Here is a 111,497-nt window from a genome sequence, read left to right as displayed (position 1 = left end):
CTCGACATCATGGTGCGCCATGTCGATTCGCTGCTGCAGGCGCTGGGCGAGGACGGCGTCGGTCTCGGTTCGGATTTCGACGGCGCCATGATTCCGGCCGTCATCGGTGACGTCGCCGGCCTGCCGAAGCTGATCGATGCGTTGGCCGCGCGCGGTTTCGGCCGGGCATTGATCGAAAAAATCGCCTATCGCAATTGGTTGAACATGCTTGAAAAGACAATTGGATAGCGCGCAGGCGCTATTCGAAACCAATTCTTTTGAGCCAGTCCTTGCCGACGCCACGGTCGCGGATGATCGGCAGCGGATTTTCCGAATCAAGCCGCGCGCAGATGCGGTAGACTTCGAGCGTCTCGGCGCTCATCTCGTCACGCTTGTAGAAGAACATGGCGGCGGCATAGCGCGTGCGGCCGGACCATTGTTCGCCAAGCGGCGTGTTGACCAGCTCCCACTGTTCGGCGGCTTCGCCATCTTCTTCCGGCTTGTCAGCTTCGTCGGCCATGGTCAGAAATCCGCTGGCGGATTGGCGGTGCGGCGGTCGAGCTTGATGAAGGGCCGTGCCACCACCTTGGCCCGTTTCATCAGCTTCTGATACTGCAGCTCGCGCATGGCGTAGATCTCGACCCAGAGGTCCTCGACCAGCGTATCACCATACGGCCGCTCCAGCGAGGCGATGGCAATGTTGCGCTTGGCCATCGGCGACCACATGGCGGCGCTGACCAGGCCGACCTCTTGGCTCTTCTTGTAATAGACGATGGCGTGTTCGGCCGGGATGTTGCCTTCGATCTCCAGCCCGACCAGCACATGGCGCAGCTTGCGTTTGGCGCGCGCTTCGAGGATGGCGCGGCGGCCGTTGAAATGGCCTTTTTCCGGATCGATCATGAAGCCGAGCCCGATCTCGTCGGGCCTGCGCAAGCGGTCGGCGCGTATAGCGTGTTCGGCGGTGGTGAAATCGGCATTGGCAACGATCAGCCCGGCCTCGAGACGGGCGCGGTTGAGCGCGGTGTAGCCGATGGCCCTGATACCGCGCAGTTCGCCCGCTGTCATCAGCCGGTCCCAGAGGCTCAGCGACTTATCGGCCGGAACGAACAGTTCGTAGCCGAGATCACCGGTGAAGCCAGTGCGCGAGATGCTGACGGTGCCGCCATCATGCGGGAAATCGGCAAGGTCAAAAACTTTCAGCTTCTCGACGCCGGCGAAACCGGCATCGCGTAGCACGGCGAAGGAGGTTGGCCCCTGCAGCGCGAGCCCGGCGACCGCCTCGGTTTCCTCCTGGACGATGACGTCGAAGCCGATGGCGCTGTCGAGCAGCCAGGGCAGATGCCGCTCCTGCGAGCACAGGCGGAAGCGGGTCGGCGACAGACGAAATAGCGTGCCGTCATCAAGGACAAATCCCTCGTCGTCGCACCACGCCGTGTAATGGACCCGGCCCGGCTTGAGCTTGGTGACGTCGCGCAAGGTGACGCGGTTCAGTAAGGCTTCGGCGTCCGGCCCTTCGATCCGGTATTTGGTCATTGGCGAGATGTCGAACAGTGCTGCCTGGCTGCGTATGGCGAAATATTCGAGCTCCTCGTCCCATAGAGAATGCGGTGCGCGGTAGCCGGCCCAATTGTACCAGTCCTGGGTTTTGGCCAGCGCATCGAGGCGCGGCTGGAATGGCGTGCCAAGGCGCAGCGTGCGGAAATGGCCTTGGGCTACGATGCGCGCGGAAACAGCCGCATTGGCTGTGTTTGCAACGGGCTTCTTCCTGGTCGCCTGGGCCATGATTCTATCCCTTCATCGCAATGATGCGTCGTGCGGCGTTCAAGCCTGGTGCGCCGGAGACGCCACCGCCCGGATGCGAGCCAGCGCTGGCCAGAAACAGCCCTTCGAGCGGCGTGTCGTAGCCTGACCAGCCGGAGACGGGCCGCGAGATCAGCATCTGGTCGGCCTGCAGTTCGCCATGGTGCCAGTGGCCGCCCGGCATGCGGTAGCGCGTCTCGATATCGGCCGGCGTCAGCAGCTCGGCATGGACGACGCTCTTGCCGATGCCGGGCGCATAAGCCTCAAGCTGCGCCATGACCGCCCTAAGGAATTTCGGCTTGCCGGCATCCCAGCCTTCCTTCAAAGCGTAGGGCGCGTACTGCACCACCGCCGACAGCACACAGGCTCCATCAGGCGCGAGCGACGGATCGGCGAGGCTAGGCAGCGTGATCTCCATGACCGGCTCGGGCGAGAATTCACCGTATTTGGACGGGTTGAAGGCGCGCTCGACGTGATCGGGCGAGGGGGCGATGACCAACCGGCCCTTTTGGCCTGCGGCATCGACCCCGCCAAATTGTGGCGGCCGGTCGAGCGCCAGATTGAGCTTGGCGGCATCGCCCTTCATGCGGATGTTTTTGACCTTGCGCACGAAGCCGGTGTCGATCTCGCGTGGCCCGACAAGGTCGCGGAAGGTGGTCGCAGGATTGATGGCGGAGACGATTGTCCTGGCGCGCAACTCCTCGCCAGTGTCGAGCGCGACGCCGACAGCGCGGCCCTTCTCGACGATGATTTTTGCCACGGCAACCGATGTCCGGATGGTGACGCCGGCCTTTTCCGCGGCGGCGCGAATGGCGGCGACGACCGCACCCATGCCCCCCCTTGGCAGAACTTGCGCACCCGCCGCACCGCCGGTCTCGCCAGCCAGGCGATAATAGAGGCCTAGCAACGACGTCGGCGAGCGCGGGCCGAGATGGCTGCCAAGCGTTGCATCGAAGGCGAGAAGGCCCTTCAGCCTGTCGTCCTCGAGCTGTTCGTCGAGCAAATCGGCGACATTCATCAAGAGCACGCGCAGGAAATCGCGCATGTCTTCCTTGCCGAGCTTCTTCAGCGCCAGTGCAGTCTGGCCGAGCGACGCGGTCTCCAGCAGCGACATACCGGCGAGATCGGGCGCGCGGCGGGAGAGGAAGGGTTTTAGGATGCCGGCATAGCGCAACAGCTGCGCCCGCAATTCTTTCCAGGCCGACTGCTCGGAGGAACTGGCGCCGGTCAGCACCTCGCCATAGGCACCATGCAGCATAAGCGCTGGGCCATCCCTGGACAGCGCTACCGACGGCAGAAAGTCCGTGCGGGCAAATTGCAGCCCATGCTTCTCCAGCTCCAGCGTCCTCACCATTTCGGGGTGCAGACGATTCAGCACATGGGCGACCGAGGAGACGCGAAAGCCGGGTGCGAATTCCTCGGTGCGCGCGGCGCCGCCGACATCCTTTGCGGCTTCCAGCACCAGTACCTTGCGGCCGGTCTTTGCCAGCGTGGCCGCAGCGACGAGGCCGTTGTGGCCGCCGCCAATGACGATTGCATCAAATGACGTCATGGGCCGGGCTCATATGCGAGGTGGATTTGGCGAGATCGCGCAGGATTTCGGCGGCGGCATTGCGGCCGGGCGCGCCCATGACGCCACCGCCGGGATGGGTTGAGGAGCCGCACATGTAGAGCCCGCCAACCGGTGAGCGATATTGCGCGTAGCCCGGCACCGGGCGGTTGAACAAAAGCTGGTCGAAGGTCAGCTCACCCTGGAAAATGTTCCCTTCGGTGAGGCCGACCTCGGCCTCGATCTCGCGTGGCGTGCGCACTTCCATGTGGACGATGCGGTCGCGGAAACCCGGTGAGTATTCTGATATCTGCGCAATCACGCTTTCGGCGAAACCATCGCGGTCGGCATCGGTCCAGTCGCGGCCGTTCACCTTGGGCGGCGCGTACTGCACGAAGCAACTCATGAAGTGTTTGCCGGGAGGCGCCATCGTCGGGTCGAGGGTCGTCGGGATCACCATGTCGAGGAACGGGTCAGACGACCAGCGACCGGCCTTCCAGTCGTCATAGGCGCGTTCCATGCGCTCCATCGAATCGGTGAAATGCATGTCGCCGCGATAGACCGGCGAATCCTTCGGCAGTGCGGGGAATTCCGGCAGCGAATCGAGTGCGATGTTGACCTTGCCGGATGAGCCGCGGATCTTGAAATTCTTCACCCGGCGCAGGAAAATGTCGGGCAACTCCTTTTCCTCGACCAGCTTCAGGAAGGTGCGCTTCACGTCGGCGTTGGAGACGACGAGCTTGCCGTAAATCTCCTCACCGCCGGCCAGCACCACACCCTTGGCCTTGCCTCTGCTCACCAGCACATGGTCGACCTCGGCGCCGGTGCGGATGGCGCCGCCCGAGGCCTTGAACGATGCGGCCAGCGCTTTGGTCACGGCGCCCATGCCACCGCGCGCATAGCCCCAGGCGCCGACCGAGCCGTCGACCTCGCCCATATAATGGTGCAGCAGCACGTAAGCCGTGCCGGGCGACATCGGCCCGAGCGCGGTGCCGATGATGCCGGACAGAGCGAAGTTTGCCTTGATGACATCGGTCTCGAAATATTCGTCGAGGAATTCCGAGATCGACATCGTCCAGAAGCGCAGCGTCAGCGCCATTTCCTCAGCAGACAGGCCGGCAAACTTTTTCCCTAGATAGAGCAATTCGCCGAGGTCGCGCGGCTTGAGGCTGGTCGGATCGGGGGCGGTGCGCATCAAGAGCGGTTGGATGAAGCGGCACTGCCGTGTCACGTCGCGGGCATAGCCGTCATAGGCTTCGGCATCGCGTTTGGAGAAGCGGGCGAATTCGCGCCGGTGCGCGTCGTGGTCGCGGTAGTTGGCGAGATAGTCGCCATCCCTGGTGAATACAGCGCCGCCCTCATAGGAGATGACCTGCAGGCCGAAGCGCGGCAGTTCGAGGTCGCGCATGATCTCGGGGCGAAACAGCGAGCAGACATAGGAGCAGTTGGAGTAGAGGAAGCCCGGCGTCAACTCACGACTGGTGGCTGCACCTCCAACCCAGTCGTTCTTCTCCACCACCAGCACATCGAGCCCTGCGCGCTGCAGGTAGCAGGCGTTGACCAGACCGTTGTGTCCGCCGCCGATGATGATCGCGTCCCAAGCTTTCATTGTGGCCCTGTCTCTTTGTTTCTACGCAATTCCCAAGGGAAAGCGCTGCGCGGTTTCCCGGGAAAACCGCTCACACTTTTCCTGGGATTGCTCTGTGACCCGCTGTTCATTTTTGCGTGATCTGTTCCCGAATACGCGGAATTTGGCACGGTATCAGCCGTTCTGTCCAGCCATACTGAATGAATGTTCAACAAATGATGTTGCGTTTTTGCCGCCATGGGTTACGCTTTGCCGGCATTCGAAACTGATGAAATCGGCTGACGGAGCCGGAGTCCGATGATCGAAACGGCAGATGCCGAGCCGGAGTATGATGACACCGCCATCCGCTTCCTCGAGGCGCTGTGGGGCGATGGTTACCTGTCGCCGGGCGGGCCTGAAGAGGTCGACCGGGTGGTCGAGGGCCTTTCGCTCCATGACAAGACAATTCTCGACATCGGCTGCGGCTCGGGCGGCATAGCGCTGCATCTGATCGAGCGCCATGGCGCTGCCCACACCACCGGTTTTGATGTCGAACAGCCGGTGATCGAGGCGGCCCGGCAACGTGCCGCGGCACGTGGGTTGGAGCAGAAGGCCAGCTTCATCCAGGGGCCACCGGGACCGCTGCCTTTCGCCGATCGCTCCTTCGATGTCGTCTTCTCCAAGGATGCGCTGCTGCACGTGCCTGACAAGGACGCGCTGTTCGCTGAGATCTTCCGGGTGCTGAAGCCGGGCGGCGTCTTTGCCGCTTCCAACTGGATGGTTGGCCATGACGGTGAACCGTCGCCCGAGATGAAGGCCTATGTCGCCGCCGAGGGGCTGTCCTTCGCCATGGCCTCGCCGGTGCGCTATGCGCAGGCGATGCGTAGCGCCGGCTTTACCCATGTCACCGTGCGCGACCGCAATCCCTGGTACCGGGAGGTGGCGCGCGGAGAGCTCGCGCGGCTCAAGGGGGCGCTCTACGCACAAGCCGCCGCCGCGGTCGGCGCGGCCTATGTCGACAAGAACATCAAGACCTGGGAGGCAATGCAGAAGGTGCTTGACAGTGGCGAGCACCGTCCCACTCATCTGCGCGGTTGGAAGCCGGTAGGATAGCCGGCAATGCTGGAGACCGTCACATCCATGAAGACTTCCGAGGCCAGGGACATTCTCGCCGAAACGGCGCGAAAGGGCGATGCCGAAAAGCGCGGCCGCAAGGCTTCGAAGGAGGTCCGTCAGCTGCAGCTGATCGAGGCGACGATCGATTCGCTGGCCAAGCGCGGCTACGCCGAGACGACGATGGCCGATGTCGCCGATGGCGCGGGCCTCTCGCGCGGCATCGTCAACTTCCATTTCGAGAGCAAGGAAAAGCTGCTGATCGCCACGCTGCAGCATATGTATGACGAGTATTCGGCGCATTGGCGCGCTTCGCTGCAGAAGGCAGGCGACGATCCGGCGCGACAGCTGCAGCAACTGGTGTGGGCCGACTTCGACCGCTCGATCTGCAACAAGCGCAAGCTCGCCGCCTGGCTGGCCTTCTGGGGCGAGGCCAAGTCGCGGCCGACCTATCAGGCGCTGAGCAGTTCGCGCGATAATTATTACCAGCAGGTCTTCATCGATCTCTGCACGACGCTCAAGCAGAGCGGCTCCTATGCCTATGAGCCGCAGGTGATGGCGCTGGCGCTGTCGGCCATGCTGGAGGGGCTGTGGCTGCGGCTGATGATGGGCACCGAGGACACGACGCGCGAAACAGCCTTGCAGGCGGCCAACGCTTTTTTGGCCTCTGCCTTCCCGAAGCATTACGGTTAGCAACAGCCGGCCGCCAAGACCGGCAAGACCAAAAGAGGATGGAACAGCATGAAGAAACTTAGCCGACGCCTGACATTGACATTGGCGCTGGGCGGCGCGCTTGCGGCTTCGGCCACAGCGTTCGCCGTCGCCGCCGACAAGGACCTGATCGTGTTCGACTGGTCCGGCTACGAGGATCCGAGCTTCCATCCGAAATATGTCGAGAAGAACGGCGATTCGCCGACCTTCGCCTTTTTCGGCGACGAAGACGAGGCGTTCGAGAAGGTGCGCTCCGGCTTCAAGTCCGATCTTGGTCATCCCTGCTCGCAGAGCGTGACGAAGTGGCGCGAGGCCGGCCTGCTGCAGCCGCTCGACACCTCGAGAATCACGGGCTGGAAAGATCTCAATCCCGGCATCATGGCGATGAAAAACCTCGCCACGACCGCTGACGGCAAGGCGTGGTTCATGCCTTGGGACTGGGGCAACACGCAGCTCACCTACAATTCGTCCAAGATCGACGCCAAGGACGTGCAGTCGCTGAAGGCGTTTGCCGATCCGAAGTTCAAGGGTCGGGTGTCGATCGGCGACAATGTCGACGACGCCTATGCGCTGGCGGCGCTTGCCATCGGCATGAAGGACTGGACCACGATGACGGACGACCAGTTCAAGCAGGCGTCCGACTTCCTGCGCCAGGTGCACAAGAACGTCCGCTCCTACTGGACCGACACTACCGATATCGTCCAACTGCTGTCCGGCGGCGAGGTCGACCTCGCCTGGGCCTGGAACGACGCGACTGTGCAGTCCGTCAAGGCAGGCGTGCCGATCAAGTCCATAAAGGACACCAATGAAGGCATCTCGACCTGGGTCTGCGGCTATGTGCTGTTCAAGGACGCGCCCGGCAACATCGATAAGGCCTATGATTACCTGAACGCCGTCAACGATCCGGAGACCGCCAAGGTGCTGGTAAAGGACTGGGGCTATGGCCAGGCCAACGCCAAGGGCATGGCTGGCGTCGATCCGGCGATCCTCAAGGAAAAAGGCTATGACGACGTGCAGAAATTCGTCGACAAGACGCTGTTCCAGTCGCCGCTGCCGTCCGATCTCAAGCTGAAGATGATCGCCGAGTTCGAGAAGATCAAAGCCGGGTACTGATCCATCTCGACTGCCCGTCCGCCACTGACATGGCGGGCGGACGGGCCTCGCCAAAGCAGATGATTTCTCCTAACCTCGCAGCAGCTTTTCGCGAAGGGGGAGTTTCGCCATGACGTCAGTGCTGCGCCGCCTTGCCCTTGCCGCTGCCTGCATGATCGGCGCCGGCGCGGTCTATGCCTTCGCGGCAGGCGGCGGCGATCTCGTGGTGTTCGACTGGTCCGGGTACGAGGATCCGTTGCTGCATCCCGCCTACACCGCCAAATATGGCGCCGAGCCCACCTTCGCCTTCTTCGGTGACGAGGACGAGGCCTTCGAGAAGATGCGGGCGGGCTTCAAGACCGACATTGCGCATCCCTGTTCGCAAAGCGTGGCGAAATGGCGCGATGCGGGCCTGCTGCAGCCGCTCGACACCTCCCGGATCGCCGGCTGGAGGGACCTCAATCCCGGCATCATGGGAATGAAGAACCTCACCACCACCGCCGACGGCAAGGCCTGGTTCATGCCGTTCGACTGGGGCAATACGGCACTGCTCTACCGCACCGACAATGTGACGGCGCAAGAGGCGCAGTCGCTGCGGATACTGGCCGATCCTAAATTCAAGGGCCGCGTCACCATCGGCGACAATGTCGACGATGCCTATGCACTGGCAAGCCTGGTCATCGGTCTCAAGGACTGGACCAAGATGACCGACGCGCAGTTCAAGGAGGCCTCCGATTTCCTGCGCCAGGTGCACAAGAACGTCCGTCTCTACTGGACCGACTCGAGCGATATCGATCAGGCTTTTTCCGGCAATGAGGTCGACCTCGCCTGGGGGTGGGGCCAGACGCTGATCGCGATGAATGGGCAAGGCGTTCCCGTCGCCATGAACCGCGATACCAAGGAGGGCATGTCGACCTGGGTGTGCGGCTACGTGCTGATGAAGGACGCGCCAGGCAAGCTCGACCAGGCCTATGATTTCCTGAGCGCGGTCAATGCGCCTGGCATTTCGAAGTACATGGTCACGACGTTCGGCTACGGTCATGGCAACAGCGCCGGCATGGCCGCGATCGACCACAAGGTGCTGGCCGAGCGCGGCTTCGACGACATCGACAAGTTCCTCGACAAGACGCTGTTCCAGCAGCCGGTCGCGCCCGAGCTGAAGAAGCGCATGGTCGACGAGTTCGAGAAGATCAAGGCCGGCTATTGACGAGCAAACTGCAAAGAACCGAAATCATCATCGTCGGCGCCGGCTTCACTGGCCTGTCGGCGGCGCTTGAACTGAAGCAGGCCGGCGTCGATCTTGTGCTGCTTGAGGCACGTGATCGCGTCGGCGGGCGCGTCGAGGCCGGGCACAACGGACTTGGCGAGCGCATCGACAGTGGCGGCCAGTTCCTGTGCGAGGACATGCCGCAGCTGATGGCCCTGGTCGAGACACGCGGCAAGACGCTGGTTGAAACCTATGTCGACGGCGATTTCATAACCCATCCGTCGATGTCGGTCATACAGGCCGAACGGACCTACCACGGCGCGATGGCGATCCGCGAGCGCATGAACAGGATTGAGCCGGACGACCCCTCGATAGAAGGCATGAGCGTCGCCACCTGGCTCGAACGCCAGCGCGATCCCACCAATGCCAAGACGGCTTTCCGGTCGATGATCGAAGGCCTGTGGTGCCTGCCGATGGACAGGGTGCCGCTCTGGTACCTGATCGACAATGACCGCCGCATCACCAACGAAGTGCCGGAGCTGCAGTATTTTCTGCGCGAGACCATGCAGTCTCTGGCCGAGGATCTGGCTGGTGATCTCGGCGACCGGATGCGACTGAATGAGGCGGCCACGCGCATCGAACATGGGCCACAAGGCGTTCGGGTCGTCTCAGCCAATGGCACGATCGAAGCACGCCAAGTGCTGGTCGCCTTGCCGCCGGCGACGGCCGCGAAGCTCGATTTCGCACCCGCCTTGCCGCCCTCGCTCGGGCAGGCGCTTGGCGTCTGGAAAAGCGGTGCTGTAATCAAGATTCTGGTGCGCTATCCCAAACCGTTTTGGCGAGAGCGGGGCTTGAGCGGCATGGTGATGTGGCGCGACCTGCCGGGGCTGTTTGCCTGCGACGCCAGCAGGGACGCCGAGCATGCCGCGCTCGTCGTCTTCATCGGCGGACCGCTCGCGCTGCGCTGGCAGGCGCTGGACGAGGCTGGGCTGCGGGCGGAAGTGACCACCCGATTGCAGGAAGCCCTCGGGCCGGATGCCGGCAATGTCATCGATTTCAGTTCGCGCGACTGGATACGGGACCGCTGGAGCGGCGGCGCCTACAGCGACCTCATCGTCGACGTGACGGCCAGGGATGCTGAGCGGACGATTCTTGCCGGTGCACCGCCAGTCCATTTTGCCGCTTCGGAACTGTCGCCGTCATTCCCCGGCTATGTCGAAGGCGCGATCGTTGCCGGCCGTATCGCGGCGCGCAAGATTCTCGCCGAGCTTCAGTCGCCCATCGCCACCAGAGCTTCGGGGTCGTAGGCAAGGCGGATCGGGGTGCCGACGGGAATGTCGTCGGCGCCGAAATCGTTGGTCTCGGTCACCGACAGCGGTTTTTCCAACCCCGGTATCTCGACGATCAGGTGGGTGATCTCGCCGAAATAGTGGCGTTCGACCACCTTGCCGGCGACCTCGAATTTTGCCGTCGCATTGTCCCACAGCACGCGCAGGCGTTCGGGTCGGATCCCGAGCGTCGCGCCGCCGCCATTGCGCACGAAGGCCTTTGGCTTGTCGGTTTTCACACGCCCGAAGCCCAGCGTATCGACGACCAGCGAAGCGGCATTTTCCTCGACGATCTCAGCCTTGACGAAGTTCATGCCGCCGAGGAAGTCGGCGACCTGGCGGTTGACAGGCCGCTGGTAGATCTCCTTGGGCGAGGCGACCTGCGCTATTCTGCCGCCGAACATCACGGCGATGCGGTCGGACATGGCAAGCGCCTCATACTGGTCGTGGGTGACCAGCACGAAGGTGATGCCGACCGCCTGCTGCAGGCGGCGCAGTTCCACCTGCATCTGCTCGCGCAGTTTCTTGTCCAGCGCTGACAGCGGTTCGTCGAGCAGCAGCACCTTGGGCCGCATGACGAGCGCGCGGGCGAGCGCGACGCGCTGGCGCTGGCCGCCGGACAGTTCGGTGGCCAATCGCTTGCCGAGCCCGGTCAGCGAGACCTGCGCCAATGCTTCCTCGACGCGCCGCTTCTCTTCGCCGCCCTGCAGCCTCAGCCGCTTCAGCCCATAGGCGACATTCTGCTCGACATTGAGGTGCGGGAAGATCGCGTAACTCTGGAACACCATATTGGTTGGCCGGCGGTTGGCCGGAATGCCTTCCATCGGCTGGCCGCCGACCGCGATCGAACCGCTGGTCGGATTGTCGAAGCCGGCGATCATACGCAGCAGCGTGGTCTTGCCGCAGCCGGACGGACCGAGCAGCGAGAAGAATTCGCCCTCCCTGATGGTCAGCGAGGCGTCGTCAAGCGCCTTGAACGCCCCATAGCTGCGGGTGACGTTCTTGATCTCGATCATTGCTCGATCAGACTGGGATCGATCAGATTGGGGACGCGCGATTTGGGGCTGCTCAGGCATAGATGCCTCCCTGGTTCTGGGTGCGTCTGGCCGCGCGGCGACGCAGGATTTCGGCGACTGTCATCAACAGGAAAGAGGCAACCAGAAGCAGCGTGCCCAACGCCAGCACGCCCGGCAGTTTCGAGGCGAAACGCAGCTGGCCCCAGATGTAGATCGGCAATGTCGCTTCGGTGCCGGTCAGGAAGAAGGCGATGATGAACTCGTCGAGCGAAATGGTGAAGCAGACGAGCAGGCTGGAAATGATCGCCGGCGCCACCATCGGCAGCGTGACACGCCGGAACGTGCCGAAGGCGCTTTCGCCGAGATCGGCGGACGCCTCCTCCAGGCTGCGGTCGAAACCCTCGAAACCGGAGGTCAGCACGGTCATCGAATAAGGAATGCAGACCAGCACGTGGCCAAGCACGACGGTGAACAGCGACAGGCTGAGGCCCAGTTGCAGCATCACCAGCAGCATCGAGATGGCGACGATCACCTCCGGCAGCACCAGCGGTGCCATGATCAGGCCGTTGATGGTGCGGCGGCCGGGGTAGCGGTAGCGGGTAATGGAGCGCGCGGCGAGGATACCGAGCACCGTAGCCAGGATCGAAGCCGAGACGCCGACTTTCAGGCTGTTCCAGGCGGCATCAAGCAGAGCCGGCGTGTGCGGCAGGTCCGCATACCATTGCAGCGTGAAGCCGGTGAGCGGGAATTTTGGCGTCGGCGCCGTGTTGATCGAGAAGATCGGCAGGAAGATGACGGGCAGATAGAGGAAAACGACATAGAGGAACGCATAGACGGACAGCCAGCCGCCCGACAGGAAGCGCCGCGCCCTCATCGTGCCAGCCTCTGCAAAGCCCGGATGATCAGCACCGTGGCGCCCGCCATTAGGGTAACGATCAGCATGGTGGTGACGGAAAGGGCGGCACCCAGCGGCCAGTTGGCCGCCTTGCCGAATTGCGCCTGGATGGCGTTGGCGATCATGACGCCATCCTTGCCGCCGACCAGCTTCGGCGTGACATAGTCGCCGACCGTCGGGATCATGACGATCAGCGCCGCCGAGATCACGCCCGGCGCCGACAGTGGCAAGGTCACGCGCAGGAATGAGCGCAAGGGCCCATCGCCAAGGTCGGTGGCTGCCTCGACCAGCGTGCGGTCAACCTTTTCCAGCGAAACGAAGATCGGCAGGATGGCGAAGGCCGCCCAGGCATGGGTGAGCGTGATGATGACAGCGGTTGAATTGTAGAGCAGCGCCGTCGACGGCTCGTCGATGATGCCGAGACCCATCAGGCCGGAATTCAGGACGCCGTTGTAGCCGAGGATGACCTTCCACGACATCACGCGCAGGAGATAGCTGGTCCAGAACGGGATGGTGATGAGGAACAGCCACAGGCTCTTGTGGCGGCCGCCATGGAAGGAGATGAAGTAGGCGATCGGATAGGCGAGGATGACGGTGAACAAGCTGACCGTCAGCGAGATGTAGAGCGAGCGCCACAACAGGTCCCGGTAGATCGGCTCGGTCAGCGCGACGCGGTAATTCTCCAGTGTGAAGGTGCGGTCGATGGTCAGGTAGTGCTGCGTCCAGAAGGAGTGGGCGATGACCACCAGGATCGGCAGGACCAGAAGGATGAGGGCGTAGAGAAAGGTCGGACTGATCAGGGCAAAGCCCTGTACGGGTTCGGATTGCAGAAGGGCATTTCGTCTGGCCCGCGTCATGCGCAACGGGGGCGACCCTTCCGCAGCCGCCGTCATTGCCAAGCTCCCGGGGGCAGGGCTCCGGGTGTGATCTCGGTTGCTGGCCTGGACCGTTCCGCCATGCGGCATCCCATTCTGCTGACGCCGACTGTTTGTTCCCCTTGCCGGCTTTCTTTCATCATGCGCGCATCCAACGATTGAAATCAAGCGCAATTTCTGCAATATTGATTGAACGGACATTCAAAATGATGTGAAGAAAGCCCCTATTTCTGGCCTCTGATGCTGAATTTTATGTCTGCGAAAAATTCGACTGATGACGTGGAGGCGACAATGGCTGCTGTCAGGGATCTCAAGGCGACGGAAATGGCTCCCACCGGGGGCGACGATGCCATTGAACTGGGCACGCGCCATCTCATCCAGCCCTGGCCTTACGCCGGTTCGGTTGGTGCCGAAGCGCGCGCGCTGATCGGCGAGGGCGACGGCATCTACATCACCGACAACACCGGCAAGCGCCTGATCGACGGGCCTGCCGGCATGTGGTGCGTCAATGTCGGCCATCGCCGCGAGGAACTGGCCAAGGTGATGTACGACCAGGCGATGGCGCTGTCCTACAACACGCCCTGGTACACGATGAACGCGCCGTCGGCGGAACTTGCCAAGCGCATCGCCGATCATGCGCCGGGCGATCTCAGCCATGTCTTCTACACCACCGGCGGCTCTTCGGCGGTCGAGACCGCGCTGCGCTTCATGCAGTTCTACAACAATGTGCGTGGCCGGCCGGAAAAGAAGCTGATCCTGTCGCGCGGCGGCGCCTATCACGGCTCGACCTATCTATCGGCCTCGCTCAACGGCCGCCCACGCGACCGCGACTGGATGGACGGCGCCGACGAGCTGGTGATCAAGCTGTCCTCACCCGATCCGTTCCGCCGTCCGCAAGGCATGAGCCTTGCCGCCTTCACCGATTTCCTGGTCGACCAGTTCCGCGACACGGTCGCCCGCGTCGGCGCCGACAAGATCGGCGCCTTCGTCGGCGAACCGGTGCAGGCCTCGGGTGGCGTCGTCATTGCGCCCGACGGCTATCTCAAGCGCATCCGCGAGATCTGCCGCGACAACGACATCCTCTATGTTTCCGACGAGGTGGTGACGGGCTTCGGCCGGCTTGGCCATGTCTTCGCCTCGGGCGAGGTGTTCGGCATCGATCCCGACATGATCACCTTCGCCAAGGGCGTCACCTCAGGCTATTTCCCGCTCGGCGGCGTCGTCATCTCGGAACGGCTGCTGCAGGAGTTGCGCCGCTCGAACCATCCTGACGCGATGTTCGGCCATGGCCTGACCTACACCAGCCACCCCGTCGGCTGTGCCGTGGCGCTGAAGAACCTCGACATCCTCGAAGACAGCGTGCTTGCGCATACGCGCGAGGTCGCGCCTTACTTCCAGGCGCAACTGAAGACGCTGGAAGAATTGCCGCTGGTCGGCGAGGTGCGTGGTGTAGGCCTGATGGGCTGCGTCGAATGCGTTGCCGACCGCGAAAGCAAGGATCCGCTGCAGCTCGACAAGGATGTGGGCAAACGCATCGACGCGCATTGCCACGAGCTAGGCCTCTTGGTGCGGCCGCTGATCAACATGTGCGTGATGTCGCCACCGCTGATCATCACGCGCGAGCAGATCGACGACATGGTCGGCATTTTGCGCGAAGGCATTTCGAGGACCATGGATGACCTGCGCAACGAGGGTGTGTGGCGAGGGTGAAGGTCCTTCCTTCTCCCCGTTTCACGGGGAGAAGGTGCCCAACGGGCGGATGAGGGGCGGCCCTGACATTCGCTATTGGTCGCGTTTGAGAACTTCATCCGTCTGAGGCGATCCCCTCACCGGCTGGCGCAGCGCCGGCTCACAAGGCTTTAGTCTGACGATTATCTTCTGCGGGGCGAGCCAATCGCGAGGCGTTGGCGCCGCCCCTCATCCGCCCTTCGGGCACCTTCTCCCCGTGAAACGGGGAGAAGGAAGGGTGTTACCCCCGCGACCTGAGCGCGTCGTTCAAATTCCACATGTCCTTCTCCTCGGGCGCGGTCTCCAGGTCCAGCACCGGCAGCATCTTGCGCAGATGGTCGTGGTGGGTGCGCACGCCATATTCCAGATCGGAGAGGTAGAAACCCTCGAAAGCCTCGGACAGCATGGACTCGTTCGACCATACCGAAAGCTGCACATCCTCCGACATGGTGTCACGGTCGATGCGGAACGACAGATAGCGAGCGGCCGCCTGTTCACGGCTTTCGTCACGGTAGCGATAGATGGCGCCGCGCAAAAGGGTCTCGCCCGTCGACAGCGGGAACTCTTGATAGAACTGCACCGATTCCGGCATCACCGAAATAACCGCGTTGGGGAAGATGCCATAATAGACCCAGGCCTTCTTTAGGTGGTCCGGCAGATGTGCCGGCTCGGGCGCGATCTTGACATAGTTCTTGACGCTCCAGCGGCGGCCGGCATGCGGGTTGTAGGTGGCGAAGGAGCGCGACACGCCATTGATGAAGGGCTCGTCGAAATAGGTGGCGCCGTAGAGATCCTGCAGCGCGGGGTGCGCCATGGCGACGTGATAGCCTTCATTGTCGACGTCGCGCACGGACTTCCAGTTGACCGGGGTCTTCTGGGTCCAGATGCCCCAGGATGGCACCATGTCGGCTGCGTTGTAATGCGCGAGTTCGGTTTCAATGGGCTTCAGAAGCTCGGCGACTGAAGGTTGCGGTCCACCATTGCGAAAACGGATGAAGATGAAACCCATCCAGATTTCGAGGTCGAGCGGCATCAAGCCGAACTCGGTCTTGTCGAGATCGGGGAAGGAGCGCGGGCGGGCCGCGCCGCGCAGCGTGCCGTCGAGATTGTAGACCCAGCCATGGAACGGGCATACCAGCGCGTTCTTGCAATTGCCCTGGCTGTCGGCGACCACGCGGCTGCCCCGGTGGCGGCACATATTGTTGAAGCCGCGCACGACGCCGTCCTTGCCACGCACGATCAGGGCACGCTCGCCGACCACATCCATGGTCAAATAGTCACCGGCGTTGGGCATGTCGCTGACATGGCCGACGATCTGCCAATGATTGCGGAAAACATGCTCCTTCTCGAGCTCGAGAAGGGCATCGGAATGGTAACTCCAGCCCGGTAGTCCCCGCCGGTCCCAATCGTTGGGGATCGCCACGTCACGGAGGTGCGGGTTCATAAAACGTCTCTTCTTTTTTGTTGAATAATCATTCAATAAAATCATATTTTGCATTGAAATGCAATGGCTTGTGAAAATACGAAAGAACCCAAGGCGGCTTCCTTGGATCGCCCGTGGCTGAATTCGATGCGGCTGCTGCCTAAGAAAGTCGCGGAGAATCCGGGTGTTAGCCCGGTTCCGGAATGCTGTTTCCGCGCGATTTCACAAAGCGTACGAGTTGAAGAACAGGACGCCTCGCCGGAGGTAAAAACGCTCGCCCCCGCGTGGCCTGATCCGCTGTTCGGCCGGCGTCTGGTTCGGGACAGCCTGGGGGAGCCGATCCGGGGTTCGCTTACTCCGGTAAATGAGAGCTGGAATGACCGGTTCTGCCCGGTTTTGCCCGACAACCCGTTTCAATCTTGTTACATTGCCAGACCTGCGCCAATTTTGTGCTGTTACAGAGTGCGATTAAGTTCGCTTCATCGCCAAAAAGAAACTCAGCGAAGGGGAAGGCAATGCATGCGAAAGTCGAGACCATCAGCGGCCAGCGTCGGCTTCAGGCTCCGGAGCGCGCTGACCGCCGCCCAAAACTGGCGCTTCGCCAACGCGCCAACGACCATCCCATGGCCATGTTCATGGCGCTGGCTGCTTGCGCCTTCATCGGCATGGCGTTCACGCCGACAGTCGGGCCGGCCTTCGCTTCGTTGAATCCGCCGGCCAGCGTCGTCGACGGCGCTTCGACGACAATCAAGACCGCGCGCCTGCCGATGCCGGAGACCGATTTCGCCTGCAAGGGACAGAACTGGGGTGCCGAGAGCGTGGATTGCCTGCGCGCCATCGCCGAGCAGTCCGGCACGCACAAGGCGCGCGCGATCCGCATGATCGCCAATGCCGCGCCGCTGACCAACACGCCAAATATTTTCTAGATTTCCGTCGAAGCGTGACCCCGAAACCGGTTCCCAGCTCGGGACCACGCCCTGACCTCCCCGAGCGCTTCCTCCAGCGCTCCATTCGGCTCCCGTCCGCAAAGTCGGCCGGGAGCCTCTTTTTTATCCTTTCAACGCGGCCTGCTCGGCGATGGTTGAAAGCACGCTGCGTACATCCAGCGTGCTGAACGGTTTCTCCAGGATCTGCGGCCGCTGCGGCGCCGGCAAGGCTTCGATTTCCGCTTTGGCGCCAATCAGGTCGCCGGTGACCAGCACGAAACGCCGCGCGAGATCGGGCCTTTCGACCAGCAGTTCGCGATAGATGGCAATGCCTGATATGCCGGGCATGCGCAGATCCGAAAAAACGATGTCCGGGGGCATGTGACCGCCCAGGGTGGCGGCGCCCGATTCCCAGATGGGCGCGATCCGCGATTTGATGCCCATCAGTTCGAGAATGTCGGATAAGGAGCCCGCGACATCAGGCTCATCATCGATGATCAGGGCGTGGCGCAGGCCGCTCGAGCGTGGCTGGTTCTCGCCGGCGATGACGGCACCGGCCGCGATGGCCGGCAGCTGGACGACGAAACGCGCGCCTTTGGGGAGCACTTCCTCGAACCAGACATTGCCATTGTGCCGCTCGATGATCGATTTCGAGATCGACAGGCCGATGCCGGTGCCCACGCCGACCGGCTTGGTGGTGAAGTAGGATTCGAAGATGCGGTTGCGGATCGCTTCGGGAATGCCAGGCCCGTTGTCCTCGACCGAAAAGCCGGGTTTGCCCAGCTCGCTGCGGAATGTCCGCACCTTGATCAACCGGTCGCCCGCAACACCGGCCAAGGCGTGCTGGCTGTTGATCAAAAAGTTGGCGGCCACCTGTGTCACGTGGTCGGCGTCCGCCATGGCCAGCAGCGGACCAGGCGCGAAATCGGTGTCGATAATGATGCCGCTCGAGCGTGCGCCATAGGCTGTCACTTCGAGTGCCGCGCGGATCACCTGGTTGAGATCGGTCTCGGCCTGCGCCGCGGGATGCAGACGCACCATCGACAGGAAGCTCTTGACGATGCGGCCGCAGCGCTCGGCGGCGGCGCGCACCTTCTCGGCACGCACCTTGGTCTGCGGATCGGTGGCGAATTCATGCAGCAGCGTCGATTGCGCGACCACCACGGCGAGCGGGTTGTTGAGCTCGTGCGAGACACCTGCAAGCAGCGAACCCATCGCCGCCATCTTCTCGTTCTGGTGCAGTTTCTCGCGCTGGCGGTTGATCTCCTCCTCGGCGCGCAGCCTGTCGCGCAGGTCGCGGATCGAGCCGAAGATCAGGCGACGGTCGGCGACGCGCATCTCGGTCGCCGTCAGCTCGATCGGAAACACCTCGCCGGCGGCATTCTGCGTCACCGTCTCGATCCGCTGGCCGACCATTGGCGCGCCGCGACCGGACATGTAGTCGGCACCGGAGGAATAGCCCTTGCGGTAGTATTCGGGCACGACAGTGTCGAGCAGGTCCTTGCCGAGGATGTCGCTGCGCAGGAAGCCGAACATCTTCTCGGCGGCCGGATTGAATTCGATGATCGAGCCGGCCTCGTCGATGACGATGATGGCGTCGAGCGAGGCCTGCAGCATGGTGCGGCGGATGACTTCGCTGGCATGGGCATCGGAGGGCGAGTGTTCGATGGCGTCGCCGATGGCGAGCGCGATGATGTGCAGCGTCGCCTCTTCCTCGTCGGTCCATTCACGCTCATCGACACAATCATTGACGGCGAGCGTGCCCCACAAATGGCCGTGCGCGAAGATCGATACCGACAGGAACGACTTGATGTTCTGCTTTTCGAAATCGGTTCTCAGGAACCCTTCGAGGTCGCGCGTGTGCCCGGCAAAGATCTTGCCTTGCCGTTCGTCCTCGGCCACGCGCTCCAGCAGCGGATCCGAATTGACGATCGACTGCATGATGACGGTCGGGGACGCGAGTTCGCCGCCGAAGTCGGGGTCAATCCAGTAGGAGGCGACCGACTGGGCAAACCCCTGGCCGGGCAGTTCGCGCAAGCGGAACAGGATGCCGCGCTGGCACTCGATGGCACGGCACAACGTTTCCAGTATGCCGTCCATCTCGCGCTGCCAGTCGCCGGCCTCGCGCAGCCGGCGAACGACGCGCACTGCCGCCATCGCCGCGCCCTGCCTGAAACCTTGCATATCCGTGCTTGTTGCTTCGCGCGTCATCGTCAGCCGTCATTTTCAAAGTGATGCCAATTCGATCGGCGAACAACGGCTGCGAACCCGAAACCCCGTGGGCCTGGCGCTCAGTTGCTGTCGCCGGTCGGCAGCGAGAAGATATAGCCTTCGCCGCGCACCGTGCGCAGGAATTTCGGGTTGGCCGGGTCGGCCTCGATCTTCTTCCTCAGGCGCATGATGCGGATGTCGACGGCGCGCGACGATTCCGGGTCCTCGGTGAAGCCGATTGCCTCCGAGATCGCGGCGCGCGTTAACAGCCGGTTGGCGCGAGTCAGGAAAACCTCCAGCACGTCGAATTCGCTCTTGGCCATGTCGATCACCGTGCCGTTGACGCCGGTGACCAGCCTGCCGTCGAGGTCGGCCTGGAAGGGGCCGAAGGCGACGGACCGGCGGTTTGCCGCGAGCTTCTTGCCTTGCGGCTCCGTCGGCTGCGGGACGCGGCGCAGCACGCTGCGGACCCTGGCCAGCAATTCACGCAGTTCGTAGGGCTTGACGATATAGTCATCGGCGCCCAGTTCCAGCCCGACGATGCGGTCGAGCGCTGTGCCGGCGGCGGTCGCGTAGATGATCCCAATCGGCATTTTCGAGCGCAGCCAGCGACCGAGCGACAGCCCGTCTTCGCCCGGCATGGCGATGTCGAGGATCGCCAGATGGAACGGCTGCGTTTCGACCAGGCTGCGCGCGGCGGCAGCGGTCTCGGCGGTCGCGACATCGTAGCCGGAGGCGCCGAGATATTCGGCAACAGCGTCCCTCAGGTCGGGCTCGTCCTCGACAATGACAATTCTTGCCCGCACGATGCCCTCGCTGCCACTTTCAGTGGAAAGTAGATTGGGTATAAACATGATGTCCAGCACTCATATCCGGTTGCCAGGGAACGGTTGGAAAATATGGCCACACGAGCCGTCATCGCGCTTGTTTCCGTCGCCGAAATGGTTGCGACCGAGCTTGCCGACCATCTTGAGCGGCGTGGCCATTATGTGCGCCAGGCGCGGCAGCCATGGGAGGCGGAATCGCTGCTGGCGGGCAAGGGTATCGATGTCGTCGTGGTTGGCGACAGTCTCAGCCAGGCTGAAGGGCGGGATCTGCTCAGGCGTCATGGCGGCGAAGGCGACGAGGACGGGCCGGATTTCATCCTGATCTGCCAGCCGGCCGATCTCGTCGACAAGGTGCTGGCGCTCGAACTGGGTGCGGCCGACGTTGTCGAAAGCCCCCTCAATGTCCGGGAACTCGCCGCCCGTGTCGGCGGCCTGCTTTCGCGGCGCGGCAGAGGCACCCAGGAACTGATCGTTCTGGAGAACGCGACCGTCGATTTGAGATCGGCCATCGTCATGCACCGCTCCGGTACGGAGGAACAGCTTTCGCCCGGGCAGGTGGCGCTGCTCAGATTGTTCCTGGCGAGCCCGCGCAAGGTGCTGACGCGTGACGACATCATCGCCGCCGCGCCGGCCGAGAATGCCGACGCCTTCGATCGCTCTATCGATTCGCGCATCGTGCGGCTGCGCCGCAAGCTCGACACCGAGACCATCACCACCATACGTGGCGCCGGCTACCGTTTCGATCCGCCGCGCCAGTTCGCTGACTGACGGCAGCGCATCCGGGTTATCTTTCTGGCTGAGCATCGGGTTTTCCAATTCACCGATGCTCCCGAAACTCAGCGTACCACCAGCAGCGACGGACCCGAGTGCATGTCACTGGCCACGACGAGTTCGTTTGCCTGGACACGGTCCTTGAGCAGCACGGTGGCGAGGGCGGCAAAGCCGAGCAGGCCCTGCGCGTAAAGCAATGCGGACAGCACCGAGGCCGCGAATTTCGGTTTCATCGTTCCAATCCCCAGAAATGCAAATTCGTCAAAGATGATCTGTCGCGGGTCGCTTCAGGAAACTCCCGAAGTGCCCGCGCCGCTTACGGAGCCCCCCGTCGCGGCGCGGGCCTTCGGTCCTCCAGCAGCAAGTCGCCGGAGGGGCCGCGCAATGCCAGCAACCGAAGGCCAACCCGCCAGAGGGCCTTTAGTCGGGCAATGCGCAGGCTGGACACAATCCAGACCGTGGCGGAAAACAGGGCGACGTGCAGGGTCGAGATCTCACTCGAACTCATCGCCGCCAGCCTTGCCACGGGGTCGCCGGTAATTTTGCCGACACCGCTGATGGCCGCCGCTGCGATGCTGATCCTGAAGAGCCAGGACCGCGTGTTCGTTTTCGTTCCCATGGTCGTTGCCGTCTGCTTTCGTTACGTCAACTTTGCTTCCGGCCCGTATCCGGATCATGCCGCGCAAAGCCGCGCTTTGTTGCAGATTGGTTTCGAGATTGAACTTTGATCTTTCATATAAGGGTAATTCGAACTTTCGTTTCGCGGGATACACCCATGTTCCCGATCCCGGTCTCATTTCGCGGGTGCCGTTATCACCACTGCGACTCCCTGGCTTGTTAACCATAGGAAACAGATTCGAAACACAAACGAGCATTTCGCGAAATCTGTCCGAAACATGCAGCAACGATAAGCCGCTCATCAGATGGAGTCGGCCGGACCGGCAGAGAGAGGGGACATCATGCACACCACCATTTCCGCCAAGCTCATCAACATCACCGCTGCCGCGCTCACGGCCACTGCGCTTCTGTTTGGCGCCAACGCTGCCCATGCCGCCAACAGGATCGTGGCGCGGGTCTCGCTTTCGCAGCAGGTCATGGAAGTCTCGGTCGATGGCCGGCCGGCCTTCGCCTGGAAGGTTTCCACCGGTGACCGGGCGCATGTGACGCCGACCGGCTCGTTCAAGCCGACGCGCATGCATGAGATGTGGTATTCGAAGAAGTACGACAATGCGCCGATGCCGCACTCGGTCTTCTTCAGCGGTGGCTACGCGGTTCACGCCACCTATGCCATCAAGCGCCTCGGCCAGCCGGCCTCGCATGGCTGCGTGCGGCTGCATCCCGACAATGCCGCCGATTTCTACCAGCTTGTCGAAACCTTCGGGCCGGCCAACACCAGCATCGTCATCGTCAAGTAGCAGGCTGAGGAACGGGCACGGTTTACCGCCGCGCTCCTGTCCAGGGCTGCCGCCGGAAAGTGTCTCGCGATATTGAGCACGGCTCAACCGGCGGTGTCGAGCGCAGCCAAAAAAAGAGGCCGGGGATCTTCCGGCCTCTTTTTCGTTTCTTCGGCTTCTATCAGTCCTGCAGTGCCGGCATCAACTTCGGATCCGGCTTTTCCGCGTGACGCGGCAGGTCCTTGCTGGCGATGAAGGTGTAGAACATCGGCACGACGAACAGCGTGAACATGGTGCCGATCAGGATGCCGGCGAAGATCACCAGGCCCATCGAATAGCGGGCCGCGGCACCTGCGCCGCTGGAAACGATCAGTGGCACCACGCCAAGCGCCATCGCCGCCGTCGTCATCAGGATCGGCCGCAGGCGCACCTTGGCGGAAGCGATAATGGCATCACGACGGCGCATGCCATGGGCCTCGCGCTGCTGGTTGGCGAACTCGACCAGCAGGATGCCGTGCTTGGTGATCAGGCCGATCAGCGTGATCAGACCGACCTGCGTGTATATGTTGAGCGTTGCGGGTGGAATGCTGAAGTGCGATCCCATGATCATGAAAATCATATTGATGTTCGGGATCATGTTGAGCGGCAGCATCGCGCCGAAGATCGACAGCGGCACCGCCATCATGATGATCAGTGGGTCGCGGAAGCTCTCGAACTGCGCGGCAAGCACAAGATAGATGACGATGACGGCCGCCCCGAAGGCGATCAGGATCGTGTTGCCCTGTTCCTTCTCCTGCCTGGACTGGCCGGAGTAGTCGATGAAGAACGTATCGGGCAGGCTCTCCTTGGCGATGTCCTCCAGCGCCTTGAGCCCGTCACCGGTGGTGACACCGGGCAATGGCAGCGCCGATATCGTCGACGAATTGAGCTGGTTGAACTGCTCGATCGCGGCCGGCGCCGCATTCGTCGAAATCTTCACCACGGCCGACAGCGGCACCATCTCGCCCGTAGCGCTGCGCACGAAGTACTCGCCGAGCCTTTCGGGGTTGTCGCGGAATTCCTGCGGCACCTGTGGAATGATGTCGTAGCTGTTGGAGTCGCGGTCGAACTGCGCCACTTCGGCGCCACCGACCAGCAGCGTCAGGGTCCTGCCGATATCGGCGATCGGCAGGTTGAGCGCCGCGGCGCGATCGCGGTCGATGGTCACCGTCACCTGCGGTGCGTCATAGGCCATCGAATTCTGCACGACGATGAATCGGCCCGATGCCTGCGCCTTGTTCTTGATCTTCTCGGCTTCCTCGAAGACTTCGGCAGGGTTGCCAGTGGAGCGCACCACCATGGCGATGGGCAGGCCGCCGCCGGAACCCGGCAGTGTCGGCGGCGCAAAGACGAAGGCCTGCACACCCGCCACCTTGGCGATACGAGCCGAAATGTCGGCCTGCAACTCCTTGGAGTTACGCTTGCGGTCCGCCCAATCCTTGAAGGCAAAGCCGACGAAGGCGCTGTTCGTGGTGCCGCCGAAGGCGACGGCCGAGAACTGTGCCCGTGTTTCCGGAATATCCTTCACCAGACCGAGGATCTGGTTGACGTAGGTCTCGGTGTAATCGGATGTCGCATAACGCGGCGCGGTCACCAGCGAGAGCAGGAAGCCCTGATCCTCTTCCGGCGCCAGTTCGCTCGACGTCTTGGTGAACATGAAGCCCGTCACGCCGACAAGTGCCAGCACGATGATCAGTGTCAGCGGACGGTAGTTCAGCGATCCAGTGACAGCCCGCTCATAAACATGCTCGACCCTGGCGAAGACGCCGTCGACGATGCGCTGGAAACGGCCTGGCGTGCCGGCCTTCAAGAGGCGCGCCGACATCATCGGCGTGATGGTGATGGCGATGATGCCCGACAGCACAACCGAGCCGGCGAGAGTGACGGCGAATTCGCGGAACAGCGCGCCGGTCAGGCCGCCGGTGAAGGCCAGCGGCGCAAACACGGCAGCCAGCGTCATGGTCATGGCAATGATGGCGGTGGAGATCTCACGCATGCCGCTGAACGCGGCCTGCATCGGCGTCATGTGGTCTTCTTCCATGTGGCGATGGATGTTCTCCACCACCACGATGGCGTCGTCGACGACAAGGCCGATCGCCAGCACCATGGCCAGCAGCGACAGAAGGTTGATCGAATAGCCCACCGCAAACAAAAGGAAGCAGACGCCGATCAGCGACAGCGGAATGGTGATGATCGGCATAATCACCGAGCGGAACGAGCCAAGGAACAAGAGGATGACAACGACAACGATGGCAACCGCTTCGGCGATGGTCTTGAACACCTCGTCGATCGAGGCGCTGATCTGCCCCGTCGCGTCGTAGACGACCTCGATCGTCATGCCTTTCGGCAGCGTCTCCTGGATCTGCGGCACGAGCTTGGTGACCGCAGCGGCGGTGGTCAGCGGGTTGGCCGCAGGCGTCGGGAAGATGGCGAGGAAGGTGCCGGGCTTGCCGTTGAAGGAGACCCTGGTGTCTGTGTTCTCCGCGCCGAGTTCGACGCGCGCCACGTCGCGCAGCCGCACGACATTGCCGTCGGTCGAGCGCAGCGGCAGCTCGGCGAAGGCTTCCGGCGTCTGCAGCGTCGAGCGTACGGTGATCGACGAAACGACGTACTCGTTCTGGGTATTGCCGGGCGCCGACAGGAAGTTGGAGTTGTTGATGGCGGCCAGCACTTCCGCTGCGGTCACGCCGCGCGCGGCGAGCCGGACCGGATCGATCCAGACGCGCATCGAGTATTGCTGGGCGCCGAAGATCTGCACGTCGGCGACGCCTTCGACCGTCGTTATGCGAGGCCGGATGACGCGCTCGATATACTCTGTCAGCTGCTCCTTCGTCATGTTCGGATTCTGCATCGAGATGTACATCATCGCGAACTGCTGGCCGGTACCCTTGACGATGACGGGGTCCTTGGAGGCGTCCGGCAAGGTGCCGCGCACGCCCTGGACCTTGGACAGCACTTCGGTGAGCGCCACGTCGGGGTTGGAGCCGAGCTTCATCTGCACCGTCACGGTGCTGGACGACGGACGGCTGGACGAGGTGACGTAGTCGATGTTCTCGGTCGAGGCGACCGCACGCGCGATCGGGGCGGAAATGAAGCCCTGGATCAGGTCGGCGCTGGCGCCGGGATAGGCTGTCGTGATGGTGATCGCGGTTTCGTCAACCTTCGGATACTGCCGGATCGACAGGTTGAATATGCCCTGGAAACCGAGCAGCAGGATCATGCAGGCAAGGACCGTCGAAAGGACCGGTCGGCGAATGAAGAGATCGGAAATGCTCATTGCTGATCGGCCTGCTTGTTCGCCGATTTGGTCGGATCGATCGTGTTGTCGACGTTGACGGACATGCCGTTGAAGAGGCGGTTCTGGCCAGCGGTGACGACCTCGTCGCCGGCCTTCAGCCCATCGACGATCTCAACCATGCCTTGGTTGCGGCGGCCGGTCTTGACGAAGACCTGCGACAGCACCAGTGCTGGCTTGGCCGGGTCAGCCGCTGGCTTGGCGGAATCGGCGGCAGGCTTGGTTGCATCAGCCGCCGGCTTCATGGCATCGGCGGGCTTGGCATCGGCAGGCTTAGCGTCGGCAGGCTTGTCGCTTGCGGCGGCAGCGGGCTTTTCCTCCGGTTTGGCAGCCGGTGCCGGGGCAGCCTCGGCGGGCTTCGCCGGCTGCACCACGAAGATGTAGTCGCCGTAGAGGCTGGTGGTCAGGGCCGTCTGCGGCAGCACCAGAACGTTCTGCTCCTCGGGCAATTCGACACGCACCTGCACGAACTGGCCGGGGGTCAGCTTGCCATCGGGATTGGCGACTTCCGCCCGGATGTTCACCAACCGGCTGGACGGGTCGATCTTGGGGTCGATGCCGCGAATGGCGCCGGCAAACGGTTTGTCGTCACCACCGAGGCCGAGCCGAACCGTCTGGCCGATCTTGAGCAGCGGAAGCTGCTGTTCGGGAACCGTGAAGTCTGCCCGCATCGTGTCGAGATCCTGCAGTGTCACCACCGAGGTGCCGGGTGCGATGTACTGGCCCAGGTCGATCTTCGGAATGCCGACCGTGCCGGCGAAGGGCGCCGTCAGCTGCTTCTGGTCAAGCACGGCCTGCAGCCTGGTGACCTGGGATGCCGAAGCGGACGCCGCCGCCCTTGCGCTGTCCAGTGTCGAGTCGGAGCCGACACCACGCCGGGTCAGTTCGATGGCGCGGTTCAGCGATACCTGATCGAGCGCGGCCTGCGCCTTCTGTGCATCGAGATCGGCGCGCTCGACGGCGTCGTCCAGCTGCAGCAGCACCGCATTGGATGCCACCTTCTCGTTGGCATGGAAGCTAATTTCCTTGACGATGCCGGCAGTTTCGACCGTCAGGTCGACACCGCGTACGGCGCGCACCGTACCGATAGCCTCGACGCCCGGCGTCCAGGTCGACGGCTTTGCGATGGTCGTCGACACGGTCGCTGCCGGCGGCTTCATCGTGGCAAAGAACTGCTTGGTGCCGAAGTCGCGCATGATGTTGAGGCCAACGATGCTGCTGACCACGAGGACGAGCACGACCAGGACCAGGATGATGAGAAATATACGAAGTATGCGCTTGAACAAGGAAGTCCCCTCAGTCGAAATCCGGCGCGAGGCGCGGACATCGGGACACATATCGACCGCAGGTCCCGATTACAAATAATGGCGGTCTTACTGTACCGTCTGGACGGTCTTGTCAATTGGGCCTAAGCTTGCGAAGGGAGGCGCCATGAGAGCCCAAAGACCGAATTCGCGCGAGAAGATTCTCGCCGCGGCGGCTGACGTTGCCCGGGAATCCGGTCCCGGCAGCCTGTCGCTGGAGGCCGTTGCCAGCCGTGCGGGCGTATCGAAGGGCGGGTTGCTCTACAATTTTCCGACCAAGGCCAAATTGATGCAGGGGCTGGTCGAAGGCTATCTGCGTGATTTCGAGCAGGCGCTGGAATCTGCCAACAGCAACGACAACGGCAAAAATCCACTCGCCGTCTATATCAGTCTGTCGGCAGAGGACTGCGAGGAAAAGCAGCCATCGGCGTCCTGGATTTTTTCGGCGATCGCCGAGGATCCGGATTTCATGACGCCGATCAAGACATTCAAGCGGCAGCTCTTCGAACGGCTGAAGGGCGAAACACCAGACCTCAAATCGTTGCTGGTCTGCTATCTCGCCATAGAGGGGTTGCGCAGCATGAACCTGTTCGATGCGGATGTGCTGTCGAAGGACGAACGGGAACTGCTGGTGGCGTCGTTGCTGGACATTGCCGGATCAGGGAAGCGATCCTGACAGGCTTTCAGCTGGCAAAAGCCTTGCCCGTGTCAGGGTCAAAGAGCCGCACCGCGTCTTCGCTGAAGGTGAAGATACCAGCCTGACCTTTCGAAACACGAGACCCCGGAGGCAAGCAGGCCGTCAGCCGCTGCGCGCCTATCCGCGCACTGGTAACCAGTTCTGGGCCAGTCAGCTCGACAACTTCTATCTCCACAGGCAGCGATGGCACGGTTGCGTCGGCTGCCACACGAAGCGCTTCGGGCCTTATCCCGACCACGACCCGTGCGCCTTCGCCGACCATTTTGCGGAAGCGGGCGGGCAAGGGCAGCCGCGCGTCGGAGCCCTCGATTGCCAGTGTTGCGCCTTCGACTTTCGCCTGCAGCATGTTCATCGACGGCGCGCCGACGAAGCCCGCGACATAGAGCGTGGCTGGATGGTTGTAGATTTCTTCGGGCGTGCCGAGCTGCTCGATCCGGCCGTCGCGCATGACGGCGATGCGCGATGCCAGGGTCATGGCTTCGATCTGGTCGTGAGTGACATAGACGACGGTCGTCTGCAGCATCTGGTGCAGCCGTTTCAACTCGGTGCGCATTTCCAGACGCAGCTTGGCGTCGAGATTGGAGAGCGGCTCATCGAAGAGGAAGACCTGTGGCTTGCGCACCAGCGCCCGGCCGATGGCGACGCGCTGGCGCTGGCCGCCGGAAAGCTGGCTCGGCTTGCGGTCGAGCAGGGCCTCGATCTGCAGCAGTCTTGCCGCTTCGTTCACCGCCTTTTCGCGTTCGTCGGCGGCAACGCCACGCATCTCCAGCCCGAAGCCGATGTTGCGGCGCACGGTCAGGTTGGGATAGAGCGCGTAGGACTGGAAGACCATGGCGATGTCGCGGTTCTTGGGGTGGACGCCAAGGATCGAGCGACCGCCGATCAGCACGTCGCCGCTCGTCGCTTCGGCCAGGCCTGCTATGATGTTGAGGAGCGTCGATTTCCCGCAACCCGACGAGCCGAGCAGCACCAGGAACTCGCCGTCCTGCAGCGCAATGTCGATGCCTTTCAGCGTTTCGACACTGCCGTAGCTCTTGCGGACGCCGCGGATTTCAAGCGCGCTCATGCATGGATTCCTTGAACTGCATCGGCCCGCCATAGTTGCGGGGCAGAGTGGAAATGGCGCGCGAGGCGACATGCGTCGCGGCGGAAAGGCAAGCGGACAGCGGCTGTTCCTGCGCCAATGCGGCGAGGAAGGCGGCGTTGAAGACGTCGCCGGCGCCGATTGTGTCGACCACGCGGACGTCGGGCGCGACGGCTTCGACAAGCGTGCTGTCCGGGCCGATGGCGATGGCGCCTCGCGGGCCGCGCTTGACGACGAAGGTCGCGCCTTGCCGCATGCTGGAGCGGATTTCGCGCGCGGCGTCGGTGGGGCTCGACATTCCCGCCAGGGTCACCGTCTCGACCTCGTTGAACAGCGCCAGCGCGCAACGCGAGAGCCATGCCCGTGTTGCGGCGCAATTGGCCTCGGTCCAGCCATCGATCGGCCAGCCTGTGTCGAGCGCCACCGCAATGCCGTGGCTGTCGGCCCAGTCGAAGAAGGCCTCGTAGTCACGGGTGAGATCATCGGTCAGGAAAGAGCCGCACAGCAGTGCGTAACCGCCGGCGAGCGCGCTGCCGTCGAGAACGGACAAGACGTCGGCAAGGCTGAAGCGCGGCAGGTGCCCGCGCGTGGTGAAGAAGGTGCGTTCGCCGTCCGGGTGGGTCATGCCCACGGACAGCGTCGTGCCTTCGGGACGAACCGGCCAGGTCTCGGCGCGATGGCCAAAAGCCTCGCGAAGCCAGTGGCCGAACTGATCGTCGCCGACATTGGCGGCGACGGTGAAGTCGACGCCCAGCGCCTGCCAGGCCAGCGCGCTGTTGCCGGCCTGGCCGCCGACGCGCAATTCGTCATGGTCGACGACGGTTTCCGTTCCCGCCTTCGGCCATGGCGCGACCGGGCCGACAATCAGGTCGACATTGACATTGCCGATCACCGCGAGCGGACGCATCACTCGCTCCTGGTGATCTTGGTCGAGCGCACAGGCGTGCCGGCATTGTCGACGCGGCTGTCGGCGAAGGCGATCATCAGGCGCTGCGCCACCGGCAGCATGGCGAAGACCGCGGCGAGGCCCGAGGCCGGCCTGAACGATAGCGTGACGGCACCGGCGACGGGCGACTGCCCTGATGCGTCGAAGATGATGAGCGGTGCGCCTGCCTCGACCACGGAGGTGGCCATGGCGGTCACCAGGTCGGCTGTCGGGTCGTTGCCGCGAAACAGGATGACGCCGATTTTTGGGCCCAGCATCTCCATCGGGCCATGCCGCAACTGGCCGCCTTCGAGCGAAAAGCAGGGCAGGCGCGACAGTTCGGTGAGGCCGAGCGCCAGCGCCTCGGCGACACCTTGCAGCCGGCGGCCGGAGGTGACGATGGTCGTCACCGTTTCCAGTGCTGCGAGCGCTTGCGCGATGTCATTGTCCTGACTCTGAACCAGTGCGCCGAGCGCGGCATTCGGGTCTTCGCCAAGGGCTGCCAGAATGGCCAGATGCAAGGCGAAGGTCACGGTCAAGCTGCGGGTGGCGGCAAAGGCCAGTTCGGTGCCGCCGGTGCCGATGAGGGAAGGCGCGGTGCGGGCGAGGAAAGAACCGCCTTCGAGCGTCATGCCGAAAACATCGGCAGTGCTGCCGGCCTCAGCAAACCATCTGACGACCTCGGCGCTCTCGCCCGACTGGGAGGTGACGAGCACAGTCCTGCCCGCGAGCGGCAGCGGCTGGCCGAGCTGTTCGGACAGCGGCAGTGCCAGCGCATCGATGCCGAGCGCGCGGTAAAGCGGCTCGACGGCGCGCCCGACCGCATGCGAGCCGCCCATGCCGAGCAGAAGCAGACGACCGGTCCTCCTGATCGAGGCGGCGACGTTTGCTGCCATGGCAGCGTTGTTCTCGAACGAAGCCCGTGCATCGGCATGCTGGCGTGCCATTTCGCGGTCGATGGCGACCAGTCCGGCCGGCCGGGATTTTGCTGCAGTCATCATCATCCTTTCACACCGCCGCTGGTCAGGCCGGAAATCAGCGCGCGCTGCATGACCAGGCCGATCAGCACCGGCGGCAAAGCGGCCAGCACGCCGGCGGTGGCGATCAGCCCGTAGTCGGAAACACGGCCGCCGGCCAAATCGGCGATGGCGACGGTCAAGGTCTTGGCGCGCTGGTCGGAGGTGAACAGCAGCGCATAGAAGAATTCGTCCCAGGCGAGCAGCACGGCAAACAGCGCCGATGTGGCCATCACCGGTGCCGCCAGCGGCAGCGTGATGATGCGCAAGGTCTGGAACAGGCCTGCGCCGTCGATCATCGCGGCCGCCTCGATCTCGCGCGGGATGGAATCGAAGCCGGATTTCATCAGCCAGGTGGTGAAGGGCGCCAGGATGGTCAGGTAAACCAGCGCCAGGCCGAAGACATTGTTGAGCAGGCCAAGATGCGACAGGCCCATATAGAGCGGCACGGCCAGCGCCACCGGCGGCAGCATATAGGTGGCGATGACCATCGACAGCGACCAGCCGATCGACGGCGTGCGCGAGACCGCCCAGCCGGCGGGGATCGCCAAAGCGAGAGCTGCCAGCGTCGCCATACCTGATATCTCCAGGCTGTTGCGCAGCGATGAGGTGAAGGCGGCGCCGGCGCTGTTTTCAGCCGTCGACAGCAATGTCTGGTAGCGGGAGAAATCGGCTGCCTGCGGCCACCAGCGCAGCGGCTTGGCGGCGAGATCGGCGGCTGGCGATATGCTCATGATGAACAGCCAGGCGATGGGCGCCAGGATGATGGCGGCGAGCAGAAGCGCGCTGGCGTAGATGAAGATCGTAAAGGCGGTGCTCTTGCGTTCCATCAGGTGGCACTCCCGGCGGTCTTCCTGACCAGCGCCGCATAGGCGACGGCGAGTATGGTGACTAGCAGGGTGACGATCAGCGCCAGCGATGCGCCGGAACCGGCGCGCTGGAAGGAGAAAGCCTCCTGGTAGACGAGGATCGACAGCGAGCGCGTGCTGTTGGCCGGGCCGCCGCGGGTCATCACCCAGATGATGTCGAAGACCTTGAACGCCTCGATGGTGCGCAGCACCAGCGCCACCATCAGCGGGCCGGCGAGATAGGGCAGGATGACGAAGCGGAAGCGGTTGAAGGCTCCCGCGCCATCGACCAGCGAAGCGGCGGTAATGTCGCGTGGCACCGCCTGCAGGGCGGCGAGCGCGATCAGAGCCACCAGCGGAAAGTTCTTCCAGCAGTCGGCGACGATCAGCGCCGCCAGCGCCGTGCCGGGTTCGCCGAGCCAGGAACGGTAGTCGTCGATGAGATGCAACTGCGTCAAGGCAGCGTTCAGCGCGCCATATTCGGGATTGTAGATCAACCGCCACAGCGTGGCGTTGACCACGGTCGGCAGCGCCCAGGGCAGGATCATCAGGGCGCGCAGGACAGCGCGGCCATGGAATTGCTGATTGAGCAGAAGGGCAGCGAGAACGCCGATCACCATCTCGGCGGCAACCGAAATCACCGCGAACAGCGTCGTGGTGACCAGGGTGCGCGAAAAATTCGAGCTCGACAGCATGTTGGTGTAGTTGTCGAAGCCGACGTAATTGCCGCCGGTGCCGACCAGCTTGGCGTCGGTGAAGGACAAGTTGACCGTATCGACCAACGGCCAGCCGATGACGGCGACCATGACCACGAGCAGCGGCAGCATCAAGAGCCATGCACGGGTCGTCATCCAGGTGCCCGACATCGGAGCAGCCTCTCTTCATTCATGGTAATTGCAGACATAGCACGGGCGGCACTAGGCCGCCCGTACAGAGGATTAGGCTAGCTCAGAGGCCGCTGTTCTTCGCGGCTGTGTTCAAGGCATCCTCGGGCGAGGACTGACCCAACAGCGATTCCTGGATGGCCTGCTGCAGCGCGGTCGACAGCTCCTGGTATTTCGGCGTGGTCGGACGCGGATACATGGCAGCCAGACCGAGCTTGGCGGCAGCGATCAGTTCTTCCTGGCCCTTGGTGACCGCCGGGTCGTCATAAGACGAGGCCCAGATCGGCAGTGAGAGCTTGGCATACTGGTTCTGCGTCGCCTGCGAGGTCATAAAGGTGATGTACTTCCAGGCTTCGTCCGGATGCTTGGAGACGGCGGTGACGCCAAGGCCCATCGAGCCGTTGACGGCCGAAACGTCGCTGATGCCGGTGACGCCTGGTGCCGGCACGACGCCGACCTTGCCCACGACCTTCGAGTCCTTCGGATCGTTGGCCATGTTGTACATGTAGGTCCAGTTCAGCGCGAAGGCTGCATCGCCGTTTTCAAAGACCTTGCGCACGTCCTCTTCCAGGAACTCCTTGGAATTCGGGTTGGTGAGGCCGGACTTGTAGCTGTCGACCATGTATTTTAGCGCCGAGAGGCCGCCGCCATTCTGGAAGTCCGGCTTGCCGTCCTTGAGGAAGTCGCCGCCGTAGGCGCTGACCAGCGTGGTGTAGTCGCAGATCGCGGCTTCGGCCTGCGACCAGCTCCAGGCGATCGGTGTCTTCAGCAAGCCCTTGTCCTGGATGATCTTGGCCTGTGCGCCGAGTTCTTCCCAGGTCTTCGGCGGCGTCTTGATGCCGGCCTTTTCCAAGATTTCCTTGTTGTAGAACAGGTATTTGGTGTCGAGAATCCAGGGCATGCCGTAGTACTTGCCGTCATACTGGACCGTGGTCCAGGCGCCGGGCAGCACGCCCTTCTTCATGTCGTCGGTGATTTTCGGCGAGACGTCTACCAGCACCTTGTTGGTGGCGTATTCGGCCGGCCAGATGACGTCGAACAGCACGACGTCGTAGCCGCCGCCCGAGCCCTGCGCGAGCACCGTCTTGTCGTGCAGACCTTCATAGGGGACGAATTCGAGATTGACCTTGACGTCTGGGTTGGCCTTGGTGAAGGCATCCGTCATGGCGCGCACGTCCGCCTCGCTGTAAGCGGCCTGCGCCATGAACAGCGCGTTGAGCGTCGTTTCGGCGAAAGCGTGGGGGACGAGCAGTCCTCCCGCAAAGACCGCACCGACCAGTGTCTTGGTGATTGTCTTAAGCATTTTTACTTCTCCCATTTCAGGCGTTGACGGGCTGGCGATACGGATATGTCGCATCGTCTTCCCGGATCCATGTCGCGTGACCTGATGGTTACCCGGCTGACCAGTGGCGACAGGCCGAGGGGCCCTTGCCATCTTGTTTTGGGGCGTCCGGTTCGCATTAAGTCAACTCGCTTGACTTAATTAGTCGATCAATATTCTAATGGAGTCAAGAGGGGAACCGCCGGTGGACGACATCAGCCCGATCCGCGCCAAAAGCGGCACCAATCAGGAAGGGACGAGCGCGCACAACCGCCGGGTCATGATCGAGGCGCTGCGCCTCAACGGCGCCCTGTCGCGCGCCGACCTGGCGCGGGCGACGCAGCTCACCAAGCAGGCCGTGTCCAACATCATCGAGGATCTCGAAAGCGACGGCCTGGTCGTCGCGCTCGATGCGGTGCGCAAGGGCAGGGGCCAGCCATCGACACCCTACCGGCTGGTGCCCGAAGGTGCCTTCGCCATCGGCCTGCATATCGACCGCCATCTGACGCGTGCGGTCGCCGTCGATCTGATGGGCAGCGTGCTGGCGCGTGCCGAGGCAAACCTGCCTTTCGACGAGCCGTCGAAGGGCGTCGAGATCATCCTCGAGCTGATCGCTGGTGTCCGCCGCGACCTGGCCGGCATTTCGGTCCAGTCGGAAAAACGGCTGGTCGGTCTCGGCATTGCCATGCCCGGACCTTTCGGACTGAAAGATTCGGACGACAAATGGATGATGCCGGCCTGGCAGAAGTTTCCGCTGCTGGAGACGCTGGCCAAAGGCACGGGGCTGAATGTCGGCCTGCAGAACGATGCCGCCGCTTGCGCCACCGCCGAGCGCATCGTCGGTGCGGCGCATGGCGTCGATCACGCCGTCTGCCTCTATGTCGGCTACGGCATCGGCGCCGGACTGATCCTCAATGGCGAGCTCTACAGCGGCGGCCATGGCAATGCCGGTGAAATAGGCATGGCGCTGCTGGCACCGGCTGGTCCGGGTCCGACGCCGCTCGAGCACCGGGCGTCGCTGGCCTCGCTCTACCAGCATCTCGGCCTCAATCCGGCGGACAGCGATATCTACCAGCAGATGAACGCCCTCGTGCTGGCCGAGAACCCCGGGATGATGGCCTGGATCGACGGGGCGGCGCATGATCTGCGCTGGAGCGTGCATCTCATCGAAACGATCTTCGACCCGCAGACCGTCATCCTGACCAGCGGTGCGCCGGAAGCGCTGGCGCGGCGGCTGGTCGAGGCGATGCATCCGCTGCTGCCGTCGATCGCCGACCGGCCCGGCCGGACCTTGCCGCGCCTGCAGCTTGGCACGACCGATCCGTGGTCGATCGCGCTTGGCGCCGCCGCGGCACCGATCAGCCGCGCCTTCGATCCGCTGTTCTCGGCGATCCTGAAGACAAGCTCCGGTTCGGTGTAGGAGCGTCGAGCGCCTGAAACGCATCGTGTCGAAACGGATTCAGGCCACGCGCTTCAGGTCTTGTTCTTATGCATGTCGCTTGCCTGAACCGAGGTCACTTCTGGGTTATATGCATTCATGCATGAAAGCCGGCTGTCGGCGTCACACAGGGTTCATCGTCCGGACATAGCGTCTTTTCCAGTTCTTTGCTGCAATGCAATAGGAGTGGGACATGGTGGACATAGTTTCTAGTGAGGCGGGGATTCCGAGACCGGAGCATCCGCTGGATAGTTCGGCCAGCGCGAAGTGGTTCCTGCCGGCCTTCGGCGTGCTGGTGCTGATCGGCGTGGTCTATGTCGGCTACGCGCTGAGCCAGGACCTGGCGGTGGCCAAGACCGTGCCCTGGATCCTGCTCGGCATCGCCTTGCTGATCGCGCTCGGCTTCGAATTCGTCAACGGTTTCCACGACACCGCCAATGCGGTGGCGACCGTCATCTACACGCGCTCGCTGCCGGCCGAATTCGCCGTCATGTGGTCCGGCGCCTTCAATTTCCTCGGGGTTCTCACCTCGAGCGGTGCGGTGGCCTTCGGCATCCTGTCGCTGCTGCCGGTCGAACTGATCCTGCAGGTCGGCTCCTCCTCCGGCTTTGCGATGGTGTTCGCGTTGCTGGTCGCCGCGATCCTGTGGAACCTCGGCACCTGGTTCCTCGGCCTGCCAGCGTCGAGCTCGCACACGATGGTCGGCTCGATCATCGGTGTCGGCCTCGCCAACCAGTTCATGGCCCCTGCCGGCAGCGCCACCAGCGGCGTAGACTGGTCGCAGGCGACCAATGTCGGCGTGACCTTGCTGGTGTCGCCGATCATCGGCTTCTTCGCCGCGGCGATCCTGCTCTATGTGATGAAGCTGCTGGTCCGCAATCCGGCGCTCTACGAGGCACCGAAGGGTAATGCCCCGCCGCCCTGGTGGATCCGCGCGCTGCTGATCTTCACCTGCACCGGCGTCAGCTTCGCGCACGGCTCCAACGACGGACAGAAAGGCATGGGCCTGATCATGCTGATCCTGATCGGCGTCGTGCCGACGGCCTATGCGCTGAACCGTACGCCCGACATCAACTATCTCGAAGCCTACAAATCGGCTTCTGTCAGCGTCGAGACCGCGTTGGGCAAATATGTGAAGCCCGGTGTCACCATTGCCGATGCCAAGGCCGCAAAGGCGGCCGTCCAGGATGCCGTGCGCACCCGGACCTGGAACGACCAGACGACAGTTGCGCTGCAGACCTACATCCACAACACGACTGCTGAGCTGGTGCCCTATGCATCGGTCGACAACGTGCCGACCGATCTGGTCAGCAACGCCCGCAATGACATCTATCTGATCGGCGAGGCGCTCAAGCTGATCGACAAGAAGCAGTTGCTGCCTATGCAGGCCGACGATCTCAAGGCGGTCACCGACTATCACAAGGCCGTCGACAACGCGACGAAGTTCATCCCGATCTGGGTGAAGGTCGCGGTTGCGCTGGCGCTTGGCCTTGGCACCATGGTCGGCTGGAAACGCATCGTCGTGACCGTCGGCGAGAAGATCGGCAAGAGCCACCTGACCTATGGCCAGGGCGCCGCGGCCGAACTCGTCGCCATGGTGACCATCGGCATGGCCGACCGGCTCGGTCTGCCGGTATCGACAACCCATGTGCTGTCATCGGGCGTCGCGGGAACGATGGCGGCGAACGGCTCGGGCCTGCAATGGGCGACGGTGCGCAACCTGCTGTTGGCCTGGGTTCTGACCCTGCCGTGCTCGATCACGCTCGCCTTCGTGCTGTTCATCATCTTCCGCCAGGTGTTCTGATCGGGGATCGTATCCGCTTCCAAACAAAAGGCAGCGCCGGTCGCCGGCGCTGCCTTTTTCTTTGAGCGAGTGCAGTGTTCAGGTCGACAGGTTTCGAGGACGTATTCGTTGTGTTGACGTCGAACATACCTTCGAGATTGGCCGAAACGCCAGCCGCTTCGTCATCCTGGGGTGGAGCAAGGAGCGTAGCGACGCGGCGCAGACCCGAGGATCCTGTGTGTCGGTCCCATGCTATGTTTGAAGTGGGAAGGAGACCGAGAGGATCCTGGTCGTCCTTTTGAAGACAGGCCGCGGCATGGATACCAGGGTCTCCGCGACGGAGCTACGCTCCTGCTCCGCCCAGGGATGACGAAGTTGATAGGCTTCAGCCAATCGCGAACGTTGGTGCTGGCCGTTCAAAAAAACGGGCAGTGAAATCCTGGCCGGGAAGGAACCCGTTGAGAATCAGAGCCCTAGCTCAGGTCGGATCCTCACGATGCAGATCGTGGATGGCAACGCCATCAGCATTGGTCGGGATCGTCAGCCACTTGCGATGGCGCAAGGTGCGCTGCGTATCTTCCAGGCCGGTCTTCCAGTGTTCACGCATCGAGGTGCCGGAGAACTCGTAGTCCTTGGCGTGACCTTCATAGCCCTTGTGCTGGTAGATCAGGTGGACGATGTTGACGACGCCGGCCTTCGAGTAGTCGGCGATCAGCTCTTGTTCGCCATCCATCAGCAGGTCGGCGGGCACGCGCTTCAGCGCTTCGAGCAGCTTCATCTTCAGCGCATGGATACGCTGGAAATTGTCGGTGTTCTGCCGCGTGCGGCTCGAATACATGATGTCCTTATGACGCGACAGCACGTCCGGCATGCTGCGCGGCAGCACGCCGCGCGCGCTGAACAGGTCGACCTGGAACACCAGCGAGGAGCGGTCTTCTTCCTGGTCCAGCAGATATTGCAGCGGGGTGTTGGAGACGATGCCGCCATCCCAGTAATATTCGCCTTCGATGCGCACCGGCGGAAAGGCTGGTGGCAGCGCGCCGCTGGCCATGATGTGTTCCGGCCCGATGCGGACCTTTTCGGTGTCGAAATAGACGAAGTTGCCGGTCCTGACATTGACCGCGCCGACACTGAGCTGCTTCTTGCCATCGTTGAGGATATCGAAGTCGATCAGCGCCTCCAGCGTGTCCTTCAATTCGGCAGTGTCGTAGAAGCTTGTAGCGCCTTCGGCTCCGGGCTGTTCGAACCAGGCATTTTGGCTGCGTGGCTTGAAGAAGCCGGGCTGGCCCATTGTCATTGTCATCCACGAACTGGTGCGGTTGCGGATGTCGCGGTAGATGTCGCCTTCCGGCGTATAGGCCCAGATCTTGCGGCCCGAGATCGTCTGCCAGAATTGCTCGAGCCGCTGCAGGCGGCGGCTTGATTCATTGCCGGCGATGATCGCCGCGTTGATGGCGCCGATCGACACGCCGGACAGCCAGCTCGGCTCACAGCCGGCATCGGCCAGCGCCTGGTAGACGCCGGCCTGATAGGCGCCGAGCGCACCGCCGCCCTGGAACACCAAAGCGATGCGGTCATACTGCGCCGAGATTTCCGCGATCGTGGCGGCGGCTTCCTTGTTGCGATTGCGCTCAAGCACGAATTTTCTCCGGCTGGGTTGTGCTGGTTGCGAGCCGGCTGTGATCACTGAGATAGTCGTGCATGACCTCGCCCATCCCAAGCGTCAGATCGGCCTTGAAGTGAACGGCGGAGACGATGTCGAGCACCGGTAGCTTCGCCACGTCAGCCATGACATGGGGCCGAAGGTCGAGGGCGGCCGGCGCCGTCCAGGCTTCCTTCAGCGTGATGTCGGTGAGGTAGTAGCGCACCAGCTCGCAGATACGCGGCGTGCCGTCGACATGCGGGATGATCTTGATCAGGAAATTGGGCGCGGCGAGTGCTGCGAGCACGGAATCGTGATCGGCTTCGCGGTGCTTGTAACCCATCGTGCCAGTGGCGCACAGAACGCTGCCATAGTGCAGCGTGCCGACGATCACCTCGCCTTCATGGACGATTTTCGGGTTGGCCAGTTTCTTGGGAAAGCCCCACAGCTCGCGGCCGCCGGCGATCGGCGCGTCGTCGTCGAGATACATCGAATGGACATAGCCGCCATGCTGGCCTTTGTACTTCACCGGGATGACCTGGCCGGTCTCGGTGTAGTCGCCGAAGCCGGTGGAGTCCGGCATGCGGATGAATTCGTACTTGACCAGCGGCTCGTCGATCTCCAGCGGCGCCGGCACGACGGCTTCGAGCGCCTCGCGTGTCGTGCGATAGGTGATGATGATGTATTCGCGGTCGAAGAAACGGTAGGGGCCGGGCGGGAAAGACGGATTGGTCAGCGGCATCGCATAGGCACGCTTCACGACATCGGCGATTTCCAAGCTGCACCCCCAACGTTCTTCAGACGGGTTTCATTCCGGAATGAGCGCGCGAATGCGCAACCGATTATGTTGCACGGCACCATGACAGTGCCGTGTCAGCGTGAAGACCATGGTTTCGAACCGGTCGAAGGCCATGCCGGCGCTGTCGCCTGGCTGTAATCGCATCGACACATGGCTCTGTCATTGTCATGTTGCGACGCACAATTATATCGCTATGTTCCCTCCCACTTCTCGCGAGATCATCATGGGTTCCCTGTCTTCGAAGAATGCCCTCGTCACCGGCTCGACCAGCGGTATCGGCCTGGCCATCGCCCGCGCCTTCGCCGCCGAAGGCGCCAACGTCACCATCAATGGTCTTGGCGACCCGGCGGCCATCGAGCAGGAGCGCGCCGGCATCGAGAAGGATTTCGGCGTCAAGTGCCGCTACTCCGACGCCAACATGATGGACGGTGCTGCGGTCAGCGCCATGGTGCATGACGCCGAGGCGGCGTTCGGCAGCCTCGATATCCTGGTCAACAATGCCGGCATCCAGCATGTCGCGCCGATCGAGGACTTCCCGGACGACAAGTGGGAAGCCATCATCCGCATTAATCTCCTGGCGGCCTTCTATGCCATCAAGGCAGTGGTGCCCGGCATGAAGGCACGCAAATGGGGCCGCATCATCAACACGGCTTCCGCGCATGCGCTGGTCGCATCGCCGTTCAAGTCGGCCTATGTCTCGGCCAAGCACGGCATTGCCGGCCTGACCAAGACGGTGGCACTGGAAACCGCGCAGGACGGCATCACCGTCAACGCGATCGCGCCTGGCTATGTCTGGACGCCGCTGGTCGAAAAGCAGATCCCCGACACGATGAAGGCGCGCGGCATGACCGAGGAACAGGTCAAGCACGACGTGCTGCTGGCTGCACAGCCGACGAAGGAATTCGTCACCGTCGAGGAACTCGCGGCCCTGACGCTGTTCCTGTGTTCCGACGCGGCCAGGCAGATCACCGGCACGACGTTACCGATGGATGGCGGCTGGACGGCACAATAAGGCGGCCCCCGGCTCTGTTGTCGCGATTGCATGCGGACGCGACAGTTTCGGGATGGCGGCGAGCAACTCGCGGGTATAGCCCTGCTGCGGCCGGTCCAGAACGTCTTCGGTGTCGCCATACTCAACCAGCTTGCCGTGCTGCATGACCGCAACGTGTTCGCAGAGATAGCGCACCACGCCCAGATCGTGGGAAATCAGGATCAGCGTCAGCGACAATTCGCGGCGCAGCCGCGCAAAGAAGGTCGAGTACCTGGGCCTGGATGGTAACGTCCAAGGCCGAGGTGACTTCATCGGCGATCAAAATCTCCGGTTCCAGATGTGCTGTCGCGGGTTGGCCATTGAAGATTATGAGCGTCAACCGATGACGGCGGACAAGAACTCGACCACGGGCGACAAGACCTCGGACAAGCTTCGTTCGGTCAGCGCCCTGCATGTCGCGCGCCAGGCGGGGGTGTCGCGTTCGGCGGTGTCGCGCGCCTTCACGCCAGGCGCCAGCGTCGCCACCGAGACGCGCGAGAAGATCATGCGCGCGGCGGAAGAACTCGGCTATCAGGTCAACGATCTGGCGCGTGGCCTGCTCGCCAACCAGAGCCGGCTGGTCGGACTGGTGGTGACCAAGCCGGAGGTCGGCTTTCGCGCCCATCTCACAGCCGCGCTGACCAAGGCGCTGATCCATCGCGGCAATGTTCCGGCCATGATCAACACCGGCCAGACCGAGCAGGAGCTGATATCGGCTCAGAAGACGCTGCTTGGCCATCGCGCCGAGGCGACGATCATCCTTTCCGGCTCGCCGCCTTCGTCCTTCTTCGAACTCGCGCGGCGCAATGGCCAGCCGCTGGTGGTCATCGGCCGATCGGAACCGGAGGCCGATCACATCCAGACCGACGGCAGTGCGGCAGCCAAGCTCGCGGCAGCGCTGTTCGTCGCGCGCGGCATGACAAGGCTCGGCCTGGCGGGATCGCTGTCGGGTACACCCACCATCACCGAACGCGAGGATGCCTTCTGCACCGAGGCAGCGCGTCTGGGCGCGGAAGTTGTGATTGCTCGAGGCGGGGATACGGACTATGCAGGCGGGCTGCAGGCAGGCAAGGCCCTGATCGATGGCCAAGGTCGACCGCAGGCGATTTTCTGCGTCAACGACCTCATCGCCTTTGGCGTCATGGACCATGCGCGTCAGGCCGGGCTCAACATCCCCAGCGATCTCTCGGTGATCGGCTTCGACGACATCCCGGAAGCCGGCTGGCTTGCCTACCAGCTGACCACCTTCCGTCAGGATCCGGAGACCATGGCCGCCCGGGCCGTCGCACTGCTCGACCTGCGCCAGCAGCAACCGGATCTGCCGCCGATTCGCGAGCGCCTGGGCGTGCCGCTGGTCGTGCGTGGCAGCTTTGTTCCGCATGATGCGGAGCCCTTGCCCAGTTCAATCTGAAATCCACAGCTACAGGTCGCTGCCCATGAAAATCATCCAGCTCTCCGATCCGCATCTGATGACGCCGGGTGGCCTTCTCTACGGTTCCGATCCGCTGGCGAGGCTGGAGGCCTGCCTTGCCGACATCGGCAAGAACCACGCCGATGCCGATCTGGTTGTGATTTCAGGCGACCTGACCAATGATGGCGAGCGTGCCGCCTATGCGGCGTTGCGGGATCGGCTGGCGCAATTTGCTCCGCCTTGCCGGTTGATGCTCGGCAACCATGACGACCGGGCGCTTTTTCTCGAGATGTTCCCTGATGTCGTTGCCGAGCAAGGGTTCGTGCAGAGCGTTTTCGACGGCAACGAGGGTCGGCTGATCCTGCTCGACACGCTGGACAGCGGCCATGTCGAGGGCTGGTTGTGCCGCGCGCGCCTCGACTGGCTGGATGAAAAGCTCAGCGAAGCGCGCGGCCCGGTTTTCTCTTCATGCATCATCCGCCATTCCGGATACACATGCCGGTGCTCGACGCGGTAAGGCTGGCCGACGCCGACGCCTTCCACGAGGTGCTGTCGCGCCACGGCAATGTCCGCCACATCTTCGCCGGCCATGTCCACCGGCAGATCGCCGGCAGTTGGCGCGGCATACCGGTCAGCACGCTGCGCAGCACCAACCACCAGAGCGCGCTCGATTTCTCGCAGAGCTGGAGCCTGGGTCATGAACCACCCGCCTACGCCGTCATTTTCATAGATGCGGATGAGGTGATCGTCCATTTCCATGATTTCCTGGACGGTCGGCCCGAGCTGGTCATGGGTCCCTGACGAGGCGGCTTTCGTCACCGCCGAGATAGGCCTCCCACACATGGTCGGAGATCAGTCGCCGGTACTGCCGGGTAGCGGCCAGTTTCCTGTGGGAGGCGCCGCCGACGTGAAAGAAGGCTCCGTCCAGCATGCGGTGGTCCGCCTCGATTCCGCGAAGGTCGAGATCGGGCGTCGTTTTTGCATCCGCAATATCGTTTTCGCCAAGCCCGCGATAAAGGAGATCCCAGTTTCCACCGCCGGTGTCCATTCCGCTGACGAAGCGCGGGGTGAAGTCCATATCCAACGCTTCTACGGCGCTGAATCGGTAGAAGCAGAACCCCGCCCACATGAACCACGCTTCGGGGTCCACTGCTGCCGGGCGCTTTGAACCATAGACGATTTTTCCCTCCATCATCGCGGGAATGTCCACGGGGATGATCGGAAAGCAGTCGTGATCCAGAAATCCGAAAAGCTCCGGTCGGGTCGGCCGGACGATATTGTAGAAAGTCCAGTTCATGGACGTTCCGTGCGACCGGTTGGGATGACTATCCCAGTTCCGAGGCAAACCGAAATAAGCGACGTTTCGGGCCCGGCAGATGCCCGCGATACTTGCCCTGGCCGATTGATCGGACGAGTTGTCGACGACGACCAGTGTCATTCCAGATGAATACAATTGCCAGGCGCGGGCAAGCGCGTCGATGACCCAGGGGGTATTGAATGCAATGACAAAACAGAAGCGCCGGGAGCCGGTTCGCCACAGTTCTTCCGCGAATTCCAGACCTTCGGGAATGCCGCGCGCGCGAAAATTGCGTTCAAGAAGGGCGTTGCGAAAAGCCTTGGCTTTTCTGACGGGCCAGTTCTGGTTCAGCAGATCGACAAGGCCCTTGGCCGGCTTCCAGCTCATCAGAATTCCGCCAGGCTCGAAATAAGCTGCTTGTTCCATAGGACGAAGTCCTTTTTCCCACAAGCCCTGTCAGCGACGCGAAAATCTCGCGGTCGCTGGTTTGTCCGCATGCGGCTTCCAAGAGCGATACCATCGGCCGGGAGCCAGGGGCTGGCCGCGGCCATGGTGGGCATGCTGGCCTCATTCGTCGGCATTGGACCCGCCGACGGCGGACTTTCACCGTCGCTTTTCGCCCCTGTTAACGGCCAGCTGGAAAGCGGCCTAAAAGCATGTGGATTTGCACATTAGTCTTGACAGAAATACAGATGTTCAATACCCGTCAAGCGAATGAACAAGCCTGCACTATGGGAGGAATGAGCGGTATGGCGTCCAATGTTTCGCTGACGGGTCTTGCCCGCGATCTCGAGGAACGCGGCAAGTCCGGCAAGCCCATCCGCATCGGCCTCATCGGCTCCGGCGAGATGGGAACCGATATCGTCACCCGCGTCGCCCACATGTCCGGCATCGAGATCGGGGCGATTTCCGAACTGAACCTACCCGCCGCCAGCAAGGCGGTCGACATCGCCTTCCAGGAAACCGGCCATGCGCGCGAGGTGTCGAACGCCTCGGCGATGACCGCGGCCATAGAAGCCGGCAAGGTGGCGGTCACCAACGATGCCAATCTGGTCATCAACAATGACCTGATCGACGTCGTCATCGATGCCACCGGCGTCCCCGCCGTCGGCGCCGAGATCGGCCTGCGCGCCATGGAGCATGGCAAGCATCTGGTGATGATGAATGTCGAAGCCGATGTCACCATCGGCGCCTATCTGAAGAGCGAGGCCGACCGGCTCGGCGTCACCTATTCGCTGGGCGCCGGCGACGAGCCTTCCTCCTGCATGGAGCTGATCGAGTTCGTCTCGGCCATGGGTCACCCGATCGTCGCCGCCGGCAAGGGCAAGAACAATCCGCTCAACATCGATGCCACCCCACCCGCCTATGAGGAAGAGGCCAAGCGCCGGCACATGAATGTGCGCATGCTGGTCGAATTCGTCGACGGCTCGAAAACCATGGTCGAGATGGCGGCGATCGCCAACGCCACCGGGCTGGTGCCCGACAAGGCCGGCATGCATGGCCCGGCCGCGACGCTCGGCGAACTCTCGAAAGTCCTGGTGCCGCAGAAGGATGGCGGCGTGCTGTCCAGGGTCGGCGTCGTCGACTATTCCATCGGCAAGGGCGTCGCTCCCGGCGTCTTCGTCGTCGCCGACATGTCGCATCCGCGCATCTCGGAGCGCATGGAAGATTTGAAGATGGGCAAAGGCCCGTACTTCACCTTTCACCGTCCCTATCATTTGACCTCGCTCGAAGTGCCGCTGACCTGCGCCCGGGTCGTGCTTTATGGCAAGGCCGACATGGTGCCGCTGGCCAAGCCCGTGGCCGAAGTCGCCGCCGTGGCCAAGAAGGACATGCAGCCCGGCGAAAAGCTCGATGCGATCGGTGAATATTGCTACCGCGCCTGGATCATGACGGCGCCGGAAGCGCATGCCGCCAAGGCCATTCCCTGCGGCCTGCTGCAGGGCGGTTCGGTGACGGCGCCGATCAAGAAGGGCGAGCTCATCACCTATGCGAATGCGGCGCCGGCCCCGGGCTCCAAGATCGCCGAACTGCGCGCCCGCCAGGACAAACTCGTCTACGGAACCGTGGGAGCCTGATCATGGGCACAGCCAGCAAAGCCGTCGCCGACAGTCGCGCCAACCTGCCTTTCGTCTATCGCCAGTACAGCGCCGAACAGCTCAAGCACGTGCTCTACAAGATGTACCTCATCCGTCGCTTCGAAGAGGGCGCGGAGGACAGCTACACGCGTGGCCTGATCCACGGCACGATGCATTTGTCGATCGGCCAGGAAGCCAGCGCCATGGGCATCTGTATGCCGCTTGGCGAGGATGACCAGATCACCTCGACGCATCGCGGCCATGGCCACTGCATCGCCAAGGGCGCCGAAGTCAAACGCATGTTCGCCGAATTCTTCGGCAAGACCACCGGCTACTGCAAGGGCCGTGGCGGTTCGATGCACATTGCCGATGTCGCCAAGGGCAATCTCGGCGCCAACGGCATTGTCGGCGGCGGCATTCCGATCGCCGTCGGCGCAGCGCTCTCTTCCAAGATGATGAAGACCGGCAAGGTCGTCGTCTCCTTCTTCGGTGACGGCGCCAACAATGAGGGTGCCTTCCACGAGGCGCTCAACATGGCGGCAGTCTGGAAGCTGCCGGTGATTTTCGTCTGCGAGAACAATGGCTATGGCATGTCGACGTCGACCGCCCGCTCGACCGCGGTGAAGAACATCGCCGACCGCGCTGCCGCCTATTCGATGCCCGGCGTCATCGTCAACGGCAACATTTTTTCGGAGGTCGCCGAGGCGTCCTACAAGGCTGTCGAGCGTGCCCGCGCCGGCGAGGGCCCGACGCTGATCGAATCCAAGACCTACCGCCATCGCGGCCATTCCAAGAGCGATCGCAACCGCTATCGCACCAAGGAAGAGATCGAGGACTGGATGTCGAACCGCGACCCGATCACGCTGTTCGAAAACGAATTGCGCGAATTCGGCTTCATCGACGACAAGGGCATCGAGGCCATCCGTGTAGCGGTGGCGCAGGAGATCGCCGACGGCATCGAGTTCGCCAAGGCGAGCCCGTCGCCTCACGTCAGCGAGACCGGAAATTACGTGTATACGGAGCAGGCGTGATGGACGCGATGGTGCGTGAACTGAGCTACGCCCAGGCGATCCAGGAAGCCATGGCGATCGCCATGGAGATGGACGAACGCGTCTTCCTGATGGGCGAGGATATCGGCGTCTATGGCGGCGCCTTCCAGGTGACAGGCGATCTGGTCGAGCGCTTCGGTACGGAGCGCGTCATCGATACGCCGATTTCGGAGCTGGGCGGAGCGGGCGTCGCGGTGGGTGCGGCCCTCACCGGCATGCGGCCGATCTTCGAATTCCAGTTTTCCGATTTCGCCACGCTGGCCATGGAGCAGATCGTCAACCAGGCGGCCAAGATGCGCTTCATGCTGGGCGGCGAGGTTTCGGTGCCTGTGGTGATGCGCTTTCCCGCCGGCTCGGGCACGGGTGCGGCCGCGCAGCACAGCCAGAGCCTGGAAGCCTGGCTCGGCCATGTGCCGGGGCTGAAAGTCATCCAGCCGGCGACGCCTTATGATGCCAAGGGCATGCTTTTGGCCGCTGTCGCCGATCCCGATCCAGTGATGATCTTCGAGCACAAGCTGCTCTACAAGGCGAAAGGTCCGGTGCCCGAGGGCTATTACACGGTGCCAATCGGCAAGGCCGATATCCGCCGTGAGGGCCGCGACCTCACCATCGTCGCCACCTCGATCATGGTGCAGAAGGCGCTCGACGCGGCAGCCGTGCTGGAAGCAGAAGGCATCGACGTCGAAGTTGTCGATCTCCGGACCATCCGGCCGATGGACAAGCAGACCGTTATCGACAGTGTCAAGAAGACGTCGCGGCTGATGTGCGTCTACGAAGCGGTCAAGACGCTGGGTATCGGCGCCGAGGTCAGCGCGATGATCGCCGAGAGCGAGGCGTTCGATTATCTCGATGCGCCGATCGTGCGGCTGGGCGGTGCCGAGACGCCGATCCCCTACAATCCGGAGCTGGAAAAGGCCACCGTGCCGCAGGTTCCCGATATCATCACCGCCGCGCGCGACCTCGTGAAAGGGGTTCGCTGAGCGATGCCGATCGAAGTCATTCTTCCCAAGGTCGACATGGACATGGCGACCGGACAGATCTCGCGCTGGTTCGCCGAGGAAGGCGCGACCGTCAAGAAGGGCGATGTGCTGTTCGAGATCGAGACCGACAAGGCGGCGATGGAAATCGACGCACCGGCCAGCGGCGTGCTGCGCGATGTGACCGGTAGGGAAGGCGTGGACATTCCGGTCGGCGCGGCGGTGGCGTGGATTTATGCCGATGGCGAGGCTTATGGGACTGGCGTAAGCGCCGAGCCGATGAAGATCGAAGCTCCCACCTCCCCCTCTGATGGCGGAGGTCGCGCCGCAGGCGCGGGTGGGGGTGAACCCGCCGCCGCACCCCCCGCCCCGGCCGGAAGGCCGGCCGACCCTCCCCACAAGGGCGAGGGTGAAGGTCGTGCCCGTGCGACGCCTTTAGCTCGTCGTCTGGCTCGCGAGGCAGGGCTGAACCTCTCAGCCCTATCGGGCACTGGTCCGTACGGCCGCGTGGTCAAGGCGGATATTGACGCGGCGATCGCCAAGGGCGCCACCAAGGAGGCCTCAGCGGAGGCTCCTGAAGCTCCTGCTGTTGCATCCACCCCGGGGGTGAAAGCGATGTCGGACGATCAGGTGCTTCGTTTGTTCGAACCCGGCTCCTACGACCTCGTCCCACATGACAATATGCGCAAGACCATCGCGCGGCGCCTGGTCGAGGCCAAGACCACCATCCCGCATTTTTATCTCACGCTCGACTGCGAACTCGATGCGCTCTTGGCACTGCGCACGCAGATCAATGCGGCAGCTCCCGTCAAGAAGACCGACAAGGGTGACGCCCCGGCTTACAAGCTGTCGGTCAACGACATGGTCATCAAGGCGATGGCGATGGCGCTGAAGGCTGTGCCGGATGCCAATGCCTCATGGACCGAAAGCGCCATGGTCAAGCATAAGCATGCCGATGTCGGCGTTGCCGTGTCGATCCCCGGCGGCCTGATCACGCCGATCATTCGGCATGCGGACGAAAAGACGCTGTCCGTGATCTCCAACGAGATGAAGGATCTGGCGAGCCGTGCCCGCAGCCGCAAGCTGAAGCCGGAAGAGTACCAGGGCGGCACCACGGCGGTGTCGAACCTCGGCATGTTCGGCATCAAGGACTTTGCCGCCGTCATCAACCCGCCGCATGCGACGATCCTGGCGGTCGGCGCCGGCAAGGAGCGAGCGGTGGTCAAGAATGGCGAGATCAAGATCGCCACCGTGATGTTGGTGACGCTGTCGACCGACCATCGCGCCGTCGACGGAGCGCTGGGGGCCGAACTGCTGGTCGCCTTCAAGCGGCTGATCGAAAACCCGATGGGCATGCTGGTTTAGGGATGCCTTTCCTTGAACGGCGATCTTTGCGCGCTTACGATCTGCGCGAAATCCCTTTATCCTGATTCCAACCGACATTCTTGGCTCCTTGTTTGCGTGAGCTCCATGCGCTATATGACCACTTTGGTCACTGAAGTGTATGGCAATGAAAGAAGCCCAACTTAAAGACGTGAAAGCCACGTTTTCCCATGTTGTAGACGAGGCTGTGGCGGGGACACCGACGGTTGTGACCCGTCATGGCAAAAGGGAAGCCGTTGTCATCAGCTACTCCGACTACGAACGCCTTTCCCGGGTGCCGTCGCTTGGGTGGCTGCTGACGAATTCGCCTCTTGAAGAGGGCGATCTGTCCGTGGGCGGGCACAAACCTGCACGTGCCTTGAGTGATCCGGCATTCTGATCGTGTACCTGCTGGATACCAATGTCGTCAGTCTGCTGGCACCCTCAAAGCATCGGACGCCTGCCGATGATGCACTGGTGGCCTGGATCGTTGATCGGTCATCCGACCTATGGCTGTCCGTCATCACGGCAGCCGAAATCGAAGATGGGATCGCGCACGCCACGCGCGTTGGAGCCACGAGGAAAGCTGCCGCACTCACGGAATGGTGGGGAGAAATCCGGCATTATTATCGGAGCCGAATCCTGCCTATGGATCTTGAGACGGCAACCGTGACAGGTCAACTTATGGCGGTTGCGCGTTCGGCAGGCATATCGCCGGGATTTGAGGACATCGCCATTGCCGCGACCGGCCGCCAACATGATCTGGTCGTGCTCACGGACAATGAAAAAGATTTCCGGCCATTGGGCGTGAAGTACCAAAATCCGTTTGTCTAGCTACCGGGATAGGTGCGCGTGCTCTGCGCGGAACTGCCGTTGGTCTGCGTCTGATCAAAAACCCGATTGGCACAATGGTGTAGGTCACTACGACCGGCGCCAAATGATTCGCCGGCTTACAACGAGACCGACTTGTCAGGCGTCAACCCTTGACCCATGTTTGATGGTATACTGCGACCAAGGGAGCCCAGCATGCCTGCATTCGATCCGTCTGACGTCAAGACCCTGTTCGGCAAGGTGATGGGCGCGTCGCCATCCGACATCAAGCTGGTGGCGCAGCGTCTGCACGACCACGCCTTCGAGCCGCGCATGTCGGTGGAAGAGACGAAGCAGCTGGTCGTCAGCCTCGGCTATGACAGCCTCGATGCGTTCTGTGCCGATATCGGCCTGCCCATGCACATCGCCGAGCGCTGGAGCCGTTTTGGTGTTTCCGGCGAGATGAAGCAGGTGTTCACGCTGCTGGCGGCGCAGCGCAGGCGGGTGGCTGAAGCGATCGCCGAATTCGAATCCATGACCCATGTCGGCGTCGAGGATTTTTTGCGCGAGCGTGGGCTTATCTAGGCGAGCTGGCGCGCAAGCGGTCTCAACCGCCTTTGGCCAGCAGCGCCGTTGCCGTATCGCTGTCGGTGATCAGCACATTGGTGCTGACGGCTTTCAGCGCGGCGAGGATCGCGGCCACCTTGCGTTTTCCGCCGGCGGCCAGCACGACATTCGGCACCCGGCCGACCATTTCGAGATCGATGGCCATGACGCGTCCGTTCACCTCGTGGTCGACGAGCCTGCCGGCGGCATCGACGAAATAGCACAGCATGTTGGCGACCGCGCCTTTCGCCTTCAGCGAAGCGATTAGCGATGACGGCACGATGCCGTGCCGGAAGATGGTGGCGTCCGGCGACATGTCGCCGACGGTGAGCAAGGCGATGTCGGCCGCCGCCGCACGCCGGCGCACGTCCTGCAAGGTCGGCTGCGCCCACAGGAGATCGCGAAGCGTGGGATCGTCGACCATCACCGGCGCGGTGATCTGGTAGCTGTCGACCTCAAAGACATCGGCGACCTTGGCGGCGACGATCGACGGGTTGATCCATTGCGAGTGCGGCAGGCTGCCGACGAGCGCCACCACCGAGGCGCGCTTCAACTGGCGGCGGGCAAGAAAGCCGAGGCTGGCATGCAGCGTCGCGCCGCCGCCGATCGCCAGCGTCATGCCGTCCTGCATCTGTTCGCCGAGATAGGCCGCGACGGCATGGCCGATCGCCTTTTCCAGATGCTCATGCGCCGACGGTGTCGGGATAACAACGGCGGCGTTGAGCCCCCATCGCCTCTCCAACTCCCGCTCGAGCGCCACCTGCCCGGCGGTCGGCGCGTTGATCATGGTGACGACGATGCCTTCGGCGGTACAGGCAGCCAGCGTGCGCATGACCTTTACCCTGGAAACATAGAGCTTTTCGGCGATCTGCTCCTGCGTGAAACCTTCGACATAGTAGAGCCAGGCCGTCTTCACATTGAGGTCGGAGGACACCATCGGCAGGCGAGCCGGTGTGGGTTTTTCGGCGGGCATGATCTCGTCCTCATGAGCCAGGGCTGGGCGCGTTGCCTCATCGGAGAAACGCCGGCTAGATGTCAACCGGATGTTGGGTTCCGGCGTGTCGTTTGTGGCACAATTCTGTGCATTTGTAATTGACAATGTACATATGAACATATTTTGTCGGTTTCACGCGCTGTGTCATCCACCAGTCATATGCGCCGTGCAGGGAGGAAGAGACGGGGAGCCGGCCAGGGGTCGGACCGGTCATGCACAGACAAGACAGGAGGTCTCATGAAGACGCACTTCATCAAGCTGCTGGCCAGCCAGCTGGCACTCGCGGCAGCTTTGTTTGCCGGCGTGGCAAACGCCGAAACACTGACGCTCTACACATCGCAGCCGGAAGCCGATGCGGCCAAGACCGTGGATGCCTTCAAGAAGGCGCAGCCCGGCATAGACGTGACCATCTATCGCTCGGGAACCAGCGACATCCTCACCAAGATGGCAGCCGAGTTCGCCGCCGGCAGCCCGCAGCCCGACGTGCTGCTGATCGCCGATGCGGTCTCGATGGAGCTGTTGAAGAAGGACGATCGGCTGCTGCCTTATGCCGAGGCCAAGCTCGACGGCATCGAGGCCGATGCCTATGACGCCGACAAGACCTATTTCGGCAGCAAGCTGATCACCACCGGCATCGTCTATAACACCGCGGCCGCGCAAAAGCCGGAGCATTGGGCCGATCTCGCAAAGCCTGCCTATACCGATGGCCTGGTCATGCCGAGCCCTCTCTATTCGGGTGCCGCCGCCTATCTGCTTTCGGGCTTCGCCGGCGATACCAACTATGGCTGGGATTTCTTCCAGAAGCTGAAGACCAACAACACCGTCAGCGTACGCGGCAATGGCGCGGTGCTGAAGTCGGTGGCCTCAGGCGAGAAGCCCTATGGCATCCTGGTAGACTTCATGGCGATGAACGCCAAGAAGAAGGGCTCGCCGGTCGAGTTCGTGTTTCCCTCGGAAGGCGTGCCGGCGGTGACCGAACCAGTCGCCATCATGAAGACCGCCAAAAATGTCGAAGGCGCCAAGAAGTTCGTCGACTTCATTTTATCCGATGAAGGCCAGAAGCTGGCGCTGTCGATGGGCTATCTGCCGGCGCGAGCCTCCGTCGGCCGTCCCGACTGGCTGCCGGAAGGCGTCAAGGTCAAGGTGATGCCGTTCGACACCAAGGCAATCGTCGCCAAGACCGACGCCGACAAGGCGAAGTTCTCGGAACTGTTCGGCGGCTGAGCCGACGCTCATGGCGGGATGCCGGTGAGACGGCATCCGGATCTCAGGACACACAATCATGGCAACACGGATCAAGGAAAGTCGGGGCCAGGAAATGGCCCTGACGGCGGTGGTGGCCGTCGTCATCGTGCTGCTTTCGCTGCTGCCCATGCTGCGCCTGGTCAAGGAGATCGTGGCACCCGGCGGTACCTTGTCGACCGTGGCCATCGCGGCCGGATTGCGCAGCCCTGCGACCTGGATCGCGACCTGGCACACGCTGGTGGTCGGCATCGGCGGCACCTTGCTTGCCGTGCTGTCTGGAACCGTGGTGGCGGTCCTGGTCTCGCTGACCGACATACGGGGCCGCAGCGCTCTGGTGCTCTGCTACGTCATGCCCTTGATGATCGCGCCACAGGTCACGGCGCTGGCCTGGCTGCAATTGTTCGGTCCGGCCAGTCCATTCCTGAAACTGTTTGGAGCGGCTCCGCCGCTTGGCACGGAAAACCCGCTCTACTCGACCTCGGGCATCATCCTGCTGCTCGGCGTGCAGTATGGTCCGCTGGTCTTCCTGTTGGTGCGGGCCGGCCTGCGCAAGCTGCCGCGCGAACTGGTCGAGGCGGCGCGGGCCGGCGGCGCCGGCTGGTTCACAGTGCTGGTCACCATCGTGCTGCCGCTGATGACGCCGTCGATCATGGCTGCCGCGGCACTGGCCTTCGTCTCCTGCGTCGGCAATTTCGGCATTCCCGCCTTCCTTGGCATTCCCGCCAACTATCTGGTCTTGCCGACGCTGATCTATCAGCGACTGGCTGGCGGGGGTCCGGCGGTGCTCGGCGAGGCGGCGTTTCTTTCAGCGCTGATCGGCGTCATTGCCATGGCGGGTATCCTTGCCCAGGAACTGATGAGCCGCCGCCGCGACTATCGCATCAGCTCGACATCACTGCCGGCCGAACCTTATGAACTTGGCCGCTGGCGGGTGGCTGTCCAAGCCGGCATGTGGCTGCTGATCGTGCTGGTGCTGTTCCTGCCGCTGTTCGGGCTGGTGCTGACATCGCTGGTGCCCGGCTACGGCATCGCGCTCACCGCCAAGACGGCGACGCTCGACAATTACCGCTTCGTGCTGTTCGAGCATGATGCCGCCAAGCGCGCCTTCTTCAACAGTTTCTGGCTGTCGATCGCTGCCGCCTTCTTCGCGGTCATTGTCGCCGTGCCGGTCGGCTATCTCATCGCCTGGGGCAAGCAGCGCTGGGTGCGGCTGCTGAACCTGTCGGTCGAACTGCCCTATGCCTTGCCCGGCGTGGTGCTGGCGATCGCCTCGCTGCTGCTCTTCCTGCGGCCAATCCCGCTCACCGGCATCCAGCTCTACAACACGGTCTGGATCATTTTCTACGCCTATCTCGCCCGCTTCTTGGTGCTGGCGCTGCGGCCAACCATCAGCGGCTATCACCAGATCGACCGGGCACTGGAGGAAGCGGCGCAAGTGGCGGGCGCGGGACTATTCACGCGTATGCGCACCATCATCTTCCCGCTCGTCGCACCGGCAGCGATGGCCGGCGGCCTTTTGATCTTCATGACGGCGCTCAGCGAATTGACCGTCTCGGCATTGCTGTGGTCCTCAGGTTCCGAGACGATCGGGGTGGTGATGTTTTCCTTCGAACAAGGCGGCGATTCCAACTATGCGACGGCGATGTCCGTCATCACGGTCGCGGTCACCTTCGTGCTGATGCTGGTGACCAATCTGCTTGCCCCTTATCTTCCGAGCGGAGTTCTGCCATGGCGCGATTGAGCCTGGACAACGTCACCAAAAGCTTCGCCGATTTCGATGCGGTGAAGGATGTGTCGATCGATGTCGGCGACGGCGAGTTCCTGGCGGTGCTTGGGCCTTCCGGCTGCGGCAAGACGACGTTGCTGCGCCTCGTTGCCGGCTTCGAGAAAGTGACCTCGGGCGAGATCCGCATCGGCAGCGATGTCGTTTCGAACAGCGGTGGCAGCGTCGCGCCGGAAAAGCGGCGCGTCGGCATCGTCTTCCAGAACTATGCGCTGTGGCCGCACATGACGGTCGCCGAAAACATCGGCTATTCGCTGAAGGTGGCGAAGCTCGACAAGGCCGTCGCGCGCCAGAAGGTGGAAGACGCGCTGGCCTTGGTCAATTTGCAGGGGCTGGGCGAGCGCAAGCCGGCCAATCTTTCTGGCGGCCAGCGCCAACGTGTGGCCCTGGCGCGCTGCCTCGTCGCCGCGCCCTCGCTGGTGCTGTTTGACGAGCCTCTCGCCAATCTCGATGTCCACCTCAGGGCTTCGATGGAGGACGAATTCGCCGCCTTCCACAAGCGCACGGGCACAACCATCGTCTACATCACCCACGATCAGGCCGAGGCGATGGCGCTGGCCGACCGCATCGCGGTGATGGATCACGGTCGTTTGGCGCAGCTCGCGACGCCGCGCGAGCTTTATCATGAGCCGGCAAATGAAATGGTGGCATCTTTCATTTCGCAGGGCATCCTGCTGCCGGCGGATGTGCTGACCGCCGAGGAGGCTGGCCATTGCAAGGTCAAGGTTCTCGGAACCGAGCTAGTGGTCCGCTGCCACCCCGGCGAAAGGCCGCGCGCCGGCGCGAAGATCTGCTGCCGGTCGGCGGATCTCGACGTATCGCCTGATGGTCCGGGCTTCGATGGCCTGGTCAAACGGGTGATCTACCATGGCGGTGCCGCGCGCATCGAATTCACGCCTGCCGCCGGCCCCGATCTCACCTTGCATTTCGAACAGCCCGATCCGGTTGTACTAGAGAGCGGAGCCCGGGCGCGTCTGCGGATCAGGTCCGGCTGGCTGATCCCGGCGGCGGGATCGGCCTCGTGATGATGCTGGACCTGCTCGGCGGTTTCGGCGAAAAGGGCCGCACCAGCCTCACTGTCAACAGCGGCAACGACCGCATCCTGCTCGATGTCGGCATCAAGGTTGGCGCCTCAGGAGCGGAATACTATCCTGCCCTCCATGGGCCTATCGGCGACATCAACGCACTCTTTGTCTCGCACGCCCATGAGGATCATGTCGGCGCGCTGAGCTGGCTGTTGTCGCGCGGCTATGTCGGCCCGATCTTCATGACGGCCGAGACCCGCGACGAGGCGTCCGCGACGCTCGCCGCCTATGCCGAGCCGGAGGATTTCAGGCGCTTTCCGCTGCCGGATGATCGCATCGAGATTTTCGAACCCGGCGACACGCTTGCGATCGGCAATCTCTCAATCAGGACCGGGCGGTCCGGGCATGTCGTCGGCGGCGTCTGGTTCGCCGTCGATGACGGGGAAAGTCGCGTGGTCTATACCGCCGATGTCGTGCCGGACAGCAATGTGTTCGTCATGGACACGATCCCGCACTGCGATCTTCTGGTCTTCGATGCGTCCTACGGTGCCGATCCGGTGCCGGGAGCGGCGCGGGCGCGAGAAATTTCGCAATGGGTGGCGCGGCATCCGCAGGGATGTCTCCTGCCGACGCCGTTGTCTGGACGGTCGCTGGAACTGATGGCGGCATTGCCGGGACCGTTCGCCATCCATGCCGGCATGCGTTCGTCGCTGGAAGCGCAGATCGGCGCCACGGCGGCCTTGCTGCCCGGCGTTTCCGACCTCCTGCGTGCCCGCTTGGCGAGCGCGGCCGACTGGAGCGATGCCAATCCCCTGCCGTCGCTGCCGCTGCTGGCCGATGACGGCATGGGCGAGGCCGGTCCGTCGTCGCGGCTGTTGCCACGTGCTGATAAGGCCGGGTTTCCTGTCCTTCTCACCGGGCATCTGCCTGCGGGTTCTCCGGGCGATGTCCTGCACAAGGCAGGCCGGGCGGACTGGGTGCGCATGCCGACCCATCCGACGCTGTCCGGCACTGTCGACATCTGGGAGAAGGCAGGGCGGCCTGAAGCGCTCGGCCATTCCTGCGCGCCCGATCTTCTCGAAGACCTGAAAAGCCACATCCCGTCGCTGCGCACGCAATGCCGCACCGGCCAGCGCATCGCGGTGTCGCAAGGAAGCAAAGAATGAGAATCCTGATCTGCAACGACGACGGCATCGAAGCGCCAGGGCTTGCCCGTCTCGTCAATTCGGTCACGGACCTGAGCGACGATGTCTGGGTGGTTGCACCCGATGGCAAGCGCACCGCCGCCGGCTCGTCGCTGACGATCGCCAGACCGTTAACGATGCGGCGCGTCAGGCCGAACTGGTATTCCTGCTCCGGCACTCCGGCCGATTGCGTGGTGAGTGCGATGACCTGGCTGTTCGAGAATGAACCGAAACCAGACCTCGTTTTGGCTGGTGTCAATGACGGCCGCAACGTTGCCGAGGACCTCGCCTATTCCGGTACGCTCGGCATTGCCCGGGAAGCAACTTTCTGGGGCGTGCCGGCGATCGGTTTTTCACGGGTAAAAAATCCTGATTTTACCGATGCCGACGACCAATGGCTGGGAGCGTTGATCACCTCATTGTGGCATTCGCGCGCTGACTGGGCGACAGAAGGCCATTGGCTGAGCGTCAACCTGCCAACCGCGCTGCCGGCTGAAATCCGCCAGCCGCGCATCGGCCGCGACAAGATCGGCCGCAAGGCCGAGATCGTGGAAAGCAATGGCGATCGCACGGTCATTACAGTTCCGCGCGGGCGCGCTCATGCCAGTGAGCCGGGTGACGAGAACGAGGCGATCGATGCCGGCTTCGTCGGCATCAACCGGTTGAACTGGTTTGGCGAAAAGCGGCTGGACGAGAGGCTTCTGGCTGGGATTCAGCGGCAAAGCTAGTTGATCTCGGATCTGGATCGTCGAGCCGCTTGAACCGCGCCAGCATTTTGGAGCCGCCGGCCCGGAGACCGCGGATCACCAAGCTGTCAGCGGCCAAATTGCGTCAATCCAATGCTTATGCTTGAAGCTGCCGCGTTTTCATTCCACATCGACTGGGATGAAGGGCGAGACAGGAGAACGGCGTCGGAATCTGTTGTGGGGCATCCCCGCATCGCTGATCCTGCATGCGCTTTTCGTGGTTGCCCTAATATACGGCGTACGCACGCCCCCCACACAGCCGCAGCAGGACGAGCCGGTCAATGTCGCGCTGGTGCCTCCGCCCGAGCAGCCAAAGCCGAAACCTATCCCCCCGCCGCCACCAAAGCCCAAAGCCGAAAAGCCGCCGGAACAGAAGGTCGAAAAACCGCCCGAGCCGCCGCCCAAGCCGGTGAACATTCCCGTTCTGAAGCCTGTTTTCCAGTATGGCAAGAAGGATACCGGGCCCGAGAAATCTCTCGACGGCGGCAGCGCTCAAGCCAACGCGCCTTCGCCGGCCAAGGATGAGGCGGCGAAGCCGCCTGTAGTGCCAATACCCGCACCGACCCAACCCACCCCGGCTGCAGCGCCGGAGCAGAAGTCAGAGCCCAGCAAGCCCGACGAGAAGCCGGCAACCGCCTCGCCGGACGAAAAGCCCGCGCAAAACGAGGAGAAGCAGCCGACTGAGGACACCGACAAACAGCCGCCGGAACAGCAGGAGGCAGCGCCGCAACCCGCCGAAAAGCAGGCGGTCGTGACGCCAAAGCCATTGGCTGCCGAGGCCGGCGACAAGCCAGCACCGCCACCCTCTGCCGAAAAGGCAAAGCCCAAACCTGCAAAGACGATGAATTTCAAATCCGCGCGAGCCTTCAAGGCTCCAAGCGGGAAAGCAGGGAAGTCAAGTCCCGCGAACACTGCCGCTGCAGGATCGCCGATGTATTCCGGCCTTCCGGGCGTTCGAAAGCTCTTCTCGCAGGGCGCTACCGGTGATGCGCTGGCCACAAGTTCCATGGATAACGTGCCGCGCGGTCAGCGCGTGGCCAACCTTTGCGGCAACGTTCTGAGCCAGGAATTGCAAGGAGCCGACTATTCGATCAAATGGGTGCCAACCATTACGCTGGACAAAGGTAATGTTCTTAGTCCGCCGCAGGCGGCCTTCAGCACCAGAAACACCTGGTACAATCTAAACTTCCGATGTGAAGTCGACCCTGATGCGACGAGGGTCCTATCCTTCAACTTCAGTGTCGGGTCATCAATACCGCCTGGCGAATGGGCCAGCCGTGGATTCACCAAGTATCCGCTAAATTAGGCCGGCACGCCGAGTCCGGAAAGTTGCCGGCTAATTTCATGCCAGTCGGCGCAAACGAAATCGGCACCAGCGGCCTTCAGCCGGGCGGCATGCTCCGGATAGGTGTGTCCGCCGCCGGTGTAGCCGATCGATGGATCGGATCGTGGGCAGCCGCTCGTTGAGTCGCCCCAGCGCCTTGGTCGGGCTGCCTTGGGGAGTGGTGATTCAAATCGACAAGCTGTCAGCGGCTAGATTACGCAAATCCAATGCCTATGCTTGAAGCCGCCGCTATTTCATTCCACATCGGTCAGGATGAAGGGTGAGACAGGAGAACGGCGTCGGAATCTGTTGTGGGGCATCCCCGCATCGCTGATCCTGCACGTGCTTGTCGCGGCGCTCCTGTTGTATGGCCTTCCCGTGCCTTCCCAACAGCCGCAGGAAGAGCAGCCGGTCAATGTTGCGCTCGTGCCTCCGCCCGATCAGCCGAAACCTGCTCCGGCGCCGCCTCCTAAGCCACCGGAGCCGAAGGTTGAAAAACCACCTGAGCAGAAGGTTGAAAAGCCGCCTCTGCCGGAGAAGCAGGCGCAGAAACCCCCACCAGCCGAGGTCCTGAAGCCTGTCTTTCAGTTCGGCGACAAGGATACCGGCCGGAGGAAATCCCTGGATGGGGCCAGCGCTGAGGACAGTTCGCCGGCGCCTGCCAAGGATGACGCTTCGAAGCCGCCGGTCGAGCCGAGGCCCGCAGAGAGCCAGCCTGCGACGCCGCCAGACTCCGAGCAGCGGGCAGATCCAACCAAGGCCGACGAGAAGCCGTTAACCTCGCCGACGGATGCCAAGCCGACACAGGATGCGGAGAAGCAGGCAGCTTCAACCGAGGAGATGGAGAAACAACAGGCAGCCAAACAGGAGGCAGACAAGCAAGCTGCGCTCGACGCCGCCAAGCAACAGGGCGCGGTACCAGCGCATTTGGCTGCCGATGGCGGCGGCGAGATCGAGCTTCCCATGTCAGCCGCAACGCCGCAGCCCAAACCAGCAAATGCACCGAAGCCCAGCCCCTCAAAGGCTTCGAAGTCTGCATCTCGGAACGACTCGGGCCTTCCGGGTGTTCGCAAGCTCTACTCGCAGGACGCCACGGGCGATGCGCTGGCGACGACCTCGATGGGCGGCGTAGCTCGCGTTCAACGTGGCGCCAAACTTTGTGCCAGTGCATTGCAGCAGCAGTTGCTGGATGCCTCTTATTTTCCCTTCTTGATCCCAAGTGTTCCGTTGAAGGCCGGCAATGTCCTTAACGCTCCGGACGTCGCGTTCTGCGCAACGGCAAAGTGGTACCATCTGGGCTTCCGGTGCGAGGTCGACAGCGATGTGACAAAGGTCTTGTCTTTCGACTTCCGTGTCGGATCCGTGATCCCGACCGACGAAGCCGTTCGCCTTCAATTACCCACTTGCCGCTAGCCTGCAGTATTCCAACTTTCGCGGAAACGCCCAACCACTCCGATTGCGGGCAAAAACAGGTGCGCACTTTCCTCGGGGTTCTACGCCGGCACGCCGAGCCCGGCCAATTGCCGGCTAATTTCATGCCAGTCGGCGCAGACGAAATCGGCACCTGCCGCGCTCAGACGCCCGGCGTGCTCTGCATAGGTGTGGCCGCCGCCGGTGTAGCCGATCGCCGTCATGCCGGCGGCAACCGCGCCCTGGATGCCGAAGGGCGAATCCTCGATGACGATGCAGTCGGCGGGCGTTGCGCCCATTTTCTCGGCGGCGAACAGGAAGATGTCGGGCGCTGGCTTGCCGTTCTTGACCATCGAGGAGCTGTAGATTGCTTCACCGAAGAAGCGTGTCAGCCCGGTGACGGCAAGGCTGTGGTTGATGCGCTCGACGGAAGACGACGAGGCGACGCAACGGTCGCCGGCAAGCGTTTCCAGAAAAGAAGCAATCCCCGGCGTCGGCTTCAGCTCCTCGGAAAACAGCACCTTGGTCTCGGCCCAGATGTCGTCATCGGCCGAAGCCGGGAACTGGTGGCCGGTCAATTCCTTGATCCTGGCGATGATATCGGACTGCTTCATGCCGACGCACTGGGCGATGATGCCGCCATGAACACCGGGCATGCCGTGCTTTTCATAGACACGCTCATAGGCTTTGGCAGCCAGGGGCTCGCTGTCGACGAGAACGCCGTCGCAATCGAAAATGATAGGCCTTGATCGCGCCACGCGCTTCTCCCCCGAGTCGATTTCGCACATCGCTATCGACTAAAAGTCAAATGTTCAATAGTGCGGCGTTTTGATGACTGATGGATCCAGAGCAATTCCAGGAAAAGTGTGAAACGGTTTTCCCGGGAAAAGCGCATAGCGCTTTCCCTTGGGAATTGCGTGTAAACAAGAACAGGTGGCGTGTGATCACAAATGGCGCATCGCGTCGCTTGCGCGGGACGATCCGAGCGCTCGTTGCATGGCTTGTCGGGACTGTGCGTGGTCCGGCGTGATCCAGTTCGGCTCAGCGCCCAGGAAGCGGTCGAGGAAGGCCACCGCATAGGCCGGCATCTCGGTCACATTCTCGCGGTAGGACCACCAGGTGCGCAAATCATCGGCGCATTTGTCGATGCTCGGCGCGCTTCCGAATTCCTGCTCGTGGACAGCGGAAATCACCGAGACGCAATAGTTGGTGTAGAGAAAACCCTCCGGCCAGAAGCGGACGATTTCCAGCGTTCCGGCATTCTGATCCGTCTCGATCAGCTGGGTCAGGCCGGAGATTTCCCGGGCCGGCGCCTGTTTGATCAATTCGCGCAGCACGAGGCCGGCGGCAAAGACGATGAAGTCGGCGCGGTCGACCGCAGCGAAGCGTTTTTGCGCTTCCATGATCTCGACCCAGTCGAGAAAAGCCCTGGTGAGTTTCGCTTCGTCGATGTCGAAGCGTACGCCGAACGTGTCCGAGACCACCTTGGCACTGCCGCGGAAAGTCGCACGAAACCAGCGCAACTGCCGTAACCGGTGGCGCAGGTCGGGCATAAGGGCCAGTTCATCCCTGAAGGGCAGTTCCATTTCATGCATCCCGTTTGCCGACAGGCTAGCACAGCCATGCCGCTACCGAAATCGCAGAGCCGCCTATGGATGACAGTGGCTGAGGCCAATATCATACATATTGACATTCTCGGAAACAAATGTTCTCACTTTGCTGTTGTCGCGCATCGGTCCAAGGTGCGGTTCAACTGAAGCTTCGGGAGGAGAACCGAATGGCGATTTGGCAGTGGGGACTGCTTCTGCTGATTATCGTGTGGGCGCTGCAGTCGCTCGGCGTCTGGCTGCAGATGCGGCACTATTCGGATGTCTTCCGGGGCGTCACCGACCAGTACAAGGATGGCTTCGTCGGAGCCGGCAATTTTCGCGGCCGATTTGCCAAGGGCACCATCGCGCTTGTCGTGGTGACGCCTGACATGATCGTGCGACGCGTGATGGTGATGACCGGCCGGTCCGTCTTCACCAAATTCAAGAGACATGAAGAATTCGAGGGTGTTCCCCTCAAGAGACTCCGGTCCAATCCTGCAATCAAGGGGGAGGGGGAACCCGGTGTGGCCGAGGCCGTGAAGCGGGCGATCGAACAGATCGACAAAGCACGGTCGGAGCCTGGGAAGAAGCCGGGCCTGTCCGGTTTGAACGTAGCAAGGGCCTAGAGGAAAGCCGCGCACCGACTGGGATCAACCGGCTGGCGGCATAAGGAGGAGAAATGTCTGTATTTTCGTTGTTGGCGCAGCATGCCGACATGGCTGTGCACAATCTGCATGTCGCAGGTGCCATGGTCTCGGATGCTGCTTTGCATGGCAAGCTCGCCGTCGAGCATGCCTCCGACCATCTCGTTGTCCTGGCGCAAGCGGACAACGCACCGCTCACTGTCGACCAGTTCAAGGAAAAGCTGAAGGACGTCCAGCAGGAAGAGCAGCTTGGCTGGCTGACCGCCATCGGCAAATATTTCATCGGCATCTTCCAGAAGGGCGGCGAAGTGTTCGCCGGCTTCGTCACCGGCATCATTCCGACGCTGGTGGTGCTGATGACCGCCTTCTACGCCGTCACCGAACTGGTTGGTGAAGAGCGCGTGCATGGCCTGGCGCGCGGCGCCGGCCGCATTGCACTGACCCGCTACACGCTGTTGCCGCTGCTGGCGGTGTTCTTCCTCACCAATCCGATGGCCTATACGTTCGGCTCGTTCCTGGAAGAAAAGCACAAGCCCGCCTTCTATGACGCGGCCGTGTCCTACGTTCACCCGCCGCTTGGCCTGTTCCCGCACATCAACCCTGGCGAATATTTCGTCTGGGGCGGCATTCTCGTCGCGCTGCTGGAACTGGAAAAGAAGGGAGCCGTCGTTGCCGGTTACCACGTCAAGGTGGCGATCTGGTATGCCATTGTCGGCCTCGTCGTCATCCTGCTCAAGGGCATGCTGACCGAGCGCATCACCGCAATCATGGCACGCCGTCAAGGCGTCGAGCTGTAAGGGCGGGGAGGACATCATGGCCAAGACATACAAAGCCGTACGCATCTCCCGGGGTAAGACCGGTTGGGGTGGTCCGCTCGTAATCGAGCCGACTGAACAGCGCAGCAAGGTTGTTTCCGTCACCGGCGGTGGCATTCACCCGGTGGCGCAGCTCATCGCCGACATGACCGGCGCCGAAGCCGTCGATGGCTTCAAGGCGCCGCCGATCGAAAGCGAGATGGCGGTTGTCGTCGTCGATTGCGGCGGCACCGCACGATGCGGCGTTTATCCGCGCAAACGTATCCCGACCGTCAATCTGACGCCGGTCGGACAGTCTGGGCCGCTCGCCCAGTTCATCACCGAGGATATCTACGTTTCGGGCGTGAAGCCGGCCAACGTCACAATGGCGGACGGGTCCGGAACGGTCACCACTGCGGGGGGAGCAGCAGCGATGAGTTCGAGCAATAACAACACGACGCCGACGGCACTGCCCAGCGAGGGTGGTCTCATCGGCTTCATCAGCACGATCGGCCGTATCATGGGTCGGGTCGTCGGCATCTTCTTCAATGCCGGCCGCCGCACCATCGATCAGGTCATTCGCAACGTGCTGCCGTTCATGGCCTTCGTGACCATGCTGATCGGTCTGATCCTCTACACCGGCATCGGTGACGTGCTGGCCCAGCCGATGGGTCCGCTGGCCAACAACATCGTCGGCCTGCTGATCATCTCGGCCATTTGCGGCCTGCCGTTCCTGTCGCCCATCCTCGGGCCAGGTGCCGTCATCGCGCAGGTCATCGGCGTTGCCATCATCGGCCCGCAGATCGCCAATGGCACGATTTCGCCGGCAATGGCCCTGCCGGCGCTGTTTGCCTACAACACCCAGGTGGGCTGCGACTTCGTCCCGGTCGGCCTGGCACTTGGTGAAGCCAAGCCGAAGACAATCGAAATCGGTGTTCCGGCGGTGCTCATCAGCCGCCAGATCATGGGTCCCATCTCGGTGCTGATCGCCTGGGTCGTCAGCCTGATCGTATTCTAAGAAAAGTAGGAAAATGAGGTTCGCCATATGACGGTTCTTTTGAGAACACGGGTCACTGCCATCGGACCCGAAGTGGCGGACCTTGCCGAAGGGGGCGTGGTCATCCTGTTTGCGGATGGCTCGCCGCCGGAGCTTGCCGAGGTGTCGGTGCTCCACAAGACGGAGCAGGGACCCAGTGACGGAGCGCCTCAAAAGGGCGCTTCGATCACCCTTGGTCCGGTTTCCGCTGTTATAACCGCGGTCGGCTCCAGCGCCTGGAGCAAGGTGGTCGAGATGGGCCACGTCGTTATCTCGTTCAACGGCGCCACCGAGGCCGAGAGGCCGGGCGAAATCTGCGCATCGCAAGTTGATACACAAGCGCTCGTGGCCGCCCTGAAGACAGACGCGATCATCACCATCGCCGCCTGACAGCATTCGCGCCGCAGCTTATGTTGGCGCCCAGAACCAGAGTATTTGCCATGGAACGCTCGACCATCGTCAGAGTGCATGAAGGTTTGCACGCCCGTCCCGCCACGCGGTTCGTGAAGCTTGCCAAGGGCTTCGAATCCGATGTCGAGCTGGTCAAGGACGGCAAGGCGGTCAGCGCCAAGAGCTCGGTTAAGCTGATGCTGCTGGCGGTCAAGGAAAACCAGGAAGTCACTGTGCGGGCGAATGGCGCCGACGCGATCGAGGCCATCGAGGCGCTGATTCGCTATCTTGAGAACCCCAAGGCGGGTCTCGATGACGAGGAGCCCAAGCTGGCCGGCGATGCCGTGTCGGAGACGCCAGTCGCGTCGAAGGCCGATTCCGCACGGCCGGCAGCCGGTGGAGCAAATGGCCTGCGCGGTGTCGCCGCAAGCGAGGGTTTCGCCATCGGACCGGCCTTCGCGCATTTCCCGCCTGATATCGCCGGACAAGGCCGCATGTTGCAGGAAAGCGAAATCCCAGGCGAGATTGACAGGTTTCGCGCCGCCATTGGCGCCGTTCAGGCGCGCATGGACAAGATATTGGCGCAGGACACGCTGTCCGGTGGAGACCGCGGTATCGTCGCGGCGCTCAGGGATATCGCAGCCGACGACAGTCTGACTGGTGAAGCCGAGAGCCTAATCAAGGGTGGCAATGATGCGGTCTCGGCGGTCATCACCGCCGCTTCCACAATCGCCGCCGATTTCAGCGCCGTTGACGATCATTATCTCAATGCGCGGGCTGATGACGTCCATGCCGTCGGACGGCAGATCTGCCTCCTGCTGCTCGGCCAGGACGATGTCAGCCTCGAAAATATCCCCGAGGGCGCCATTCTGATCGCCGACGACATCGGCGCATGGGACCTGGCGCGCGCGCCGTTGAAACGCATTGGCGGGGTGATTTGCGGCCATGGAGGCGCCACCTCGCACATCGCCATCATTGCCCGTTCGCACGGCATTCCGGCGGTGCTGGGCCTTGGCGATCAGGTCAATGCCTTGCGCACGGCGCGAGAAGTGGCGCTCGATGGCAATAGCGGTCGTGTGGTCATCGATCCCGACGACGCGACCCGCGCCGAATTCGCGACCCGCGTCGAAGCGGCGGCAAAGGAACGCGCCGGGCTGAGCGTCTTCAAGACGGCGACGCCCAAGCTGGCCAACGGCAAGGTGATCGAGGTCGCGGCCAATATCGGCTCGCTCGAGGAAATCGAAGCGGCGCAGGAGGCTGGCGCCATGGGCGTTGGCCTGTTCCGCACCGAGCTCCTGTTCATGCGCCATATGCATCTTCCCTCGGAAGACATGCAGGCCGAGACCTATGCGGCGCTGGCCAAGGCCTTCGCGCCGTATCCGGTCATCGTGCGTACGCTCGATATCGGTGGCGACAAGCCGATCGCCGGCATCGAGTTTCCCGACGAGGAAAACCCCTTCCTCGGCTGGCGCGGCATCCGCATGTGCCTCGACCGGCCCGATATCTTCAAGCGCCAGCTTCGGGCACTGCTCCGAGCAGCCGTGCACGGCAACATCAAGGTGATGCTGCCGATGGTGGCCGATATCGACGAGGTCAGGCAGACGCGCGTTCTGGTCGATGAATGCGCCGCCGAGCTGAAGGCCGAAGGCGTGCCTTATGCGACGTTCGATCTCGGCGTGATGATCGAAACCCCGGCGGCCGTGCTGATCGCTCCGGCGCTGGCCAAGGAGGTGGCGTTCTTCTCGATCGGCACCAATGATCTGACCCAGTACATCATGGCCGCCGACCGGCTCAACCCGACCGTCGCCAAGCTCAACGATGTCACCAATCCGGCCGTCATGATGGCGATCGAACTGACGGCAAAAGCCGGCGTCGCCGCCGGTATCATGGTCGGCATGTGCGGCGAAGCTGCCGGGCGTCCCGACCTGATTGGGAGGTTCCTAGAGATGGGGCTGACGGAGCTGTCGATGAGCCCGGCCTCGATCCAGCGCGCCAAGAAGACAATCATGGCCATGGCGGCCGGGGACTAAAGCAATTCGCCGTTTCACAGAAACGGTGAATTGCTCTAACTCTTTGTTTTGACGCAATTCCTAACGGAAAACCGCTACACACTTTTCCTGGAATTGCTCTGGATTCCCGCGACAGCCGCTGGAGCCTACGGCAAATGCGCGAGCAAGGTGGCAAAGACCGGTATCAGTTCCTCGACCGGGCTTGCCTTGCCGCAGGCCTGCACGATGCGGTCATGACGGATATCGGCTGCCAGGATGGCGATCTCCAGCATGTCCGGCTCCGGCGCGCCGTCGCGGCCGGTGGTCGCCAGGCCGCAGGCCAGCACGACCGGCGCCAGGCAGCTTATGTCGAGCGCCCGGCCGCCAATCGCAGGCGTTTCCGGCGCGGTTTCGGCAAAGCGGACCGGACGCTGGTTGAGCAACTCGACCAGCAGCGCCGCGCAGGTGGCCGCGATCGCCTGCAGTCCGGCATCCGGCGCAACCAACGCGGCCAGCAGATCGCCATGCCGCTTGCGCATGGTGGCATGCACGGCGGCGAAATCGGCTTCAAGGATGCGGGCATTGTCGATCTTCAGCTCGGCAAGCACGGCCTTGGTCAAATAGTACATGTCGCGCCGGAACAGGCGCTCGGCGCTCAACTGCCGCTCCTCGTTTCCCGTGGGGAAATAGGTGCCGAGGCCTTTTACGGTCGTGCCGTCCACCTTGATCGGGCGCTCATGTGGAACAAAGGATTCGGCGATCGACAGCGCCTCGTCGAAAGCGCTCGCGGCATGGCTGAGCAGGCCTTCGATGCCTTTGCCCGGAAATGGCGGCAAGCGGCTGGTCGCCTCGCGCAGGGCACTGGCTTCACCGCTGCCGTCATGGCGGCTCTGGCGTATGATGTCGCGGACTTCCCGCAACCGGTCCTTCAAATTGACGCGGACATCTTCGGAGATTTGTCGGAGCATCGCGGATCGCCTCGAAAGTGCCGTGGAGAACGGCCAGCAAGCGGCCGGCCACCAACTCTACATTGTTCCTATCGATTGGTAGATCAATAGGCGATACTAGACCAGCATGCAGAATCGGCGACGGCGCGCTTGTCCGTCGCGGGGGAGGGATGAGTTGGCCAGGCGACGACACAGCGAAACCGAAGACGGTCGCGGCGGCGGCGAGGCGACCGAGTCGGTCGTCAGCGAAAGCCGGACGGATCGCCTCAGGATCCGCGCCGCCTGGATGTATTTCGTCGAGCAGATGACGCAAAACGAGATCGCCGACGTGCTTGGCGTCGGCCGTGTCACCATCGTGCGCATGCTGGCCGAGGCGAGGGCGCGCAACGAGGTGAAGATCACCATCGAGAGCGAATTGGCCGAGATCGTGCGGCTGGAGCGCGCGCTGGAGCGGACGTTCGGCCTGCAGCAGGCGCTGGTGGCGCCGCTCACCGCCCCCAATGCCGATCCGCTCCCGGCGATCAGCGCCAAGACCGGGATTTTTCTGTCCGATACGATGAAATCCGGCATGCGCGTCGGCGTTGGCTGGGGCCGGACGCTGTTCTCCAGCCTGCCCTTCATCAGCGCCAAGTCGCTCTCCGACTTCAAGGTCATATCGCTGCTGGGCGGTGTCGGCGTCGTGCGGCGCTACAACCCGGCCGAGTTCTCCTGGCGCTTCGCCCAGATCTTCCAGGGCGACGGCTATCTGATCCCGACGCCGGCCGTCGTCGACAGCGTCGAGACCAAGATCGCGCTGGTCGAGCGGTGCGGCCTGCAGGAGGTTTTTGAAATGGCCAACGTGCTCGATGCCGTTCTCTTGAGCGTCGGCGGCATCGCTTCGGCCACCACCTTCTCGCGCGGTGGCTTTCTCAAGGAAGCGGACCGGGAAGCCTTGCTTGCGCGCGGCGCGGTCGGCGACCTGCTGTTCCACTTCTTCGACCGTAATGGCGATCTGGTCGACCATCCGATCAACAGCCTGGTGATGTCGGTGGATGTCGACCGGCTGCGCGCGGCGCCGATCCGCATCCTGACCTCAGGCGGCGAGGAGAAGATCGAGGCCCTGCTCGGCGCCATGAACCTGATCGCCCCGACGATCCTGATCACCGACGAGGAGAGTGCGCGGCGCATGCTCGAAGCGGTCAGCGAAAGCTGAAGGACCCCGTGACATAGTCGGGCCAGGCCTGTTGTTCGTCGAAAATGGCGGCAAGATCCGATGCGTCCGCCAATATCCCGCTGAGAACCAGCGCCGTGGCGACGCCGGCGCGGTTTCCGCCTGATATGTCGTGCTCGACGCTGTCGCCGACGCAGACCACATTGCTGCGCTCCGGCTCGCCGGCGAGCGCCAGCGCCGCGTCGAAAATAGCCGGATAGGGCTTGCCGATGCGGGTGACGCTGCCGCCAAGGCTTTCGTAGAGATCGGCAATCTCGCCGGCGCCGAAGCGGGGCCCGACCGCCGTCAGCATGATCCTGTCGGGATTGGTGCAGAAGCACGGCACCTGCCGCGCCGCTGCCGGGGCAAGCAGCCGGCGATAATGGTCGAGATCGTGGCGGTCGCCCTCGCTGGCTGAGATCAGCACCAGTTCGGCGTCTTGGCCGGTCTCCGTCAGTACAAAGGGCAGGCCTTCGATCGCCGTGCGATCGCCATCGCGGCTGATCAGCAGGCATTTCGTGCCGGGCCGCAACGCTTCATTTGTCGCCATCTCGTGGAACCGTCGCCACGCCACCTCGCCCGAGGACACAAAATGGTCCCAGCTGCCGGCGGCGAAACCGAGCTTCAGCAGGCGGTCCTCGTTGGGCCTGGCCCGCTTGCCGGAATTGGAAATCAGCACCACCGTCTTGCAGGCGCGCTTCAGCGCCGACAAGGCCTCCACCGCGCCGGGATAGGGAGCCTGGCCGTCATGCAGCACGCCGAACTGGTCGAGCAGGAAGACTTGATAGCGTTGCGCCAGCGGCCCGATGCCGTCGAGATGTTCGATGCTTTTGGCACTCATAACAGCCCCGCCTTGCTTGCACCCTTCAGCGCCAGCCGCGCCGTGCCGGCCGCCGCCTCGTCGGAGAGCGTGGGCAGGAAATCGACCCCGAGCTTGCGCTGCCGGATATCAGTCCAGGCCGGATTTGCCGCACCGCCGCCGACGCTCCTGACCGATGTCAGCGCCGGCGCGCCAAGCTCGGCTAGCCTGCGGTAGCCGAGCGCTTCGATCGCGGCCATGCCTTCGAACATCGCCTTGAGATAATCGGCGTCGTCAGCCGGCCGTGGCGAGAGGCGCGGCGGCAGGGCCGGATCGGCGATGGGGAACCGCTCGCCTGATGTGCTGAGCGGATAGTAATCGAGGCCGGTCTCGATCGTCGGGTCGATTGCCGCGCTGAGTTCGATGATCCGCGCCAGCGGAAAATGCTGAGCCAGCACCTTGCCGCCGGAATTCGACGCGCCGCCGGCCAGCCAGGCGTCGCCGAGGCGATGGCTGTAGATGCCGAAGCGCGGCGCCGAGATCGGCCGGTCGGAGAGGATCTTGATGGTGAGCGAGGATCCCAGCGCCGTGACGCCATCGCCGGCCGCCGTGGCGCCCGTCGCCAGGAACGAGGCGCAGCCATCCGTGGTGCCGGCGACCACGACCACATCGCGCGGCAGGCCGAACAGCTCCGCTGCGGCCGCGGTGAGCGTGCCAGTGACATCGCCCGGCTCGACGACATCCGGCAGCAAGTCCATGCGCAGTCCGGTGGCCGCGATCCAATCCGGCCAGCGGCGGGCCTCGACGTCATAGCCTGTCTTCAGCGCATTGTTCTCGTCGCTGACGTCGAAGCGGCCGGACAGGTTTCCGGCGATCCAATCGGCCTGGTGCAGCACCGCGGCGATGCCGGGCAGATGCTGGAACCGCAAGGCCTTGGCGAGGCCGGAAGTCGCCCCGTGCGCGGCGCTCGCCGCCGGCGCTTCGCGGGCTATCGCGGCCAGAATAGCGTCATCAGCGACCTTGTCGTTGTACATCCGCGGCTCGGCCAAGGGCCGTCCGGCGTCATCGACCGGCAGCAGCGTGCCGGACGTGCCATCGACGGCGATGGCGCGGACCGCGGCGCGATCAATGCCCGAAAGCAGTTCCGTCAGAGCTGCCTGGACCGCTTGCCACCATGAGGAGGGATCGCGAGGATTTTGGCCGAATCGGTCGAGGCGGACGGCGGACTGGCCGGCAATCGAAAAATCCGGGCGCATGGCGACGGCGCGCGCCCCCGACGTGCCGATGTCGATGCCGATGACAAGGGGCATCATATTGTCAGTCCTCTGCTAGCCGGCGGCGGCGTTGAGCTTCTGGCGATACTGCTCGGCGTCCCAATTGACCAGTTCGTTATTCTCGGCGGCGGTTAGGTAGTTCAGCCGCGCCGCAGTATCGACGCGTGCCGTCACGTCCGCGAGGCAGCGTAGCATGGCGTCGGCGCCGGCACTGGCGTCGCCGCGCATCAGCACGCCGGCCCCGGGAAACAGGATCGCTGCTGGTGCCGCGCCGAGCCGCGCGGCGACACCGGCCGCATCCTCGCCCGGTCTGGCCACGACCGAGCCTTGGCCGAGGAAGATGACATGGTCCGGATAGAGGCTACCGGCCTCAGCCATGCGGCGGCTTTCCGCGTCGAGGGCTACCGCATGCGCATCGACATCCTTCGGCAATCGATAGACGCTGTCGCCGGCAAGCGTCGTCAGGGCAGCGATGTTGGGCGCTGCGGTCGCGCGCGCCGGCCGCGCCAGCAATGAGCGGACGCGGTGAAGCAAAACGTCAGCCTCGGCGACGGTTTCGGCGGCGACGACCAGCCCGTGATTGCCAAGGATCAGGACGTCGACACCAGGCCGCAGTTTCTCGGCAATGCCGCGGGCAAGTGGGAGCCCCGGCCGGAAATAGGGCACGTAGGCCCATTCGATGCCGTCGAGCCGCCTGGCGACCTCGGCCTCGCCATCGGCCTGCACGGCAAGCGAAATCGTGTCGACGCAGTGAACATGCAGAACCACGCGTTGCGGCATCAGGGCGTGCACCGTGGTCTCGATCGAAGGGCGCAGGCCGCGCGGATTGAGTTCATCTATGGCAAAGGCCTGCGGCGTGTCGGCGGTCGGATCGCGATCGTCGACCGCCTTGAGCAGCGGCGCCATCGCCACCGGCACCATGATGTCGTCGCTGAGCGCGTCCTTCAGCCAGGTGCCGGACGCCTTGATCCACAGCGTGTCGCCGGCCTTGAGCGAGGTGTTGCCGCCCGCCGCCTGGGTCATATGCGGGTTGAGCCCGATGCTGGCTGAAAGCGCCCGCAACGCCGCCAGTTCCTGCGCGTCAGCTTGAGTTGCCATGGGACCTTTCCTTGCACGCCTGCACGAAATTCCGTCGCCCGTGCCGCTGTCGGCGTTGATATCGCAGATGCGAGCGACTTACGTCAATGGTGATCTACTATCATCAAAACCGGCTTGCAATCTGACTAGTGTTGAGTAAGTTGCATCAATTGCCATGGGAAAAATGGCTTCGGGAGGAATGAATTGAGCGACTCCGGCCGCCAGCGTCAGATCGTTGAACTGCTGCGGGACCGCCCGTTCGCCTCGGTGCGCGAGCTGCAGGAGCGGCTTGGCGTTTCGGCAGCGACGGTGAGGCGGGATATCGACCGGATCGATGAGGCCGGTGAGGCGCGGAAGGTCTATGGCGGCATCTCGGCGCTCGATGGGGCATCACAGGCAGGCGTTGCCTATGCCCGGCCCTATGATGAGAACCGCGACCTCGCCGTCGAGGCCAAGCGGCAGATCGCGGCCGTAGCTGCGACCATGGTGCGCGATGGCGACGCGGTCATCGTTCATGGCGGCTCGACCTGCTTCCATCTCGGCGTCAAGCTCGCCGAGCGCAACACCCGCCTCTACACCAACTCGATGCCGCTGGCGGCCTATCTCAGCGACCATGGCCATTGCAGCCTGACGGTCGCCGGTGGCGACCTGCATCGCGAGCCTGGTATCATCCATTCGCTGACTCAGCCAACGCCCTTCTACGCCTCGAAATTCTTTCTCGGCGCGCAAGGCGTCAACCAGGAAGGCCTGCTGGAATCGCATCCGCTGCTGGTGCGTTCGATTGTCGATCTCAGCCTCTGCGCCGACCAGATCGTGGTGCTGGCCGACAGCCGTAAACTGTCGATCCACGCGCGCAATATCGCGCTGCCCCTGTCGCGCATCGGCACGCTGGTGACCGATGACGGGCTCTCCGACACCGATGCGCGCATGCTGGAGGATGCCGGCGTCATGGTGCGGATTGCGTCCACCTCGGGAGGCGTCCCGTGAAAGTGGCGGTCCTCGACTTCGGCAAGACCAATTCGAAGCTGTTTGTCTTCGGCCAGGACGGGCGCATCCTCGACGAGCGCCGGACCCAGCCGAAATGGGTACGCCAGGACGGATCCAGCGTGCTCGACGAAGCCGCCCTTCAAGATTGGGCGCTCGGTGCCGTCACGGACGCGGTCGAAAGCCATGGCGTGGAAGGGCTGATGGTCTCTGGCCACGGCTGCACCTTTGCGCTGGTCGACGATGACGCGCTGACGCACCCGATCCTCGACTACGAGCAGGAGCCGCCGGCCGAAATCGCTGCCCGGATCGATCGCCGCATTCCGGATTTCGCCGAGACGTTCTCGCCCCGCCTGCCGCTCGGCTTCAACTACGGCCGTCATATGCTGTGGCTGCAGGAGGTCGATCCAGACGCGTTCGCAGCGGCCAAATGGATCCTCGGCTACCCCCAGTACTGGAGCTGGCGGCTCGGCGGCAAAGCGGCTTCGGAAGTGTCCTATCTCGGCTGCCATTCGCATTTGTGGGCGCCACGCGCCCGAGACTTTTCCTCATTGGTCGACGCCGAGGGGTGGCGCGGCCAGATGCCGGCCTTCGCGCGGGCAGGCACCGTGACCGGCAAGCGGCATTTCGGTCAAAACAAGCGACCGATAGCCATCCACAATGGCGTGCATGATTCCAATGCGGCGCTGCATGCCTATCGCCGGCAAGCGCTTGGCCCGCTGACCGTGGTGTCGACCGGCACCTGGGTCATCGTGCTCAATCCCGACTGCCCGCTGGAGGTGCTCGACCGTGACCGCGACATGCTGGTCAATGTTGATGTCGACGGCGGCTCGGTGCCGACCATCCGCTTCATGGGCGGGCGCGAATTCGCCACCATCAGCGGCGGCTGGCAAGGCGCGATCCCGCATGGCTCGGTACAGAAAGTGATCGACGCCGGCATCATGGCGCTGCCGAGCTTTGCGCCGGGCGGGCCGACACCCGACCGTCCCGGCCGGCTGGTCGGGCGCATGCCCGATGCCGGAGAACGCGCCGCGGTGGCACTGCTTTACGTGGCGCTGATGGTCGATCTCTGCCTCGACCTGATCCATTCGGAAAACACCGTGATTGTGGATGGCGGGCTGAACACTGGCGGCCTGCTCGCCGGGCTGTTGGCGCAGTTGCGTCCCCACCAGGCCTTCCTGCAAGGCGCCACGCTGGAGGGCAGCGCCACGGGCGCGGCGGCGCTCGCTTTCGAAAGCGTCGGGCGTGACTTCGCCGCCGAAGCGCCGCAGCCGGCGCATGCGACGCGCTTCACCGGCCTTCCCGGCTACCGCGATGCCTGGCGCGATCTCGTTGCCGGACACGGCATCGCCGGCAAGATGGCGGGTGGTGCACGATGAGCGCGACCGCGCAGACGCAAGCGATCCGCCAGCCGGTGCTGGAGATGCGCCACATCTCCAAGACCTTTGGTGCGATCCGCGCCTTGCAGGATGTTTCGCTCAGCGTCCATGCCGGCGAGCTGCATGCGCTGATGGGCGAAAACGGCGCCGGCAAGTCGACGCTGATGAAGGTGCTGTCGGGCGCCTATCGGCCGGATGCCGGCGGCGAAATCCTCATCGATGGCGTGCCCGCCGCGACCGGCGATCCGATCAAGGCGCGCGCTGCCGGCATCGCGGTGATCTATCAGGAGCTGTCGCTGGCGCCCAATCTGACGGTGGCGCAGAACATCTTCCTTGGCAACGAGCCGCGGCGCCTTGGCTTCGTCGATCGTGACCAATGCAATCGGCGCGCGAACGAAATGATCGCGCGGCTCGGCGTCTCCTTCCCGGCGCGCGCCCTCGTCGCGGGCCTCTCACTCGGTGAGCGCCAGATGGTCGAGATTGCGCGTGCGCTGTCGACCAATGCGCGCATCATCGTCATGGACGAGCCGACCACGTCGCTGACCTCGCGCGAGACCGACCGCCTGTTCGAGGTGATTGCGACGCTGAAGGCGCAAGGCATCGCCATCATCTACATCAGCCATCGCATGGAAGAGGTCTATCAGCTCGCCGACCGCGTCAGCGTGCTGCGCGACAGCGGCTATGTCGGTACGCTGGAGCGCGCCGACCTCAATGCCTCGCGGCTGGTGTCGATGATGGTCGGTCGCGATCTCTCCGCCTTCTACAAGAAAGACCATCGTCCACCGGACGAGAAGCGCGTGGTCGCGCTCTCGGTGCGCGGCATGTCCGACGGGCGCCTGCTGAAGAACTGTTCGTTTGACCTCCACAAGGGCGAGGTGCTGGCGCTGGCGGGTCTCGTCGGCTCCGGCCGCACCGAGCTTGCGCGGCTGATCTTCGGCGCCGACAGGCGCAGCGCCGGCACGCTGGAACTCGACGGCAAACCGATCTCCATCGGCTCGCCGCGCGAGGCGCTCGATGCGGGCATCGCCTACCTCACCGAGGACCGCAAGGAACTCGGCCTGTTCCTCGACATGTCGATTTCCGACAACATCAGCATGGGCGTGCTGGCGAGCGATGCGCGGGCCGGCGGATTTCGCGATTTCACGGCCGCCGACAGACGCGCGGCAAAAGCCATCGCGGATCTGTCGATCCGCACCCGCTCGGCGCAGGCCAATGCCGGCTCGCTGTCGGGTGGCAACCAGCAGAAGGTCCTGCTCGCCCGCCTGCTGGAGACCGAGCCGAAGGTCGTCATCCTCGACGAACCGACGCGCGGCGTCGATGTCGGCGCCAAGTCGGAGATCTACCGGCTGATCGACAATCTCGCCAACAGGGGCATCGCCATCCTGATGATCTCCAGCGAATTGCCGGAAGTGATCGGCATCGCCGACCGCGTGCTGGTGATGCGCGACGGCGCCATAGCAGGCGAGGTGACGGCATCCGAAGGCACGCCACTCAGTCAGGAGAAGATCATGGAACTGGCAACGGGAGCAGCTCAGCAATGACCGAGAAGACGACCGGGAGCAGCGCTGGCGACCAGGCCACCGGCACAAGCCGGCGGTTGCGAACCGCCTTTGCCGCGCTTGGGATGTTGCCTGTCCTGATCCTGCTGGCGGCAGGCTTCCAGTTCATGAACCCGCGCTTTCTGACCGAGACCAATCTGCTGATCGTCACCCAGCAGTCGTCGATCAACATCGTGCTTGCGGCCGGCATGACCTTCGTCATCCTGACCGGTGGCATCGACCTGTCTGTCGGCTCCATTCTGGCCGCTTCGGCGATGGTGGCGGTGATGGTGTCGCTGGTGCCGGACTGGGGCCTGCTCGGCGTGCCGGCGGCCATCCTGGCTGGTCTCGGCTTCGGACTCATCAATGGGCTGCTCATCGCCTATATCAGGCTGCCGCCCTTCATCGTCACGCTGGGTTCGCTGACGGCCGTGCGCGGCATTGCCCGCCTGCTCGGGCAGGACACGACCGTGTTCAACTCCGATCTGCCGTTCGACTTCATCGGCAATGGCTCGCTGTTGGGCATTCCCTGGCTGGTCATCATCGCGCTCGCGGTGGTGGTGCTGTCCTGGCTGGTGCTCAAGCGCACCGTGCTCGGCACCTGGATCTATGCCGTCGGCGGCAATGCCGAAGCAGCCCGGCTGACCGGCATCAAGGTGCCGCTGGTGCTGCTCTTCGTCTATGGCGTTTCGGGTCTGCTCGCTGGTCTCGGCGGTGCCATGTCGGCGGCAAGGCTCTACGCCGCCAACGGCCTGCAGCTCGGCCAGTCCTACGAGCTCGACGCCATTGCCGCCGTCATCCTCGGCGGTACCAGCTTCGTCGGCGGCGTCGGCTCGATCTGGGGCACGCTGATCGGCGGCCTGATCATCGCGGTTCTGTCCAACGGGCTCATCTTGGCCGGTGTCTCGGACATCTGGCAGTACATCATCAAGGGATTGGTCATCATCGTGGCGGTCGCCCTCGACCGCTACCGGCTTCAGGCCGGAGCAAGAACGTGAATGACCTGGTCGCCGGCATCAACGACCGGCTTGTGTAACGCACCGCGAGAGGCGCGGGGCATCAGGAGGAAAGTAAGCGTAATGAAGATCATCGCCAAACTGCTCTGCGGCGCCGCATTCGCGGCCGTCGCCATCGCGCCGGCATCGGCCAAGGACTTGAACAAGGTCGGCATCTCGGTCGGCCTGCTCGGCAACCCCTTCTTCGTTGCCACCATCAAGGGCATCGAGGACGCGGCCAAGAAGATCAATCCGAAGGTCGAGGTGACGTCGGTGTCGGCCGACTACGACCTCAACAAGCAGGTTTCGCAGGTCGATTCCTTCATCGCGGCGGGCGTCGACGTGATCATGCTCAACGCCGTCGATGCCAAGGCGATCGCGCCTGCGGTGAAGAAGGCGCAGGCTGCCGGCATCATCGTTGCCGCTTTCGACGTTTCGGCGCCAGGCGCCGACGTCACCGTGATGACCAACAACGTCAAGGCCGGCGAGGAGGCTTGCCAGTATCTGGTCGACCACACCGGCGGCAAGGGCGACTACGTCATCCTCAACGGCCCGGCATCGTCTTCGATCCTGGAGCGGGTGAAAGGCTGCAAGAACGTGCTTGCGCAGCATCCCGACATCAAGATCCTGTCCGACGACCAGAACGCCGAAGGCTCGCGCGACGGCGGCCTGAAAGTGTTCCAGTCGCTGCTGACCCGCTTCGACAAGATCGACGCGGTGTTTGCCATCAACGACCCGACGGCGATCGGCGCCCAGCTTGCCGCCAAGCAGCTCAACCGCTCGGAGTTCATCTTCACCGCGGTCGACGGCGCGCCCGATATCGAGAAGGAGCTCTCTTCCGGCAAGTCGATGATCAAGGCCTCGGCCTCGCAGGATCCTTATGTGATGGCCGGCCAGTCGCTGACGATGGCGGCTGATTTGCTGGCCGGCAAGAAGCCGGCTGAGCCGATCGTGCTGCTCGATCCCAAGCTGATCACCGCCGAGAACCTGAAGGACTACAAGGGCTGGACCGCGGCCCGCTGATCCCTCCTAGAGCGGTTCGCCGTTTCACGGAAACGGCGAACCGCTCTAACTCTTTGTTTTGACGCAATTCCGAACGGAAAACCGCTACACACTTTTCCTGGAATTGCTCTAAGGCGCGGCCGGGCTGACCCGGCCGCGCCCTCCTCATCGCCGCTAACCGGAGACGATCATGTCGCGCATCGGAATCCATTCTTTCGTCTGGTCGGCAAGCTCGGCGCAGAGCGCGCTCGAACGAACGCTGGCCAACACCAGGGAGGCTGGATTCGACCTGATCGAATTCTCCTATCTCGACCCGGCCGATGTCGACATTGGCGGGCTCGCCAAGCGCATCGCCGATCTTGGCCTTGGCGTGGCGATCAGCATCGGGTTGCCCAGTGATGGCGACATATCGAGCGCCGACAAGGCGGTTGCGGCGCGCGGCGTCGAGATCCTCAAGGAGACCATCGCGCTGACGCGTGATCTTGGCGGTAGCAAGGTTGCCGGCATCCTGTCGGCCAGCCACGGTCTGCAGGTCGAGGCACCGACGCGCGACCAATGGAACCGCAGCGCTGCCACGCTGGCCAGGGTTGCCGAGACGGCGAAGGCGGCCGGTATCACGCTCAACCTCGAGATCGTCAACCGCTTCGAAAGCAATCTGCTCAACACCGCCGCGCAAGGGCTCGCCTTCATCGAGGACGCCGGCTCGGACAACATCTTCCTGCATCTCGATACGTTCCACATGAACATCGAGGAGGCCGATGTCGGGCTGGCCATCCGCCACGCCGCGGCCAAGATCGGCTATGTCCATATCGGCGAGAGCCATCGCGGCTTCCTCGGCACCGGCAACATCGACTTCGCAGGGATTTTCGATGCGCTGACGGCCATCGGCTATGCCGACGACCTCAGCTTCGAATCGTTTTCCTCAGAGATCGTCGACGAGAACCTGTCGAAGAAAACCGCCATCTGGCGCAATCTGTGGACCGACAATATGGCGCTCGCCAAGCACGCGCGCGCCTTCATCGGCCTTGGGCTGGAGACCGCGCGGCGCAAGGCGGAACTCGTCTCGGCGCCGCACAAGCCGTAGCGCGGTCGCAGGACTTCCCAAGCTGTATTGCCCAGTGCGTAACGCCGCTGGCCTCATGGTGTATGCATTGCTCCCGTCATGCGCATCGGCTATCCGACCTCCAGACAAATAAGCAAACGGAGCCCGGCATGACGAACAAGACGATCCTCAAATTCGGCCCCGTCGAACACGCGGAAGCCGGCGACCTGCCTGGCTGGATTGCGGTCGAGGGCCAGCCGACCATGCAAACCGCCGTGCAGCACACGACCGCGGACGGCAAGGTGATGTCGGGCATGTGGCGGGCGTCGCCCGGCACCTATCATGCGACCTACACCGATTATGAGTTCGTCCACATGATCGCCGGCCGCATCATCATCACCCCCGACGGCGGCACACCGGTCGAAGTGGGGCCCGGCGACGCCTTCGTGGTCGAAGCCGATTTCAAGGGAACCTGGAAGATCATCGAGCCGGTGACCAAGCATTTCGTCGTCAGGGTTGCCTGAGCCGGCCTGATCGCATTCGAAACTGGAAGAAGCCCGCCATGGTTCGTCGTGGCGGTTTTTTCTTTGCCACATCGGTTTCGCCGGTTGCCTCAATAACTCATGCAATCACCGGATGCACCGTAATGGGTCACGAAGTCTGGCACGGCGTTTGCTCCTGTGGCAAAGCGGCATGAGCCGTCTTGATCCACAATGGTTGGCAGCGATGTACTTTCCTCAGTTCCTCATCGGAATGATTGCAACGTCGGCGTCCGTCGCAATCTCGGCCTATTTTAAAACCGGGTCGTTACGGATTGCTCTTGCATGGGCTGCCGCCAGCGCAGTTCTGTTGCAGATGGGTTATTTTGTGCTGCTTGTCAGGCTCATTTACCAGCCGGCAACCTCTGAGGGGACGGCAGCAAACAAGGATGCAAGCGGGTCCAAGGTCCGGATGCCGGTGCGCCTGATGACGCTCGTCGCCATTGGCTTGCTAGCCACGATTTCCTTGAAAGGCACGGCCCGTGCGGATGATGATGCCTATTTCGACTGCGTCATCGGCAAGGCCGAGGCAATCATGAAAAAGCAAACGCACAGGGATGCCGAGGCGGCGCTGGAGAGGGCCTATGCACTTTGCCAGCCCGTGGAGTCGTCACAGGAAGCGGGTATGAGCTACGAACTGCCATTGCCGGACGATGCCCGGAGCCTATATCCGCTAGCGACTTTGTGATCGGACCGGTCCCCTAAACTGTCTGTCGTACAAGGGGTAATCCGGTACGGTCGCGCCTCCCGCAGCGACAGGATACCCCGTATGACGATGTTCAAATCCCCGGCCAGGCTGATGGCCATGACGGCCTTGATGGTTCTTCACCAAGGGTTGGCAATGGCGCAGATGCCGGCGCAGCAGCCGGACGCCAAGACGTTCAAGCTTGGCAAGCTCGACATTGTCGCCCTGCACGACGCCCAGTTCGTCAAACCCAACGACGGCAAGACCTTCGGCATCGATCATAGCCCCGCGGAAGTCGGTGAACTGCTCAAGGCAGCGGGAGCTCCAACCGATGCCATCACGCTGAGCGTGGACGCCTTGCTGGTGAAATCGAAGAACAACATTGTGCTGATCGACACCGGAGTTGGTGGCGCGCTGCAGGACAGCCTGGCGAAAGCCGGCGTGAAACCCGGCGACGTCAACGAAGTCCTGATCACCCATTCTCATCCCGACCATATCGGTGGACTGGTCAAGGACGGCAAGCTGGCCTTCCCCAACGCCACGATCCGGATGTCGGACGTGGAGTGGAGTTTCGCCAAGTCCAACAAGGATGTGGCCGACATCGTCAAGGTCATCGCCGACCGCGTCAAACCGTTCAAGGCTGGCGCCCAGGTCGCGCCCGGCATCACCTCGGTATCCCTCAAGGGGCACACACCGGGCCATGTCGGCTACCAGATCAAGTCCGGGAAAGAACGGCTTTTCGATATCGGCGATACCGTGCACAGTTCGATCCTCTCGCTTGCCAAGCCGGACTGGGCGGTGGCCTTCGACGGTGACAAGCCGGAAGCGGAGCACAACAGAGCCAAGACTTTGGCGAAACTGGCCAAGGACCAGGAGTTGATCTTTGCGCCGCACTTCCCGTTCCCGGGGGTTGGTCACATCGAGAAGGATGGGGATCACTTCAAGTGGGCACCAAGCGATAAGCCTCAGTAGGCGTTTCGATCCTGCGGTTTCAGCGTGCCATTTAGCTGCTCAGGCTACATGGTACGCAGCGGCGTTCATTGCTCGGTTTGGCGTCAAATCGACAGCAACCTGCTGATGGTGCTGACGATCACCTCGTCCTGCGGCTCGGTGTCGGAGCCGTAGCGACCGACGACGGTTCCCGTCCGATCGATCAGAAACTTCTCGAAGTTCCAACCGACCTCACCGGAGGCATGCGCCGCGCCGCTTCCGCCGAGTCGGCTGAGCAGCGTGCTGCCCGGCTTGAAGAAAGCCTTCGGCTGCGACTCGATCAACGCCTGATAGAGCGGATGCTTGTGAGGTCCTTTCACCGTGATCTTGGCGAGCACCGGGAATTCAACCCCGTAGGTCAGTCTGCAGAAGTCCTGGATCTCGGCATCCGTGCCCGGTTCCTGGCCGGCAAAATCATTGGCCGGAAAGCCAAGCACCACCAGGCCTTGGTCGCGATGCGACCGGTAGAGCGCTTCCAGCCCGTCATACTGCTTGGTGAAGCCGCATTTGGAGGCGACATTGACAATCAGCAGGACCTTGCCGGCATATTCGGCAAGGCTCGTGTTCGAACCGTCGGCGCGGTTGAATGGAATGTCTTGGATCGAGGCTGTCATAAGCAAAATTCCCTACAGGCGAAATCGTGCTTGTACATTGGTGCCTTCGCCATTCGCGTCAAGGAAAGCCATTCTTAAATTGCTGGGCATCTTGAGAGACAGCTTTATGTTCGCTGCCGAAATCGCCGGCTAGTGTCCATATGCCTACTAGGATCGACAGAAGACACGCCCGGTTGCCGAGTGGCTGCGCTGCAGGCGAAAACTACGGATGGAAATTCGCCAAGTGCTTCAAAAAGCATGGTGATCCCGACAGGAATCGAACCTGTGACCTACAGATTAGGAATCTGCCGCTCTATCCTACTGAGCTACGGGACCACGCGGCCCGACACATAGCCGCTTCGGATCGTTTCGCCAAGAGGCCGGCCGAATGCAAATCGGCCAGCCCATCGCGTTGGATGTATCAGGCCGCCAGCGCCGTTTCGGCCAGCTTCACCCAGTAGCTCATGCCGTGCGGGATGGCCTCGTCGTTGAAGTCATAGTTCGGGTTGTGGAGGCCGGCCGTGTCGCCATTGCCGATGAAGATGAAGGCGCCGGGGCGGGCTTCCAGCATGTAGGAGAAATCCTCGCCGCCCATCACCGGCTGGATGGCGCGGTGGACATGGGCGTCGCCGGCGACGTTTGCAGCGACGTCGCTGGCAAACACCGTCTCCTCGGCATGGTTGAAGGTGACGGGGTAATTTGCCTGGAAGTCGACCTCGATCCTGGCGCCGAACGCGGTCGCCATCCCGTCGCAGATGGCGCGGAGGCGCTCTTCGGACTTCTTGGCGATCTCCTTGCGCAAGGTGCGCACGGTGCCGGCGATCTCGGCCGATTCGGGAATGATGTTGTAGGCGTCGCCGGCGTGGAACTTGGTCACCGAGACCACCACCGCCTCGACCGGATCGGTACTGCGCGAGGCGATCGTCTGCAGCGCGCCGACCAGCTGGCTGGTGATGACGATCGGGTCGATCGTGCCATGCGGCATCGCGGCATGGCCGCCCCGGCCTTTCACGGTGATGGTGAATTCGGCCGTAGCCGCCATGATCGGACCCGGGCGGATGGCGAACTGGCCGACAGGCAGGCCCGGCATGTTGTGCATGCCGAACACTTTTGCGATGTCGAAGCGTTCCATCATGCCATCCTTGACCATCTCGTTGCCGCCGCCGCCGCCTTCCTCCGCCGGCTGGAAGATGACCGCCACCGAGCCGGCGAAATTGCGCGTCTCGGCGAGATATTTCGCGGCACCCAGTAGCATCGCCGTATGGCCGTCATGGCCGCAGGCGTGCATCTTGCCGGGGACCGTCGAAGCATAGGGCTTGCCGGTGATCTCGTTGAGCGGCAGCGCATCCATGTCGGCGCGCAGGCCGATGGTGGCGCCTTCGCCCTGGTGGCCGCGGATGATGCCGACGACGCCGGTCTTGCCGAGGCCGGTGACCACATCGTCGCAACCGAACTCTTTCAGCTTTTCGGTGACGAAAGCCGCCGTCTTGAAGACATCGAAGTTCAGCTCGGGCGTCTGGTGCAGGTGCCGGCGCCAGCCGGCAACTTCGTCCTGCATTTCAGCGGCGCGGTTCAGGATTGGCATGATGGTTCCATTTCGTGGTTGGAGCAGCCGGCTTCAGCCTGGTGTTTGTGGCCGGTCTTTTGCGATTGGGGCCGAGCTTTTGCGATTGTGCCCGGTCTCTTGCGATTGTGATTGTCAGACACTTTGCCATGTTGGCGTCACATAGGGTAAATAGCACCGCAACGATGTGGTCCGTTTTTGAGGGTCGGACTCATTATGCTGCCGGTCACGTAACGAAATCTTACGGAGCCAGGGGCAACTACGGCAAGAGGCGATTTCGGATTTGATCATGCGGCACAGGCATTTCCTCAAACTATTCCCGGCTGGCGCAATCATGCTGTCGGTCCTGGCCGGGTCGGCGCTGGCCAATCCGGTGGTTGTCTTCGACCTGAAGAACGGCCAGATCCTCCAGCAGCAGGACGCTTTCAAACGCTGGTATCCGGCGTCGCTCAGCAAGCTGATGACCGCTTATGTGACATTCCGGGCGATCGCGGCCGGTGAAGTCCAGCTCGATTCGCCGATCAAGGTGACGAAACACTCCGCCGGCGAGCCACCAAGCAAGATGGGCTTCAAGCCGGGCTCGGTGATGCGGCTCGACAATGCGCTGAAGATGATGCTGGTCAAATCGGCCAATGACATCGCAATGGCGGTCGGCGAGAATGTCGGCGGCTCGCAGGCCGCCTTCGCCGAAAGGATGAACGCCGAGGCGACCCGGCTTGGCATGAACGGCACGCATTTCGTCAATCCCAACGGGCTTTACTCGCCGGACCAATACACGACGGCACGCGACCTTTCGGTCCTGGTGATGGCGATCCGCCGCGAGTTCCCGCAATATGCGCCGTGGTTCTCGATCGAAGGGCTTGCCGTCGGCAAGAAGCAGATCCCGAACTACAATCTGCTGATCGGCCGCTATCCCGGCGCCGATGGCATGAAGACGGGTTTCGTCTGTTCTTCCGGCTTCAACATGATCGGCTCGGCGACGCGCAATGGCCGCACGCTGGTCGCCGTGGTGCTTGGCGAGAAGTCGGCGGTCAGCCGTGCGGAGACGGCGGCGAAACTGCTCGACGAGGGATTTGACGCGCCGGCCACCGGTTCGGCCACCATCACCACGCTGGCACCTTATGGCGACACGACTTCGCCCAACGATATGCATGACGAGATCTGCAAGAAAAAGGTGGCGGAGGAGCAGTCCGAGGCCCCGCCGGTAGCCGCCAAGGATGTGCCGAAATCTCCCTATCAGGAGAAGCTCGACCATGTGCCGACGCTGGTCGCCGTTGGCCTTGGCGGCGCCACCGGCCCGGCGCCGAAGGCCCTGATCGCGCTCGGCGATCAGAATTACGCAGACGTGCCAATCCCGAGCTGGCGGCCCGACAAACCGGCTCCGGCAGGCACCGGCCCGAAAGTGGTAGGCGCCGACGCGCAAGGCGACCAGCCGGCCAAGGGTGCCAACTAGCCAATGAGCGGCTTGCCCATTCCCGTCTCGGTGCTGACCGGCTTCCTCGGCGCCGGCAAGACGACGCTGCTCAACCGGCTCCTGAAGGATCCGGCTCTCGCCGATACGGCGGTCATCATCAACGAATTCGGTGACGTGGCGATCGACCATCTGCTGGTCGAGCAGTCTTCCGACGGCATCATCCAGCTTTCCGACGGCTGCCTGTGCTGCACGGTGCGCGGCGAACTGGTCGACACGCTGGCCAATCTCGTCGACCGGCTACAGACCGGCCGTATCGCCCGCCTTGCCCGCGTTATCGTCGAGACCACGGGCCTCGCCGATCCGGCGCCGGTGCTGCAGTCGATCATGGGGCATCCAGCGCTTGTCCAGGCCTTTCGGCTCGACGGCGTCATCACCCTGGTCGACGCGGTCAATGGCAATGCCACGCTCGACGCCCATGTCGAGGCCGTCAAGCAGGTCGCGGTCGGCGACCGCATCGTACTCAGCAAGGCCGATCTGGTGACCGATGCCGGCGACCTCGACACGCTGCGGGCGCGCTTGCGGCAGCTCAATTCAGGCGCTGAACTGCTTGATGCCGGCAATTCGAAAACAGGCGTGGCGGCGCTGTTTGACTGCGGCCTCTACAATCCCGCCACCAAATCCGCCGACGTGCGGCGCTGGCTTGGCGAAGAAGTGGCGCATGATCACGACCATCACCATCACGATGGCCACGACCACGACCACGACCATCATGACCACGGCCACCGGCACGACCAGCGTGTGCGTTCCTATTCGCTCGTCCATGACGGCCCGGTGCCGTTTTCAGCCATAGAAATGTTTCTCGACCTGCTGCGTTCGACACATGGTGAGAAGCTGCTGCGTATGAAGGGCGTGATCGAACTCAGAGAAGATCCGTCACGCCCGCTGGTCATCCACGGCGTGCAGAAGATCCTGCATCCGCCGGCACGACTGCCGGCCTGGCCGGATGGTCAGCGCGGCACGCGGCTGGTGCTGATCACGCTCGACATGCCGGAAGACTATGTGCGACGGCTGTTTGCAGCCTTCACCAACCGGCCGTCGATCGACACACCTGACCGCGCGGCGCTGGAAAACAATCCGCTGGCCATCGCCGGGCTGTAGCGCCTACGCGCTACGCACGCCGCGCTCGACCAGAAATCGATGCCCGCCGGAGACGGGCGACGATTCCACCAGATGATGGCCGCTGTCGGCACAGAATGCCGGGATATCGATGACAGCGAGCGGATCGGTAGTTTCGAGCCACAGCCGACTGCCCGGCTGCATCCCGGCCAGGCGCTTTTTCGCCTTGAGCACCGGAAGCGGGCAGTTCAGGCCCTTGAGGTCATAGATAGCGGTAGCCTCGGCCACGACAGGCTCAGCCGCCGAACATGCCGAGCAACTTGTTCTTGAGCTTGGTCACCCGGCTCTCATCGGCGTTCGCAGCCTGCGTCTCGGCCGCCGGGGCAGCTTCGGCCGGCGCCGCGATGGTGGCTGTGGCGACCGGCGCTTCCTTGGCGGCCTTGGCTGCTTCCTTTTCAGCCTTGGCCGCTTCCTTTTCGGCGAGCGCCTGGGCCTTGGCGGCTTCCTTGGCCTGCTTGGCGGCCTCTATGGCGGCCAGCCTCTGTTCCTCGGCCTTCTTCTTCGCGGCGTTCTCGGCATCAAGTGCCGCCATCTTGCGACCGGCCGGTGAATCGATGCGGCCCATGCGCGCCGTCTCGGTTACCGTGCCATTGGAATTGAGCGACGGCGGATCGATCGGCACGCGCTCGCCTCGCGCCCGGCGCTTCGACCAGTCGGAGACGATGCTGGCTTCCTTGACGCCGGCGATGGTCGGCTTGGGTGGCGGCACGCTGGCCTTGAGCGCGCTGTTGAACGCCGCGTCATAGGTGCTCTGATAGGCATTGTAGGCGCTCTTCAGCGAATCCGGCTGGGTGGTTGCCGGGCAGGGACCTGTCGGATCGAAGGTCTGGCCGTCGGCGGCAACCTGGTTGAAGACATAGCGCTTCTCGCAGACATCGACCTTCGGCGGCACCTTGGTGACCTCGAAATTGTCGTAGCCGACCTTCAGCATCTTCCAGAACTCGTAGTTCGGGTCGTTGCGGTAGCGCGCCATGTTGGCGGCGGTCATGCGGAATGGAAAGGCCTCGACCTGGAACTCGGTCTGCCCACCCTGGAAGGCATCACGGCCGAAGGCATAGATCTGCTCGATCTGCGCATCGGTCATCGAATAGCAGCCCGACGACGAGCAGGCGCCGTGCACCATCAGGTTTTGGCCGGTGCGGCCATTGGCCTTGTCGTAAGCGTTTGGAAAGCCGATGTTGAAGGACAGATGGTAGTTCGAGCGCGGGTTCATCTGCGCCGGACGCACCGTATAGAAGCCTTCCGGCGCCTGGCGGTCGCCCTCGGTGTATTTGGGGCCGAGCTTGCCCGACCATTTGCAGATGTCGTAGCTCGCCACCATGTCGTAGCGGCCGTTGGTCTTGGCCTTCCAGATTTCGAGCTTGCCCTCTTCCTTGAAGATGCGGGCCATCACCGAGGAGGTGCGGATCATGCCCTTGGCCTTCATGTCGGCCAGGATCTTGTCCGGCAGCGGCTTGTTGGCTTCCGGGGCAAAGTCCTTCATCGACGAATCATTGCAGCCGGCAACGACTATCGAGCTGATGAGGACACCGGTACGGGCAAGCTTGGCAAACATGGATAAGGCTATGTCTTTCTCTCGGGCCAATGGCGTCGTAGCCGCCGAACCCGCATGCTGAACACCGACGGACCGTAAGCCCGTTAACCTTGAAAATTCCTTACCGCAAGCTTCGACCAACCGCTCACGGCAATTTCCCAAACCCTCACGGCAACTTTATTGACCCGAATGCGACGGCATTTTTGTGGCGAAATTGCTCATCGCCGCCACATTGACCAGGGCAGGCGGGCTTCCCACGGCCTTTTCCCATCAAGGGGCAGTTAAAGACTGCGGCCCATCGCCAGGTATTTTTCGCGGCGCTGCTCGCGAAAATCGGTGTTGGCGCCGGCAAATTCCTTCATCGTCTTGGCGATGAGGTCACCGGTCGCGGCAATCACCGTTTCGGGCGCACGCTGGGCGCCGCCCATCGGCTCGGGGATGATGGCGTCGATGACCTTCATCTGCAGGAGGTCCTGCGCGGTGATCTTCATATTGGTCGCCGCATCCTTCAGGCGGGTGGTGTCTCGCCATAGGATCGAGGCCGCACCCTCAGGCGAAATCACCGAATAGATGGCATGTTCGAGCATGTAGACGCGGTTAGCGGTGGCGATGGCGATGGCGCCGCCTGAACCGCCTTCGCCGATGACCACCGAGATCGACGGCACTTTCAGGCCAAGGCAGGCAGAGGTCGAGCGCGCGATCGCTTCGGCCTGGCCACGTTCTTCCGCACTGACGCCGGGATAGGCGCCAGCGGTGTCGACCAAGGTCAGAAGCGGGATCTTGAAACGGTCGGCAAGCTCCATCAAACGCACCGCCTTGCGATAGCCCTCAGGGCGCACGGAACCGAAATTGTGTTTCAGGCGGCTCGTCGTGTCCGAACCCTTTTCCTGGCCGATGATCGCAATAGGCTCGCCGCGAAAGCGGGCAAAACCGCCGACGATCGCCTGGTCCTCGCCGAAATTGCGGTCACCGGCGAGCGGCGTGAAATCGCTGAACAGGCCCTTGATGTAGTCGACGCAGTGCGGCCTGTCGGAATGGCGCGCCACCTGCACCTTCTGCCACGGCGTCAGCGCCTTGTAGAGTTCGCGCAGCGCGTCGTGGGAACGCTTCTCGAGCCTGGCGATCTCATCGGCGACGTCGACCGCCTCGCCATTCTCGGCAAGCTTCTTGAGCTCGAGGATCTTGAGCTCAAGATCCTGCACCGGCTTTTCGAAATCGAGGTAATTGTACATGCTTGGGCGGACCGATACGTCGGAAGGCAAGGACTGCGGAACCATTGAAACCAAGGCTCCGGGCGGTGAAATGTCGTCCTCACATAGCGATATGAGGCCTAGTCGGCAAGCGGATGATGATCGTTGACCAGCCGCACCAGCCGCTCTTCCAGCACATGGGTGTAAATCTGTGTCGTCGATATGTCGGCATGGCCAAGCAGCTGCTGCACGGCCCTGAGATCGGCACCGTTCTGCAAGAGATGGCTGGCGAAAGCATGGCGCAGCACGTGCGGCGATATCTTCGCCGAGGCGATGCCGGCCCGCGCCGCCAGCCCCTTCAGGTCGCGGGCAAAGACCTGGCGCGAGAGATAGCCGCTGTCGGACGCTGCCGGAAACAGGAACGGGCTGTCGGCGAAAGCGGGCACTTTGGCGCGGGCGGCTAGCCAGGTCTTCATCGCCACCCGCGCCTTGGCCGAGAGCGGCACCATGCGTTCCTTGTCGCCCTTGCCGCGCACCATGAAGAAACGGTCGTCGCGCTGCGCCACCGTGACCGGCAGGCCCACCAGCTCGGAAACGCGCAAACCGGTGGCGTAGAGCACCTCGACCAGTGCGTGCAGGCGAAGTGCTGCCAGACTGTCAGCGTAGCCGAGCCCGGCGTCACCGGCTTCCTGTGCGGCGCGGTCGATCAGCCGCCCGGTCTCGGCCTCGCTCATCGTCTTGGGCAGCGGGCGGCCCTTTTTCGGGCTGTCCAGCGTGCCGGTCGGGTCATCGGTGCGCAGGCCCTCGGAATAGAGGAACTTGAAGAACTGACGGATCGCCGACAGTTTGCGCGCCTGCGAGGTCGAAGCGAAGCCGCGCGCGGCAATGTCGTCGAGATAGGCGCGGATATCGGCGGCGACCGCTCCGGCAAGCCCGCCATCGATCCCGCTCGAAGCATCTTCAAGGTCGCGGCGATAGGAGGAAAGCGTGTTTTCGGCAGCGCCGCGCTCGGCGCTCATCATTTCCAGGAAGGCTTCGATGCGGGCGGCGCTGTTCATGTCCTGTTGGTCAGTCTTCGCGGATCAGTTTTTCTTGGGATTGAGCTTTTCCTGCGGGATGCGCACGCTCATCTCGGCTTTTTTTGGCTCGACGAACATCACCAGCGCGAACATCGTACCATAGGCAATGCCGGCCAGAATCGCGAGGGTCACGACAAAGCGAAACAGTGTCGGCATCAATTTTCGCTCGTCTTCTTGTTCTGCGTTTCCAAGCCCTGTGCCCTTATGGGACGCCAATCCGACCAATTCAAGGAAGAAGCAGAGGCTTGTTAGCAACTTCTGATGCAGGCATCTCCCGGCCGATATAGGCTCCCCTGTGCTCGGCGCGCTTGACGCAAACGGGCTTTTCATGTCGATACGCCGGCAAAGAGGGTCCAAGAAACAGCTGATGAACGCGCACCAGGCAAATCCTCCAGGCGAGACCCACGCCGCGCTGCTTGGCCGGCTGGGTAGCCGGACCATCGTCTTTGTCGGCCTGATGGGCGCCGGCAAGACGGCGATCGGCCGCAAGGTGGCGACAATGCTTTCGCTGCCTTTCATCGATAGCGATCAGGAGATCGAGAGCGTCTCGCGCATGACCGTGCCGGAGCTGTTCGAGCGCTATGGCGAGACCGAGTTCAGGGCGCTGGAACAGCGCGTCATCCTGCGCGTGCTGGAGAACGGTCCACAGGTGCTGTCGACCGGCGGCGGCGCCTTCATGAATGCACAGACGCGCGAGGCCATCGCCGCGCACGGCGTGTCGGTGTGGCTGAAGGCCGAACTCGACCTGCTGATGGAGCGGGTTTCGAAGAAGCAGAACCGGCCGCTTTTGAAAAGTGCTGATCCCCGCGCCGTGCTGGAGCGGTTGATGGGAGAGCGCTATCCGGTCTATGCGACCGCCGATGTCACCGTGCCGACCCGCGACGACCGCAAGGAAGTCATCGCCGCCGAGGTGCTGGACGCACTGTGCCGGCATTTCGGCATCGATGAAATTGCAGCGACGGGCGAGGTCGAATCGTGAGCGCGGATCAGCCCGTCACCGTCGAAGTCGGGCTTGGCGACCGGGCCTACGACATATTGATCGGTTCAGGATTGTTATCCCGCGCGGGCGCCGAGATTTCGCACCGGCTGCCGGGCACACGCGCTGCCGTCGTCACCGACGAGAATGTCGCTGCCGCGCATCTGGGTACGCTGAAGGCCGGGCTTGAGAAGGGTGGCATCCAGCCCACCGTCATCACGATGCCGCCGGGCGAGAAAACCAAGAGCTTTGCCCATCTCGAGACGGTGGTCGATGGCTTGCTGGCAGCCAGGCTGGAGCGCGGCGACGTCGTCATCGCGCTTGGCGGCGGCGTCATCGGCGATCTCACCGGTTTTGCCGCCGGCATTGTGCGGCGTGGCATGAATTTCGTTCAGATCCCGACCTCGCTGCTGGCGCAGGTCGATTCCTCCGTCGGTGGCAAGACCGGCATCAACAGCCCGCGCGGCAAGAACCTCGTCGGCGTTTTCCTGCAGCCGAAGCTGGTGCTGGCCGACACGCAAGTGCTCGACACGCTGCCGATCCGAGAATTCCGCGCCGGCTATGCCGAGCTCGCCAAATACGGGCTGATCGACCGGCCGGAGTTTTTTGGCTGGCTGGAAGCGAACTGGAGACAAGTTTTCGCTGGCGGGCCGGAAAGGGCGCAGGCGATTGCCGAGGCCTGCCGCGCCAAGGCCGATGTCGTCGCGCGCGACGAGTTCGAAACCGGCGACCGCGCCCTGCTCAATCTTGGCCACACATTCGGCCATGCGCTCGAAGCCGCCACGCAGTATGACGGGGCTCGCCTCGTCCATGGCGAAGGCGTCGCCATCGGCATGGCGCTGGCGCATCGGTTCTCCTCGCGGCTCAATCTGGCCAGCCCCGACGACGCGGCACGCGTCGAGGCGCATCTGCGTGCCGTCGGCCTGCCCTGGCGGATGGCCGATATTCCAGGCGATTTGCCCGATGCCGAGGCGCTGCTTTCCTTCATCAGCCAGGACAAGAAGGTGTCGCGCGGGGCGCTGACCTTCATCCTGACACGCGGCATCGGCCAGGCCTTTATCGCCAAGGATGTACCGGCCTCGGAAGTGCTGGCGTTCCTCGGCGAAAATCATCCAGCCAACGCGAAAGCCGGCTGAGATGGACACCGGCTGGACAGTCGTCGCCGTCCTTGCCATCCTCATCCTGCTGTTCGTTGCCGTGCGCACGCGCCTGCTTGCCGTGTTCGGCTACGAGCTGTCGCGCATCGAGCCGCAGCGCTCGAGCGAGGCCGAATTGCGCGGTGCGGTCGACGATTTCCGCCGTGACGGCCAGGTGGTGCGCGAGGACCGCGACCGCGTCGGTGGCCTGTTCGATCTGGCCGAACTTGAAGTCTCCGATATCATGGTGCATCGCACCAACATGCGTTCGGTCAATGCCGACAATCCGCCAGAAGCCGTGGTGCGCGAGATCCTGCAGAGCCCGCACACCCGCATGCCGCTGTGGAAGGGCTCGCTCGACAACATTGTCGGCGTGCTGCACGCCAAGGATTTGCTGCGTGCGCTGAACGAAGTCGGCAACGACTTTTCCAGGATCGACGTGATGAAGATCGCCTCCAAGCCGTGGTTCGTGCCTGACACCACGACGTTGCAGGAGCAGCTCAATGCCTTCCTGCGCCGCAAGGCGCATTTCGCCATCGTCGTCGATGAATATGGCGAAGTCGAAGGGCTGGTGACGCTGGAGGACATCATCGAGGAGATCGTCGGCGAAATCGCCGACGAGCACGATGTCGACATCCAGGGCGTCAAGCAGGAGGCGGATGGCTCCGTCGTCGTCGACGGCACGGTGCCAATCCGCGACCTGAACCGTGCGCTGGACTGGAACCTGCCGGACGAGGAAGCGACCACCATTGCCGGCCTCGTCATCCACGAGGCGCAGTCAATCCCCGAGGAAAAGCAGGCCTTCACCTTTCACGGCAAGCGCTTCATTGTCATGAAGCGCGACAAGAACCGCATTGCCAGAGTAAGGATCAGGCCCGTCGCGTAGCGGCCCGGCGGCTATGTTACCAATCCTTCATTGGAACTTCGCGGCATCACGGTGCATTTTGCGCTGGGGCGGCCAGGAGAAAATGATGATCGATCGGCGAACCCTGCTTTTGGCGTCAATGGCCGCTCTTTTGCCGGCCACGGCTTTTGCGCGCCAGTCGTCGCCATCTCCCAAGACCTTCGACTACGGCCAGGCCAAGCTCGATATCTATGCGCCGGACGACGCGAAAAACCTCCCAGTCGTCTTCTTCGTCCATGGCGGCGCCTGGGAATACGGCAAACGCAGCCAGGTGGGCGCCAAGCCGGACTTCCTGCTCGCCAACGGTTTCTGCTTCGTCTCCATCGATTACCGCATGCTGCCCGATGCCGATGTCGCCACCCAGGCCGGCGATGTCGAAAAGGCCTATGCCTATGTCAGGGCCAACATTGCCGGGCATGGCGGCGACCCCAACCGGATCATCGGCATGGGCCATTCGGCCGGCTGCCATCTCATCGCCTTGACAGGTATGCGCGGCGGGTTGCCCGGTGTCGCCGGCCTGCTTCTGGACGACACCAGGGCTTATGATCTCGCGGCGCTTGAGAAAAATGGCGGTATGGTGCGGGCCTATGCAAGGGTGTTTTCCGATCCGTCGCAATGGGCGGCCCTGTCGCCGGCGAGCTATGTCGATGGCCGCAAGCATCCGCCGACCTTCATCGCCTATTCCGGCGCATCGGGGCGTGGCGAGGATTCCAAGACCTTTGCCGAGCGCCTGCGCGCCACCGGCACTGAGGTGACGCTATTCGATGGCAGTGCCTATACGCACATGTCGATCAACCACGATTTCGGCGAAGACGGTGATGCGCTGACCGCCGCGGCGCTAGCGTTCCTGAAGTCGACGGTCGGCTGATCCCTGCTGACTTCTGCTCGGCCGTCCCTGCGCTGGATCATGCCAAAAGCGGGGCCGGGATATTGCCGTGCGGACATCCCTGGGTGCAATTGGTCTTCATGAATTGGAGAAAAATTGCATGAATGGTGCCGATGTCCTGTGCGACGTGCTTTTGGCCAATGATGTGACGGTCTGCTTCGCCAATCCCGGCACATCCGAAATGCATTTTGTCGCCGCGCTGGACCGTAAGCCTGAGATGCGTTGCGTGCTCGGCCTGTTCGAAGGCGTGGTAACGGGTGCGGCCGACGGCTATGCGCGCATGACCGACCGTCCGGCCGCGACGCTGCTGCACACAGGTCCGGGCCTGGCCAACGGGCTGGCCAACATGCACAACGCCCGCCGCGCCAGGACGCCGATGATCAACATCGTTGGCGACCATGCCTCCTACCACCTGCCGCTCGACGCGCCGCTGACCAGCGATATCGAGGGCCTTGCGGCGCCGATGTCCAACTGGGTGCGCCGGATCGCGGGGCCAGCCGACGTTCAGCCGGCCACGGAGGCGGCGTTTCGCGCCTCGCTGACGCCGCCCTGTGTCACAACGCTGATCCTGCCGGCGGATGCCGCTTGGGGCGGCGCTGATCCGGCCTCACCAGGCAAGGTCGTCCTTGCATCGCCGCCTGCGATCGACAGGTATGCGGTGCGCGAGATCGCAGCGGCCATCCGTGCCGCTCCAGGCCGCGTCGGGATGGTCGTTCGCGGGCGCGCGGCGCGGGCCGATGCGCTTGAGATCGCCGGGCAGATTTCGACAGGCAGCGATGTCCGCCTGTTCAGCGAGGTTCTGATCGCGCGCATGCAACGCGGGCGTGGACGTGTCGCGCCGACCCGCATCCCCTATCCGGTCGATGCGGCAATAGCGGCCCTGCGGGATATCGACGTTCTGGTGCTGGTCGGCGGCAAGGAGCCGGTCGCTTTCTTTGCCTATCCGGGAAAACCGGGGCGGCTCGTGCGCGACGATTGCCAGGTGCTGACGCTCGCCGCCCATGGTCAGGATTTGCATGCGGCGCTGGAAGCGCTTCGCGACGAGCTTGGCATCAAGCCGTCGCAGCAGACCGTGTTCGCGACCGCTTTTCCCGACGAGGCAACGCCAAGCGGCAAGCTGACGGACGACGCCATCGCACTGTCGGTGGCGCGCAAACTGCCGGACAATGCGATCGTCTGCGACGAGGCGGTCACTTCGGCCCGGCGTTTTTTCGCGCTGTCGGCTTTTGCCGCGTCGCACGATTACATGATGGGCACCGGCGGATCGATCGGCGGCGGCATTCCGATGGCCACCGGAGCGGCGATCGCCTGTCCCGACCGCAAGGTGATCAATCTGGAGGCCGATGGCAGCGGCATGTACACGGTGCAGGGGCTGTGGACGCAGGCTCGCGAAAATCTCGACGTGCTGACGATCATCTTCTCCAACCGGACCTACGCGATCCTGCATGGCGAGATGCGCAATGTCGGCGTCAACGCGATCGGCGAGAACGCCAGGCGCATGCTCGACCTCGACCATCCCGCGCTGGACTGGGTGTCGCTGGCCAAGGGCATGGGCGTGGAAGCGGCGCGCGCCGACACCTGCGAGCGCTTCGATGCGCTGCTCGACAGCGCTCTGTCGCGGCGCGGGCCGTTCCTGATCGAAGCGGTGATCTGACCGCGCTGCGATCGGGGACCTACCAGCGCGTCTTTTCGCCGGGAGCGGCCGGTTCGATCGCCAGCGCGTGCACGCCGGCCTTCAACTCGTCGGCCAGCAATTCGTTGACTGCACGGTGGCGGTCGATGCGGCTCATGCCGGCAAAGGTGGACGAGACGACGCGGACGCGAAAATGTGTCTCGCCGGTGCCGTCATAGGCGCCGTGATGATCGGAGCCATGATGGTGATGGCCGGCGTGGAGATGGCTTTCGTTGATGATGACCAGCCGCTCGGGCGAAAATGCCTTGTTGAGCTTGTCTTCCATGGTCGCCTGTATGGACATTGCCGTCTCCGTTCACCACATATGGCTGGCGTACCAGCCCCAGGGGCCGCTGTTTCGCAACTAAATCCGCCATTCGCCTGCTTTATGCTGCGATTCAGCGGTTAGGGCGATGATCGCGAAAATGTCAATTCTTGTTTCGCATCTGCGAACGCCCCATAAATGGGTGAGATGAAGCCGTATCCCAAATATTTCGAGAAGATTCGCGTCCGCCCCGACAAGGACGCGGAGCTGAAGTCGCATTCGCCGATCTGCCAATGGGACGGCTGCAAGGAGGCGGGCACCCATCGCGCGCCGGTCGGGCGGATGAAGGAGGGCGAGTATTTCCGCTTCTGCTTCGACCATGTGCGCGAGTACAACAAGGGCTTCAACTATTTCTCCGGCGTGCCGGACACCGAGGTGGCGCGCTTCCAGAAGGAAGCCATGACCGGTCACCGGCCGACCTGGAAGATGGGCGTCAACGGCGCCTCGACGCGCCCCTCTCCCGGTATGGCGTCGCCCGATATGGCACAGATGCGCTCCGGCCGCGCCGGCTATTACAACCGCATGCGCGACCCGTTCGACCTGTTCAAGGGACCGAAGGATCCGCGCGAGGCGCGCGAGCGCAAGGCGAAGCCCCTTGAGGCCAAGGCGCTGGAAACGCTTGGCCTTGATACAAAGGCGACTGGCAAGGATATCAAGGCGCGCTATAAGGAACTTGTGAAACGTCACCATCCGGATGCGAATGGTGGCGATAGAGGTTCGGAAGACCGGTTCCGCGATGTGCTGCAGGCCTATCGCGTGCTCAAACAGGCGGGCCTGTGCTGAGCGACCCTATGGTTTGTGTCGTTTTCCAACTTTCATAAGGTTGGAAAAGGCTTTAAGACCGCCCCCGAACAAAATCGATTGCCGGCGAAACCGGATGTTTCGCCCGTGGAGACGTTGAGAGATATGAACAAGGTCGATCGCGACATCGCCAACCTGCCCGACACGACGGTGTCGGTGAAGGAAAAATTCGGCTTCGAGTCCAAGATGGTGGTGCCAGCCTATTCGGTAACATCAGAGCATGTGCCGGACATCGATCCGGACTATCTGTTCGACAAGGCGACGACCTTGGCCATTCTCGCCGGCTTTGCCTACAACCGCCGCGTCATGGTTTCGGGCTATCACGGCACCGGCAAGTCGACCCATATCGAACAGGTCGCCGCCCGCCTCAACTGGCCTTGCGTGCGCGTCAACCTCGACAGCCATGTCAGCCGTATCGATCTCGTCGGCAAGGATGCGATCGTCGTCAAGGACGGCTTGCAGATCACCGAATTCCGCGATGGCATCCTGCCCTGGGCCTACCAGCACAATGTCGCGCTCTGCTTCGACGAATATGACGCCGGCCGCCCTGACGTGATGTTCGTCATCCAGCGCGTGCTGGAATCGTCGGGCCGGCTGACGCTGCTCGACCAAAGCCGGGTCATTCGTCCGCATCCGGCGTTCCGGCTGTTCTCGACCGCCAACACGGTTGGGCTGGGCGACACCACCGGCCTTTATCACGGCACCCAGCAGATCAATCAGGCGCAGATGGACCGCTGGTCGATCGTCACCACGCTCAACTATCTGCCGCACGACAATGAAGTCGCCATCGTGCTGGCCAAGGCCAAGCATTATCGCGATGGCAAGGGCAAGGACATCGTCAACAAGATGGTGCGCGTCGCCGACATGACGCGCTCTGCCTTCATCAATGGCGACCTGTCGACCGTGATGAGCCCGCGTACCGTCATCACCTGGGCCGAAAATGCCGAGATCTTCGGCAATATCGGCATGGCATTCCGGCTGACCTTCCTCAACAAGTGCGACGAACTGGAGCGTTCGGTGGTGGCCGAGTTCTACCAGCGCGCCTTTGGTGAGGATCTGCCGGAGAGCGCCGCCAACGTGGTGCTGGGGTGACATCACTCCATGGGAACAACCTGTCGGACGTTCCTGTGGAGCTTTTCAATCCTCTGCTTTGGTCTCTGTCAGGCAGCCATGGCGCAGAATGAACCATTCAAGTCCGGGCAAATCTGGACGTATCATGGGGCAACTCCAATATCCTCGCGGTTGATCATAGGTGCGGTCGATAACCTGGAAGGCGAAGATCAACCGATCGTGTCGATTTCAGTCACTGATGCGCCCATACCGAATGACGGAAAACCACTCCAAACCGTTCCCCACCTGCCTATAGCGGCTAACGTGCTTAGGGAGAGTGTGGTTGAGCTCGAGGGGACTGGACCAATTCCCGATAGCTTCGGCCATGGATACAGTCTCTGGAGACAGGCATATGACAGTGGCAAGGGAGGCTATTTTACAATCTCGGTGCAAGAGATTGTTGGCATCCTGCGCACTCAGCTCGGCCAGCAGCCGGCGGCGAAATAGAGATAGATAATGGCGGGTCCGGGCGACAACACGCGCAACAAGTCGAAGACGGGGTCTGAAGCCGACAGCTTCAAGCGCGCTGTCACCGTCTGCATGCGCGCCATTGCCGGCGACAAGGAACTGGAAGTCGGCTTCGCCAAGGACAGGCCGGCGCTTGCCGGCAGTCGTGCGCGTTTGCCCGAACTGCCGAAGAAGGCATCGAAGACCGATATCGCCATCACCCGCGGTCTAGGCGATTCCATGGCGCTGAAGCGCGCCTGCCATGACGTGCGCATCCACACCAAGCTGGCGCCGGAAGGCAAGGCGGCCCGTGCCATCTACGACGCGGTCGAGCAGGCCCGCGTCGAGGCGATCGGCAGCCGCGCCATGCAGGGCGTCGCCGATAATATCGGCTCGATGCTGGAGGACAAATACGCCAAGGCCAATCTCGTCGACGTCAAGGACAAGGCCGACGCGCCGATCGAGGAAGCGCTGGCGCTGATGGTGCGCGAGAAGCTGACCGGCCGGCCGATCCCGAAGAGCGGCGAGCGGCTGGTCGAGTTGTGGCGCCCCTGGGTCGAGGAAAAGGCCAAGGCCGACCTCGACGGACTGTCAGCCAAGCTTGGCGACCAGCAGGCCTTCGCCCGCGTCGTGCGCGAGATGCTGGCCTCCATGGAAATGGCCGAGGAACTCGGCGACGACCAGGAGACGGAAGACTCCGAGGACAATGACGAAAACCAGCCGCAAGGCGAGGAGCAGAGTGAGGAGGGCGGCGAAGAGGATTCCGGCTCCGAGCAGTCGCAGTCCGAGGATGCCGAGGCTTCAGCCGATGACGAGCAGTCGTCCGAGACGGAGGCCTCCGACGCCACCGCCGACGATCTGTCCGATGATGACGATGCTGATGCCGAGACGCCCGGCGAGGCTAGGCGCAACGACAATCCCTTCACCAATCTGCCGAAGGAGATCGACTACAAGGTCTACACCACTGCTTTCGACGAGACTGTCGGTGCCGAGGAACTGTGCGAGGAAGAAGAACTCGACCGGCTGCGCGCCTTCCTCGATAAGCAGCTTGCCAATCTGTCCGGTGTCGTTGGACGACTGGCCAACCGGCTGCAGCGCCGGCTGATGGCGCAGCAGAACCGGTCCTGGGATTTCGATCTGGAAGAGGGCTATCTCGATCCGGCGCGGCTGGTGCGCGTCGTTATCGACCCGATGCAGCCGCTGTCCTTCAAGCAGGAACGCGACACCAAATTCCGCGACACGGTGGTGACGCTGGTGCTCGACAATTCAGGCTCGATGCGCGGCCGGCCGATCACGGTCGCCGCCACCTGTGCCGACATTCTTGCGCGCACGCTCGAGCGCTGCGGCGTCTCGGTCGAGATCCTCGGCTTCACCACAAGGGCGTGGAAGGGCGGCCAGGCGCGCGAAAAGTGGCTGAAGGACGGCAAGCCGCCGAACCCCGGCCGCCTCAACGATCTGCGCCACATCATCTACAAATCCGCCGACCATCCGTGGCGCCGCGCACGGCGCAATCTCGGCCTGATGATGCGCGAAGGCCTGCTCAAGGAAAACATCGACGGCGAGGCACTGCTGTGGGCACACAACCGGCTGATCGCCCGGCCCGAACAGCGTAAGATCCTGATGATGATCTCGGATGGCGCGCCGGTCGACGATTCGACGCTTTCCGTGAACCCGGGCAACTATCTGGAGCGCCATCTGCGCGCCGTCATCGAACTGATCGAGACGCGCTCGCCGGTGGAACTGCTGGCCATCGGCATCGGCCATGACGTCACGCGCTATTATCGCCGCGCCGTCACCATCGTCGATGCTGAGGAACTGGCCGGCGCCATGACCGAGCAACTGGCTTCGCTGTTTGCCGAAGAAAGCGCGAAGGATACGCGTCGCGGCGGCATGCGGCGCGCCGGATGATCTTCTCGCCGGGCGGGGTTCGGCAGACGCTTTTCGCCACCATCGCCTTGCTTAGCGGCATGGCATCGGCTGGCTCGGCTCCGGTCGAGCCCGTCGTGGTTTCGGCACGCCCGATCACCGAATTCCATATTGGCCGCGCCGACAAGCAGTTCGGCCCGCTCGAATTCGTCGGCGGGCTGGAAATGACCTCGCCGTCACGCGATTTCGGCGCGCTGTCGGCCTTTCGGTTTCTGAAGGCGGGCAGCGATTTCATCGGCGTGGCCGATACCGGCTATTGGTTCTTCGGCACTGTGGCCCGCGACGCCGACAGGCGACCTGTGGGCATCGAGAACTTCCGCATGCAGCAGATGGTCGACCAAAGCGGCCAGCCGATCGACGAGAAATGGGAAGTCGATGCCGAAGGCCTCGCGATCAAGGATGGCATCGCCACAGTTGGTTTCGAGCGCAACCATCGCGTCGCCCAATTCAGGATCGATCCTGATGACATGAAGGCGCCGTTCCGGCAGCTGGATTTCCTGGTGCCGGCGCGGGAGCTGCGCCAGAACCGCGGCTTCGAGACCGTCACCCACGCCAATGCCAATGGCCAGCATCAGGGCGGACTGGTCGTGGTCTCGGAAAAGAGCCTCGACAAATCAGGCAACATGTATGCCGCCATCATCGAAGGGCCGCACAAGGGCGTCTTCACCGTCAAGCGCAACGGCGATTTCGACATCACCGATGGCGCCTTCCTGCCGGATGGCGACCTTTTGCTGCTGGAGCGCAGTTTCACCATGGCGGGTGGGCTCAAGATGCGGCTGCGGCGCATCCATGGCGAGAGCGTCGAGAAGGGCGCGGTCGCCGACGGGCCGGTGCTGCTGGAAGCCGACATGGGCTACCAGATCGACAATATGGAAGGTCTCGACATCTGGACCCGCGACGACGGCGCGCTGATGGTGTCGCTGATCTCCGACGACAACCACTCGATCCTGCAGCGCAACCTCTATCTGGAATTTATCCTGCACCAGGATTGAGCGGCGCTCCAACTGCGAAACTGACGTTGAGGGTTTCAACGTCGGGTTCGATTTTGGGGCGGCTGCGCGTTGGCGAACGGCTTCGCTCCCACTCCGTCGCTGCTTCGCAGCACAGCGCCAACCAAACCGCTTGGCGCTGCGACGGACGCCATAGGGGAAGAACTGTTACCCATGTATCCGGATCAAACTGTTACCCATCTATCGGCTGGACAAGCGAAGCTCGATGGAGTGGGGGTCGACTGTTCGTCATTCGATCGACGCTGATCAAAACACTTTAGTGCAGACTTGACTATTTATGCGATCGGCGCAATACTCAAGCCCATGCTTAACCATTCCGAAATCGACAGCATCCTTCGCGCTCTGGTCGAGCCGACCCGCCGCCAGATCCTGGAACGGTTGAGCCGCGGACCGGCCACCGTCAGTCAGTTGGCGGAGCCGTTCGGCATGACGTTTGCCGCCGTGCTGCAGCATCTGCAGGCGCTGGAGGCCTGCGGGCTCATCCGCAGCGAAAAGATCGGGCGGGTGCGCACCTGCCGGATCGAACCGGGCGGGCTCGCTCCGCTCGCTGACTGGATCACCGAACGCCGCATACCGGTGGAACGCCACCTCGACCGTCTCGGTGAGATTCTGGCCGAGACGGACCAATCATCCCCAAAAGTTCAAGATCAGGAAAAGGACGACCAACCATGAACCAGATCGCCCCCGTGAAAGACGATCCCTCCGTTATCCACTCGACCTTCACCATCGAACGGACCTATCCGCATTCGCCGGCCAAAGTCTTCCATGCCTTTGCCGACAAGGCGACGGTGCGGCGCTGGCGGGTCGAAGGCGATGGTTTCATCATCGCCGAATTCAGCTTCGATTTTCGCGTCGGCGGTGGCGAGGTGTCGCGCTTCAGCTATAGCGGCGGCCCGGAGGTCAGGCTCGACGCTCAGTTCCAGGACATCGTTCCCGACCGGCGCATTGTTTTCTCCTATCGGATGGCAGTCGGGCCGCAGCCCATGTCGGCATCGCTGACCACGATTGAACTGACGCCTTCAGGCGAAGGCACGCGGCTGACATATACCGAGCAGGGCGCCTTCTTCGATGGTGTCGATTCCGCCAAGGGACGGGAGGAGGGGACTCGCGGGTTGCTGGAAGCCCTTGCCGCGGAGCTCCAGAAGTCAAAGTAAACTCGAACCGCCAGCGACGGCCTTGGTCAGGACCGTGAGCCGTTGGTGGCGATCCAGATGACGTGACGCGCGCCGCGCTTGCCGTTGGCGCGCGCGTTGACCTCCTCGACCGTGAAACCCGCCTGCTTCAACCGCCTGACAAAGCCGCTGTCCGGCCCCTGCGACCACACCGCCAGCACGCCGCCCGGTTTGAGGGCGCTGCGCGCGGCACCGAGACCCGCCAGGCTGTAGAGGGCGTCATTGCCCTTGTGGACGATGCCTTCGGGACCATTGTCGACGTCGAGCAGGATCGCGTCCCAGGCAACGGGCTCGGAGCGTATCAGCTGCCCGACATCGGTCTCCTGGATGGTAACGCGGGGATCGTCGAGACAACCGCCGAACACTTCGGCCATCGGACCGCGCGCCCAGGCGACCACTGCTGGTACCAACTCGGCGACGGCAACGCTGGCATCCTTGCCGAGTTCGGCCAAGGCAGCGCGCAGCGTGAACCCCATGCCAAGGCCGCCGATCAGGATCTTCGGCTGCCGATGGCCCACAATCCTTTGGCAGGACAGTTTCGCCAGCGCTTCCTCGGAGCCGCTGAGGCGGCTGTTCATCAGCTCGTTGGTGCCGAGCATGATCGAGAATTCCGAACCGCGCCGCTTGAGGCGAAGCTCTTGTCCGCCATCACCGGTCTTTGCCGAATCGAGCTGGACCCAAGGAATCAAGGTCTTTGTCCGACCACGATCTTTTCCGAAAACCGGAGGCCACTTTTCGGGATCATGGTTTAAACCGCGACCGCCGGCTGGCCCCAGCGGGCAGCGAGCAGCCGGTAGGGGATGAGCGCGACCACGGCGATGATCAGCTTCACCGAGAGGTCGCCGAGCGCCCAGGAGACCCAGCGCATCGCGTCGACATGGAAGACGCCCATCAGCGGCGCCGTTTCAAGCGCAAAACTGTCGTTCGGGCCGGCAAAAGCGAAAGCGGCCGAGAAAGCGACGGTGAAGAACACGACGGTGTCGAACACCGATCCGACCAGCGTGCCGATGATCGGCGCCCGCCACCAGCTCTGCCGGCGCAGCCGGTTGAACACGGTGACGTCGAGCAACTGCGCGGTCAGGAAGGCGGCACCGGAAGCGGCCGCGATGCGCACCAGCCTGTCGGCCGCGGTCTCGAATTCGATCAGGCCATGGCGAAACAGGAAGGGCGGGACAAGGATCGAGCAGACCACCGCCGTCATGAAGCCGACAAAGACGATCCGGCGGGCCACGGCAGGCCCGTAGCGGCGGTTGGCGAGGTCGGTGACCAGGAAGGAGAAGGGATAGGTGAAAGCGCCCCAGGTGAGCAGGTCGGCCAGCGACAGGCCGCCGATCTGACCCTGCATCGGGAACTGCACGAGGATGTTCGATGCCACGACGACAAGCGCCATGGCGGCCACGAAGGGCAAATATCGCGAGAAGGAAGACATTTTTTTATCCTGGGTAATGGAACCAGCGGAGCATCATGCCCATCGGGCCGGTGCTCGCTTCGTATTTGGGGCATCGGATTGTCGAACCTTGCGGCTTCTATCCGATGCCTCAGGCCGACAAGAGGTTAGCCAGGGGCCAACAAGAGGTCGGCCGGGCGGTCTTCCCCCGCCTTGTCAGGTATTAGGCAGCGACCTGTTCGGCCAGCTTCTTGGCGATCTGCTTCTTCAGCAGACGCGCGCGCTGCGACAGTTCCTTGATGTCGGCCTTGGCCAGGAAAGCGTCGAGACCGCCGCGATGTTCGACCGAACGCAGCGCGTTGGCCGAGATGCGCAGGCGCACATTCTGGTTCAGCGCTTCCGAAATCAGCGTCACATTGACGAGGTTCGGCAGGAAGCGGCGCTTGGTCTTGTTGTTGGCGTGGCTCACATTGTTGCCGGTCATAACTGCCTTGGCAGTGAGTTCGCAGGTGCGGGACATGGTTCTAACCTTCAGTTCTTTCGAGACCTGCCAAACCTTTGTGCCCACGCCGGGTGGCGCGCGGTTCTGGTCAGGCGGCCTTATGGAAAAGTTGGCGTTCCATAGTTGCATTTCGCCGGGGCGTCAAGCTCCAGCTTGCCCACGGAAGCGCCCGGGATTTCATATTAAGGCCGGATTTCATCCTATAAGCGGTCTTATAGGGACACGCCAGACCGGAGTCGCCCGCCTCCGGCCGAAAAATCAAGGATCCGATCCCGCCATGCCTCGTTTGTCTCACGCGCTCGTTGCCGCGCTTGCCATCGCCTTGCCGTCCGCCGCATCGGCGGCCTCACCGCAGTCCTTTAAGGGCGAATACACGGTGTCGTTCCTTGGCCTCTCGATCGCGAGATCGACCTTCGCGAGCCATTACGAGAACGGCGCCTACTTGATCGACGGTACTGTCAAATCAGCGGGCCTCGCCAAGCTGTTCGACGACACACGGGGCACGATTTCATCCAAGGGCACGATTTCCGGCAAGAAGCTGGTGCCGCAGGCGTTCCGCGCCGATTACACCTCCGGCAAGAAGGCGTCCTCGATCGACATCCGCTTTACCAATGGCGCGGTGACCTCGACGCAAGTCATCCCCGCCCCGGGCAAGCGCGACCCCAGCAACTGGGTGCCGATGGGTGCCAGCGACCTGGCGGCGGTGCTCGATCCGATGGCGGCTACCGTCATCCACGCCGACAGTCTGGACCAGGTCTGCGGCCGCACGGTGAAATTCTATGATGGCGAGATGCGCGCCGATCTGACGCTGACCTATGATTCGAAAGGCACGATATCGGTGCCGGGCTACAAGGGCGACACCATCACTTGCCGGATGGGCTTCGAGCCGGTGGCGGGTTATCGCAAGGGGCGCAAGGCGCTCAACTATCTCAAGAACAAGAGCCGCATGATGGTGACGTTTGCACCGCTCGGCCAAACCGGCGTATATGCGCCGATCCACGCGACGGTCGGAACGCAGATCGGCACCTTGACCATCAGCGCCGGGCGTTTCGAAGCGGTACAATAGGCACGCCACTGAAGACAGAGGAGGGCGCGCCACGGGAGAAAAAATGGCGCGCGCAACACTGATCGGCTTTTCGGCGGTCGCCATGTGGGCGCTTCTGGCGCTGCTCACGGATGCATCCGGCAAAGTGCCGCCGTTCCTGTTGTCGGCAATCACCTTTTCGATCGGCACCGGGGTCGGGCTGCTCGCACGGCTGTTCATGCCGGCCGCCGGCAGGAGCCAGAAGATTCCATCCCAGGTCTGGGTGATCGGCATTGCCGGCCTGTTCGGTTACCACTTTTTCTATTTCACCGCGCTGCGCAACGCGCCGGCGGTCGAGGCTAGCCTGATCGCTTATCTCTGGCCGCTGCTGATCGTGCTCGGCTCGGCGCTGATGCCGGGTGAAAAACTGGCGTGGAACCATGTCGTTGGTGCGTTGCTTGGCCTTGCCGGCACCGTGCTGATCGTCACCAAGGGCGGCGGCCTAGCCTTCGACGCGCGCTATACGTTCGGCTATGCCATGGCCGCCGTCTGCGCCGTACTGTGGTCGTCCTATTCGCTTCTATCGCGACGCTTTCCTTCGGTGCCGACGAGCATCGTCACCTGGTTCTGCGCGGCAACAGCGGTGCTGTCGCTCATCTGCCATCTGGCGCTGGAACAGACCGTGTTGCCGGACGGTGCCGGCCAGTGGCTGGCCGTGCTCGGCCTTGGCCTGATGCCGGTGGGTGCGGCCTTCTATGCCTGGGACATCGGCGTCAAACGCGGCAACATCCAGGTGCTGGGCGCGGCAAGCTATGCGGCGCCGCTTTTGTCGACTCTGGTGCTGATCGCGGCCGGTGTGGCCGAGCCGTCGCTGCGCATCCTTGCTGCCTGCGTGCTCATCACCGGTGGTGCTGCCCTGGCGGCAAAATCGCTGTTCCAGCGCAAGCCGGCATCTGCCGAAAGTGGAGCTGGGGCATCCGAAAGCGGAGCTGGGGCATGACGATGCCGTTTGCCGGCGGCATCGACGCCAATGCCAATGCAACGCTGATCTTCTCGCTGGCGGCGGCTGTGATTTACGCCTTCACGCTTGGCATGCCGCCGAGCCTCGCTCGCTCAGCGGCAAAGACACTGTCGGTCGCCATGCTTGCCGTGCTGGCGGGGCTGCAGGGCGGCCCGCTGCTGCTGGTCGTGGCCCTCGCGCTCAGCGCCATTGGCGACGCCTTCCTGTCACGTGACGGCGACAAGGTGTTTCTCGGCGGGCTGGCCAGTTTTCTCGCCGCCCACATCGTCTACATCGCGCTGTTCCTGCGCAGTGGTGGCAGATTGGCACTGCTTGGCGCCGAGCCCTGGCGCGGCGCGATCGCGCTGGCGCTGGCGGTGTTCGTGATCGTCATGCTGGCCGCGCTCTGGCGCCGTGTCGGCCCTGGCCTGCGGGTCCCGATCGCTATCTACGTCGTCGCGATCCTGGCGATGGGCCTGTCGGCGCTGACGACGAGCAGCGCCTGGGTGATCGGCGGCGCCGTGCTGTTCATGGCCTCGGACGGGCTGCTCGCCACGGAGAAGTTTCTGGTCGCGGCCATTTCACCGCATCACGCTTGGATGCGTTTGGCCGTCTGGGTACTGTATTACGCCGCCCAGATGGCGATCACCTTGGGATTCCTGCTGGGGTAGGGTTCCAGCCCGGTGCAGCCAGTTCGAAGGCGGCGAAATCAAACCCCGGCGCGACGGTGCAGCCGACCAGCGTCCATTCGCCCAGGCTGCGCGCCGATTGCCACCAGCCCGCCGGCACGACGATCTGCGGCCGTTGACCCGCCGCGAACTCGATGCCGAGCACCTGCTCGATCATGGCTGCGCCTTCCTCCCACATCGACAGCGCCAGCGGCGCGCCGGCATGGAAATGCCAGACCTCGGCGGCGTCCTTGACCCGATGCCATGCCGAAACCTGGTGCTCTTCCAGCAGAAAATAGATCGCCGTCGAATGGCCGCGCGCGCCACCGGCGCCATCGCGAAAAGTCTCGGCGTACCAGCCGCCTTCCGGATGCGGTTTCAGTGCGAGTGTCGCGATGATTTCCGCGGAGCTGGTCATGGTCTGCGAAATCCCCGGTTCAGAAATTGTCCTTGCGTTTGCGGATTTCGGCGAAGACTTCGGCATCCGATGCTTTCTCCAGTCCGAGATGCTTGCGGATCGCCGGATCGTGCCAACGCAGGAAAGGATTGGTCGACAATTCCTCGCCGATCGTCGTCGGCAGCGTCGGCTTGTTGTTGAGTCGCAGCGCCTCGATCCTGGCGGCGCGCTCCTTCAGTGCCGAATTGGTCGGGTCGACGGTCAGCGCGAAACGGGCGTTGGCAACCGTGTATTCGTGGCCGCAATAGATTGTCGTCGCGGCGGGAAGGGCGGCCAGTTTCTTTAGCGATTCGTACATCACCGGCGGCTTGCATTCGAACAGCCGCCCGCATCCCAGCGCAAACAGCGTGTCGGCGGTGAAGGCGACCTTCGATGCCGGCAGATGGTAGGAGACATGGCCGGCGGTGTGGCCGGGGGTTGCGATCACCTCGATCCGCTCCTCGCCGAGATGAAGCACGGAACCGTCTTCAACGGTTTCGTCGATGCCTGGGATCTTGGCCTTTTCCGCTTCAGGGCCGATGATGCGCAGCTTGAAGCGCTCCTTCAGCGCCAGATTGGCTTCGACATGGTCGAGATGGTGGTGCGTGGTCAGGATCATCGTCGGCGTCCAGCCGGTGCGCTTGACCGCAGCCAGGATCGGCGCTTCTTCGGGCGCGTCGATGATCGCGGTCTGGCCGCTTTTGGGGTCATGCACCAGCACGCCGAAATTATCGCTGCGGCACATGAACTGTTCGATTTCGACCGCCATTGCATCTCTCCATTTGTCGCCGCAGACATAAGGCGCCAAAGCGCGGATGTCATCCCGGAGATGACAAGGGTCACTCCCGGAGATGCCAAATGTCACTCGGGAGATGGCGAATGCCACCCCTGCAAAGTCGGTCACATCCAGGTGCCTTTGTTGAATCCGGCCGATATCACGGCTACATCCCTCCCATGCATTCCGACATCGTTGACCTTCGTTCCTTCTATTCGACAACGCTCGGCCGGTTCGCCGAGCGTTCGATCACCATGGCGCTGTCGTCGATCTGGGCCACTGTTCCCAACGAGCGGCTGGTCGGTCTCGGCTACACCTTGCCCTGGCTGGAGCGCTTTGGCACCGATGCCGAGCGGGTGTTTGCCTTCATGCCGGCGACGCAGGGCGCGGTCGTCTGGCCGGCGACGGGGCCGACGGCGACGGCGCTGGTCTTCGACGAGGAACTGCCTTTGGTCGATTCCTGCATCGACCGCATGCTGCTCGTCCATTCGCTCGAACATGTCGAAAATCCGCGCGAGACGCTGAACGAGATCTGGCGGGTGCTGTCGCCTGCGGGGCGCGTCGTCATTGTCGTGCCCAACCGGCGCGGTGTCTGGGCGCGCTTCGAGCACACGCCGTTCGGCAATGGCCGGCCTTTTTCGCGAGGCCAGCTCACCGAATTGCTGCGCGAGGCGAATTTCACGCCGGCGTCCTGGTCGGATGCGCTGTTCTTCCCGCCATCGCGGCGGCGCTTCATGATGCGCTTCCACAATGTGCTGGAGCGCGCCGGCCGGCGGCTGTGGCCGATCTTTTCCGGCGTCATCGTCGTCGAGGCGCAGAAGCGGCTCTATCAGGGCGTGCCGGTGGCCCAGCGTGCGTCGCGCCGTGTCTTCGTGCCGGTGCTGTCGCCGCACGGTGCGACGCGGCTCGGCCGCCTCACCGAGGCCGGCAGCGCGGCGGCTGCCACTCGCCAGGTGATACCTTCGTGATCATGGTGAAAACTGGTGTTGCGCGGCGTTTTCCAACCTATCTGTCGCAAGCGCTTCCAAGTCCATTTGAACGACGGATGCCTTCAAGTCTCTCCACCCGGTTTCAGCACCGCTACTGAACGCAAGGACCCAGGTTATGGCTGATCAACCGGACCGCAATGCCACAGCTCAGCCAGCTGCCGTGGCGGTCGAAGCCAGCAGCCTGCGTGATCAGGTGGCGACGATCAAACGGGCGCTGGTGGGGTCGCCGGTCCGCAAATGGCTGCTGTGGACGTCGGCCGGCATCATGGCCGTCATTGTCGCGACATCGATCGGCCAGGTCCTGCTCAACAGCTGGAACCAGCCCTTCTACGATGCGTTGGCGCGCCGCGACATGGCGGCTTTCCTGCACCAGCTCCTCGTCTTTGCGATGATCGCCGGCGGGCTTCTGGTGCTGAATATCGGCCAGACCTGGCTCAACCAGATGTTTCGGCTGAAACTGCGCGCGGCGCTGACGCTGGACCTGATCAACCAGTGGATGCGGCCGGCGCGCGCCTTCCGGCTGGCCAATGCCGGCGCCATCGGCGTCAACCCCGACCAGCGCATGGCGCAGGATGCCGCGCATCTCTCGGACCTGTCGACGGATCTCGGTGTCGGCCTGCTGCAGTCGTTCATCCTGCTCGTCTCCTTCGTCGGCGTGCTGTGGGAATTGTCGTCGGGCTTCGTGTTCCACATCGGCGGCTGGTCGCTGGCGATACCGGGCTACATGGTGTGGGCCGCATTCATCTATGCCGGCATCGCCTCCTGGCTGAGCTGGCTGGTCGGGCGGCCGCTGATCAGGCTCAACAGCGATCGCTACACCAGCGAAGCCGAGCTGCGCTCCTCCATGGTGCGGGTCAACGAGAATGTCGATGCTATTGCGCTCTACCATGGCGAAGACGACGCCAAGCGGCGGCTCGAAACCGACCTCGGCACGGTACTGGCCGCGATGCGGCGCATCTTCACCGCCCAGATCAATCTGTCCTGGGTGACCGATACCTATGGCTGGATCACGGTCGTGGCGCCCATCCTGGTCGCGTCGCCGGTCTATTTCTCGGGCGATATCAGCTTTGGCGGGCTGATGATGGCGGTCGGTGCGTTCAACCAGGTGCACTCGTCCTTGCGCTGGTTCGTCAACAACATCGGCAGCATCGCCGATTGGCGCGCCACGCTGATGCGCGTTGCCGACTTCCGCATCGCGCTCGATGAAACCGATGTGCTGCACGACAAGGAAAAGCGCATCGCCTTCGAGGAAAACGCCAATGGCAGTCTGACGTTCGAAAACCTTGAAATCGCCTCACCGGAAGGCTGTACCAAGGTTGCGGATCCGCATGTCGAGATCCATCCCGGCGAGCGGGTGATGATCACCGGCGAGCCGGGCGCCGGCAAGACGCTGTTCTTCCGCGCCATTGCCGGCCTGTGGCCCTGGGGCAGCGGAAAGATTGGCCTGCCGGCGGGCGAAACCCTCATCTTCGTGCCGCGCGTGCCGTATTTGCCGGCCGGCACGTTGCGTGACGTGCTCAATCACGCGAACGGGCATGCGCCTGCGAGTGATGCCGACATTTCGGCGGTGCTTGCCGAGGTTGGCCTGGAACGGCTGTCGTCGTCGCTCGACCGTGTCGGGCGCTGGGATCATGAGTTGGGCGATGACGAACAGCGCTTGCTGGGCGTGGCCAGGCTCGCCTTGCGGCAACCGAAATGGGTGATCATCGATGAAGCCATGGATGCGTTCGACGGGCCGGCACTGCGGCGCGTGCTGGCACTGCTGGAAAAGCATCTGAAGGGAGCCGCGATCATCAACATCGGGCGCGGCCAGCACAACAATCAGTTCTTTCCGCGCGGCCTGACGATCGTCAAGGATTCCGCTGCCCCGGCGCTGAAACCCGCCCGCGTCAGGGCTGGCGCCATCGATCCGCCGCCCGCTGCCGCGCGCCGCAAGAGGTAGGCTGTTTTCCCTTTTCCCTGGTTACTGGCGCAAAACCTTATTTTGCCGTGATCGCAATGGAAGATTTCGCGAAGAAACAACCCTGGCGCCGGCCATGTTTGATGCTCTTCTGCTTGCCTGTCTCGCCTGCGCACACCCGATCGCGTCGCCACCAGCGCCGTTGGCCGTCGACGTCGAACTGGTGCTGGCGGTCGATATCTCGTTGTCGATGGACGAGAAGGAATTTGCCTTGCAACGCGCCGGCTATGTCGAGGCGCTGCGGCATCCCGACTTCATCCAGGCTGTGCGGTCCGGCAATACGGGCCGCATCGCGCTCGCCTATTTCGAATGGGCCGGCACGGTGCGCGATGACGCGGTCATCAACTGGCAGATCATCGACAGTGCCGAGAGCGCCAACAGCTTCGCCGACAAGGTCGCGGCGCGTCCGTTCCGGAGCTTTCGCGGCACCTCGATCTCCACCGCGCTTGGCTTCGGCGCCGGGCTGTTCGACAGGACTGATTTCACCGGCGAACGCAGCGTCATCGACATTTCCGGCGATGGTCCCAACAATATCGGGCCGCCGGTCACCGCCATGCGTGATGCGGCTGTTACCAAGGGCATCGTCATCAACGGTCTTCCGATCCTGATCAGCCCTTCGCCGACCTTCAAGCATCTTGACCAGTATTACGCGCAGTGTGTGACGGGCGGACCGGGCTCTTTCGTGCTGCCTATCTACGCGGCTGCCGAATTTTCGACGGCCATCCGTCGCAAGCTGATCCTCGAAGTGAGCGGCATCCAGGACAAGGCCACGGTCATGCCAGTCGACGCCGATGCGCCCATCGACTGCCTGCAAGGGGAGCGCGACAGGCGTTTTCTGTCGGACCCATATTTTCCGGAACTCGACCGGTAGGCCCAGCGACAACTAGGGTCAGGACCTATTAAAGTTCTTGCGGAGACAGCAAACGGCTGATTCATTGGCGGTGCGAGGAGGCGCTGCAATGAGTGATTTGATCTGGCTGTCGGAGGCGCAGATGCGCCGGATCGAGCGGCATTTCCCGCTGTCTCACGGAGTGCCCAGGGTCGATGATCGGCGGATCGTCAGTGGCATCATCTTCGTGATCAGGAACGGCCTTCGGTGGCGCGACGCGCCCAGCGAGTATGGTCCCCACAAGACGATCTAC

Annotated in this window: 110 protein-coding genes and 1 tRNA gene (1 of these 111 running past the window's edge); 67 read left to right on the top strand and 44 right to left on the bottom strand. The window is 63.0% G+C overall.

Annotation, left to right across the window (positions count from 1 at the left end):
* Window positions 1–228, top strand: partial view of a dipeptidase gene (locus A3A9_RS0112395; protein ID WP_027059075.1) — the 3' portion only. 831 nt of this gene lie to the left of the window's left edge; the window shows 228 of its 1,059 coding nt (coding positions 832–1,059); its start codon lies beyond the left edge, outside the window; it ends in the stop codon at window positions 226–228.
* 10 nt (window positions 229–238) lie between these two features.
* Here the strand turns inward: A3A9_RS0112395 and A3A9_RS0112390 are convergent, their stop codons facing one another.
* From A3A9_RS0112390 to A3A9_RS0112375, 4 genes are read right to left on the bottom strand one after another with little or no spacing between them, the layout of a single operon-like run.
* The gene (locus tag A3A9_RS0112390) at window positions 239–499 is read right to left on the bottom strand and encodes a hypothetical protein (RefSeq protein WP_027059074.1); all 261 of its coding nucleotides are present in this window, start codon (window positions 497–499) and stop codon (window positions 239–241) included.
* A 2-nt stretch (window positions 500–501) separates the two neighbouring features.
* On the bottom strand, window positions 502–1,761 hold the full coding sequence (locus A3A9_RS0112385; protein ID WP_027059073.1) for an aminomethyltransferase family protein: 1,260 nt from the start codon (window positions 1,759–1,761) through the stop codon (window positions 502–504).
* Between the two features lie 4 nt (window positions 1,762–1,765).
* Window positions 1,766–3,331 carry a phytoene desaturase family protein gene (locus tag A3A9_RS0112380; RefSeq protein WP_027059072.1) on the bottom strand — a complete coding sequence of 522 codons (1,566 nt, stop codon included), beginning with the start codon at window positions 3,329–3,331 and terminating at the stop codon, window positions 1,766–1,768.
* Window positions 3,318–4,937 carry a phytoene desaturase family protein gene (locus A3A9_RS0112375; protein WP_027059071.1) on the bottom strand — a complete coding sequence of 540 codons (1,620 nt, stop codon included), beginning with the start codon at window positions 4,935–4,937 and terminating at the stop codon, window positions 3,318–3,320. Before A3A9_RS0112375 ends, A3A9_RS0112380 begins: the two co-directional genes overlap by 14 nt.
* A gap of 276 nt (window positions 4,938–5,213) precedes the next feature.
* Between A3A9_RS0112375 and A3A9_RS0112370 the strand changes: the two genes are divergently transcribed.
* The 5 genes from A3A9_RS0112370 (at window position 5,214) to A3A9_RS0112350 (ending at window position 10,325) form a co-directional block, all read left to right on the top strand.
* Window positions 5,214–6,008 carry a class I SAM-dependent methyltransferase gene (locus A3A9_RS0112370; RefSeq protein WP_027059070.1) on the top strand — a complete coding sequence of 265 codons (795 nt, stop codon included), beginning with the start codon at window positions 5,214–5,216 and terminating at the stop codon, window positions 6,006–6,008.
* Window positions 6,009–6,035: 27 nt separating this feature from the next.
* The gene (betI, locus tag A3A9_RS0112365; RefSeq protein WP_430515879.1) at window positions 6,036–6,701 is read left to right on the top strand and encodes a transcriptional regulator BetI; all 666 of its coding nucleotides are present in this window, start codon (window positions 6,036–6,038) and stop codon (window positions 6,699–6,701) included.
* A gap of 48 nt (window positions 6,702–6,749) precedes the next feature.
* Window positions 6,750–7,832: an ABC transporter substrate-binding protein gene (locus tag A3A9_RS0112360; protein ID WP_027031417.1), complete on the top strand. Its 1,083-nt coding sequence runs from the start codon at window positions 6,750–6,752 to the stop codon at window positions 7,830–7,832.
* A 109-nt stretch (window positions 7,833–7,941) separates the two neighbouring features.
* Window positions 7,942–9,018: an extracellular solute-binding protein gene (locus A3A9_RS0112355; RefSeq protein ID WP_027059068.1), complete on the top strand. Its 1,077-nt coding sequence runs from the start codon at window positions 7,942–7,944 to the stop codon at window positions 9,016–9,018.
* Window positions 9,015–10,325, top strand: a complete 1,311-nt coding sequence (locus A3A9_RS0112350) for a flavin monoamine oxidase family protein (protein ID WP_027059067.1) — start codon at window positions 9,015–9,017, stop codon at window positions 10,323–10,325. Before A3A9_RS0112355 ends, A3A9_RS0112350 begins: the two co-directional genes overlap by 4 nt.
* Here A3A9_RS0112350 and A3A9_RS0112345 read toward each other — a convergent pair.
* Genes A3A9_RS0112345 through A3A9_RS0112335 form a run of 3 tightly spaced genes read right to left on the bottom strand, consistent with a single transcriptional unit; the run spans window position 10,289 to window position 13,150 of the window.
* A complete protein-coding gene (locus tag A3A9_RS0112345) occupies window positions 10,289–11,362 on the bottom strand; it encodes an ABC transporter ATP-binding protein (protein WP_027059066.1) in 1,074 nt (357 codons plus the stop codon). The genes A3A9_RS0112350 and A3A9_RS0112345 overlap by 37 nt on opposite strands.
* Window positions 11,363–11,414: 52 nt before the next feature.
* Window positions 11,415–12,236: an ABC transporter permease gene (locus A3A9_RS0112340; RefSeq protein ID WP_027059065.1), complete on the bottom strand. Its 822-nt coding sequence runs from the start codon at window positions 12,234–12,236 to the stop codon at window positions 11,415–11,417.
* Complete coding sequence (locus tag A3A9_RS0112335) at window positions 12,233–13,150, bottom strand: ABC transporter permease (RefSeq protein WP_027059064.1); 918 nt, start codon at window positions 13,148–13,150, stop codon at window positions 12,233–12,235. Before A3A9_RS0112335 ends, A3A9_RS0112340 begins: the two co-directional genes overlap by 4 nt.
* 273 nt (window positions 13,151–13,423) lie before the next feature.
* On the opposite strand from A3A9_RS0112335, the gene A3A9_RS0112330 reads away from it, so the two are divergent.
* Window positions 13,424–14,842, top strand: coding sequence for an aminotransferase (locus A3A9_RS0112330; RefSeq protein ID WP_027059063.1), 1,419 nt, complete (start codon window positions 13,424–13,426; stop codon window positions 14,840–14,842).
* A gap of 259 nt (window positions 14,843–15,101) precedes the next feature.
* Here A3A9_RS0112330 and A3A9_RS0112325 read toward each other — a convergent pair whose 3' ends face one another.
* Window positions 15,102–16,304, bottom strand: coding sequence for an aromatic ring-hydroxylating oxygenase subunit alpha (locus tag A3A9_RS0112325; protein WP_027059062.1), 1,203 nt, complete (start codon window positions 16,302–16,304; stop codon window positions 15,102–15,104).
* A 494-nt stretch (window positions 16,305–16,798) separates the two neighbouring features.
* Between A3A9_RS0112325 and A3A9_RS0112320 the strand changes: the two genes are divergently transcribed.
* Complete coding sequence (locus A3A9_RS0112320) at window positions 16,799–17,209, top strand: hypothetical protein (protein WP_027059061.1); 411 nt, start codon at window positions 16,799–16,801, stop codon at window positions 17,207–17,209.
* A gap of 123 nt (window positions 17,210–17,332) precedes the next feature.
* Here the strand turns inward: A3A9_RS0112320 and A3A9_RS0112315 are convergent, their stop codons facing one another.
* Together A3A9_RS0112315 and A3A9_RS0112310 are read right to left on the bottom strand one after the other, a co-directional pair.
* Entirely contained in the window at window positions 17,333–19,393 is a 2,061-nt protein-coding gene (locus A3A9_RS0112315) for a PAS domain S-box protein (RefSeq protein ID WP_245279024.1), read from the bottom strand.
* 107 nt (window positions 19,394–19,500) lie between these two features.
* A complete protein-coding gene (locus tag A3A9_RS0112310) occupies window positions 19,501–20,274 on the bottom strand; it encodes a response regulator (protein WP_202596367.1) in 774 nt (257 codons plus the stop codon).
* 45 nt (window positions 20,275–20,319) lie between these two features.
* Between A3A9_RS0112310 and A3A9_RS0112305 the strand changes: the two genes are divergently transcribed.
* Complete coding sequence (locus tag A3A9_RS0112305; protein WP_027059058.1) at window positions 20,320–21,015, top strand: response regulator transcription factor; 696 nt, start codon at window positions 20,320–20,322, stop codon at window positions 21,013–21,015.
* Between the two features lie 68 nt (window positions 21,016–21,083).
* Here the strand turns inward: A3A9_RS0112305 and A3A9_RS45165 are convergent, their stop codons facing one another.
* A complete protein-coding gene (locus A3A9_RS45165; protein WP_082222029.1) occupies window positions 21,084–21,251 on the bottom strand; it encodes a hypothetical protein in 168 nt (55 codons plus the stop codon).
* A 324-nt stretch (window positions 21,252–21,575) separates the two neighbouring features.
* Between A3A9_RS45165 and A3A9_RS44790 the strand changes: the two genes are divergently transcribed.
* Entirely contained in the window at window positions 21,576–21,746 is a 171-nt protein-coding gene (locus A3A9_RS44790) for a hypothetical protein (RefSeq protein WP_161634491.1), read from the top strand.
* 231 nt (window positions 21,747–21,977) lie between these two features.
* Window positions 21,978–22,433, top strand: a complete 456-nt coding sequence (locus A3A9_RS0112290; protein WP_027059056.1) for a L,D-transpeptidase — start codon at window positions 21,978–21,980, stop codon at window positions 22,431–22,433.
* Window positions 22,434–22,593: 160 nt separating this feature from the next.
* On the opposite strand, the gene A3A9_RS0112285 is transcribed toward A3A9_RS0112290, so the two are convergent.
* Both A3A9_RS0112285 and A3A9_RS0112280 read right to left on the bottom strand, forming a co-directional pair.
* Window positions 22,594–25,728 carry an efflux RND transporter permease subunit gene (locus tag A3A9_RS0112285; RefSeq protein WP_027059055.1) on the bottom strand — a complete coding sequence of 1,045 codons (3,135 nt, stop codon included), beginning with the start codon at window positions 25,726–25,728 and terminating at the stop codon, window positions 22,594–22,596.
* The gene (locus A3A9_RS0112280) at window positions 25,725–27,032 is read right to left on the bottom strand and encodes an efflux RND transporter periplasmic adaptor subunit (RefSeq protein WP_027059054.1); all 1,308 of its coding nucleotides are present in this window, start codon (window positions 27,030–27,032) and stop codon (window positions 25,725–25,727) included. The genes A3A9_RS0112285 and A3A9_RS0112280 overlap by 4 nt, the downstream gene beginning before the upstream one ends.
* A 145-nt stretch (window positions 27,033–27,177) precedes the next feature.
* On the opposite strand from A3A9_RS0112280, the gene A3A9_RS0112275 reads away from it, so the two are divergent.
* Complete coding sequence (locus A3A9_RS0112275) at window positions 27,178–27,726, top strand: TetR/AcrR family transcriptional regulator (RefSeq protein ID WP_027059053.1); 549 nt, start codon at window positions 27,178–27,180, stop codon at window positions 27,724–27,726.
* 7 nt (window positions 27,727–27,733) lie between these two features.
* Here A3A9_RS0112275 and A3A9_RS0112270 read toward each other — a convergent pair whose 3' ends face one another.
* The 6 genes from A3A9_RS0112270 to A3A9_RS0112245 form a co-directional block, all read right to left on the bottom strand.
* Complete coding sequence (locus tag A3A9_RS0112270) at window positions 27,734–28,813, bottom strand: ABC transporter ATP-binding protein (RefSeq protein ID WP_027059052.1); 1,080 nt, start codon at window positions 28,811–28,813, stop codon at window positions 27,734–27,736.
* Complete coding sequence (locus A3A9_RS0112265; RefSeq protein WP_027059051.1) at window positions 28,800–29,738, bottom strand: PfkB family carbohydrate kinase; 939 nt, start codon at window positions 29,736–29,738, stop codon at window positions 28,800–28,802. The genes A3A9_RS0112270 and A3A9_RS0112265 overlap by 14 nt, the downstream gene beginning before the upstream one ends.
* Entirely contained in the window at window positions 29,738–30,760 is a 1,023-nt protein-coding gene (locus A3A9_RS0112260; RefSeq protein WP_027059050.1) for an SIS domain-containing protein, read from the bottom strand. Before A3A9_RS0112260 ends, A3A9_RS0112265 begins: the two co-directional genes overlap by 1 nt.
* Window positions 30,757–31,602, bottom strand: coding sequence for a carbohydrate ABC transporter permease (locus A3A9_RS0112255; RefSeq protein WP_027059049.1), 846 nt, complete (start codon window positions 31,600–31,602; stop codon window positions 30,757–30,759). The genes A3A9_RS0112260 and A3A9_RS0112255 overlap by 4 nt, the downstream gene beginning before the upstream one ends.
* The gene (locus tag A3A9_RS0112250) at window positions 31,602–32,486 is read right to left on the bottom strand and encodes a carbohydrate ABC transporter permease (RefSeq protein WP_027059048.1); all 885 of its coding nucleotides are present in this window, start codon (window positions 32,484–32,486) and stop codon (window positions 31,602–31,604) included. Before A3A9_RS0112250 ends, A3A9_RS0112255 begins: the two co-directional genes overlap by 1 nt.
* Before the next feature lie 82 nt (window positions 32,487–32,568).
* Window positions 32,569–33,807 carry an extracellular solute-binding protein gene (locus A3A9_RS0112245; protein ID WP_027059047.1) on the bottom strand — a complete coding sequence of 413 codons (1,239 nt, stop codon included), beginning with the start codon at window positions 33,805–33,807 and terminating at the stop codon, window positions 32,569–32,571.
* A 223-nt stretch (window positions 33,808–34,030) separates the two neighbouring features.
* On the opposite strand from A3A9_RS0112245, the gene A3A9_RS0112240 reads away from it, so the two are divergent.
* The gene (locus A3A9_RS0112240; RefSeq protein ID WP_027059046.1) at window positions 34,031–35,245 is read left to right on the top strand and encodes an ROK family transcriptional regulator; all 1,215 of its coding nucleotides are present in this window, start codon (window positions 34,031–34,033) and stop codon (window positions 35,243–35,245) included.
* A gap of 211 nt (window positions 35,246–35,456) precedes the next feature.
* Window positions 35,457–37,067 carry an inorganic phosphate transporter gene (locus tag A3A9_RS0112235; protein ID WP_027059045.1) on the top strand — a complete coding sequence of 537 codons (1,611 nt, stop codon included), beginning with the start codon at window positions 35,457–35,459 and terminating at the stop codon, window positions 37,065–37,067.
* 457 nt (window positions 37,068–37,524) lie between these two features.
* Here the strand turns inward: A3A9_RS0112235 and A3A9_RS0112230 are convergent, their stop codons facing one another.
* Together A3A9_RS0112230 and A3A9_RS0112225 are read right to left on the bottom strand one after the other, a co-directional pair.
* The gene (locus A3A9_RS0112230) at window positions 37,525–38,685 is read right to left on the bottom strand and encodes a patatin-like phospholipase family protein (RefSeq protein ID WP_027059044.1); all 1,161 of its coding nucleotides are present in this window, start codon (window positions 38,683–38,685) and stop codon (window positions 37,525–37,527) included.
* Window positions 38,678–39,466: an acetoacetate decarboxylase gene (locus A3A9_RS0112225; RefSeq protein WP_027059043.1), complete on the bottom strand. Its 789-nt coding sequence runs from the start codon at window positions 39,464–39,466 to the stop codon at window positions 38,678–38,680. The genes A3A9_RS0112230 and A3A9_RS0112225 overlap by 8 nt, the downstream gene beginning before the upstream one ends.
* A 244-nt stretch (window positions 39,467–39,710) precedes the next feature.
* On the opposite strand from A3A9_RS0112225, the gene A3A9_RS0112215 reads away from it, so the two are divergent.
* A complete protein-coding gene (locus A3A9_RS0112215; RefSeq protein WP_027059042.1) occupies window positions 39,711–40,499 on the top strand; it encodes a 3-hydroxybutyrate dehydrogenase in 789 nt (262 codons plus the stop codon).
* Here the strand turns inward: A3A9_RS0112215 and A3A9_RS45160 are convergent.
* Window positions 40,467–40,715: a hypothetical protein gene (locus A3A9_RS45160; RefSeq protein ID WP_027059041.1), complete on the bottom strand. Its 249-nt coding sequence runs from the start codon at window positions 40,713–40,715 to the stop codon at window positions 40,467–40,469. The genes A3A9_RS0112215 and A3A9_RS45160 overlap by 33 nt on opposite strands.
* Before the next feature lie 145 nt (window positions 40,716–40,860).
* On the opposite strand from A3A9_RS45160, the gene A3A9_RS0112205 reads away from it, so the two are divergent.
* Genes A3A9_RS0112205 through A3A9_RS45715 form a run of 3 tightly spaced genes read left to right on the top strand, consistent with a single transcriptional unit; the run spans window position 40,861 to window position 42,729 of the window.
* Complete coding sequence (locus tag A3A9_RS0112205; RefSeq protein WP_027059040.1) at window positions 40,861–41,928, top strand: LacI family DNA-binding transcriptional regulator; 1,068 nt, start codon at window positions 40,861–40,863, stop codon at window positions 41,926–41,928.
* Between the two features lie 25 nt (window positions 41,929–41,953).
* Window positions 41,954–42,445: a metallophosphoesterase gene (locus tag A3A9_RS45720; RefSeq protein ID WP_245279023.1), complete on the top strand. Its 492-nt coding sequence runs from the start codon at window positions 41,954–41,956 to the stop codon at window positions 42,443–42,445.
* Complete coding sequence (locus A3A9_RS45715) at window positions 42,424–42,729, top strand: hypothetical protein (RefSeq protein WP_245279022.1); 306 nt, start codon at window positions 42,424–42,426, stop codon at window positions 42,727–42,729. Before A3A9_RS45720 ends, A3A9_RS45715 begins: the two co-directional genes overlap by 22 nt.
* On the opposite strand, the gene A3A9_RS38685 is transcribed toward A3A9_RS45715, so the two are convergent.
* Window positions 42,716–43,651: a hypothetical protein gene (locus tag A3A9_RS38685; protein WP_245279021.1), complete on the bottom strand. Its 936-nt coding sequence runs from the start codon at window positions 43,649–43,651 to the stop codon at window positions 42,716–42,718. The two genes, A3A9_RS45715 and A3A9_RS38685, sit on opposite strands and share 14 nt — an antisense overlap.
* A 323-nt stretch (window positions 43,652–43,974) precedes the next feature.
* On the opposite strand from A3A9_RS38685, the gene A3A9_RS0112190 reads away from it, so the two are divergent.
* The 7 genes from A3A9_RS0112190 to A3A9_RS0112165 all read left to right on the top strand — a co-directional run bounded on the left by A3A9_RS0112190 (window position 43,975) and on the right by A3A9_RS0112165 (window position 50,086).
* Entirely contained in the window at window positions 43,975–45,303 is a 1,329-nt protein-coding gene (locus tag A3A9_RS0112190) for an NAD(P)H-dependent oxidoreductase (RefSeq protein WP_027059039.1), read from the top strand.
* A gap of 2 nt (window positions 45,304–45,305) precedes the next feature.
* On the top strand, window positions 45,306–46,334 hold the full coding sequence (locus A3A9_RS0112185; RefSeq protein ID WP_027059038.1) for a thiamine pyrophosphate-dependent dehydrogenase E1 component subunit alpha: 1,029 nt from the start codon (window positions 45,306–45,308) through the stop codon (window positions 46,332–46,334).
* A complete protein-coding gene (locus A3A9_RS0112180; RefSeq protein WP_027031380.1) occupies window positions 46,334–47,332 on the top strand; it encodes an alpha-ketoacid dehydrogenase subunit beta in 999 nt (332 codons plus the stop codon). Before A3A9_RS0112185 ends, A3A9_RS0112180 begins: the two co-directional genes overlap by 1 nt.
* Before the next feature lie 3 nt (window positions 47,333–47,335).
* Complete coding sequence (locus A3A9_RS0112175; protein WP_027059037.1) at window positions 47,336–48,694, top strand: pyruvate dehydrogenase complex dihydrolipoamide acetyltransferase; 1,359 nt, start codon at window positions 47,336–47,338, stop codon at window positions 48,692–48,694.
* Between the two features lie 145 nt (window positions 48,695–48,839).
* Window positions 48,840–49,091, top strand: coding sequence for a type II toxin-antitoxin system Phd/YefM family antitoxin (locus A3A9_RS38680; protein WP_033838531.1), 252 nt, complete (start codon window positions 48,840–48,842; stop codon window positions 49,089–49,091).
* Window positions 49,092–49,093: 2 nt separating this feature from the next.
* A complete protein-coding gene (locus A3A9_RS0112170; protein WP_027059036.1) occupies window positions 49,094–49,525 on the top strand; it encodes a type II toxin-antitoxin system VapC family toxin in 432 nt (143 codons plus the stop codon).
* Window positions 49,526–49,717: 192 nt separating this feature from the next.
* Window positions 49,718–50,086, top strand: coding sequence for a hypothetical protein (locus A3A9_RS0112165; RefSeq protein ID WP_027059035.1), 369 nt, complete (start codon window positions 49,718–49,720; stop codon window positions 50,084–50,086).
* Window positions 50,087–50,108: 22 nt separating this feature from the next.
* Here the strand turns inward: A3A9_RS0112165 and A3A9_RS0112160 are convergent, their stop codons facing one another.
* Window positions 50,109–51,080 carry a sugar-binding transcriptional regulator gene (locus tag A3A9_RS0112160; protein WP_027059034.1) on the bottom strand — a complete coding sequence of 324 codons (972 nt, stop codon included), beginning with the start codon at window positions 51,078–51,080 and terminating at the stop codon, window positions 50,109–50,111.
* Between the two features lie 258 nt (window positions 51,081–51,338).
* Between A3A9_RS0112160 and A3A9_RS0112155 the strand changes: the two genes are divergently transcribed.
* From A3A9_RS0112155 to A3A9_RS0112125, 7 genes are all read left to right on the top strand, one after another.
* On the top strand, window positions 51,339–52,325 hold the full coding sequence (locus A3A9_RS0112155; protein WP_027059033.1) for an ABC transporter substrate-binding protein: 987 nt from the start codon (window positions 51,339–51,341) through the stop codon (window positions 52,323–52,325).
* Window positions 52,326–52,383: 58 nt separating this feature from the next.
* Entirely contained in the window at window positions 52,384–54,087 is a 1,704-nt protein-coding gene (locus tag A3A9_RS0112150; protein ID WP_027059032.1) for an ABC transporter permease, read from the top strand.
* Window positions 54,075–55,154 carry an ABC transporter ATP-binding protein gene (locus A3A9_RS0112145; RefSeq protein WP_027059031.1) on the top strand — a complete coding sequence of 360 codons (1,080 nt, stop codon included), beginning with the start codon at window positions 54,075–54,077 and terminating at the stop codon, window positions 55,152–55,154. The genes A3A9_RS0112150 and A3A9_RS0112145 overlap by 13 nt, the downstream gene beginning before the upstream one ends.
* Window positions 55,154–56,320, top strand: coding sequence for an MBL fold metallo-hydrolase (locus tag A3A9_RS0112140; RefSeq protein WP_027059030.1), 1,167 nt, complete (start codon window positions 55,154–55,156; stop codon window positions 56,318–56,320). Before A3A9_RS0112145 ends, A3A9_RS0112140 begins: the two co-directional genes overlap by 1 nt.
* On the top strand, window positions 56,317–57,066 hold the full coding sequence (gene surE / locus A3A9_RS0112135; RefSeq protein WP_027059029.1) for a 5'/3'-nucleotidase SurE: 750 nt from the start codon (window positions 56,317–56,319) through the stop codon (window positions 57,064–57,066). Before A3A9_RS0112140 ends, surE begins: the two co-directional genes overlap by 4 nt.
* Window positions 57,067–57,223: 157 nt before the next feature.
* Window positions 57,224–58,390: a DUF930 domain-containing protein gene (locus A3A9_RS0112130; protein WP_027059028.1), complete on the top strand. Its 1,167-nt coding sequence runs from the start codon at window positions 57,224–57,226 to the stop codon at window positions 58,388–58,390.
* A gap of 291 nt (window positions 58,391–58,681) precedes the next feature.
* Window positions 58,682–59,821 carry a DUF930 domain-containing protein gene (locus tag A3A9_RS0112125; protein ID WP_027059027.1) on the top strand — a complete coding sequence of 380 codons (1,140 nt, stop codon included), beginning with the start codon at window positions 58,682–58,684 and terminating at the stop codon, window positions 59,819–59,821.
* Window positions 59,822–59,901: 80 nt separating this feature from the next.
* Here the strand turns inward: A3A9_RS0112125 and A3A9_RS0112120 are convergent, their stop codons facing one another.
* Together A3A9_RS0112120 and A3A9_RS0112115 are read right to left on the bottom strand one after the other, a co-directional pair.
* A complete protein-coding gene (locus A3A9_RS0112120; RefSeq protein WP_027059026.1) occupies window positions 59,902–60,576 on the bottom strand; it encodes an HAD family hydrolase in 675 nt (224 codons plus the stop codon).
* Window positions 60,577–60,762: 186 nt separating this feature from the next.
* Window positions 60,763–61,404, bottom strand: coding sequence for a hypothetical protein (locus A3A9_RS0112115; RefSeq protein ID WP_027059025.1), 642 nt, complete (start codon window positions 61,402–61,404; stop codon window positions 60,763–60,765).
* 191 nt (window positions 61,405–61,595) lie between these two features.
* On the opposite strand from A3A9_RS0112115, the gene A3A9_RS0112110 reads away from it, so the two are divergent.
* From A3A9_RS0112110 to ptsP, 5 genes are read left to right on the top strand one after another with little or no spacing between them, the layout of a single operon-like run.
* Window positions 61,596–62,033 carry a transcriptional regulator GutM gene (locus A3A9_RS0112110; protein WP_027059024.1) on the top strand — a complete coding sequence of 146 codons (438 nt, stop codon included), beginning with the start codon at window positions 61,596–61,598 and terminating at the stop codon, window positions 62,031–62,033.
* Window positions 62,034–62,086: 53 nt separating this feature from the next.
* Window positions 62,087–62,848: a PTS glucitol/sorbitol transporter subunit IIC gene (srlA, locus tag A3A9_RS0112105; RefSeq protein WP_027059023.1), complete on the top strand. Its 762-nt coding sequence runs from the start codon at window positions 62,087–62,089 to the stop codon at window positions 62,846–62,848.
* Window positions 62,849–62,864: 16 nt separating this feature from the next.
* Window positions 62,865–63,863: a PTS glucitol/sorbitol transporter subunit IIB gene (gene srlE / locus A3A9_RS0112100; RefSeq protein WP_027059022.1), complete on the top strand. Its 999-nt coding sequence runs from the start codon at window positions 62,865–62,867 to the stop codon at window positions 63,861–63,863.
* Window positions 63,864–63,890: 27 nt separating this feature from the next.
* Window positions 63,891–64,271: a PTS glucitol/sorbitol transporter subunit IIA gene (locus A3A9_RS0112095; RefSeq protein WP_027059021.1), complete on the top strand. Its 381-nt coding sequence runs from the start codon at window positions 63,891–63,893 to the stop codon at window positions 64,269–64,271.
* A 50-nt stretch (window positions 64,272–64,321) separates the two neighbouring features.
* A complete protein-coding gene (gene ptsP, locus A3A9_RS0112090; RefSeq protein ID WP_027059020.1) occupies window positions 64,322–66,301 on the top strand; it encodes a phosphoenolpyruvate--protein phosphotransferase in 1,980 nt (659 codons plus the stop codon).
* Between the two features lie 125 nt (window positions 66,302–66,426).
* Here the strand turns inward: ptsP and A3A9_RS0112085 are convergent, their stop codons facing one another.
* On the bottom strand, window positions 66,427–67,227 hold the full coding sequence (locus tag A3A9_RS0112085; protein WP_027059019.1) for a hypothetical protein: 801 nt from the start codon (window positions 67,225–67,227) through the stop codon (window positions 66,427–66,429).
* A gap of 154 nt (window positions 67,228–67,381) precedes the next feature.
* On the opposite strand from A3A9_RS0112085, the gene A3A9_RS0112080 reads away from it, so the two are divergent.
* Window positions 67,382–68,398: a sugar-binding transcriptional regulator gene (locus tag A3A9_RS0112080; RefSeq protein WP_027059018.1), complete on the top strand. Its 1,017-nt coding sequence runs from the start codon at window positions 67,382–67,384 to the stop codon at window positions 68,396–68,398.
* Here A3A9_RS0112080 and A3A9_RS0112075 read toward each other — a convergent pair.
* From A3A9_RS0112075 to A3A9_RS0112065, 3 genes are read right to left on the bottom strand one after another with little or no spacing between them, the layout of a single operon-like run.
* The gene (locus A3A9_RS0112075) at window positions 68,385–69,236 is read right to left on the bottom strand and encodes a TIGR01459 family HAD-type hydrolase (protein WP_027059017.1); all 852 of its coding nucleotides are present in this window, start codon (window positions 69,234–69,236) and stop codon (window positions 68,385–68,387) included. The two genes, A3A9_RS0112080 and A3A9_RS0112075, sit on opposite strands and share 14 nt — an antisense overlap.
* Window positions 69,233–70,507 carry an FGGY-family carbohydrate kinase gene (locus A3A9_RS0112070; RefSeq protein WP_027059016.1) on the bottom strand — a complete coding sequence of 425 codons (1,275 nt, stop codon included), beginning with the start codon at window positions 70,505–70,507 and terminating at the stop codon, window positions 69,233–69,235. The genes A3A9_RS0112075 and A3A9_RS0112070 overlap by 4 nt, the downstream gene beginning before the upstream one ends.
* A gap of 15 nt (window positions 70,508–70,522) precedes the next feature.
* Window positions 70,523–71,566, bottom strand: a complete 1,044-nt coding sequence (locus A3A9_RS0112065) for a class II aldolase/adducin family protein (RefSeq protein WP_027059015.1) — start codon at window positions 71,564–71,566, stop codon at window positions 70,523–70,525.
* 183 nt (window positions 71,567–71,749) lie between these two features.
* On the opposite strand from A3A9_RS0112065, the gene A3A9_RS0112060 reads away from it, so the two are divergent.
* The 9 genes from A3A9_RS0112060 to A3A9_RS0112020 all read left to right on the top strand — a co-directional run bounded on the left by A3A9_RS0112060 (window position 71,750) and on the right by A3A9_RS0112020 (window position 80,681).
* Window positions 71,750–72,532, top strand: coding sequence for a DeoR/GlpR family DNA-binding transcription regulator (locus tag A3A9_RS0112060; RefSeq protein ID WP_027059014.1), 783 nt, complete (start codon window positions 71,750–71,752; stop codon window positions 72,530–72,532).
* Window positions 72,529–73,908 carry an FGGY-family carbohydrate kinase gene (locus A3A9_RS0112055; protein ID WP_027059013.1) on the top strand — a complete coding sequence of 460 codons (1,380 nt, stop codon included), beginning with the start codon at window positions 72,529–72,531 and terminating at the stop codon, window positions 73,906–73,908. The genes A3A9_RS0112060 and A3A9_RS0112055 overlap by 4 nt, the downstream gene beginning before the upstream one ends.
* Complete coding sequence (locus A3A9_RS0112050) at window positions 73,905–75,449, top strand: sugar ABC transporter ATP-binding protein (protein WP_027059012.1); 1,545 nt, start codon at window positions 73,905–73,907, stop codon at window positions 75,447–75,449. The genes A3A9_RS0112055 and A3A9_RS0112050 overlap by 4 nt, the downstream gene beginning before the upstream one ends.
* On the top strand, window positions 75,446–76,444 hold the full coding sequence (locus A3A9_RS0112045; protein ID WP_027059011.1) for an ABC transporter permease subunit: 999 nt from the start codon (window positions 75,446–75,448) through the stop codon (window positions 76,442–76,444). The genes A3A9_RS0112050 and A3A9_RS0112045 overlap by 4 nt, the downstream gene beginning before the upstream one ends.
* A gap of 81 nt (window positions 76,445–76,525) precedes the next feature.
* On the top strand, window positions 76,526–77,464 hold the full coding sequence (locus tag A3A9_RS0112040; RefSeq protein ID WP_027031355.1) for an ABC transporter substrate-binding protein: 939 nt from the start codon (window positions 76,526–76,528) through the stop codon (window positions 77,462–77,464).
* 169 nt (window positions 77,465–77,633) lie between these two features.
* The gene (locus A3A9_RS0112035) at window positions 77,634–78,527 is read left to right on the top strand and encodes a sugar phosphate isomerase/epimerase family protein (protein ID WP_027059010.1); all 894 of its coding nucleotides are present in this window, start codon (window positions 77,634–77,636) and stop codon (window positions 78,525–78,527) included.
* A gap of 128 nt (window positions 78,528–78,655) precedes the next feature.
* Window positions 78,656–79,009 carry a cupin domain-containing protein gene (locus A3A9_RS0112030; protein ID WP_027059009.1) on the top strand — a complete coding sequence of 118 codons (354 nt, stop codon included), beginning with the start codon at window positions 78,656–78,658 and terminating at the stop codon, window positions 79,007–79,009.
* Between the two features lie 169 nt (window positions 79,010–79,178).
* Complete coding sequence (locus A3A9_RS41745) at window positions 79,179–79,712, top strand: exopolysaccharide production repressor protein (protein WP_051370876.1); 534 nt, start codon at window positions 79,179–79,181, stop codon at window positions 79,710–79,712.
* Between the two features lie 81 nt (window positions 79,713–79,793).
* Window positions 79,794–80,681: an MBL fold metallo-hydrolase gene (locus tag A3A9_RS0112020; protein ID WP_082222027.1), complete on the top strand. Its 888-nt coding sequence runs from the start codon at window positions 79,794–79,796 to the stop codon at window positions 80,679–80,681.
* A gap of 83 nt (window positions 80,682–80,764) precedes the next feature.
* Here A3A9_RS0112020 and A3A9_RS0112015 read toward each other — a convergent pair whose 3' ends face one another.
* The 3 genes from A3A9_RS0112015 to A3A9_RS0112005 form a co-directional block, all read right to left on the bottom strand.
* Complete coding sequence (locus tag A3A9_RS0112015; RefSeq protein WP_027059007.1) at window positions 80,765–81,313, bottom strand: glutathione peroxidase; 549 nt, start codon at window positions 81,311–81,313, stop codon at window positions 80,765–80,767.
* A 238-nt stretch (window positions 81,314–81,551) separates the two neighbouring features.
* Window positions 81,552–81,628: transfer RNA gene (locus tag A3A9_RS0112010), tRNA-Arg, on the bottom strand.
* An 85-nt stretch (window positions 81,629–81,713) separates the two neighbouring features.
* Window positions 81,714–82,877, bottom strand: coding sequence for a M20 aminoacylase family protein (locus tag A3A9_RS0112005; protein ID WP_027059006.1), 1,164 nt, complete (start codon window positions 82,875–82,877; stop codon window positions 81,714–81,716).
* A 268-nt stretch (window positions 82,878–83,145) separates the two neighbouring features.
* Between A3A9_RS0112005 and A3A9_RS0112000 the strand changes: the two genes are divergently transcribed.
* Together A3A9_RS0112000 and A3A9_RS0111995 are read left to right on the top strand one after the other, a co-directional pair.
* The gene (locus A3A9_RS0112000) at window positions 83,146–84,309 is read left to right on the top strand and encodes a D-alanyl-D-alanine carboxypeptidase family protein (RefSeq protein WP_027059005.1); all 1,164 of its coding nucleotides are present in this window, start codon (window positions 83,146–83,148) and stop codon (window positions 84,307–84,309) included.
* A 3-nt stretch (window positions 84,310–84,312) separates the two neighbouring features.
* Window positions 84,313–85,428, top strand: a complete 1,116-nt coding sequence (locus tag A3A9_RS0111995) for a CobW family GTP-binding protein (protein WP_027059004.1) — start codon at window positions 84,313–84,315, stop codon at window positions 85,426–85,428.
* A gap of 3 nt (window positions 85,429–85,431) precedes the next feature.
* Here the strand turns inward: A3A9_RS0111995 and A3A9_RS0111990 are convergent, their stop codons facing one another.
* The 5 genes from A3A9_RS0111990 to A3A9_RS0111970 all read right to left on the bottom strand — a co-directional run bounded on the left by A3A9_RS0111990 (window position 85,432) and on the right by A3A9_RS0111970 (window position 89,405).
* Window positions 85,432–85,674, bottom strand: coding sequence for a sulfurtransferase TusA family protein (locus A3A9_RS0111990; protein ID WP_027059003.1), 243 nt, complete (start codon window positions 85,672–85,674; stop codon window positions 85,432–85,434).
* 7 nt (window positions 85,675–85,681) lie between these two features.
* Complete coding sequence (locus A3A9_RS0111985; RefSeq protein WP_027059002.1) at window positions 85,682–87,001, bottom strand: L,D-transpeptidase family protein; 1,320 nt, start codon at window positions 86,999–87,001, stop codon at window positions 85,682–85,684.
* Between the two features lie 260 nt (window positions 87,002–87,261).
* On the bottom strand, window positions 87,262–88,212 hold the full coding sequence (locus tag A3A9_RS0111980; RefSeq protein ID WP_027031317.1) for an acetyl-CoA carboxylase carboxyltransferase subunit alpha: 951 nt from the start codon (window positions 88,210–88,212) through the stop codon (window positions 87,262–87,264).
* Window positions 88,213–88,310: 98 nt separating this feature from the next.
* Window positions 88,311–89,228 carry a site-specific tyrosine recombinase XerD gene (locus tag A3A9_RS0111975; protein WP_027059001.1) on the bottom strand — a complete coding sequence of 306 codons (918 nt, stop codon included), beginning with the start codon at window positions 89,226–89,228 and terminating at the stop codon, window positions 88,311–88,313.
* A 24-nt stretch (window positions 89,229–89,252) separates the two neighbouring features.
* Window positions 89,253–89,405 (bottom strand): hypothetical protein, encoded by a 153-nt coding sequence (locus A3A9_RS0111970; RefSeq protein WP_027059000.1) that lies wholly within the window; start codon window positions 89,403–89,405, stop codon window positions 89,253–89,255.
* A 211-nt stretch (window positions 89,406–89,616) separates the two neighbouring features.
* On the opposite strand from A3A9_RS0111970, the gene A3A9_RS0111965 reads away from it, so the two are divergent.
* The 5 genes from A3A9_RS0111965 (at window position 89,617) to A3A9_RS0111945 (ending at window position 94,805) form a co-directional block, all read left to right on the top strand.
* Window positions 89,617–90,228 (top strand): shikimate kinase, encoded by a 612-nt coding sequence (locus A3A9_RS0111965; RefSeq protein ID WP_027058999.1) that lies wholly within the window; start codon window positions 89,617–89,619, stop codon window positions 90,226–90,228.
* On the top strand, window positions 90,225–91,361 hold the full coding sequence (gene aroB, locus A3A9_RS0111960; RefSeq protein WP_027058998.1) for a 3-dehydroquinate synthase: 1,137 nt from the start codon (window positions 90,225–90,227) through the stop codon (window positions 91,359–91,361). The genes A3A9_RS0111965 and aroB overlap by 4 nt, the downstream gene beginning before the upstream one ends.
* Before the next feature lies 1 nt (window position 91,362).
* Complete coding sequence (locus A3A9_RS0111955) at window positions 91,363–92,247, top strand: HlyC/CorC family transporter (RefSeq protein WP_027058997.1); 885 nt, start codon at window positions 91,363–91,365, stop codon at window positions 92,245–92,247.
* Between the two features lie 85 nt (window positions 92,248–92,332).
* On the top strand, window positions 92,333–93,133 hold the full coding sequence (locus A3A9_RS0111950) for an alpha/beta hydrolase (RefSeq protein ID WP_027058996.1): 801 nt from the start codon (window positions 92,333–92,335) through the stop codon (window positions 93,131–93,133).
* 118 nt (window positions 93,134–93,251) lie between these two features.
* The gene (locus tag A3A9_RS0111945) at window positions 93,252–94,805 is read left to right on the top strand and encodes an acetolactate synthase large subunit (protein WP_027058995.1); all 1,554 of its coding nucleotides are present in this window, start codon (window positions 93,252–93,254) and stop codon (window positions 94,803–94,805) included.
* A 19-nt stretch (window positions 94,806–94,824) separates the two neighbouring features.
* On the opposite strand, the gene A3A9_RS0111940 is transcribed toward A3A9_RS0111945, so the two are convergent.
* Window positions 94,825–95,127 (bottom strand): BolA family protein, encoded by a 303-nt coding sequence (locus tag A3A9_RS0111940; RefSeq protein ID WP_027058994.1) that lies wholly within the window; start codon window positions 95,125–95,127, stop codon window positions 94,825–94,827.
* 159 nt (window positions 95,128–95,286) lie between these two features.
* Between A3A9_RS0111940 and A3A9_RS0111935 the strand changes: the two genes are divergently transcribed.
* The 6 genes from A3A9_RS0111935 (at window position 95,287) to A3A9_RS0111905 (ending at window position 101,596) form a co-directional block, all read left to right on the top strand.
* Entirely contained in the window at window positions 95,287–95,931 is a 645-nt protein-coding gene (locus A3A9_RS0111935; RefSeq protein ID WP_033838515.1) for a J domain-containing protein, read from the top strand.
* A gap of 123 nt (window positions 95,932–96,054) precedes the next feature.
* On the top strand, window positions 96,055–97,041 hold the full coding sequence (gene cobS, locus A3A9_RS0111930) for a cobaltochelatase subunit CobS (RefSeq protein WP_027031308.1): 987 nt from the start codon (window positions 96,055–96,057) through the stop codon (window positions 97,039–97,041).
* Window positions 97,042–97,515: 474 nt separating this feature from the next.
* The gene (cobT, locus tag A3A9_RS0111920; protein WP_027058991.1) at window positions 97,516–99,414 is read left to right on the top strand and encodes a cobaltochelatase subunit CobT; all 1,899 of its coding nucleotides are present in this window, start codon (window positions 97,516–97,518) and stop codon (window positions 99,412–99,414) included.
* Window positions 99,411–100,424: an esterase-like activity of phytase family protein gene (locus A3A9_RS0111915; protein WP_027058990.1), complete on the top strand. Its 1,014-nt coding sequence runs from the start codon at window positions 99,411–99,413 to the stop codon at window positions 100,422–100,424. The genes cobT and A3A9_RS0111915 overlap by 4 nt, the downstream gene beginning before the upstream one ends.
* Before the next feature lie 321 nt (window positions 100,425–100,745).
* Window positions 100,746–101,114 (top strand): ArsR/SmtB family transcription factor, encoded by a 369-nt coding sequence (locus tag A3A9_RS0111910; RefSeq protein WP_027058989.1) that lies wholly within the window; start codon window positions 100,746–100,748, stop codon window positions 101,112–101,114.
* Window positions 101,111–101,596 (top strand): SRPBCC family protein, encoded by a 486-nt coding sequence (locus A3A9_RS0111905; RefSeq protein WP_027058988.1) that lies wholly within the window; start codon window positions 101,111–101,113, stop codon window positions 101,594–101,596. Before A3A9_RS0111910 ends, A3A9_RS0111905 begins: the two co-directional genes overlap by 4 nt.
* A gap of 26 nt (window positions 101,597–101,622) precedes the next feature.
* Here A3A9_RS0111905 and A3A9_RS0111900 read toward each other — a convergent pair whose 3' ends face one another.
* From A3A9_RS0111900 to rpmB, 3 genes are all read right to left on the bottom strand, one after another.
* Window positions 101,623–102,303 (bottom strand): spermidine synthase, encoded by a 681-nt coding sequence (locus tag A3A9_RS0111900; protein WP_027058987.1) that lies wholly within the window; start codon window positions 102,301–102,303, stop codon window positions 101,623–101,625.
* Between the two features lie 59 nt (window positions 102,304–102,362).
* Window positions 102,363–103,043, bottom strand: a complete 681-nt coding sequence (locus tag A3A9_RS0111895) for a queuosine precursor transporter (protein WP_027058986.1) — start codon at window positions 103,041–103,043, stop codon at window positions 102,363–102,365.
* 181 nt (window positions 103,044–103,224) lie between these two features.
* Window positions 103,225–103,521: a 50S ribosomal protein L28 gene (gene rpmB / locus A3A9_RS0111885; RefSeq protein WP_027031300.1), complete on the bottom strand. Its 297-nt coding sequence runs from the start codon at window positions 103,519–103,521 to the stop codon at window positions 103,225–103,227.
* 259 nt (window positions 103,522–103,780) lie between these two features.
* Between rpmB and A3A9_RS0111880 the strand changes: the two genes are divergently transcribed.
* The 3 genes from A3A9_RS0111880 to A3A9_RS0111870 are packed head-to-tail and all read left to right on the top strand — an operon-like array spanning window position 103,781 to window position 106,198.
* Window positions 103,781–104,569: a DUF3108 domain-containing protein gene (locus A3A9_RS0111880; protein WP_027058985.1), complete on the top strand. Its 789-nt coding sequence runs from the start codon at window positions 103,781–103,783 to the stop codon at window positions 104,567–104,569.
* 43 nt (window positions 104,570–104,612) lie between these two features.
* Entirely contained in the window at window positions 104,613–105,527 is a 915-nt protein-coding gene (gene yddG / locus A3A9_RS0111875; RefSeq protein ID WP_027058984.1) for an aromatic amino acid exporter YddG, read from the top strand.
* The gene (locus A3A9_RS0111870) at window positions 105,524–106,198 is read left to right on the top strand and encodes a lysoplasmalogenase (RefSeq protein WP_027058983.1); all 675 of its coding nucleotides are present in this window, start codon (window positions 105,524–105,526) and stop codon (window positions 106,196–106,198) included. The genes yddG and A3A9_RS0111870 overlap by 4 nt, the downstream gene beginning before the upstream one ends.
* Here the strand turns inward: A3A9_RS0111870 and A3A9_RS0111865 are convergent.
* The gene (locus tag A3A9_RS0111865) at window positions 106,173–106,613 is read right to left on the bottom strand and encodes a cupin domain-containing protein (RefSeq protein WP_027058982.1); all 441 of its coding nucleotides are present in this window, start codon (window positions 106,611–106,613) and stop codon (window positions 106,173–106,175) included. The genes A3A9_RS0111870 and A3A9_RS0111865 overlap by 26 nt on opposite strands.
* Window positions 106,614–106,632: 19 nt before the next feature.
* The gene (gloB, locus tag A3A9_RS0111860; protein WP_027058981.1) at window positions 106,633–107,400 is read right to left on the bottom strand and encodes a hydroxyacylglutathione hydrolase; all 768 of its coding nucleotides are present in this window, start codon (window positions 107,398–107,400) and stop codon (window positions 106,633–106,635) included.
* A 185-nt stretch (window positions 107,401–107,585) separates the two neighbouring features.
* On the opposite strand from gloB, the gene A3A9_RS0111855 reads away from it, so the two are divergent.
* The 4 genes from A3A9_RS0111855 to A3A9_RS0111840 all read left to right on the top strand — a co-directional run.
* Window positions 107,586–108,374 carry a class I SAM-dependent methyltransferase gene (locus A3A9_RS0111855; RefSeq protein ID WP_027058980.1) on the top strand — a complete coding sequence of 263 codons (789 nt, stop codon included), beginning with the start codon at window positions 107,586–107,588 and terminating at the stop codon, window positions 108,372–108,374.
* 136 nt (window positions 108,375–108,510) lie between these two features.
* Window positions 108,511–110,337 carry an ABC transporter ATP-binding protein/permease gene (locus tag A3A9_RS0111850; RefSeq protein WP_027058979.1) on the top strand — a complete coding sequence of 609 codons (1,827 nt, stop codon included), beginning with the start codon at window positions 108,511–108,513 and terminating at the stop codon, window positions 110,335–110,337.
* A 94-nt stretch (window positions 110,338–110,431) separates the two neighbouring features.
* Window positions 110,432–111,226, top strand: coding sequence for a DUF1194 domain-containing protein (locus tag A3A9_RS0111845; RefSeq protein ID WP_027058978.1), 795 nt, complete (start codon window positions 110,432–110,434; stop codon window positions 111,224–111,226).
* A gap of 88 nt (window positions 111,227–111,314) precedes the next feature.
* On the top strand, window positions 111,315–111,497 hold a 183-nt coding region (locus tag A3A9_RS0111840; RefSeq protein WP_027058977.1), incomplete at its 3' end, for a transposase.

It is taken from the genome of Mesorhizobium loti CJ3sym, assembly GCF_000472785.1.
Lineage (GTDB): Bacteria > Pseudomonadota > Alphaproteobacteria > Rhizobiales > Rhizobiaceae > Mesorhizobium > Mesorhizobium loti_E.
Note: the sequence above shows the minus strand (reverse complement) of the source record. Positions and strands in the feature narration are given on the sequence as shown.

Coding starts and splice junctions, on each gene's coding strand:
- A3A9_RS0112390 (WP_027059074.1), bottom strand. CDS start 499: ATGGCCGACGAAGCTGACAAGCCGGAAGAAGATGGCGAAGCCGCCGAA.
- A3A9_RS0112385 (WP_027059073.1), bottom strand. CDS start 1,761: ATGGCCCAGGCGACCAGGAAGAAGCCCGTTGCAAACACAGCCAATGCG.
- A3A9_RS0112380 (WP_027059072.1), bottom strand. CDS start 3,331: ATGACGTCATTTGATGCAATCGTCATTGGCGGCGGCCACAACGGCCTC.
- A3A9_RS0112375 (WP_027059071.1), bottom strand. CDS start 4,937: ATGAAAGCTTGGGACGCGATCATCATCGGCGGCGGACACAACGGTCTG.
- A3A9_RS0112370 (WP_027059070.1), top strand. CDS start 5,214: ATGATCGAAACGGCAGATGCCGAGCCGGAGTATGATGACACCGCCATC.
- betI (WP_430515879.1), top strand. CDS start 6,036: ATGAAGACTTCCGAGGCCAGGGACATTCTCGCCGAAACGGCGCGAAAG.
- A3A9_RS0112360 (WP_027031417.1), top strand. CDS start 6,750: ATGAAGAAACTTAGCCGACGCCTGACATTGACATTGGCGCTGGGCGGC.
- A3A9_RS0112355 (WP_027059068.1), top strand. CDS start 7,942: ATGACGTCAGTGCTGCGCCGCCTTGCCCTTGCCGCTGCCTGCATGATC.
- A3A9_RS0112345 (WP_027059066.1), bottom strand. CDS start 11,362: ATGATCGAGATCAAGAACGTCACCCGCAGCTATGGGGCGTTCAAGGCG.
- A3A9_RS0112340 (WP_027059065.1), bottom strand. CDS start 12,236: ATGAGGGCGCGGCGCTTCCTGTCGGGCGGCTGGCTGTCCGTCTATGCG.
- A3A9_RS0112335 (WP_027059064.1), bottom strand. CDS start 13,150: ATGACGGCGGCTGCGGAAGGGTCGCCCCCGTTGCGCATGACGCGGGCC.
- A3A9_RS0112330 (WP_027059063.1), top strand. CDS start 13,424: ATGGCTGCTGTCAGGGATCTCAAGGCGACGGAAATGGCTCCCACCGGG.
- A3A9_RS0112325 (WP_027059062.1), bottom strand. CDS start 16,304: ATGAACCCGCACCTCCGTGACGTGGCGATCCCCAACGATTGGGACCGG.
- A3A9_RS0112320 (WP_027059061.1), top strand. CDS start 16,799: ATGCATGCGAAAGTCGAGACCATCAGCGGCCAGCGTCGGCTTCAGGCT.
- A3A9_RS0112315 (WP_245279024.1), bottom strand. CDS start 19,393: ATGCAAGGTTTCAGGCAGGGCGCGGCGATGGCGGCAGTGCGCGTCGTT.
- A3A9_RS0112310 (WP_202596367.1), bottom strand. CDS start 20,274: ATGTTTATACCCAATCTACTTTCCACTGAAAGTGGCAGCGAGGGCATC.
- A3A9_RS0112305 (WP_027059058.1), top strand. CDS start 20,320: ATGGCCACACGAGCCGTCATCGCGCTTGTTTCCGTCGCCGAAATGGTT.
- A3A9_RS45165 (WP_082222029.1), bottom strand. CDS start 21,251: ATGAAACCGAAATTCGCGGCCTCGGTGCTGTCCGCATTGCTTTACGCG.
- A3A9_RS44790 (WP_161634491.1), top strand. CDS start 21,576: ATGGCCGCCGCTGCGATGCTGATCCTGAAGAGCCAGGACCGCGTGTTC.
- A3A9_RS0112290 (WP_027059056.1), top strand. CDS start 21,978: ATGCACACCACCATTTCCGCCAAGCTCATCAACATCACCGCTGCCGCG.
- A3A9_RS0112285 (WP_027059055.1), bottom strand. CDS start 25,728: ATGAGCATTTCCGATCTCTTCATTCGCCGACCGGTCCTTTCGACGGTC.
- A3A9_RS0112275 (WP_027059053.1), top strand. CDS start 27,178: ATGAGAGCCCAAAGACCGAATTCGCGCGAGAAGATTCTCGCCGCGGCG.
- A3A9_RS0112270 (WP_027059052.1), bottom strand. CDS start 28,813: ATGAGCGCGCTTGAAATCCGCGGCGTCCGCAAGAGCTACGGCAGTGTC.
- A3A9_RS0112265 (WP_027059051.1), bottom strand. CDS start 29,738: ATGCGTCCGCTCGCGGTGATCGGCAATGTCAATGTCGACCTGATTGTC.
- A3A9_RS0112260 (WP_027059050.1), bottom strand. CDS start 30,760: ATGATGATGACTGCAGCAAAATCCCGGCCGGCCGGACTGGTCGCCATC.
- A3A9_RS0112255 (WP_027059049.1), bottom strand. CDS start 31,602: ATGGAACGCAAGAGCACCGCCTTTACGATCTTCATCTACGCCAGCGCG.
- A3A9_RS0112250 (WP_027059048.1), bottom strand. CDS start 32,486: ATGTCGGGCACCTGGATGACGACCCGTGCATGGCTCTTGATGCTGCCG.
- A3A9_RS0112245 (WP_027059047.1), bottom strand. CDS start 33,807: ATGCTTAAGACAATCACCAAGACACTGGTCGGTGCGGTCTTTGCGGGA.
- A3A9_RS0112235 (WP_027059045.1), top strand. CDS start 35,457: ATGGTGGACATAGTTTCTAGTGAGGCGGGGATTCCGAGACCGGAGCAT.
- A3A9_RS0112215 (WP_027059042.1), top strand. CDS start 39,711: ATGGGTTCCCTGTCTTCGAAGAATGCCCTCGTCACCGGCTCGACCAGC.
- A3A9_RS0112205 (WP_027059040.1), top strand. CDS start 40,861: ATGACGGCGGACAAGAACTCGACCACGGGCGACAAGACCTCGGACAAG.
- A3A9_RS45720 (WP_245279023.1), top strand. CDS start 41,954: ATGAAAATCATCCAGCTCTCCGATCCGCATCTGATGACGCCGGGTGGC.
- A3A9_RS45715 (WP_245279022.1), top strand. CDS start 42,424: ATGCCGGTGCTCGACGCGGTAAGGCTGGCCGACGCCGACGCCTTCCAC.
- A3A9_RS38685 (WP_245279021.1), bottom strand. CDS start 43,651: ATGGAACAAGCAGCTTATTTCGAGCCTGGCGGAATTCTGATGAGCTGG.
- A3A9_RS0112190 (WP_027059039.1), top strand. CDS start 43,975: ATGGCGTCCAATGTTTCGCTGACGGGTCTTGCCCGCGATCTCGAGGAA.
- A3A9_RS0112185 (WP_027059038.1), top strand. CDS start 45,306: ATGGGCACAGCCAGCAAAGCCGTCGCCGACAGTCGCGCCAACCTGCCT.
- A3A9_RS0112180 (WP_027031380.1), top strand. CDS start 46,334: ATGGACGCGATGGTGCGTGAACTGAGCTACGCCCAGGCGATCCAGGAA.
- A3A9_RS0112175 (WP_027059037.1), top strand. CDS start 47,336: ATGCCGATCGAAGTCATTCTTCCCAAGGTCGACATGGACATGGCGACC.
- A3A9_RS38680 (WP_033838531.1), top strand. CDS start 48,840: ATGAAAGAAGCCCAACTTAAAGACGTGAAAGCCACGTTTTCCCATGTT.
- A3A9_RS0112165 (WP_027059035.1), top strand. CDS start 49,718: ATGCCTGCATTCGATCCGTCTGACGTCAAGACCCTGTTCGGCAAGGTG.
- A3A9_RS0112160 (WP_027059034.1), bottom strand. CDS start 51,080: ATGCCCGCCGAAAAACCCACACCGGCTCGCCTGCCGATGGTGTCCTCC.
- A3A9_RS0112155 (WP_027059033.1), top strand. CDS start 51,339: ATGAAGACGCACTTCATCAAGCTGCTGGCCAGCCAGCTGGCACTCGCG.
- A3A9_RS0112150 (WP_027059032.1), top strand. CDS start 52,384: ATGGCAACACGGATCAAGGAAAGTCGGGGCCAGGAAATGGCCCTGACG.
- A3A9_RS0112145 (WP_027059031.1), top strand. CDS start 54,075: ATGGCGCGATTGAGCCTGGACAACGTCACCAAAAGCTTCGCCGATTTC.
- A3A9_RS0112140 (WP_027059030.1), top strand. CDS start 55,154: ATGATGCTGGACCTGCTCGGCGGTTTCGGCGAAAAGGGCCGCACCAGC.
- surE (WP_027059029.1), top strand. CDS start 56,317: ATGAGAATCCTGATCTGCAACGACGACGGCATCGAAGCGCCAGGGCTT.
- A3A9_RS0112130 (WP_027059028.1), top strand. CDS start 57,224: ATGAAGGGCGAGACAGGAGAACGGCGTCGGAATCTGTTGTGGGGCATC.
- A3A9_RS0112125 (WP_027059027.1), top strand. CDS start 58,682: ATGAAGGGTGAGACAGGAGAACGGCGTCGGAATCTGTTGTGGGGCATC.
- A3A9_RS0112115 (WP_027059025.1), bottom strand. CDS start 61,404: ATGGAACTGCCCTTCAGGGATGAACTGGCCCTTATGCCCGACCTGCGC.
- A3A9_RS0112110 (WP_027059024.1), top strand. CDS start 61,596: ATGGCGATTTGGCAGTGGGGACTGCTTCTGCTGATTATCGTGTGGGCG.
- srlA (WP_027059023.1), top strand. CDS start 62,087: ATGTCTGTATTTTCGTTGTTGGCGCAGCATGCCGACATGGCTGTGCAC.
- srlE (WP_027059022.1), top strand. CDS start 62,865: ATGGCCAAGACATACAAAGCCGTACGCATCTCCCGGGGTAAGACCGGT.
- A3A9_RS0112095 (WP_027059021.1), top strand. CDS start 63,891: ATGACGGTTCTTTTGAGAACACGGGTCACTGCCATCGGACCCGAAGTG.
- ptsP (WP_027059020.1), top strand. CDS start 64,322: ATGGAACGCTCGACCATCGTCAGAGTGCATGAAGGTTTGCACGCCCGT.
- A3A9_RS0112085 (WP_027059019.1), bottom strand. CDS start 67,227: ATGCTCCGACAAATCTCCGAAGATGTCCGCGTCAATTTGAAGGACCGG.
- A3A9_RS0112075 (WP_027059017.1), bottom strand. CDS start 69,236: ATGAGTGCCAAAAGCATCGAACATCTCGACGGCATCGGGCCGCTGGCG.
- A3A9_RS0112070 (WP_027059016.1), bottom strand. CDS start 70,507: ATGATGCCCCTTGTCATCGGCATCGACATCGGCACGTCGGGGGCGCGC.
- A3A9_RS0112065 (WP_027059015.1), bottom strand. CDS start 71,566: ATGGCAACTCAAGCTGACGCGCAGGAACTGGCGGCGTTGCGGGCGCTT.
- A3A9_RS0112050 (WP_027059012.1), top strand. CDS start 73,905: ATGAGCGCGACCGCGCAGACGCAAGCGATCCGCCAGCCGGTGCTGGAG.
- A3A9_RS0112045 (WP_027059011.1), top strand. CDS start 75,446: ATGACCGAGAAGACGACCGGGAGCAGCGCTGGCGACCAGGCCACCGGC.
- A3A9_RS0112040 (WP_027031355.1), top strand. CDS start 76,526: ATGAAGATCATCGCCAAACTGCTCTGCGGCGCCGCATTCGCGGCCGTC.
- A3A9_RS0112035 (WP_027059010.1), top strand. CDS start 77,634: ATGTCGCGCATCGGAATCCATTCTTTCGTCTGGTCGGCAAGCTCGGCG.
- A3A9_RS0112030 (WP_027059009.1), top strand. CDS start 78,656: ATGACGAACAAGACGATCCTCAAATTCGGCCCCGTCGAACACGCGGAA.
- A3A9_RS41745 (WP_051370876.1), top strand. CDS start 79,179: ATGAGCCGTCTTGATCCACAATGGTTGGCAGCGATGTACTTTCCTCAG.
- A3A9_RS0112020 (WP_082222027.1), top strand. CDS start 79,794: ATGACGATGTTCAAATCCCCGGCCAGGCTGATGGCCATGACGGCCTTG.
- A3A9_RS0112015 (WP_027059007.1), bottom strand. CDS start 81,313: ATGACAGCCTCGATCCAAGACATTCCATTCAACCGCGCCGACGGTTCG.
- A3A9_RS0112005 (WP_027059006.1), bottom strand. CDS start 82,877: ATGCCAATCCTGAACCGCGCCGCTGAAATGCAGGACGAAGTTGCCGGC.
- A3A9_RS0112000 (WP_027059005.1), top strand. CDS start 83,146: ATGCGGCACAGGCATTTCCTCAAACTATTCCCGGCTGGCGCAATCATG.
- A3A9_RS0111995 (WP_027059004.1), top strand. CDS start 84,313: ATGAGCGGCTTGCCCATTCCCGTCTCGGTGCTGACCGGCTTCCTCGGC.
- A3A9_RS0111985 (WP_027059002.1), bottom strand. CDS start 87,001: ATGTTTGCCAAGCTTGCCCGTACCGGTGTCCTCATCAGCTCGATAGTC.
- A3A9_RS0111980 (WP_027031317.1), bottom strand. CDS start 88,212: ATGTACAATTACCTCGATTTCGAAAAGCCGGTGCAGGATCTTGAGCTC.
- A3A9_RS0111975 (WP_027059001.1), bottom strand. CDS start 89,228: ATGAACAGCGCCGCCCGCATCGAAGCCTTCCTGGAAATGATGAGCGCC.
- A3A9_RS0111970 (WP_027059000.1), bottom strand. CDS start 89,405: ATGCCGACACTGTTTCGCTTTGTCGTGACCCTCGCGATTCTGGCCGGC.
- A3A9_RS0111965 (WP_027058999.1), top strand. CDS start 89,617: ATGAACGCGCACCAGGCAAATCCTCCAGGCGAGACCCACGCCGCGCTG.
- A3A9_RS0111955 (WP_027058997.1), top strand. CDS start 91,363: ATGGACACCGGCTGGACAGTCGTCGCCGTCCTTGCCATCCTCATCCTG.
- A3A9_RS0111950 (WP_027058996.1), top strand. CDS start 92,333: ATGATCGATCGGCGAACCCTGCTTTTGGCGTCAATGGCCGCTCTTTTG.
- A3A9_RS0111945 (WP_027058995.1), top strand. CDS start 93,252: ATGAATGGTGCCGATGTCCTGTGCGACGTGCTTTTGGCCAATGATGTG.
- A3A9_RS0111940 (WP_027058994.1), bottom strand. CDS start 95,127: ATGTCCATACAGGCGACCATGGAAGACAAGCTCAACAAGGCATTTTCG.
- A3A9_RS0111935 (WP_033838515.1), top strand. CDS start 95,287: ATGGGTGAGATGAAGCCGTATCCCAAATATTTCGAGAAGATTCGCGTC.
- cobS (WP_027031308.1), top strand. CDS start 96,055: ATGAACAAGGTCGATCGCGACATCGCCAACCTGCCCGACACGACGGTG.
- cobT (WP_027058991.1), top strand. CDS start 97,516: ATGGCGGGTCCGGGCGACAACACGCGCAACAAGTCGAAGACGGGGTCT.
- A3A9_RS0111915 (WP_027058990.1), top strand. CDS start 99,411: ATGATCTTCTCGCCGGGCGGGGTTCGGCAGACGCTTTTCGCCACCATC.
- A3A9_RS0111910 (WP_027058989.1), top strand. CDS start 100,746: ATGCTTAACCATTCCGAAATCGACAGCATCCTTCGCGCTCTGGTCGAG.
- A3A9_RS0111905 (WP_027058988.1), top strand. CDS start 101,111: ATGAACCAGATCGCCCCCGTGAAAGACGATCCCTCCGTTATCCACTCG.
- A3A9_RS0111895 (WP_027058986.1), bottom strand. CDS start 103,043: ATGTCTTCCTTCTCGCGATATTTGCCCTTCGTGGCCGCCATGGCGCTT.
- rpmB (WP_027031300.1), bottom strand. CDS start 103,521: ATGTCCCGCACCTGCGAACTCACTGCCAAGGCAGTTATGACCGGCAAC.
- A3A9_RS0111880 (WP_027058985.1), top strand. CDS start 103,781: ATGCCTCGTTTGTCTCACGCGCTCGTTGCCGCGCTTGCCATCGCCTTG.
- yddG (WP_027058984.1), top strand. CDS start 104,613: ATGGCGCGCGCAACACTGATCGGCTTTTCGGCGGTCGCCATGTGGGCG.
- A3A9_RS0111870 (WP_027058983.1), top strand. CDS start 105,524: ATGACGATGCCGTTTGCCGGCGGCATCGACGCCAATGCCAATGCAACG.
- A3A9_RS0111865 (WP_027058982.1), bottom strand. CDS start 106,613: ATGACCAGCTCCGCGGAAATCATCGCGACACTCGCACTGAAACCGCAT.
- gloB (WP_027058981.1), bottom strand. CDS start 107,400: ATGGCGGTCGAAATCGAACAGTTCATGTGCCGCAGCGATAATTTCGGC.
- A3A9_RS0111855 (WP_027058980.1), top strand. CDS start 107,586: ATGCATTCCGACATCGTTGACCTTCGTTCCTTCTATTCGACAACGCTC.
- A3A9_RS0111850 (WP_027058979.1), top strand. CDS start 108,511: ATGGCTGATCAACCGGACCGCAATGCCACAGCTCAGCCAGCTGCCGTG.
- A3A9_RS0111845 (WP_027058978.1), top strand. CDS start 110,432: ATGTTTGATGCTCTTCTGCTTGCCTGTCTCGCCTGCGCACACCCGATC.